Source organism: Bradyrhizobium australiense (assembly GCF_013114825.1).
GTDB classification, from domain to species: Bacteria; Pseudomonadota; Alphaproteobacteria; order Rhizobiales; family Xanthobacteraceae; genus Bradyrhizobium; species Bradyrhizobium australiense.
Genome location: NZ_JAAVLX010000007.1, coordinates 1 through 113289 on the forward strand (window position 1 = coordinate 1; position 113289 = coordinate 113289).

Annotated in this window: 98 protein-coding genes, 2 other RNA genes and 1 pseudogene (1 of these 101 only partly in view); 41 read left to right on the forward strand and 60 right to left on the reverse strand. The window is 63.7% G+C overall.

Translation table 11 applies throughout. The features are described 5' to 3' along the window. Nucleotides 1–37 precede the first annotated feature (37 nt). The 10 genes from HCN58_RS20530 to HCN58_RS20575 form a co-directional block, all read right to left on the reverse strand. Nucleotides 38–1543 carry a Do family serine endopeptidase gene (locus HCN58_RS20530; protein WP_171581218.1) on the reverse strand — a complete coding sequence of 502 codons (1506 nt, stop codon included), beginning with the start codon at nucleotides 1541–1543 and terminating at the stop codon, nucleotides 38–40. A gap of 245 nt (nucleotides 1544–1788) precedes the next feature. After that, complete coding sequence (locus tag HCN58_RS20535; protein ID WP_171581219.1) at nucleotides 1789–1989, reverse strand: DUF2065 domain-containing protein; 201 nt, start codon at nucleotides 1987–1989, stop codon at nucleotides 1789–1791. Between the two features lie 94 nt (nucleotides 1990–2083). Beyond that, nucleotides 2084–2983 (reverse strand): protease modulator HflC, encoded by a 900-nt coding sequence (hflC, locus tag HCN58_RS20540; RefSeq protein WP_171581220.1) that lies wholly within the window; start codon nucleotides 2981–2983, stop codon nucleotides 2084–2086. After that, entirely contained in the window at nucleotides 2980–4119 is a 1140-nt protein-coding gene (gene hflK, locus HCN58_RS20545; protein ID WP_171581221.1) for an FtsH protease activity modulator HflK, read from the reverse strand. Before hflK ends, hflC begins: the two co-directional genes overlap by 4 nt. A 180-nt stretch (nucleotides 4120–4299) precedes the next feature. Next, a complete protein-coding gene (locus HCN58_RS20550) occupies nucleotides 4300–4803 on the reverse strand; it encodes a dihydrofolate reductase (RefSeq protein ID WP_171581222.1) in 504 nt (167 codons plus the stop codon). Then, a complete protein-coding gene (locus HCN58_RS20555; protein ID WP_171581223.1) occupies nucleotides 4803–5288 on the reverse strand; it encodes a GNAT family N-acetyltransferase in 486 nt (161 codons plus the stop codon). Before HCN58_RS20555 ends, HCN58_RS20550 begins: the two co-directional genes overlap by 1 nt. Nucleotides 5289–5307: 19 nt before the next feature. Continuing rightward, nucleotides 5308–6102, reverse strand: coding sequence for a thymidylate synthase (locus HCN58_RS20560; protein WP_171581224.1), 795 nt, complete (start codon nucleotides 6100–6102; stop codon nucleotides 5308–5310). 172 nt (nucleotides 6103–6274) lie between these two features. After that, nucleotides 6275–7258, reverse strand: a complete 984-nt coding sequence (locus HCN58_RS20565; protein ID WP_171581225.1) for a tripartite tricarboxylate transporter substrate binding protein BugD — start codon at nucleotides 7256–7258, stop codon at nucleotides 6275–6277. 113 nt (nucleotides 7259–7371) lie between these two features. Next, nucleotides 7372–8937, reverse strand: a complete 1566-nt coding sequence (locus tag HCN58_RS20570; protein ID WP_171581226.1) for a tripartite tricarboxylate transporter permease — start codon at nucleotides 8935–8937, stop codon at nucleotides 7372–7374. A 7-nt stretch (nucleotides 8938–8944) separates the two neighbouring features. Next, on the reverse strand, nucleotides 8945–9445 hold the full coding sequence (locus tag HCN58_RS20575; protein WP_171581227.1) for a tripartite tricarboxylate transporter TctB family protein: 501 nt from the start codon (nucleotides 9443–9445) through the stop codon (nucleotides 8945–8947). 420 nt (nucleotides 9446–9865) lie between these two features. Between HCN58_RS20575 and ssrA the strand changes: the two genes are divergently transcribed. The 5 genes from ssrA to HCN58_RS20600 all read left to right on the forward strand — a co-directional run bounded on the left by ssrA (nucleotide 9866) and on the right by HCN58_RS20600 (nucleotide 13082). Next, nucleotides 9866–10222, forward strand: a transfer-messenger RNA (tmRNA) gene (gene ssrA / locus HCN58_RS20580). Between the two features lie 142 nt (nucleotides 10223–10364). Beyond that, the gene (locus tag HCN58_RS20585; protein ID WP_171581228.1) at nucleotides 10365–10880 is read left to right on the forward strand and encodes an SspB family protein; all 516 of its coding nucleotides are present in this window, start codon (nucleotides 10365–10367) and stop codon (nucleotides 10878–10880) included. Nucleotides 10881–10952: 72 nt separating this feature from the next. After that, nucleotides 10953–12368, forward strand: coding sequence for a class II fumarate hydratase (gene fumC, locus HCN58_RS20590; protein WP_171581229.1), 1416 nt, complete (start codon nucleotides 10953–10955; stop codon nucleotides 12366–12368). A 271-nt stretch (nucleotides 12369–12639) separates the two neighbouring features. Beyond that, nucleotides 12640–12828 (forward strand): DUF4169 family protein, encoded by a 189-nt coding sequence (locus HCN58_RS20595; RefSeq protein WP_171581230.1) that lies wholly within the window; start codon nucleotides 12640–12642, stop codon nucleotides 12826–12828. After that, complete coding sequence (locus tag HCN58_RS20600; protein ID WP_028350320.1) at nucleotides 12825–13082, forward strand: ribbon-helix-helix domain-containing protein; 258 nt, start codon at nucleotides 12825–12827, stop codon at nucleotides 13080–13082. The genes HCN58_RS20595 and HCN58_RS20600 overlap by 4 nt, the downstream gene beginning before the upstream one ends. Before the next feature lie 54 nt (nucleotides 13083–13136). Here HCN58_RS20600 and HCN58_RS20605 read toward each other — a convergent pair whose 3' ends face one another. Beyond that, nucleotides 13137–13712 (reverse strand): tetratricopeptide repeat protein, encoded by a 576-nt coding sequence (locus HCN58_RS20605; protein ID WP_171581231.1) that lies wholly within the window; start codon nucleotides 13710–13712, stop codon nucleotides 13137–13139. Between the two features lie 287 nt (nucleotides 13713–13999). Here HCN58_RS20605 and HCN58_RS20610 point away from each other — a divergent pair, with 287 nt between their 5' ends. Then, on the forward strand, nucleotides 14000–15577 hold the full coding sequence (locus HCN58_RS20610; protein ID WP_171581232.1) for an ABC-F family ATP-binding cassette domain-containing protein: 1578 nt from the start codon (nucleotides 14000–14002) through the stop codon (nucleotides 15575–15577). On the opposite strand, the gene HCN58_RS20615 is transcribed toward HCN58_RS20610, so the two are convergent. Continuing rightward, nucleotides 15574–19227: an AsmA family protein gene (locus tag HCN58_RS20615; protein WP_235983774.1), complete on the reverse strand. Its 3654-nt coding sequence runs from the start codon at nucleotides 19225–19227 to the stop codon at nucleotides 15574–15576. The genes HCN58_RS20610 and HCN58_RS20615 overlap by 4 nt on opposite strands. A 170-nt stretch (nucleotides 19228–19397) precedes the next feature. Beyond that, nucleotides 19398–20630 (reverse strand): cytochrome P450, encoded by a 1233-nt coding sequence (locus tag HCN58_RS20620; protein WP_171581823.1) that lies wholly within the window; start codon nucleotides 20628–20630, stop codon nucleotides 19398–19400. Nucleotides 20631–20736: 106 nt separating this feature from the next. On the opposite strand from HCN58_RS20620, the gene HCN58_RS20625 reads away from it, so the two are divergent. Then, complete coding sequence (locus HCN58_RS20625; RefSeq protein WP_171581234.1) at nucleotides 20737–21348, forward strand: TetR/AcrR family transcriptional regulator; 612 nt, start codon at nucleotides 20737–20739, stop codon at nucleotides 21346–21348. Nucleotides 21349–21358: 10 nt separating this feature from the next. Here HCN58_RS20625 and HCN58_RS20630 read toward each other — a convergent pair whose 3' ends face one another. The 3 genes from HCN58_RS20630 to HCN58_RS20640 all read right to left on the reverse strand — a co-directional run bounded on the left by HCN58_RS20630 (nucleotide 21359) and on the right by HCN58_RS20640 (nucleotide 25986). Beyond that, nucleotides 21359–22660 (reverse strand): MFS transporter, encoded by a 1302-nt coding sequence (locus HCN58_RS20630; protein ID WP_171581235.1) that lies wholly within the window; start codon nucleotides 22658–22660, stop codon nucleotides 21359–21361. A gap of 190 nt (nucleotides 22661–22850) precedes the next feature. After that, nucleotides 22851–23843 (reverse strand): hydroxyacid dehydrogenase, encoded by a 993-nt coding sequence (locus HCN58_RS20635; RefSeq protein WP_171581236.1) that lies wholly within the window; start codon nucleotides 23841–23843, stop codon nucleotides 22851–22853. A gap of 100 nt (nucleotides 23844–23943) precedes the next feature. Next, a complete protein-coding gene (locus HCN58_RS20640) occupies nucleotides 23944–25986 on the reverse strand; it encodes an adenylate/guanylate cyclase domain-containing protein (RefSeq protein WP_171581237.1) in 2043 nt (680 codons plus the stop codon). A 197-nt stretch (nucleotides 25987–26183) separates the two neighbouring features. Between HCN58_RS20640 and HCN58_RS20645 the strand changes: the two genes are divergently transcribed. The 10 genes from HCN58_RS20645 to HCN58_RS20690 all read left to right on the forward strand — a co-directional run bounded on the left by HCN58_RS20645 (nucleotide 26184) and on the right by HCN58_RS20690 (nucleotide 32917). Further along, nucleotides 26184–26915 carry a cytochrome c biogenesis CcdA family protein gene (locus tag HCN58_RS20645; RefSeq protein WP_171581238.1) on the forward strand — a complete coding sequence of 244 codons (732 nt, stop codon included), beginning with the start codon at nucleotides 26184–26186 and terminating at the stop codon, nucleotides 26913–26915. Nucleotides 26916–27062: 147 nt separating this feature from the next. Continuing rightward, nucleotides 27063–27527, forward strand: a complete 465-nt coding sequence (locus HCN58_RS20650) for a DoxX family protein (protein ID WP_171581239.1) — start codon at nucleotides 27063–27065, stop codon at nucleotides 27525–27527. 89 nt (nucleotides 27528–27616) lie between these two features. Next, nucleotides 27617–28060: a DUF255 domain-containing protein gene (locus HCN58_RS20655; RefSeq protein WP_171581240.1), complete on the forward strand. Its 444-nt coding sequence runs from the start codon at nucleotides 27617–27619 to the stop codon at nucleotides 28058–28060. A gap of 54 nt (nucleotides 28061–28114) precedes the next feature. Beyond that, nucleotides 28115–28462: a hypothetical protein gene (locus tag HCN58_RS20660; protein WP_171581241.1), complete on the forward strand. Its 348-nt coding sequence runs from the start codon at nucleotides 28115–28117 to the stop codon at nucleotides 28460–28462. Between the two features lie 183 nt (nucleotides 28463–28645). Further along, nucleotides 28646–28909: a BufA2 family periplasmic bufferin-type metallophore gene (bufA2, locus tag HCN58_RS20665; RefSeq protein WP_171581242.1), complete on the forward strand. Its 264-nt coding sequence runs from the start codon at nucleotides 28646–28648 to the stop codon at nucleotides 28907–28909. A 193-nt stretch (nucleotides 28910–29102) separates the two neighbouring features. Next, the gene (gene bufA2 / locus HCN58_RS20670) at nucleotides 29103–29360 is read left to right on the forward strand and encodes a BufA2 family periplasmic bufferin-type metallophore (RefSeq protein WP_171581243.1); all 258 of its coding nucleotides are present in this window, start codon (nucleotides 29103–29105) and stop codon (nucleotides 29358–29360) included. An 89-nt stretch (nucleotides 29361–29449) separates the two neighbouring features. Further along, complete coding sequence (gene bufB / locus HCN58_RS20675; RefSeq protein ID WP_171581244.1) at nucleotides 29450–30355, forward strand: MNIO family bufferin maturase; 906 nt, start codon at nucleotides 29450–29452, stop codon at nucleotides 30353–30355. Further along, nucleotides 30352–31137, forward strand: coding sequence for an HvfC/BufC N-terminal domain-containing protein (locus HCN58_RS20680; protein ID WP_171581245.1), 786 nt, complete (start codon nucleotides 30352–30354; stop codon nucleotides 31135–31137). Before bufB ends, HCN58_RS20680 begins: the two co-directional genes overlap by 4 nt. Nucleotides 31138–31154: 17 nt before the next feature. Further along, nucleotides 31155–31943: a creatininase family protein gene (locus HCN58_RS20685; RefSeq protein WP_171581246.1), complete on the forward strand. Its 789-nt coding sequence runs from the start codon at nucleotides 31155–31157 to the stop codon at nucleotides 31941–31943. Further along, nucleotides 31940–32917 carry a hypothetical protein gene (locus HCN58_RS20690; protein ID WP_235983776.1) on the forward strand — a complete coding sequence of 326 codons (978 nt, stop codon included), beginning with the start codon at nucleotides 31940–31942 and terminating at the stop codon, nucleotides 32915–32917. The genes HCN58_RS20685 and HCN58_RS20690 overlap by 4 nt, the downstream gene beginning before the upstream one ends. 14 nt (nucleotides 32918–32931) lie before the next feature. On the opposite strand, the gene HCN58_RS20695 is transcribed toward HCN58_RS20690, so the two are convergent. Further along, complete coding sequence (locus HCN58_RS20695; protein WP_210266109.1) at nucleotides 32932–34344, reverse strand: FAD-binding oxidoreductase; 1413 nt, start codon at nucleotides 34342–34344, stop codon at nucleotides 32932–32934. 125 nt (nucleotides 34345–34469) lie between these two features. On the opposite strand from HCN58_RS20695, the gene HCN58_RS20700 reads away from it, so the two are divergent. After that, a complete protein-coding gene (locus HCN58_RS20700) occupies nucleotides 34470–34955 on the forward strand; it encodes a thioesterase family protein (protein ID WP_171581825.1) in 486 nt (161 codons plus the stop codon). 7 nt (nucleotides 34956–34962) lie between these two features. Here HCN58_RS20700 and HCN58_RS20705 read toward each other — a convergent pair whose 3' ends face one another. Continuing rightward, nucleotides 34963–36498 (reverse strand): helix-turn-helix domain-containing protein, encoded by a 1536-nt coding sequence (locus tag HCN58_RS20705; protein WP_171581248.1) that lies wholly within the window; start codon nucleotides 36496–36498, stop codon nucleotides 34963–34965. Nucleotides 36499–36655: 157 nt separating this feature from the next. Here HCN58_RS20705 and HCN58_RS20710 point away from each other — a divergent pair, with 157 nt between their 5' ends. After that, on the forward strand, nucleotides 36656–37498 hold the full coding sequence (locus HCN58_RS20710) for a class I SAM-dependent methyltransferase (protein WP_171581249.1): 843 nt from the start codon (nucleotides 36656–36658) through the stop codon (nucleotides 37496–37498). Between the two features lie 77 nt (nucleotides 37499–37575). Here HCN58_RS20710 and HCN58_RS20715 read toward each other — a convergent pair whose 3' ends face one another. Beyond that, entirely contained in the window at nucleotides 37576–37749 is a 174-nt protein-coding gene (locus tag HCN58_RS20715; protein WP_171581250.1) for a DUF1328 domain-containing protein, read from the reverse strand. 290 nt (nucleotides 37750–38039) lie between these two features. On the opposite strand from HCN58_RS20715, the gene HCN58_RS20720 reads away from it, so the two are divergent. From HCN58_RS20720 to HCN58_RS20735, 4 genes are all read left to right on the forward strand, one after another. Then, nucleotides 38040–40643: an ATP-dependent helicase gene (locus tag HCN58_RS20720; RefSeq protein WP_171581251.1), complete on the forward strand. Its 2604-nt coding sequence runs from the start codon at nucleotides 38040–38042 to the stop codon at nucleotides 40641–40643. Between the two features lie 133 nt (nucleotides 40644–40776). Further along, nucleotides 40777–41709 (forward strand): ABC transporter ATP-binding protein, encoded by a 933-nt coding sequence (locus HCN58_RS20725; RefSeq protein WP_171581252.1) that lies wholly within the window; start codon nucleotides 40777–40779, stop codon nucleotides 41707–41709. Next, nucleotides 41706–42467 carry an ABC transporter permease gene (locus HCN58_RS20730; RefSeq protein WP_171581253.1) on the forward strand — a complete coding sequence of 254 codons (762 nt, stop codon included), beginning with the start codon at nucleotides 41706–41708 and terminating at the stop codon, nucleotides 42465–42467. Before HCN58_RS20725 ends, HCN58_RS20730 begins: the two co-directional genes overlap by 4 nt. Nucleotides 42468–42778: 311 nt before the next feature. Beyond that, nucleotides 42779–43558 carry a L,D-transpeptidase gene (locus tag HCN58_RS20735; protein ID WP_171581254.1) on the forward strand — a complete coding sequence of 260 codons (780 nt, stop codon included), beginning with the start codon at nucleotides 42779–42781 and terminating at the stop codon, nucleotides 43556–43558. Between the two features lie 43 nt (nucleotides 43559–43601). Here HCN58_RS20735 and HCN58_RS20740 read toward each other — a convergent pair whose 3' ends face one another. The 3 genes from HCN58_RS20740 to HCN58_RS20750 form a co-directional block, all read right to left on the reverse strand. Then, nucleotides 43602–44060, reverse strand: a complete 459-nt coding sequence (locus HCN58_RS20740; RefSeq protein ID WP_171581255.1) for a DUF6691 family protein — start codon at nucleotides 44058–44060, stop codon at nucleotides 43602–43604. A gap of 3 nt (nucleotides 44061–44063) precedes the next feature. Beyond that, entirely contained in the window at nucleotides 44064–44489 is a 426-nt protein-coding gene (locus HCN58_RS20745; protein WP_171581256.1) for a YeeE/YedE family protein, read from the reverse strand. 62 nt (nucleotides 44490–44551) lie between these two features. After that, nucleotides 44552–46813, reverse strand: coding sequence for a fused MFS/spermidine synthase (locus HCN58_RS20750; RefSeq protein ID WP_171581257.1), 2262 nt, complete (start codon nucleotides 46811–46813; stop codon nucleotides 44552–44554). A 176-nt stretch (nucleotides 46814–46989) separates the two neighbouring features. Between HCN58_RS20750 and HCN58_RS20755 the strand changes: the two genes are divergently transcribed. Continuing rightward, complete coding sequence (locus HCN58_RS20755; RefSeq protein WP_171581258.1) at nucleotides 46990–48591, forward strand: phytoene desaturase family protein; 1602 nt, start codon at nucleotides 46990–46992, stop codon at nucleotides 48589–48591. 60 nt (nucleotides 48592–48651) lie between these two features. Here the strand turns inward: HCN58_RS20755 and HCN58_RS20760 are convergent, their stop codons facing one another. Beyond that, complete coding sequence (locus HCN58_RS20760; protein WP_171581259.1) at nucleotides 48652–48804, reverse strand: hypothetical protein; 153 nt, start codon at nucleotides 48802–48804, stop codon at nucleotides 48652–48654. Between the two features lie 425 nt (nucleotides 48805–49229). Beyond that, nucleotides 49230–49391, reverse strand: coding sequence for a Flp family type IVb pilin (locus HCN58_RS20765; RefSeq protein ID WP_171581260.1), 162 nt, complete (start codon nucleotides 49389–49391; stop codon nucleotides 49230–49232). Nucleotides 49392–49592: 201 nt separating this feature from the next. On the opposite strand from HCN58_RS20765, the gene HCN58_RS20770 reads away from it, so the two are divergent. Continuing rightward, on the forward strand, nucleotides 49593–50483 hold the full coding sequence (locus HCN58_RS20770; RefSeq protein WP_171581261.1) for a 50S ribosomal protein L11 methyltransferase: 891 nt from the start codon (nucleotides 49593–49595) through the stop codon (nucleotides 50481–50483). Between the two features lie 4 nt (nucleotides 50484–50487). Here HCN58_RS20770 and HCN58_RS20775 read toward each other — a convergent pair whose 3' ends face one another. Further along, complete coding sequence (locus tag HCN58_RS20775) at nucleotides 50488–50676, reverse strand: hypothetical protein (RefSeq protein WP_171581262.1); 189 nt, start codon at nucleotides 50674–50676, stop codon at nucleotides 50488–50490. Nucleotides 50677–50883: 207 nt separating this feature from the next. Here HCN58_RS20775 and HCN58_RS20780 point away from each other — a divergent pair, with 207 nt between their 5' ends. Next, nucleotides 50884–52719 (forward strand): aminopeptidase P family protein, encoded by a 1836-nt coding sequence (locus HCN58_RS20780; protein ID WP_171581263.1) that lies wholly within the window; start codon nucleotides 50884–50886, stop codon nucleotides 52717–52719. A 172-nt stretch (nucleotides 52720–52891) separates the two neighbouring features. After that, entirely contained in the window at nucleotides 52892–54169 is a 1278-nt protein-coding gene (locus tag HCN58_RS20785; RefSeq protein WP_171581264.1) for a multidrug effflux MFS transporter, read from the forward strand. A gap of 145 nt (nucleotides 54170–54314) precedes the next feature. Here the strand turns inward: HCN58_RS20785 and ligA are convergent, their stop codons facing one another. The 21 genes and pseudogenes from ligA to rsmH form a co-directional block, all read right to left on the reverse strand. Continuing rightward, the gene (gene ligA / locus HCN58_RS20790) at nucleotides 54315–56465 is read right to left on the reverse strand and encodes an NAD-dependent DNA ligase LigA (protein WP_171581265.1); all 2151 of its coding nucleotides are present in this window, start codon (nucleotides 56463–56465) and stop codon (nucleotides 54315–54317) included. 173 nt (nucleotides 56466–56638) lie between these two features. Next, a complete protein-coding gene (recN, locus tag HCN58_RS20795) occupies nucleotides 56639–58312 on the reverse strand; it encodes a DNA repair protein RecN (protein WP_171581266.1) in 1674 nt (557 codons plus the stop codon). Nucleotides 58313–58325: 13 nt separating this feature from the next. Continuing rightward, a complete protein-coding gene (locus HCN58_RS20800; protein WP_171581267.1) occupies nucleotides 58326–59234 on the reverse strand; it encodes an outer membrane protein assembly factor BamD in 909 nt (302 codons plus the stop codon). 336 nt (nucleotides 59235–59570) lie between these two features. Beyond that, nucleotides 59571–60530, reverse strand: a complete 960-nt coding sequence (gene lpxC / locus HCN58_RS20805) for a UDP-3-O-acyl-N-acetylglucosamine deacetylase (protein WP_171581268.1) — start codon at nucleotides 60528–60530, stop codon at nucleotides 59571–59573. Between the two features lie 350 nt (nucleotides 60531–60880). Next, nucleotides 60881–62671, reverse strand: coding sequence for a cell division protein FtsZ (ftsZ, locus tag HCN58_RS20810; protein ID WP_171581269.1), 1791 nt, complete (start codon nucleotides 62669–62671; stop codon nucleotides 60881–60883). An 88-nt stretch (nucleotides 62672–62759) separates the two neighbouring features. Then, nucleotides 62760–64079, reverse strand: coding sequence for a cell division protein FtsA (ftsA, locus tag HCN58_RS20815; RefSeq protein WP_171581270.1), 1320 nt, complete (start codon nucleotides 64077–64079; stop codon nucleotides 62760–62762). Then, nucleotides 64076–65062: a cell division protein FtsQ/DivIB gene (locus HCN58_RS20820; RefSeq protein ID WP_171581271.1), complete on the reverse strand. Its 987-nt coding sequence runs from the start codon at nucleotides 65060–65062 to the stop codon at nucleotides 64076–64078. Before HCN58_RS20820 ends, ftsA begins: the two co-directional genes overlap by 4 nt. An 89-nt stretch (nucleotides 65063–65151) precedes the next feature. Next, a pseudogene (locus HCN58_RS37485) lies at nucleotides 65152–65247 on the reverse strand (D-alanine--D-alanine ligase); the annotation flags it as partial. A gap of 127 nt (nucleotides 65248–65374) precedes the next feature. Then, the gene (locus tag HCN58_RS20825) at nucleotides 65375–66367 is read right to left on the reverse strand and encodes a D-alanine--D-alanine ligase family protein (protein WP_171581272.1); all 993 of its coding nucleotides are present in this window, start codon (nucleotides 66365–66367) and stop codon (nucleotides 65375–65377) included. 54 nt (nucleotides 66368–66421) lie between these two features. Beyond that, entirely contained in the window at nucleotides 66422–67342 is a 921-nt protein-coding gene (gene murB / locus HCN58_RS20830) for a UDP-N-acetylmuramate dehydrogenase (RefSeq protein WP_171581273.1), read from the reverse strand. Between the two features lie 298 nt (nucleotides 67343–67640). Next, entirely contained in the window at nucleotides 67641–69044 is a 1404-nt protein-coding gene (murC, locus tag HCN58_RS20835) for a UDP-N-acetylmuramate--L-alanine ligase (RefSeq protein ID WP_171581274.1), read from the reverse strand. 158 nt (nucleotides 69045–69202) lie between these two features. Then, complete coding sequence (murG, locus tag HCN58_RS20840) at nucleotides 69203–70303, reverse strand: undecaprenyldiphospho-muramoylpentapeptide beta-N-acetylglucosaminyltransferase (RefSeq protein WP_171581275.1); 1101 nt, start codon at nucleotides 70301–70303, stop codon at nucleotides 69203–69205. A gap of 38 nt (nucleotides 70304–70341) precedes the next feature. Then, nucleotides 70342–71493 carry a putative lipid II flippase FtsW gene (gene ftsW / locus HCN58_RS20845; protein ID WP_171581276.1) on the reverse strand — a complete coding sequence of 384 codons (1152 nt, stop codon included), beginning with the start codon at nucleotides 71491–71493 and terminating at the stop codon, nucleotides 70342–70344. 346 nt (nucleotides 71494–71839) lie between these two features. Beyond that, nucleotides 71840–73288 carry a DUF5107 domain-containing protein gene (locus tag HCN58_RS20850; protein ID WP_171581277.1) on the reverse strand — a complete coding sequence of 483 codons (1449 nt, stop codon included), beginning with the start codon at nucleotides 73286–73288 and terminating at the stop codon, nucleotides 71840–71842. 154 nt (nucleotides 73289–73442) lie between these two features. Next, nucleotides 73443–74843: a UDP-N-acetylmuramoyl-L-alanine--D-glutamate ligase gene (gene murD / locus HCN58_RS20855; RefSeq protein ID WP_171581278.1), complete on the reverse strand. Its 1401-nt coding sequence runs from the start codon at nucleotides 74841–74843 to the stop codon at nucleotides 73443–73445. A 4-nt stretch (nucleotides 74844–74847) separates the two neighbouring features. Next, complete coding sequence (gene mraY, locus HCN58_RS20860) at nucleotides 74848–75954, reverse strand: phospho-N-acetylmuramoyl-pentapeptide-transferase (RefSeq protein ID WP_171581279.1); 1107 nt, start codon at nucleotides 75952–75954, stop codon at nucleotides 74848–74850. Between the two features lie 166 nt (nucleotides 75955–76120). Next, nucleotides 76121–77503: a UDP-N-acetylmuramoyl-tripeptide--D-alanyl-D-alanine ligase gene (locus tag HCN58_RS20865; RefSeq protein ID WP_171581280.1), complete on the reverse strand. Its 1383-nt coding sequence runs from the start codon at nucleotides 77501–77503 to the stop codon at nucleotides 76121–76123. Then, complete coding sequence (locus HCN58_RS20870; RefSeq protein WP_171581281.1) at nucleotides 77500–78957, reverse strand: UDP-N-acetylmuramoyl-L-alanyl-D-glutamate--2,6-diaminopimelate ligase; 1458 nt, start codon at nucleotides 78955–78957, stop codon at nucleotides 77500–77502. The genes HCN58_RS20865 and HCN58_RS20870 overlap by 4 nt, the downstream gene beginning before the upstream one ends. 48 nt (nucleotides 78958–79005) lie before the next feature. Continuing rightward, nucleotides 79006–80760 carry a peptidoglycan D,D-transpeptidase FtsI family protein gene (locus HCN58_RS20875; RefSeq protein WP_171581282.1) on the reverse strand — a complete coding sequence of 585 codons (1755 nt, stop codon included), beginning with the start codon at nucleotides 80758–80760 and terminating at the stop codon, nucleotides 79006–79008. Further along, nucleotides 80757–81149 (reverse strand): cell division protein FtsL, encoded by a 393-nt coding sequence (gene ftsL, locus HCN58_RS20880; RefSeq protein ID WP_171581283.1) that lies wholly within the window; start codon nucleotides 81147–81149, stop codon nucleotides 80757–80759. Before ftsL ends, HCN58_RS20875 begins: the two co-directional genes overlap by 4 nt. 3 nt (nucleotides 81150–81152) lie before the next feature. Then, complete coding sequence (rsmH, locus tag HCN58_RS20885) at nucleotides 81153–82148, reverse strand: 16S rRNA (cytosine(1402)-N(4))-methyltransferase RsmH (protein ID WP_171581284.1); 996 nt, start codon at nucleotides 82146–82148, stop codon at nucleotides 81153–81155. Nucleotides 82149–82613: 465 nt separating this feature from the next. On the opposite strand from rsmH, the gene HCN58_RS20890 reads away from it, so the two are divergent. After that, on the forward strand, nucleotides 82614–83477 hold the full coding sequence (locus HCN58_RS20890) for an N-acetylmuramoyl-L-alanine amidase (RefSeq protein ID WP_171581285.1): 864 nt from the start codon (nucleotides 82614–82616) through the stop codon (nucleotides 83475–83477). Nucleotides 83478–83581: 104 nt separating this feature from the next. Here the strand turns inward: HCN58_RS20890 and HCN58_RS20895 are convergent, their stop codons facing one another. The 3 genes from HCN58_RS20895 to HCN58_RS20905 form a co-directional block, all read right to left on the reverse strand. Then, nucleotides 83582–84835, reverse strand: a complete 1254-nt coding sequence (locus HCN58_RS20895; RefSeq protein ID WP_171581286.1) for an RNA polymerase sigma factor — start codon at nucleotides 84833–84835, stop codon at nucleotides 83582–83584. Nucleotides 84836–84941: 106 nt separating this feature from the next. Beyond that, nucleotides 84942–85292, reverse strand: a complete 351-nt coding sequence (locus tag HCN58_RS20900; RefSeq protein WP_171581287.1) for a YciI family protein — start codon at nucleotides 85290–85292, stop codon at nucleotides 84942–84944. Between the two features lie 80 nt (nucleotides 85293–85372). Continuing rightward, nucleotides 85373–85828 carry a PAS domain S-box protein gene (locus HCN58_RS20905; RefSeq protein WP_171581288.1) on the reverse strand — a complete coding sequence of 152 codons (456 nt, stop codon included), beginning with the start codon at nucleotides 85826–85828 and terminating at the stop codon, nucleotides 85373–85375. A 138-nt stretch (nucleotides 85829–85966) separates the two neighbouring features. Between HCN58_RS20905 and rnpB the strand changes: the two genes are divergently transcribed. Continuing rightward, an RNA gene (rnpB, locus tag HCN58_RS20910) (RNase P RNA component class A) lies at nucleotides 85967–86390 on the forward strand. Between the two features lie 194 nt (nucleotides 86391–86584). On the opposite strand, the gene HCN58_RS20915 is transcribed toward rnpB, so the two are convergent. Next, the gene (locus HCN58_RS20915) at nucleotides 86585–87298 is read right to left on the reverse strand and encodes an alpha/beta fold hydrolase (protein ID WP_171581289.1); all 714 of its coding nucleotides are present in this window, start codon (nucleotides 87296–87298) and stop codon (nucleotides 86585–86587) included. Between the two features lie 209 nt (nucleotides 87299–87507). Here HCN58_RS20915 and HCN58_RS20920 point away from each other — a divergent pair, with 209 nt between their 5' ends. Both HCN58_RS20920 and HCN58_RS20925 read left to right on the forward strand, forming a co-directional pair. Beyond that, complete coding sequence (locus tag HCN58_RS20920; protein ID WP_171581290.1) at nucleotides 87508–88251, forward strand: sulfite exporter TauE/SafE family protein; 744 nt, start codon at nucleotides 87508–87510, stop codon at nucleotides 88249–88251. Between the two features lie 72 nt (nucleotides 88252–88323). Next, a complete protein-coding gene (locus HCN58_RS20925; RefSeq protein WP_171581291.1) occupies nucleotides 88324–89256 on the forward strand; it encodes a DMT family transporter in 933 nt (310 codons plus the stop codon). Here the strand turns inward: HCN58_RS20925 and HCN58_RS20930 are convergent. The 4 genes from HCN58_RS20930 to HCN58_RS20945 form a co-directional block, all read right to left on the reverse strand. After that, nucleotides 89238–89636 (reverse strand): hypothetical protein, encoded by a 399-nt coding sequence (locus tag HCN58_RS20930; RefSeq protein WP_171581292.1) that lies wholly within the window; start codon nucleotides 89634–89636, stop codon nucleotides 89238–89240. The genes HCN58_RS20925 and HCN58_RS20930 overlap by 19 nt on opposite strands. Before the next feature lie 69 nt (nucleotides 89637–89705). Continuing rightward, nucleotides 89706–91508, reverse strand: a complete 1803-nt coding sequence (locus tag HCN58_RS20935) for an ABC transporter ATP-binding protein (RefSeq protein WP_171581293.1) — start codon at nucleotides 91506–91508, stop codon at nucleotides 89706–89708. A 317-nt stretch (nucleotides 91509–91825) separates the two neighbouring features. Next, complete coding sequence (locus tag HCN58_RS20940) at nucleotides 91826–93409, reverse strand: DHA2 family efflux MFS transporter permease subunit (protein ID WP_171581294.1); 1584 nt, start codon at nucleotides 93407–93409, stop codon at nucleotides 91826–91828. A 50-nt stretch (nucleotides 93410–93459) separates the two neighbouring features. Beyond that, nucleotides 93460–94761 carry an HlyD family secretion protein gene (locus HCN58_RS20945; RefSeq protein WP_171581295.1) on the reverse strand — a complete coding sequence of 434 codons (1302 nt, stop codon included), beginning with the start codon at nucleotides 94759–94761 and terminating at the stop codon, nucleotides 93460–93462. A gap of 188 nt (nucleotides 94762–94949) precedes the next feature. Between HCN58_RS20945 and HCN58_RS20950 the strand changes: the two genes are divergently transcribed. After that, nucleotides 94950–95591 (forward strand): TetR/AcrR family transcriptional regulator, encoded by a 642-nt coding sequence (locus tag HCN58_RS20950; RefSeq protein WP_171581296.1) that lies wholly within the window; start codon nucleotides 94950–94952, stop codon nucleotides 95589–95591. 30 nt (nucleotides 95592–95621) lie between these two features. Here the strand turns inward: HCN58_RS20950 and HCN58_RS20955 are convergent, their stop codons facing one another. Further along, nucleotides 95622–97871, reverse strand: coding sequence for a TonB-dependent siderophore receptor (locus tag HCN58_RS20955; protein ID WP_171581297.1), 2250 nt, complete (start codon nucleotides 97869–97871; stop codon nucleotides 95622–95624). Between the two features lie 376 nt (nucleotides 97872–98247). Here HCN58_RS20955 and HCN58_RS20960 point away from each other — a divergent pair, with 376 nt between their 5' ends. Next, the gene (locus tag HCN58_RS20960) at nucleotides 98248–98757 is read left to right on the forward strand and encodes a YciE/YciF ferroxidase family protein (RefSeq protein ID WP_171581298.1); all 510 of its coding nucleotides are present in this window, start codon (nucleotides 98248–98250) and stop codon (nucleotides 98755–98757) included. 211 nt (nucleotides 98758–98968) lie between these two features. Here the strand turns inward: HCN58_RS20960 and HCN58_RS20965 are convergent, their stop codons facing one another. Next, nucleotides 98969–100102: a mandelate racemase/muconate lactonizing enzyme family protein gene (locus HCN58_RS20965; RefSeq protein ID WP_171581299.1), complete on the reverse strand. Its 1134-nt coding sequence runs from the start codon at nucleotides 100100–100102 to the stop codon at nucleotides 98969–98971. Nucleotides 100103–100484: 382 nt separating this feature from the next. Here HCN58_RS20965 and HCN58_RS20970 point away from each other — a divergent pair, with 382 nt between their 5' ends. The 5 genes from HCN58_RS20970 to HCN58_RS20990 all read left to right on the forward strand — a co-directional run bounded on the left by HCN58_RS20970 (nucleotide 100485) and on the right by HCN58_RS20990 (nucleotide 105578). After that, nucleotides 100485–100853, forward strand: coding sequence for a YunG family protein (locus HCN58_RS20970; RefSeq protein WP_171581300.1), 369 nt, complete (start codon nucleotides 100485–100487; stop codon nucleotides 100851–100853). 40 nt (nucleotides 100854–100893) lie between these two features. Next, the gene (locus tag HCN58_RS20975; RefSeq protein WP_171581301.1) at nucleotides 100894–101229 is read left to right on the forward strand and encodes a KTSC domain-containing protein; all 336 of its coding nucleotides are present in this window, start codon (nucleotides 100894–100896) and stop codon (nucleotides 101227–101229) included. Nucleotides 101230–101299: 70 nt separating this feature from the next. Beyond that, a complete protein-coding gene (locus tag HCN58_RS20980) occupies nucleotides 101300–101971 on the forward strand; it encodes a TetR/AcrR family transcriptional regulator (protein WP_171581302.1) in 672 nt (223 codons plus the stop codon). Beyond that, on the forward strand, nucleotides 101968–104658 hold the full coding sequence (locus HCN58_RS20985) for a molybdopterin-dependent oxidoreductase (RefSeq protein ID WP_171581303.1): 2691 nt from the start codon (nucleotides 101968–101970) through the stop codon (nucleotides 104656–104658). Before HCN58_RS20980 ends, HCN58_RS20985 begins: the two co-directional genes overlap by 4 nt. Next, nucleotides 104655–105578, forward strand: a complete 924-nt coding sequence (locus tag HCN58_RS20990) for an FAD binding domain-containing protein (RefSeq protein ID WP_171581304.1) — start codon at nucleotides 104655–104657, stop codon at nucleotides 105576–105578. Before HCN58_RS20985 ends, HCN58_RS20990 begins: the two co-directional genes overlap by 4 nt. Before the next feature lie 118 nt (nucleotides 105579–105696). Here the strand turns inward: HCN58_RS20990 and HCN58_RS20995 are convergent, their stop codons facing one another. Continuing rightward, nucleotides 105697–106953: an extensin-like domain-containing protein gene (locus HCN58_RS20995; RefSeq protein ID WP_171581305.1), complete on the reverse strand. Its 1257-nt coding sequence runs from the start codon at nucleotides 106951–106953 to the stop codon at nucleotides 105697–105699. 387 nt (nucleotides 106954–107340) lie between these two features. Then, nucleotides 107341–107985 carry a DUF2147 domain-containing protein gene (locus tag HCN58_RS21000; protein ID WP_171581306.1) on the reverse strand — a complete coding sequence of 215 codons (645 nt, stop codon included), beginning with the start codon at nucleotides 107983–107985 and terminating at the stop codon, nucleotides 107341–107343. A gap of 187 nt (nucleotides 107986–108172) precedes the next feature. Between HCN58_RS21000 and HCN58_RS21005 the strand changes: the two genes are divergently transcribed. Both HCN58_RS21005 and HCN58_RS21010 read left to right on the forward strand, forming a co-directional pair. Next, nucleotides 108173–108898, forward strand: a complete 726-nt coding sequence (locus HCN58_RS21005) for a DUF2147 domain-containing protein (protein WP_171581307.1) — start codon at nucleotides 108173–108175, stop codon at nucleotides 108896–108898. Nucleotides 108899–109252: 354 nt separating this feature from the next. After that, complete coding sequence (locus HCN58_RS21010) at nucleotides 109253–110635, forward strand: FecR family protein (protein ID WP_171581308.1); 1383 nt, start codon at nucleotides 109253–109255, stop codon at nucleotides 110633–110635. Nucleotides 110636–110801: 166 nt separating this feature from the next. Here the strand turns inward: HCN58_RS21010 and HCN58_RS21015 are convergent, their stop codons facing one another. Beyond that, nucleotides 110802–111317: an NUDIX hydrolase gene (locus HCN58_RS21015; RefSeq protein ID WP_171581309.1), complete on the reverse strand. Its 516-nt coding sequence runs from the start codon at nucleotides 111315–111317 to the stop codon at nucleotides 110802–110804. 69 nt (nucleotides 111318–111386) lie between these two features. Further along, the gene (asd, locus tag HCN58_RS21020) at nucleotides 111387–112250 is read right to left on the reverse strand and encodes an archaetidylserine decarboxylase (protein WP_171581826.1); all 864 of its coding nucleotides are present in this window, start codon (nucleotides 112248–112250) and stop codon (nucleotides 111387–111389) included. Nucleotides 112251–112284: 34 nt separating this feature from the next. Here asd and HCN58_RS21025 point away from each other — a divergent pair, with 34 nt between their 5' ends. Continuing rightward, nucleotides 112285–113289, forward strand: partial view of an aminotransferase class III-fold pyridoxal phosphate-dependent enzyme gene (locus tag HCN58_RS21025; protein WP_171581310.1) — the 5' portion only. 660 nt of this gene lie beyond the right edge of the window; 1005 of the gene's 1665 nt are visible here — the first part of the coding sequence; its start codon is at nucleotides 112285–112287; its stop codon lies off the right edge, out of view.

Here is a 113289-nt window from a genome sequence, read left to right on the forward strand (position 1 = left end):
GGACGACAGGGTTTTTCGGCAACCAGCACGTGATCTATTACTGCACGCTGAGCGCCACGAACCGCAATTCGCCCTCGCCGTTCGAGACCAGCAACAACACCGATTTCTTGCCGTCCTTCTTGAGCTGATCGACGCGCTTCTTGATGTCGGCGGCGCTGGCGACCGCTTCCTGCGCCACCTCGACGATGACATCGCCGGCGGAGAGGCGCTTTTCGGCGGCGTCGGAGGAGCCATCGACACCCGTGATGATGACGCCTTTGACGCTCTCCTTGATCTTGTACCTCGTACGCAGGTCCTTGCTGAGCGCGGCAAGATCGAGGCCGAGCGCCTTTTGCGTTACCGGCTTCTCGACAGGATCTTCCTTGGTCTTGGCGGCAGCCTGCTGCACCTTTTCGGTATCCTCGAGGCGGCCAAGCGTGACCTTGCGGGTTTCCTCGTTACCCTTGCGAATGATAACGACGTCGACTTCCTTGCCGACCGCGGTGTCGGCGACGACGCGGGAGAGATCCTTCGGGTCCTTGACGTCTTTTCCGTCGAACTTGACGACGACATCGCCGGGCTCGATACCGGCGGGCTTGGCCGGCCCCTTGTCGTCGACGCCGGCGACCAGCGCGCCGCGGGCGGGCTTGATGCTGAGGCTTTCGGCGATCTCCTCGGTGACCTGCTGAATCCGCACGCCGAGCCAGCCGCGGCGCAGTTCGCCGAACTGCCGGAGCTGATCAACTACGGCGGCCACCGTCTTCGACGGCACCGCGAAGCCGAGGCCGATCGAACCGCCGGTCGGCGAGATGATCAGCGTGTTGACGCCAATCACTTCGCCTTCGAGGTTAAACAGCGGCCCGCCGGAATTGCCGCGGTTGATGGAGGCATCGGTCTGGATGTAGCTGTCATACGGCCCTTGGCTGATGTCGCGGTTGCGCGCCGACACGATACCGGCCGTGACCGAGCCGCCGAGGCTGAACGGATTGCCGATCGCAATCACCCATTCGCCGAGCCGCAGCTTGTCGGAATCACCGAACTTCACCGCGGTCACCGGCTTCACCGGCTTGAACTTCAGGACCGCAATGTCGGTCTTCTTGTCGACGCCGACCAGTTCGGCCTTGATCTTGGTGCCGTCGTTCATGATCACGTTGATCTCGTCGGCATCCGCGATGACGTGATTGTTGGTGACGACTACGCCTGAGGCATCGATGATGAAGCCGGAGCCGAGCGAATTGGTCTTGCGCGGCGGCTGCATTTCGCCGTTCTTGTCGCCGCCCTTTGGGCTGCCGCCGCGGCGGTTCTTGAAGAAGTCGTCGAAGAATTCCTCGAACGGCGAGCCCGGCGGCAATTGCGGCATCGCATCCTTGCCGCCCTTGGCCTCCACGCTCTGCGAGGTCGAGATATTGACGACGGAATCGATTACCTTCTCGGCAATATCGGCGATGCCGTCCGGCCCGCGCGCGCTGGCCGGCACTGAAGCCAGCATGCTGGCGGCACCGAGCGAGATCGCAATCCCCATCAGGCGCAGGCGGCTGGTCAAGGCGGATCTGGCACCGGTCATGTCGGCTGGTCTCCAAAGGGTCGAATTTGCGTCCACAGTGCGCCCGAACGGGTCTGAGGCGCAAGCATCTGCGCCCGACATTCCGGCGAAAAATCGGCTGCTGCCGGCTCACGATTTCGTTGGCGTCAGAGTTCAGTTGCGCTCTTGGGCACACTGTCATTCCGAGGCGCGAAGCGAACCCCAATGTGCAATTGCACATCTGAGGTCTGGTCCTTCGGACCATCCCGGAATGACGGAGGAACAGCTTACCGCCGCACGAACCAGATCAGAAGCAGACCGATGACCGCCGAGACGATGCCGACGATCCGCAGGATATTATCCGGCGTCGCCAATGCGCTTTTCATCGCCCGGCGCATCCAGGCCGGGCTGGCTGCGAACATCAGGCCTTCGAGCACAAAAAGGATACCTACACCGATGAGGAAGTCGGCGAACGCAATGGACCTCATCGGATGGCATCCCCCCGCTATTCAAGCGCCTTTTGCTTTTGTGCCGGCGAAGCGGCCCCCCGCTTCGCCGTAACGTGTGTATCGCGGCCGGTCGTTAAGGCTTCGGCGCCGCCGCTGCCGGCGGATGGCCCGACGGATTGGCGAAGAAGCGGAAGAACTCGGAATCGGGCCGCAGCAGGAAACGGGTGTCGTTGGCGCGCAGCCCGGTCTCATAGGCCGACATCGAACGATAGAAGGCGAAGAAATCCGGATCCCGACCATAAGCCTCGGCGAACAGCCGGTTGCGCTCGGCATCACCTGCGCCGCGGGTCTGCTCGGCGGTCGAATTGGCTTCCGCAATAATCACGGTCGCCTCGCGGTCAGCCTTCGAGCGGATCTCCTGCGCCTTCTGGCCGCCCTGGGCGCGGAACTCCGCCGCCTCGCGCTGGCGTTCGGTCTGCATGCGCTGATAGACCGCCTGGCTGTTGGCCTCCGGCAGATCAGCGCGACGGATGCGCACGTCGACCAGTTGGATGCCGTATTGGTCAGCCTCTCTGTCGAGTTGGTCCCGGATGCGCGTCATCAGCGTTTCGCGTTCGTCGCGCACCACGGTAATGAAGTTGACCTCGCCCAGCACGCGGCGCAGCGCCGCGTTCAACAGCGTGGTGAGCTGGATGTTGGCGGCCTGGATCGAGCCGATGCTCTGATAGAAGCGCAGCGGGTTCTTGATCCGGTAGCGGGCGAAGGCGTCGACGACGAGCCGTTTCTGGTCGGAAGCAATGACTTCCTGGGACGGATTCTCGAGATCGAGGATGCGCTTGTCGATGCTGATGACGGTGTCGATGAACGGCGCCTTGAAGTTCAGGCCCGGCTCAGACACGACGTCGACCGGCCGGCCGAGCCGGACCACGAGCGCCTGCTCGGTCTGCGACACCGTGAAGATCGAGCTGTAGCCCACGATCACCACGAGTAACAGCAGGATCAGGCTGACGATACCTGCAACTGGAGACCTCATCGCGTGCCTCCGCTCTGCTGCTGGCCAGCCGTCGGCGCCGGACGGCGCGGCGTCAATTCGCTGAGCGGCAGATACGGCACGATGCTCTGTGCGGAGTTGCCGCCGTCATAGACCAGTTTCTCGGACCCACCGAGAATCCGCTCCATCGTCTCCAGATAAATTCGCTGCCGCGTCACGTCGGGCGCCTTCTTGTATTCATCGTAGACCTTCTGGAACCGCGCGCTCTGGCCCTTGGCCTCGGCGACTGCCTGTTCCCTGTAACCTTCCGCGATCTGCAGGATCTGCGCGGCACGGCCGCGGGCGTCGGGAACGACACGGTTGGCATAGGTCTGTGCCTCGTTCTGCAGCCGCTCGAAGTCGGCGCGAGCGGCCTGCACGTCACGGAACGCGTCGATGACCTGCGCGGGGGGATCGACCTTCTGCATCTGCACCTGCGTGATCTGAACGCCGGAGCCGTAGGTATCTAGCGTCCTCTGCATCAGGTCCTGGACACCCTGCTCCGTCGTATTGCGGGCGCCGGTGAGGATCGGCTGGATCTGCGAACGCCCGATCACCTCGCGCATCGCGCTTTCGGCCACCGCCTTCACGGTGCCTTCGGGATTTTGGATGTTGAAGAGGAAGTTGCCGACGCCATTGGGCTTGATCCGCCACAACACCGTGAAATCAACGTCGACGATGTTTTCGTCGCCGGTCAGCATCAAGCTTTCTTCCGGCACGTCCCGCATGGTGCGGCCGCGCCGCGCCGGATCGTCGATCAGCGTCATGCCGATCGAGATGGTGGAGACGCGCAGCGCCTTCGGCAGCAGCACGGTTTCGATCGGATAGGGCAGATGATAGTTCAGCCCGGGGTCGACAGTGCGCACATGCTTGCCGAAGCGCAGCACGACGCCGAGCTCCTCCGACTGCACGCGGAAGAATCCGGACAATCCCCAGATCACCAGCGCACCGGCCAGCACCAGCGCGATGCCCATGCCGCTGAAATGGCCGCCCGGCAGGAGTTGCTGCAGCTTGTCCTGGCCGCGCCGCAGAAGGTCTTCCAGATCGGGGGGTCTCGGCCCGACCGATTGCGGACCGCCGCCCCATGGTCCCTTCGGACCTTGGCCCCATGGGCCCCCGCCTTGATTCTTCCACGGCATATAAACTCTCCTCTGCGGGGGAACGGGCCCGCCTGTTCGGCAGGATGCCTTAAGCCTCGCATATCCGCCCGGCTTTATAGGGGACCGCTAGGTCCCTTACAACGCAAGCTTCCAGCTCGAAGCAGCTATGTCTGACGCCATAATTGTCAATGCAAACATTGATTAGCGAGGTTAATACTGTCAGCGCCGACGAAATGTCACATAGGAGAAATCGCCGCTATCGTCCGGACCTGCCGGATTCCGCACGCGCGCCACCTCTTCCCATGCGGCCAAATCGACGGCCGGGAAACGCGTGTCACCGTCGGGCCGGGCATGCACCTCGGTAATCTCCAGGCGATCGGCGCTGTCCATCCATTGCGCGTAGATTTCGGCGCCGCCGATCACGGCGATCTCAGTGGCGAAACGTCGCAGCGCATCGCCGGTGGCGACCGCCTTCGCGTCGCTGAACGAATGGGTAACCACCACGCCATCGGCGCGAAAGCCGGCGTCGCGGGTGACGACGATATTGGTCCGCCCGGGAAGTGGCCGGCCGATCGAGATGAAGGTCTTGCGGCCCATCACCACGGGCTTTCCCGCCGTCAGCGCCTTGAAGCGCGCCATGTCGGATTTCAGCCGCCATGGAATGGCGCCCCCTGCCCCGATCACGCCGTTCTCGGCGACTGCAACGATGAGAACGATCTCCATTACCGCGTCCCCTGCGCCAGCGCCGCGAGCGCCGGACCGCCGACCCGGCAGATCGTCCACCCGTCCATCACTTGGGCGCCGAGCGATCTGTAGAACGCGATCGACGGGGTATTCCAGTCGAGCACCGCCCACTGCAAGCGCGACCAGCCGTTCGCCATGCATTCCTTCGCCAGATGCGCCAGGAGCGCCTTGCCGATGCCGTTGCCGCGCAGCGCCGGGCGGACGAACAGATCTTCCAGATAGATGCCGGAGCGGCCGCTGAAGGTCGAGAAATTCACGAACCAGACTGCAAGGCCCGCCGGCTCGCCGTCCCACTCGGCGATCTCGCAGAACAAGCGCGGATTGACCCCGAATAGCGCCGCATCGATACCGGCTTCGGTCGCTTCCACTTCGTGGAGCAGCTTTTCGTATTCGGCGAGTTCGCGAACAAAGGACAGGACAAGTCCCGCTTCGCCCGCACGCGCGCGGCGGATCGTGAGGGACATCAGATGCTCACACCGCTGGTCATACAGCCACTTCGGCCTTGATGTGCGGGTGCGGATCGTAGCCTTCGAGCGCGAAATCCTCGTAGCGGAACGCGAATATGTCCTTCACGTCAGGATTGATCTTCAGGACCGGCAACGGCCGCGTCGGCCGTGCCAGTTGCAGCCGGGCCTGCTCGAGGTGGTTGGAGTAGAGATGCGCATCGCCGAGCGAATGCACGAAGTCGCCGGGCGTTAGTCCAGTCACCTGCGCCACCATCATCGTCAGCAACGAATAGGACGCGATGTTGAACGGCACGCCTAGGAACACGTCGGCCGAGCGCTGGTAGAGCTGGCACGACAATTTGCCGTTGGCGACATAGAACTGAAACAGGCAGTGACAGGGCGGCAGCGCCATCTTGTCGACGTCGGCCGGATTCCAGGCGGTCACGATCAGCCGCCGCGAATCCGGATTGCGCCTGATCATGTCAATGACGTTGGAAATCTGGTCGATGCTTCGCCCGTCCGGCGCCGGCCATGAGCGCCATTGCGATCCGTAGACGGGCCCCAGATCGCCGTTGGCATCGGCCCATTCATCCCAGATCGAAACGCCGTTATCCCTGAGGTATTTGATGTTGGTGTCGCCGGCGAGAAACCACAGCAATTCGTGCACGATCGCCTTCAGCGGCAGCCGCTTGGTGGTCAGCATCGGAAAGCCGGCCGCCAGATTGAACCGCATCTGGTGACCGAAGATCGACAGCGTGCCGGTGCCGGTGCGGTCGTGCTTCTCCGCGCCGTCGCTCAGGATACGTTCGAGCAGGTCGTGGTACTGGTTCATGGCTGGTGCTTCGGACCTTTTCGGGACGGCGAATTTAGCGGCCGGGGCATCCGATCGACATGCCGATTCGGCTTCGCGCACCGATTATACCCGGAAAAATGATCACTCCCCGCACAAACGGCAAGGGCGGAACTCGCGTTCCGCCCCTGGCCTACAGCCTTGATTGCTTGGACTAATTCACCGGCTTGAGCACCGGCGTCCATTTCGCGATTTCGTTCTTCACCAGTGTTCCCAGCGCCGCCGGCGTCCGATCGGCTGCCGCCGGAATGACGCTGCCGAGATCGAGCAGGCGCTTGCGGACGCCCTCGTCGTCGAGCGCCTTGACCACAGCAGCGTTCAGTTTGGCGACGACATCCGCAGGCGTTCCCTTGGGCGCGAAGATCGCGTTCCAGGCCTGAGCCTGGAAGGCCGGCAGGCCAGCCTCGGTGGTGGTGGGAACATTCGGCAAGGACGGGTTACGCTCAGGCGTCGCCACGGCATAGGCCTTTATGGTGCCGCCGTTGATCTGCGGCACGGCGTTGACGATCTGGTCGCACATGTAATCGACCTGCCCGGCCACCAGCGCGTTCATCGCAGGACCCGTGCCATTGAAGGGAACGCCAATCGGCTTGACGCCCAGGACTGAATTCAGCAATTCGCACGATACGTTCGAGACCGAGCCGACGCCGGCATGCGCCGCATTCACCTTGGACTCGTTCGCTTTGACGTAGGCGATGAATTCCTTGAGGTCCTTTGGCGCAAAATCCTTGCGCGCCAGGATCAGGATCGGCGTGCCGGCGAGCAGTCCGACGGGCTCGAAATCCTTTTCCGGATGATAGGCGAGCTTGGGATAGAGCGGCACAGAAGCCGCATGCGTGCCCATATGCCCCGTGATCAGCGTATAGCCGTCATTGGCGGCCCGTGCGGCGCGGGTGGTGGCGGTGGTGCCGCCGGCGCCGACCACGTTTTCGATGATGATGGTTTGACCGAGCGTCTGCGCCATGTGGCCAGTGACGATGCGCGCGATGACGTCCGTCGGTCCACCGGCCGCAAACGGCACGATCATGGTGATGTTGCGCGTCGGATAGGTCTGAGCCTGCGCCTGCGCAGAAAGCAATGCCAGTCCGGCAAGCGCGGCCAGCCAACCGCTCGCAAGCGGGCGTCCATACCAGTTCATGTTGAATTCCTTCAGCCCTTAAACAAATGCCGGCTCTCCCAAGCCGGCATTTGCATCTCATATCAGTTCACGCGAAGTCGGCCAGACTTCAACCTGCGGCGCACCGCCGCAGGTCAGTTTTCGGACTCGACGAACACCTCGTCGCGCTTCTTTCGCAGCGTCGGCAGGACGGCCAGCACGAGCAGAGCGGCGGCGATTGCCATCAGCACTGCCGACAGCGGGCGGGTCAGGAACACTGACCAGTCCCCGCGCGAGATCAGCAGCGCCCGCCGCAGGTTCTCTTCCATCAGCGGTCCGAGCACCATGCCGAGCAGCAACGGCGCCGGCTCGAAATCGTGCTTGATCAGCCAGTAGCCGACCAGCCCGAATGCACCGGCGAGAATGACGTCGACAGGCGCATTGTTCACCGAGTAGATGCCGATGGAGCAGAAGATCACGATCGACGGGAACATCAGGCGATACGGCACCCGCAGCAGCCGCACCCAGATGCCGACCAGCGGCAGGTTGATGATAAGCAGCATCAAATTGCCGACCCACATCGAGGCGATCATGCCCCAGACGAGCTCCGGCTGCTTCTGCATCACCTGAGGACCGGGCACGATGCCGTGAATGGTCATCGCGCCGACCATCAACGCCATCACCGCGTTGGGCGGAATGCCGAGCGTCAGCAGCGGGATGAACGAGGTCTGGGCGGCAGCATTGTTGGCGCTTTCGGGCGCCGCGACACCCTGGATCGCACCGCGGCCGAACTTCTGGGGCGTTTTCGACACCTTCTTTTCGAGCGTGTAGGCCGCGAACGATGCGATCACGGCGCCGCCGCCCGGCAAGATGCCGAGGATCGATCCGAGTACGGTGCCGCGCAGGATCGCCGGGGTCGAATCCTTGAGATCCTTTGCCGTCGGCATCAGGCCCGAGACCTTTTGCTGAACCAGTTCGCGATCGCTTTCGCCGCCGGTATCGAGATTGCGGATGATCTCCGCAAAACCGAACAGGCCCATCGCCACGGTGGCGAAGCCGAGACCGTCGGCCAGTTCAGGAATGTTGAAGGCCATGCGCGACGCGCCGGTTTCGATGTCGGATCCCACCATCGACAGCAGCAACCCCAGCACGATCATCGCGATCGCCTTCAACACCGAACCCTTCGCGAGCACGACCGCGAAGATCAGACCGAGCACCATCAGCGAGAAATATTCGGCGGGCCCGAAGGCCAGCGCGAGCTTGGTGAGTGGCGCGCCCAGCACGGCGATCAGAACGGTCGCGACGCACCCGGCGAAAAACGAGCCGATCGCCGCGATCGCCAACGCCGGACCGGCGCGGCCTTGCTTCGCCATCTGGAAGCCGTCGAGCGCGGTGACCACGGACCCGGCCTCACCGGGAATGTTGACTAGGATCGACGTGGTCGAGCCGCCATACTGCGCACCATAATAGATGCCGGCCAGCATGATCAGCGCGCCCACCGGCGGCAGGCCAAACGTGATTGGAAGCAACATGGCCACGGTGGCGATGGTGCCGATGCCCGGCAGCACGCCGACCAGCGTGCCGACCAGCGCGCCGATCAGGCACAGCAGAATGTTGACGGGGATCGGGATCGAAGCCCCGCCGAGAAAGGCGGGCGTCCACTGCACGAGGTTGAAAACGACACCGAAGCCGAGCCCAAGGTTTGAAAAGATATCTCCCATCGTGCCCTCAACGGATCATGAAAGTCGGCAGGAGCTGCAAAGGCAGACCAAGCGCGTAAGGAAACAAAAGAGCGCAAAACGCCGTCAGGCAGGCGCCGACGATCAGCGTTTCTATCCACCGCGTCTCCGCAGTTCCGCATGCCGAGATTAAAAAGCTTGTCATGGCCGCGAAGATCATTCCCATCGGCCGGATCGTAAGGGCAAACGACAGGATCGCCAGCGACACAAACAGAGGACCCCGCCAGTGATATCTCGCAAGGTGGGCGCCTTCGGTCAAAATGCCGACGAGGGTGACGGCCGCGCCCAGCCCCAGCAGCAGAAATCCGAACATCCGCGGCGCCGTGCCGGCACCGAACGAAAATCCGCGCATGCCCTGCAGGTCGCTCGACGCCCATAAGGCGAACAGCGCGATACCCATCAGGGCGAGACCGCCGATAAAATCCTGCGGGCCGCGAACCCATTTCGGCATGATAGATTCCACCGGCGCATGGCTCGGCATGTCGTTCATCGATCTCTCCTCCCCCAAAAGCGGGCTTATCGCCCGCTTGTTTGGATAACCTGGATGCTTGTCCCGGAAACTGCCTAGCGATTTTCCTCACACAACGCCAGCAAAACCCCAACCACTCCAGAGCTGGTTGGTAAATGAAACCGCCAAAGCCGCTATAGGCCCCGCAAAAAGCGCACGGATCGCAACCATTGCGGTTGGCGCACTGCAACACCCGCGAGCGGATAGCCCATCACGTGACGAACTGCGCGTTTCGCTTGAGCGAGCACCGGGAGATGACGGGCATTGCGGCGACCTGCGCATAATTCGTGCAATGGACGTGAATGGTACGTTTCGGGAATCGTCGAATTTGTGTCGAAACCGCAATCCGGCGACATCAAACCGAAAGTCCAGACCGTATTCTCGTCCCGTTCGGCTCCCGCGGCCCTATTTTTCTCCAAACTTGCACCCTATATTGGGGGTGCCGGTTCGCCGGCTATGGAAATAAATGACCGTCGCAATAAACCATTCGGACCCGGGGGCAGTACCCGGCGCCTCCACCCAAGCCCACCCGCCCGTGGTGGGTTTCGGCGGGGGCGAACCAGGATCGACGAGGGCGTAAAGGACGAGTTTTTTCCCGGTATTGTTCCGCCGTTATCGGGCTATGCAATAGTTGCAAACGACAACTATGCTCCGGTTGCTCAGGCTGCGTAACGCAGTTTGAAAGACCACTCTAAAGTCCTAGCGGGTTAAGCTCCGTTAGGCGGGGTTCGGAGGCACCTGGCAACAGAAGCCTCCACTTTATTCTTTTCATTTCCGGCCGACGGAGCCTTGCTGCAAATTCGATCCGTCGTGCCTGCTGACCTGCGGCTCCCGCCGGGGTAGCATAACGGCAAAGGGGCGAGTCGGGGGACCGGCGGCCATCCAACGTAACAGGACGACCATGGCGACCGATCACATCCGTTATGACGTGCTGGCGCGCGACGCGCTGCGCGGCGTGCTGCGCCGTGTGCTGGCCGACGCCGCCGAACACGGCCTTCCCGGCGAGCATCATTTCTTCATCACCTTCCTGTCCACCGCCGACGGCGTGAAGCTGTCGCCGCGGCTCCTGGCGCAATATCCGGAAGAGATGACGATCATCCTGCAGCATCAGTTCTGGGATCTGGTGGTGACGGAGGATCGCTTCGAGGTCGGCCTGTCGTTCAGCGGCATCCCCGAGCGGCTGGTGGTGCCGTTTGCGGCAATCAAGAGCTTCCTCGATCCCTCGGTGCAGTTCGGCCTGCAATTCGAGCCGTCGGAAACCGCGACCGAGGCACCGACGGCGAAGCTGCCGGCGGCTCCCGCCGCTTCTGCCCTGCCCGTCCCCGCGCCGGAGCCCGCCGCGGAAAGCAAGGACGAGCCGGCGAAGACGAGCGAAGGCGCGGAAGTGGTGCGGCTGGATCGTTTCCGCAAGAAATAATCCAAGCGCGAGAAACTCCGCCACGCTGTAGTGTAAGCGTTCCGCCCTTTCACGGCGCAACGGACATTACGCATGGCTCGATCAGAAACATCTGGAAACAAATCTACCCGCAGTGAGACCGACAGTTTTGGTTCGATCGACGTTGCCGCCGATCGCTATTGGGGCGCGCAAACCGAACGCTCACGGCAGAATTTCAAGATCGGCCAGGACCGCATGCCGATCGCGATCGTCCATGCGCTCGGTCTCGTCAAGCTTGCCGCCGCCCAAACCAACCGGGAACTCGGATTGCTCGATGCACGCAGAGCCAGCGCCATCATCCGCGCCGCGCGCGAGGTGATCGAAGGCAAGCTCGACGATCATTTTCCCCTGGTCGTCTGGCAGACCGGCTCGGGCACCCAGACCAACATGAACCTCAACGAGGTGATCGCCAACCGCGCCAACCAGATGCTGGGCGGCGAACTCGGCGCCAAGAAGCCGGTTCATCCCAACGACCACGTCAACATGAGTCAGTCGTCGAACGATTCATTTCCGACAGCGATGCATGTCGCTGCCGCCGGACGCATCGCCGCCGACCTGATTCCGGCGCTCGACGAGTTGCATCGCGAATTGCGCAAGAAGGAAAAGGCGTTCGCCAAGATCGTCAAGATCGGGAGAACCCACACCCAGGACGCAACGCCATTGACGCTGGGGCAGGAATTTTCGGGCTATGCCGCGCAGGTCGAGAGCGGGATCGCGCGGCTGCGAACCTCGGTGAAGGAACTGTTCCCGCTGGCACAAGGCGGCACCGCGGTTGGAACCGGTCTCAATTCGAAGCCGAAATTTGCAAAGCTGTTCGCCAAGCATGTCGCGAAAATCACAAAACTGCCCTTCACCAGCGCGCCCAACAAGTTCGAGGCGCTGGCTTCCAACGATGCCTATGTGCTGGTGCATGGCGCGATCAATTCGGTCGCGACCGGCCTGTTCAAGATCGCCAACGACATTCGCCTGTTGGGCTCGGGCCCGCGTTCCGGTCTCGGAGAATTGATCCTGCCGGAAAACGAACCGGGCTCGTCGATCATGCCCGGCAAGGTCAATCCGACCCAGTGCGAAGCCATGACCATGGTTTGCTGTCAGGTGTTCGGTAACCAGACCGCCGTCACCGTCGCGGGCAGCCAGGGGCATTTCGAATTGAATGTTTACAAACCCGTATTGGCATATTGTATGATGCATTCCATTCAACTGCTGTCGGACGCGGCGCGCTCGTTCACCGAACATTGCGTGGTCGGCATCCGCGCCGACGAAAAGCGAATCCGCGAATTGATGGAGCGCTCGCTGATGCTGGTTACGGCACTGGCTCCCAAGATCGGATACGACAACGCGGCGAAGGTCGCCAAATCGGCGCACGCGCGCGGGACAACGTTGAAGGAAGAGGCTGTGCGCCTCGGGTTTGTGGACGCCGCCGAGTTCGAACGCCTAGTGCAGCCGGACAAAATGACACACCCGGGCTGATCGCCGCATCCGCCCCCCCGGGAAACTACGGATGAGAGATATAAATTATGGACCATGGCTGAAGAATGAGGTGGATCATCTATCGCCGTTGTGTTGGCGCATGGTAAGAGCAGTACTTATTCGGTTTTCGCAGAGCGAAATGTATTTTTGATGCTATCAGAGGCGGCAGACGGGGATTCCGAATGACCATCCAATTTGCCTGCGCACGACGCGACGTTTTTCCGCCCCATGAATCATCATGTCTTCGAGTCGCCGGATGATGGAGCCGAGCATGGGAGACGTGATCAATCTGAAGCGATTCAAGAAGCGTAACGAACGGGAACAATCGGCAAAGCAAGCCGATGCCAACCGCGCACGCTTTGGCCGGACCAAGGCCGAACGCGCGCTCGATGAACATCGCAAGGATCGCGCCGGCGATTTTCTGGACCAGCACAAGCTCGAGGACGGAGACGCATCATGAAGTCGCCCGTCGTCAAACGCTCGATCGTCGTTGCCGGTCACAAAACCAGCGTCAGCCTCGAAGAAGCCTTCTGGAACGGCATGAAGGAAATCTCGGGCCTGCGGAACATGACGCTGTCCGAACTGGTCGGCGAGATCGACAGCAATCGCCAGCAGGGGAATCTGTCCTCGGCGATCCGCCTCTTCGTGCTCGATTATTTCCGTACTCGCGCCATGCCGGCCGCCGCGCCGGATGCGCCGCGGCCGCAGGCCTAAGCCTCGATCAGGCGAGCGCGTCGCGACCGCGCCCGCCCTGCTCCATCGCGACGCTCAATAAATGAGTCCCGTGCCGGGTGGCTTTTCAAGCGCCGCGGCGAGCGACCGATACTCCTCGCAGCCCGTGCCGCAAATCGCCGCGATCCGGGTCAGATGATACGACGCCTGGTCGCGATTGCCCTGCTCGATCTGCCATAGGCCGTAATACTGCCAGGTCAGCACGTGGTTCGGGTCCGCCTTCAACGCGCGCTCGTACCAAACTTGCGACAGCCTGTAGTCGCCGAGCTTGCGATAGGAATAGCCGATCAGATTGGCGACATCAGCGTTGTCGTCACGGCCGAGCGTCTTTAGCTGCTCGATGGCACCAGCATAGTCGTTGCGCTCATAGATCGTCGCATGCGCGGTGCGGTACGCTTGCCTAAACGCCGCATCGTCGGAGCTCGACTGTTTGGTGGCTTTCTTCTTCGATTTCGAGGTCGACTTGGGAGCGGACCTCGTGTCCGGCGGGGGCGGGGTGGCCGAAGGCGGGTCACCGCCGCCTCCCGCGGCAAAGGCTGGAACGGATGGCGATGCGATCAGAGCCACCGAAAACAGTGCCAGCGTTGCGAGCTTGATAGCCGACTTCGTCATGCGAACCTCCGGTTTTCCTGTGAGCGAATCCATGGTCCAGCCGGAGGTAGGACCCCGCCATGCGTGAAGTATTCCCGCAAGGCCGCGCGCAAGCCATTTGCGCCCTGCCTAGCTGGACGAATGACGGCAAAGCGTATCTAATTGATGGTCATTGCAGTTCCCCGAAAGGCGGGCGAACCCCGACGAAGACCGGCCGAAGAAGACCCATCGAGAACCCCTGGAGAGAGAAATGGATATCGCAAAGCTCACAAAGCCTCGCGACCTCGGTCCATTTTCGGAAGCTCTCCATGCCTGCCTTTCTCGTCCTGGATTCTATCTCCCTCGCCACACCTGACCGACGCCCGCTGTTCGATGGACTGACGCTTGCCATAGGGCGCGAGTGCACCGGCCTCGTCGGCCGCAACGGCTGCGGTAAATCCACATTGCTGCGCCTGATCGCAGGCGAGATCGAACCTGCCGGCGGCTCGCTGCAACGCATAGGCTCGATCGGCATGCTCGCGCAACTGACCGATGAACGGCTGATGGCCGGCGAGGCGCTCGGCGTCGCGAGCGGTCTCGCCCGCCTGCGCCGGCTCGAACGCGGCGAAGGATCGATCGATGACGCAGCGGAGGCGGATTGGACGCTGGAAGCGCGGATACAGGCAGCGCTGGCCGAAGCCGGACTGCCGTCGCTGCCGCTGGATCGCCCGATCGCTTCGTTGAGTGGCGGCGAGCGAACGCGCCTCGCGCTGGCGCGCCTTTTGATCGAGGCACCGGATGTCCTGCTATTGGACGAGCCGACCAACAATCTCGATACCGATGGACGGCAGGCCGTTGCGCAACTGATCGAACGCTGGCAGGGCGGCGTCCTCGTCGCCAGCCACGACCGCGCGCTGCTCGAACGCGTCGACCGAATCGTCGAACTGGCGCCGGTCGGCGTCACCCAATTCGGCGGCGCGTGGCGCGCCTTTGCCGAAGCGCGTGAGGCGTCGCGCGCCCGCGCCGCCGATGACCTCGACCGCGCCTCGGATGCCCTGCGCAACACCGCGCGCGCCCTGCAGAAGGCGCGGGAAAAGAAGGCGCGCCGCGACAAGGTCGGCCGCGCCTGGCGCGCCAAGGGCGTCGAGGACAAGATGTTCATGGACCGCGAGAAGGAACGCGCCGAGAACAGCGCCGCGCGCGAAAGCGGGCTCGCCAGCCGCCTGCTCAGCGAGCGCACCGAAGCGCTGGAAATGGCCAAGGCGCACGTCGAGATCCTGACGCCGCTTTCGATAGAATTGCCGCGCACCCATCTGCCCTCGGGCCGCGAACTCATCGCCTTTCGGGACGTGGTGATGGCTTTTGGGAAACGTCATCTGTTCGGACCGCTATCGTTCGACGTTCGCGGACCCGAGCGGATCGCCATCCGCGGCGCCAACGGTTCGGGCAAGACCACCTTGTTCCGCCTGCTCACCGGTGAGCTGAAACCGGCGAGCGGCGATATCAGCCGCCTCACCGACCGCATTGCGGTGCTCGATCAGCACATCGGCCTGCTCGATCCCGCAGCGAGCATTCTCGACAATCTGCGCCGCCTCAATCCGGAGCTCTCGGCCAACGCGGCGCACGCCACCTTGGCCCGGTTTGCGTTCCGCAACAACGCGGCGCTGCAGATTGCTGCTACCCTCAGCGGCGGCGAGCGGCTGCGCGCGGGCCTGGCCTGCGTCTTTGCGCGACCGCAGCCGCCCTTTCTCCTGCTGCTGGACGAGCCGACGAACCATCTCGACCTCGCCTCGATCGAGGAGTTGGAGAACGCGCTGAAAGGATTCGATGGCGCGCTGATCGCGGTCAGCCACGACGAGGCCTTTCTGAAGGAAATCGGAATCGGGCGGCAGATCGTACTCGTCTAATTGGAGCGCGGCGGCGGATTGGCGACCTGAGGCGTCAGCGCCAGCGGCGGACGCGGCTTTAGCCTGGCGGCGCCGGGCGCAGGCCTGACGTCGATCGGCGGCGGCAGCGGCGCAACCTGCGGCTGACCTGCGACGGGCGCCGGCGGCGCATTGACGACGGGCGGACGCGGCGCGGTCATCTTCTTCGGAGGCCGCCGGGGGTCGCGGCCGCCCTTTGGGGGCACCGGCGCGATCGGCGCCGCCTCAGGAATCGGCAACTGCCCCTCCATAGGCAGCACGATTGGCGGTGGCGCCGCCGGCGGCGGCTCGCCGCGCTCGATGGCATCGAGTCTTCGGGTTTCGTGATCGATCGCGCGCACCGCGAGCCACGACGACAATGCGGCAACGTCGACGCTGCGCGTGAGCGTGTCCGGCGTACCCACGGCAAGCAGTTGGATTTCCGGGCGCCCGGCCGTCATGGTCAGCGAAAGGGCAGCGCGGATATCGGCCTGATCGGCGGCAATATCGTATCCGCCGGAGACGATCGCCCGTACGCCGTTGGCATCCAGCGTCGTCGCGCCCACGCGAAGCCGGCCGTCCCTGATGGTGAATGGGATTTGCGCGGAAGCGACCGCAAGCGCGCCGGCAGGTAACGCGGATTCGACGATCTGCTTCAATCGGACGTCGTCCTTGGCCTGCCCGCTGTCATTGGCGCGGACCGCCACTTCGAAGGCGCGCGGATCGAGGCCGGAAATTCTGGCCGCCTCCAGCGTCAGCGTTCCGCTGCCGGACAGCGCGCCCGCCAGCGCCGAGGCGCTGCGGCCCTGGCTCGTCAGCGTCATCTGCATCGAGGCGCGGCCGGCAGGCATCACGAGATTGCGATAGCGCAGCGCCGTGCCGTCGACACCGGAGAGTTGGACGCTCGCATTCAAGGCAATTCCGTTGGCGCCCGGCCTTGCATCGACCGTGGCGGTGACATCGCCGCCGCCGATCTTGGCTTTGATATCCTCGAAGGTCAGCGACTGGCCGTCGCTCTTGACCACGCCGCTCAGCGGCTGCAATTCGCTTCCGCCCGGAAGTTGGCCGCGTAGCGCCTGAAACGCGATCCTGCCGCGCCAGCCTTTCACAAGCCCGGTGCCGAGCGGCTCGGCAGCATTATGCCCGGCCGCACCGAGCGCCAGGGCAAAAGCGGGCGCCAGCGCGAGCTGCTCAGCGCCGATTTCACCCTCGACCTCCTTCTCCTCGCCGAGCGTCACCGCGACTTGGCCGCGCAGCCGCGAGCCGCCGACGCTGCTGTCGAGATCGTCGAAGGTGAGCCGGTTGCCGGCGAGTTGCACGCGCGAGGACAAGCCAATGTTCTGCGCCAGCGTATCCGCCGGCTTCAGATCGAGCAGCGGTCCGAAATCGGCGCTGCGAACTTTCAGTCCGAGAACTGCCTTCGCCTCCTGCGCCCATGGTTCAGCGGAGCCTTCCGCTTCGGCATCGAGTCCGATTCCCGAGATCTTTGCCTTGAGCCGCAATGGCGCACCCCATGCCCCCGTCGCGGTGCCCTCGAATTGCGCGGGGCCATCGCCCGCCGTGACGACGCGATCGAGGCTGAGCAATGCCAGCAAGGTGCGACCTTGCTCGGACGACAATTTCGAATCAACCCAGACTTCGCTGCGCCCGAGCGCGGTGAGATCGATGCCCTGAATTGCCGCAACGGCTGGTCTGGCGGTGATGGTGGTGATGCCCTTGAGCAGCGGCGAGTCGAGCTCGGCTGTGGCGCGCGCCTGGACGCGATCGGACTGCCCGGCATTTGTGGTAAGGTCGAGCGCCAGTTTCAGCCGCGCCGGACCCGGGCTCGCTCCCATCGCGTTGAGCCGCGCCGCCAGCGGCGGTGAAAAGGGAACGATCAGGCTGGTCAGCCGGCCGAGCGAGGCGGCGCTGGAATTGAGCGCGAACCATCCGGTCGCGTTGACGCGATCGAAATTGCCCGCGCCGTCCAGCGTCACGCTTTCAAGCTCGCCGATCTTCAATTGCTCGAGCGCTATCTTCGACGGCGAGTAAGCCAGCCTGGCGAGCAGCGGACTGAGCTCCTGCCCAGCGGAGCTGGCGCGGCCGATATCGAGCGAAAGCTTTCCCTCGTCCGGCCACTCGCCTTGCGGGCCCGCCAGCGATCGCGCAAAAGCCGTGGCGGCATCGAGATCGAGGCGCGCCGCCTTCAGGTCGGCATCGATCCGGGAGCCGTGATCGGCTTGCCGGTGCGACACCATCACTCGCCCCTCCACCGTGCCGCCATCGATGTCGGCCTTCATGGTGTCGATCGCAAAGCCTTCGGGCGCCACCGTGATGTCGCCGCGCAGGCGCAGCGGCTTTTGGCTGCGATAAGTGCTGTCGCCGCGGCCCTGCAGCCAGGTCAAGAGCGCGTCGGGATCGGAGGACTCGATGCTGAGCGCGGCCTTGAACCGGTCCGGCACGTCGCTCTTCGCTCCGGCCTCGCTGAGCGAAACTTTGGTGGCGCCTGGCGCGCGAAACTCCAGCCTGTGGACGCGCCAGGACCTGGCATCGCCTTCGAGCTCGGCAGTGATGTCCTGCAATGGGCGTCCGCCGAGGATGACCTGCTCGGAGGCGAATTCGATTTGCGCAAGGATCGGCAGATGCGGAATGACTGATGTGAGCGCCTGCAGCACCGGCAACGCGCGAGCCGGCTCAGTCGAATTGTCCTTGGCACTTTCTTTGGCATTTTCCTTGGCGACGAACCTGTCGGCATCGAGCTGACGCGCCGATAGCGCCGCACGCAACAGCGGCGCCGCACCGAAACGGATGTCACCGCTGCCTGCAAGTTTCAGCGCGCGCTCCTCGGCGCCATAGGTCACCTCGACCTGTTCAAGTCGCGCCACCGAATAATCGGCCTTGACCTTCGCGGCGATGCGCCACGGCGGTTCATCGCCTTTGGCTTTTTGGGCGGGAGCGGCCAGCGTCACCGCACCTTCGAAGCGCGGCGCGCGGGCATCGAAACTCAAGACGCCGTCGAGATCGGCCGCGAGCGCACGCTGGCCCGGATCGATATTGAGATGAACGCGGGTGCCGTTGCCGTCGGGGCCCTGCCCCGACGAGACGCGAAACGGATAGCGCGTGCCCGACAGCAGGAAATTGCCGTCTCCGCGGATCGAGCCGGCCAGCGAACGCACGTCGCCGCTGAAGGCGATGTCGTTGAATTCGAGCGTGCTGCGGCGCGCCGCGTCATGCAGGGCGATACGGCCGGTGAGGTTGAGCCGGTCGATCGCCAGCGAACCCAGATTGAACGTTCCAGTCGACGCCGGCCAGTCGACCCGCCCCCTGGAATCGAGACCGAGATCGAGCGACATGCGGCTGATCGTCAGTTCGGTGGCGCGCACCTCGCCGCGCATCAGCGAGCCGAGGCTGAATTCCACATCGAGCTTGTCGGCGCGAACCTTGCCGAGATCGTTGGCGCCGCCGACCACGACCGAGTGCAGTTGCAGCGATGGCGCCGGCAGCAGGCGCGCGTCGAGCTTGCCGCCGACGCGGACCGGCGCGCCGATGATCCGGCTCGCCTCGGCCTCGAATTGCGGCCGGAACTGGTTCCAGTCGATGAAATACGGCCCGACCAGCGCGGCAATCAGCGCTATGATGAAGGCGATTGCCAGGCCGAGCAGCGTCGTCTGCAAGGTGCTTCCCCCTTGAACCGCCCCGGCGCAAGCCGCGCGCCATGCCGGACCCGGCCCCGGAGCTGCCCGGAATATAGAGAGAAGTGTGGCGAAGTCACAGCGGCATGCTGACAGCAGCCCCCGCCGGCTCTGCCCACCGAACCTAGAGCTCAAAACGGCAGCGCCGGGTGTTACCAGCTCGCCGGCAGGCGCTTCAGGCCGCGCAGCACGAAGGTCGGCCGCCATTCCGCATTGGCAGCGTCATCGAGCCGCAGGTCCGGTAACCGACGCAACAGGGTCGAGATCGCGACCTCGGCCTCGATCCGCGCCAACTGGGCCCCGAGACAGAAGTGGATGCCGCCGCCGAACGACAGCGGCTTCACGTTGGGCCGGGTGATGTCCAGCCGCTCCGGGTGGTCCGGATAGACCGCCGGGTCGCGATTGGCCGAGCCGAGCAGGCACAGCACGCTCTCGCCTTTCGGAATGCGCTTTCCGCCGAGATCGTCGATGTCCTCCAGCGCCACCCGGCCGGTCAACTGCACCGAGGAATCGTAGCGCAGGAATTCCTCGATGGCGTTGGTGATGAGCTCGGGCCTGGCCTTGAGCAGCGCGAGCTGGTCTGGATTGCGATGCAGTGCCAGCAGCCCGTTGCCGATCAGGTTCACGGTGGTCTCGTGGCCCGCGCCGAACAGCAGGATGATGTTGGCAGTCAGTTCCTCGTTGGTGAGCTTGCTGCCGTCCTCCTCGGCCTGCACCAGTTGGGTGATCAGGTCGTTGCCCGGGTTCTTCCGCCTGAGCTCGAATAGTTGCTGGAAATACATCGCAGCCAGCGCGTTGCCGGCGTTGCCCTGCTTGATCTCCTCCGGCGACAACGGTACCGGATCGAGCAGGCGTCCTCCGTCGCGTGAGCCGGTATAAAAGGCCTCGCGATGGTCCTCGGGAATCCCTAGCATGTCGCAAATGATGGTGACCGGCAGGCGGAATGCGAAATCCTCGATCAGGTCCATCTTGCCCTGCGGGATGATGCGGTCGAGCGTCTCGTCGACGACCTGCTGGATGCGCGGGCGCATGTCCTCGACACGGCGCGCGGTAAAGGCCTTCACCACCAGGCCGCGCAAACGGGTGTGGTCCGGCGGATCCTGCTGCAGCATCCAGTGACTCATGCTGCGGAATACCGGCTCGTCCATGATCTTCGGACCGTAGCGGCGGATGGTGCGCTCGACATAATCCTTGCCGAACTGCTTGTCGCGCAGCACGAGGCTGACCTCGGCATGGCGGCTGCAGACGTACATACCGAGCGGCGTCAGATGCACCGGATCGGTGGTTCGCATCCGCTCGTAGTGCGGGTAGGGATTGCGAATGAATTCCGGGGCCAGCGGGTTGAACAACGGCGCGCTACTGGCAGCCTGAACATGCTCGTTCATGGTGACCTCATGCTGGCTGTGCGCCATTCAGCGCAGTTCCCCCGGCCGATCGATCGAAACTCGATACATTGTTGTATTGAGTTGCATTCTCGCCTAAACTGGACAGATGTCAAGAGTGCGAACCAGACCCACAAGGGACGATACCCGCGAAAAGCTGTTTGAGGCGGCGGCGCGCGTGTTCGAGGAACAGGGGATTGGCGGCGCCAGCATCGAGGCCATTGCGGCCGCGGCCGGCTTCACGCGCGGGGCGTTTTATTCGAACTTCAAGAGCAAGGACGAACTGATCATCGCCATGCTCGAGGATCACGTCGAGCAATCGATCGGGCGCATCCGCGATCTGCTCGAGCGGCACAAGAACCTTGCCGACTTCATCGACGCGCTGAAGACGATGGACCGCAGCCAGCAGGATCCGCTCGGCCGCTCCCCCCTGCTACATATGGAGATGATCCTGTTCGTGGCGCGCGCCGAAAAGCGCCGGCCCGAACTCGCCAAACGGCTGCGCGCCCGGCGAAAACTGGTCACCGACATCATCGAGACCACGGCCAGGAACAGCGGCCGGACGACCATTCTCAATCCGACATGGGCCGGCGCGCTGGTGCTGGCGCTGGAGGACGGCTTTCGCCTGCACCGCCTGATCGATCCCGAGACCACGCCGCCCGACAGCTTTTTTCGCGCCATCGGCGACCTGCAGCGGGCGATGGGAATTTCATCGGCATGAGGCGTTGCGGCTACGCCTGGTCGCGCTTGATTGGCGCCTTGTGCATCTGTCCCGCGACCGCCCTCACCTTGCCCGGCGATGCCTGCCAGATCGCCACTGCCGACAGGATGCTGATGGCGATGCCGATCGCAAAGGCCGACGTGTAGCTGCCTGAAAGATCGTACAAGAGGCCAGTCGCCCACGGGCCCGCCGCGCCTCCGGCCAGCGCCGCCAGCATGATGGTGCCGAAAATGCTGCCGTAGTGCTTGCCCTGAAAGATTTCCAGTACCACCGCGCCCATGATCGAGGTCAGGCCGTAGCCGAGCACGCCTTGCGTGAAGATCATGAGATAGACCAGCGGCAACACCGGCGCGAACTTCAAGGCGATCAGCGCGGCAAAGCAGATCGCAAAGCCGGCGCAGCTAATGGCCCAGATCCATTCGCGCCCGATCCGGTCGGAGAGATGGCCCAGCCAGATCTGGCCGGGAATGCCGAGCAGGCTGACGACGCCGAGTGCCCATACCGCGACGTTCGCGCTGAAGCCGATGTCGAGCAGGAATTTGGTCTGGTGCACCTGCACCGCGTACCAGACGTACAGGCCGCAGAAATAGCCGAGCGCGATCCACCAGAATCGCGCGGTACGCAGCGCGCGGCGCAGCGTCCAGTCGGTCGCGGCCCACACGGGATCGACGACGTTCGAGCGAGGCGCGGCCGAGGTCGCCGACGGTGCCGCGTCGCCATCCGGCAGCAGACCAATGTCCTCGGGCCGTTTTCGCAGCAGAAGATTGATCGGCGCGAGCACGGCGAAGACCAGAATGCCCATCGCGGTGCAGGCGGTGCGCCAGCCGGTCTGCTCGATCATGTGCTGCACCCACGGCAGCAAGGTCACCGAGCCGATGCCGACGCCGGCAAAGGCGAGCCCCATGGCGAGCCCGCGGCGGCGAATGAACCAGTTCGGCAGAAACAGCGATTGGCCGGAATAGCCGAGGCACACGCTGCCCGCGCCGACCAGCACGCCGATGGTGAGATAGAGATGCCAGGGCTGCGTCGTCAGTGGCGCCAGCAACAGCCCGCCGCCCATCAGCGCGACGCCGAGCTCCATCACCGCACGAGGTCCGAGGCGGTCCATCATCCGGCCGATCAGCGGACTGACGCCGCCGGAAACCACGAAGCCGAACGAAAACGCGCCGGCGGTGACGCCGCGATCCCATCCGAATTCGGAAATGATCGGCGGAAAGAACAGCGAGAACGCAGTCCGCGCATTGACGCCGATCGCCATGGTAACGAAGGTCACCACAACGATCAGCCAGCCGTAGAAGAAGGGAAGACGCATCAGGTATCGCTGGTTGGAGGGAGCGGCACTGCCGAATCTGCGCTGCGGCGCCGAGCGTGGCACTCCATCATGCACGACCCGACCGGCAACGCAATTCCGTGAGCTGGTTCATAATTTTCGACCATCCATTTGTCCGCAGTATCCAGCCTCCTGTGGAAAACACGTGCGGACGTGCGCCGTAACGGTCCTGCTATTTGTACGGCTTGGAAACCCGCCGCTTCCAATGTTCGGCGTTGACCGCGCCGACCGGCACCTCGCCCGCAATAATGGCTTCGACCTGCCGAACCGTTTCCAGCGACTGGCTCTCGATCGCCGGCGGCGTCAGGCCGCCGATATGCGGGGTGGCGATGACGTTTGGCAGCCTCGCGAGCTCCGGCGACGGCATCTGGTCCAGCGCGCGGCCGACGTCCATTGCGGCGCCGGCGATGCGGTTTTCGCGCAGTGCCGCTGATAACGCCGCCTCGTCGACAAGATTGCCGCGCGACAGGTTGATGAAGACGGCGTGCGGCTGCATGCGGGCCAGCGCCGCCTGCCCGATCAGATTTTCGGTTTGCTCGTTGGCGACAGCGAGACAGACGACGTATTCGGAGTTCGCCAGCAGTTCGTCGAGCGGTACATGCCGGATCGCGGCATCGCTCACGGTCGCAAAGGGATCGGCGACCATAATCTCCATGCCCAACACCTTGGCGACATTAGCCAAGTAATGGCCGATGCTGCCATAGCCGATGATACCGAGGCGGCTGCCGGCCAGTTGCCGTCCCATCACAACTTCAGGCTTGCGCCCGGCATGGTAGTCGGCGGTGGCGCGGGAAACTCCGCGCGACAGATCGATCATGAAGCCGAGCGCGAGTTCGGCGACCGATTGAATGAAGCCGGGCCCCGCCCGCGTGACCAGAACGCCGGCGGCCGAAGCGGCCGCGACATCGATGTTGCGGATGTCGACCGCACAGCGAACGAAGGCCCGCAATCGTGGCAGCTTCGAAAATATTTCGCGCGGGCCCGCGGTGAGCCGGTCGGCCACGATGATGTCGACATCGCGGGCAGCCTCGATCAGGCCGGCGGCGTCGAGCGCATCGTTTCCTTCATGCAGCTTTATCTGCGCGGCGGCTTGCAGCCCCTTGAGGCTGCGCTCGCCGTAATATTGGGCGCGGGACTGCGGCGTATGGGTCAACAGGACTTTCAACGCGGAGCAGCTTTCCTATCAATCGCCAACCAATGCAGCATCAAGGCCCGACGCATCTATGGCCAAACCGCCGCCGCAGGCAAGACGGCAGGACCGTCGGCTACTTGGTCCGGGCAACCGTCGTGCCGTCCCAATCTTCGCCGGCCGGATTTTCGAGCTGTTGCCTGCAGCGGTCGATCATCGTCGTCGACGCTGCATCGTGCTCGCGGATTTCCAGCACCTTCTCGAACGCGCCGATCGCAGCCGCGAAATCCCGGGCGCGCCAGGCGGCAAGGCCGGCCTCGTACGAAGCCACCCAGGCGGGTGCGCCGATCTCGCCGGCCATGCCCAGCAATTCATAGATCTGCAAACCGCCCGCACGGCCATAGACCGCCAGCCGGTCGAGTTCGCGAACCACGATGTTTTTCCCAGCGAGCCTTCGCGTTTCGGGGCCGATGATGATCGTGGAGCCGTACGTCTTGTTGGTGCTCTCCAGACGGCTCGCAATATTCACGGCATCGCCGATCACGGTATAGTTCAGCCGCACTTCCGATCCGATATTGCCGACCAGCATGTCGCCGGAATTGATGCCGATACGAATCCTGACGGGCTGGCCGTGGTCGTCGATGAGACCGGCTTCTTCCACCGCGCGCCGGCACGCCAAGGCCGCCCGGCAGCAATCGACGGCGTGAGCGGGATTGGGCGACGGCGCGCCCCAGAACGCCATCACGGCGTCGCCGATGAATTTGTCGATGGTGCCGTTCTGGTTTTGAATCTGCGCCGAGACGCAATCGAAATAGCGCGACAGCAACGGGATGATGCGGTCGCCGAGCCGCTCCGACATGCCGGTGAAGCCGGCGAGATCGATGAACATCACGCTCATCGGCCGTACCGCGCCGCCAAGCCGCGCGCCATTGCCGTCGCTGATCAGCCGCTTGACCAGGTCGGCTGGAATGTATTTGCGGAATGCGGCAAGCCCCTGCGCCATGTCGCCGATCGCGCCCGAAAGATTCCCGATCTCGGTCAGCCGCGACGGATGGCGCTGCACCTTGTCGAGGTCAAAACGCTCGACATGCCTGATCTCGTTCACCACCTTGATCAAGGGCACGGCGATCAGGCGCTGGGCCAGCCATGCCGACATGAGACCAGCAAAAACGATCAAGACCGCAAGCCCGATCAGCAAATTCCGGATCGTCATCTGGACCGGTCCGAGAAATTCGGATTCCGGCACCACCGTCACCAGCGACCAGCCCGGAAACGAAATCGGCGTGATGACAGCCTGATAGGCCTTGCCATCGCGCGTCACTGTCGTGTTGAACGGCTGCCCCTCGCCGGGTTCATAGGCGCTGCCGGCATTCCGGATCGCGTCGATCGCGACCGCAAGCAGCGGATGATCGGTCTTCAGCGCCACCAGTTCGCTGGCATCGGGATCGGGCGAGGCTACCACTTTGCCGTCCCGCTCGAGAATGAAGGCGCCCGCCGACTTGCCGACCGTGAGCTGCGACAGGAAATTCGAGACGCGGGTCAGCTCGATGATGATCGCGACGACGCCGGCCGGTTTGTGATCGATTTCGATCGGGGCCGAAAACGCCGCCGCCAGCCGCTCCCCGCGCGGATGCGTCGTCAGCGTCGACCAGTATTCGTCGTTGGTCTCTTTGGCGACCCGAAACCATTCCTGTTCCGTCACGGAATAGTCGGTATCTTCGAACCAGCTCCCCTTGAGCCGAAGATCGTTGCCGATGAGATCGTAGCGATTGATGCGCAAATTGCGGTCCGGCGTAATCTCGAGCATTTCGATGACGTCGTTGCCAAGCTTGTGCCCGGCAAAGAACGAGCCATCCGGCCATCCAAATGCCACCCAGGAGATCGTCGGTTGCGACAGCAACTGCGACCGGAAAACGATCTCGCGTTTTCGGGCGTCGCGCGCATCGAAGACTTTTTCGGCCAGCAGTGTTCGCACCGCCATCATGGAGGAGCGCGCCTCCGAGGTGACCGACTGCAGTTCGTCGCCGACCGCGGAAACGATCTGGTCGTTGATGGTGTTGGCGAGCGTTTGACTGACCTGATTGGCGGTGCGCCACCACAAAAGATGCACGCCGACGGCACTGACGACGATGGACGTCAGCACGAGGATGGAAATGGCGGTGCGGATGCCGAGGCGCATGCAGGGTCCCGTTGACGGTCTGATTACCGCAATACGGGACCATACCAGCCTCAGTTTCGCCAGCGAGGCAATTTCGGCGCCCCGGACACAGCTCTGTGACCGAACTTGAGCCGTACCGGCAGCGAAACTTATCGATTGCCTGTTCCGTACAAGCCAAGACGGCGCTATGCCTTGCGGCAATTCTCGAAGGTCATGCAATGCACGATGTTTCCATCCCGGCGGCCCTGATTGCCGGTCTCGTCAGCTTCCTGTCCCCCTGCGTGCTGCCCCTGGTGCCGCCCTATCTGATCTATCTCACCGGCGCGACCATCGAGCAGGTCGCCAACGAAGAGACCGCCAAGGCTTCCAAGCGCGCGGTGATGGTTTCGGCGCTGATGTTCGTGCTGGGCTTTTCCACTGTCTTCGTGGCGCTTGGCGCCAGCGCCTCCGTGATTGGCGGCCTGATCCGCGCCTGGTCGGCGGAGCTCTCGATCGTGGCCGGCATCGTGATCATCATCATGGGCCTGCACTTCCTCGGCCTGACGCGGATCGGACTGTTGATGCGCGAAGGCCGGATGCCGATGCCTAGACCGGTCGGCCTCTGGGGCGCCTATGCCATGGGGCTTGCCTTTGCCTTCGGCTGGACGCCCTGCATAGGGCCCATTCTGGCGGCGATCCTGTCGATTGCAGCCGCCGAGGCCACCGTCACCAAGGGCGCCGGCCTGCTCGCGGTCTATTCCGCCGGACTAGGAATCCCGTTCCTGCTGGCAGCCTTCATGATCGAGCAGTTCTCATCGCTGTTTGCGCGGATGAAGCGGCATCTCGGCAAGGTCGAGCAAGCTATGGGCATCCTGATGGTGATCACTGGCATCGGCTTCCTGACCGGCGCCGTCTCCAACGTCAGCATTTGGCTGCTGGAGACTTTCCCCGCACTCCAAAATTTCGGCTAAGGCCGCGTAACAAGCCGACCGGCCCTTGCGAAATTCCTGTCAGGACCAGATTGCCGCCTTCGCGGCTGCGGCTTTTTTGCGCGCACTGGATGAAACAGGCCGCAAAGTGGCGGCTTCGCGTCGCCAAAATATTTGAAGGGGGTTCGCATGTATTTCATCGTCAATCTTCTTATCCTGCTGCCCGCGCAGATCGCCTCCCATTTTTCCTGGGCTGGCCCCCTCATCATGCGGCTCATCGTCGGTTACACCTTCCTGCTTTCTGGCTGGGGCAAATTGACCCATCTGGAGCAGGTGACCGAGAACTTTATCGGCTGGGGCATCCCGTTCCCGACAGTCCTCACCCCCTTCGTGTCCAGCGTCGAATTTTTCGGCGGCGCCATGCTGATCCTCGGCCTGTTCACGCGAATCCCGGCCGCAATGCTGGCGGTCGTCATGGTCGTTGCGATCAGGTCGGCGAAATGGGGCGACGTCGATTCTCTGGAAACGCTGCTCGGCTTCGAGGAAGCGACCTACTTCGCTGGTTTCATGTGGCTTGCGATCGCAGGTCCCGGCGCGGCGTCGCTCGACCGGCTGCTCGTGAACGCGACCGGACACCGCAAGAAATCAGCCTGATCTCACGATCCCGTGAGACAGCTGGAAGACTGAGCCCGGATTTTGTGGCACGCGTAGCTCTCGGAACGCCACCGCCTTCGGGAGCCGCCATGAAACTCGTCCGCCTCGCCGCCTTCGCACTTGCCGCGCTTGCGGCATCACCGTCGTTTGCTTCGGACGGGCCCAAATGGAGCGACTGGGGCGACGATCTGTTCACCCGCGCGCAGGCCGAACAGCGTTTCGTCATCCTCGATCTCGAAGCGGTGTGGTGCCACTGGTGCCACGTGATGGAGAAGACGACCTACACCAATCCCGAGGTCAGGGAATCGCTGGGCGCGAAATATATTCCGGTGCGGGTCGATCAGGACGCCAACCCCGATCTGTCGAGCCGCTATGGCGACTGGGGCTGGCCGGCGACCATCGTGTTCGGCCCCGAGGGCACTGAGATCGCCAAGATCGGGGGATATATCGAGCCGGAACGCATGCAGGCGCTGCTCAGGCAATCATCGACGATCCCTCGCCCGGGCCGTCGGTCGGCGAGGCCTTTGAGGTGAAGCCGTCGACCTCCGCCTTCCTTGACAAGGAATAACGCGCCGCGCGGATGAACAATGTCAACGAATCCTATGAGGAAAAACTCGGCGGCTGGGGCGAAAACCAGAAATACATCGACGCCGACAGCATGGATCTCGCGATCACCCGCGCCGACGCCGCCGCGCATCGACAAGAACCTGTATGCGCGACAAAACGGCTTGGCGATCTCAGGGCTTTCGGCCTACTACAACGTCACCGACGATCCCCATCCGCCCGGCATCCCAGCCAAACTGTTGAAGCCGCGCTTTCTCAGCGGCACGCGCCCGCGGGCGTCGCTGCTGCGCGCGACGAAATACTCTGGAGCCGCAGGGGTTAGACATGGACGGGATGTCCAATGCAAAAAAGAAAATTTTGAAACTCTGTAACCAAATCGCCCGATGCCCCGTAGCTGGCTCTGGATGAACAATAAGGTCACGGAGACTTGACGTTTCCGGCAAGCCTCCGCGACCCGATTGCCATCCGTCACTTCCCTTGCGTTGTGGGGGTCCGTGATCGAACGATCAAGGATGCTTGCCGCGTGTCTTCAAACAATCATCGAGGAGATCGTCATGAAGTTGAATTCCAAATCCGGTGCGACACTCGCCGCTGCCGCCGCCACCCTGTTCCTCGCCGGCTCGGTGCTGGCGACGGTGTCGACGCCGGCAAATGCCGCCCAGGGCAAGTGCATGGCCGGCAATGCCTGCAAGGGCCAGAGCGCCTGCAAGGGCGCGGCCAATGCCTGCAAGGGCCAGAACGCCTGCAAGGGTCAAGGCTTCTCGGCGACCTCCGAGAAGGCTTGCGCTGCCATGGGCGCCAAGTTCGTCAAGGGCTGATCGTTCCGATCAGGTGCAACGAGGGTCCGGCGCTGCCGGGCTCTCGTTGTTTCGTCCCGGCGGCTGAAATAAAGTCGGCCCGCGTGTAACTAAACTCAGACCCGCCGCGTAGCTATCTTCGGGTGCCGTTTGCCGGCTTGAATTATCGCTGCTTGCGGGCGATGCACCCTCACACGTCTTTTGGAGGATACAAATGAAGCTGACTTCCAAGTCCGGAGCCGCACTGGCCGCTGCCGCGGCCACTCTGTTCCTGGCCGGCACCACCGTTTCGACCGTGACCTATGCCGCCGGCGAAGGTAAGTGCGTCGGCGCCAATGCCTGCAAGGGCCAGAGCGCCTGCAAGGGCGCCAGTAATGCATGCAAGGGCCAGAACGCCTGCAAGGGGCAAGGCTTCTCGGCCATGACCAAGGAAAAGTGCGACGCCGCCAAGGGCAAATACATGCCGTCCTAGTGGCGGTCCGATTGAGGCCCGGTGTAGGCCGGGCCTCGTATCCATGATAGGTTGACGGCGCAGTTTGAGAGCGTTCGAGCGGAGACGAAATGAACGTCGCAAGCAGATTGCCAGACAGTTCGGCGGCCGCGCTTGCAGACCGACCGTCGACATCGGCCAAGCCGTCTTTCCTCGGCTTCGGTCTCGGCCTGCGGCACCAGCATTACGAGGAAATCCTGGGCGGCAATCCGCCGATCGACTGGTTCGAGGTCATCAGCGAAAACTACATGCTGCCCGGCGGCCAGCCGCTGCGCACGCTCGATCGCATCTGCGAACGTTATCCCGTGGTGATGCATGGTGTGTCGATGTCGATCGCTTCCACCGCACCGCCAAATTTTGAATATCTGCAGGCACTGAAGGATCTCGCCCGACGCGTCGAGCCGAAATGGATATCGGACCATCTGTGCTGGACCGGCGTCCACGGCAAGAACCTGCATGATCTCTTGCCGATCCCCTACACCAGGGAAGCACTCGATCACGTCGTCAGCCGCGTCCAACTGGTGCAGGATTTTCTTGGCCGCGCCATCGTGCTCGAGAACGTCTCGACCTACGTCCAGTTCAGCAATTCCGAAATGACAGAATGGGAATTTCTCTCCGAGCTGTCGCGCCGCTCCGGATGCTGGCTCTTGTTCGACGTCAACAACGTCTATGTCAGCGCCTTCAACCACGGCTACGATCCCCTGACTTTTCTCAATGGCATTCCGGCGGATCGGGTCGTGCAATTTCACATGGCCGGCCACAGCCACATGGGCACTCATATTATCGATACCCACGACCATCCGGTATGCGAGGATGTCTGGGAGCTCTATGCTGCGGCGTTGAAGCGCTTCGGCCGGGTCTCGACCATGATCGAGCGCGACGACGACATTCCGCCGCTCGACGAATTGTTGCTCGAGGTCGCCAGGACCCGCGAGATGGCCGGGCAAGTCTTGCTGGCAGGCAGCCGCGCCGAATGAGCGACTTCGCCCGACAGCAGGCCGAGTTTCAGCGCGGCATCCTCGATGGTGATGATACGGTGCTGGCTGAAATCCTCGACAGCCCGCGGGAGAAGCGCGAGGTGCTGTTCGGCGTCTATCGCTATGCCTATGGCTCGCGGCTGGTCGAGGCGATGCGCAACGACCATGAACTGCTGCATCTTTATCTCGGCGACGAAATGTTCAACGAGATGGGGCACGCTTACGTCAAGGCGCGCCCGTCCGCGCATCCGAACCTGCGCTGGTTCTCGCAAGGCTTGCCGCAGTTTCTGAAGTCGGCGAATCCTTACTCAGATCATCCCGTGCTGTCCGATCTGGCCGCGCTCGAAAAGGCGCTCAACGACGCCTTCGATGCCGCGGAAGGCAAGGTCGTCGAACTGACCGATATGGCGGGCTTTGCGCCCGAAGCATGGTCGGACCTCAAATTCCAGCCGCATCCCAGCGCATCCAGGCTCGACATCGCGACCAATGCGGCCGCGATCTGGCTCGCGCTCAAGAACGACGAAACGCCGCCGGACGCGACCGGACTGCAGCAGCCGGCGCATCTCATGATCTGGCGTCACGACGTAACGCCGATGTTTCGCGAGCTTTCGGCGGAAGAGGCGATGATGTGGGATGAGGCCACGAACGGCATTCCCTTCGGCGTGCTCTGCGAAATGCTCGCGACCTATGACGACCCCGACAGCGCGGCGGGCCGAGGCGCCGGCTATCTGCACGGCTGGATCACGGCGGGTCTTTTGACAGATGTTTCCGTCGGCTCATGAAGAGGAGCGCTCGGCGAATGGGAATAGACACCGATCGCCATTTCATCGAGCGCATGCATTGGGACGAAGTCGCGCGGCGCATCGGTAGTGGCGCGGTGGCCATATTGCCGATCGGCGCCGCCGCCAAGCAGCACGGTTTCCACCTCCCCCTCAATACCGATCGCATCCAGGCCGAATGGCTCGCAGCAAGGATGGCGGAAAACATTGACGCGCTGATCTGGCCGACGCTTACCTACGGCCATTATCCCGCCTTCGTCGAATATGCCGGCAGCAGCAGCCTGTCGATTTCCACCTTCGAGGCGCTGGTGCGCGAGATTGCGGGGCAGATTCTCGCCGGCGGATGTCCAAAGCTCGTGGTGCTCAACACCGGGATCAGCACGTTAGCCCCGGTCGATCGCGCACTGGCACGCCTCGATAGCGGGCGGATCAGGCATTTGTGGATCCATGAGGGCCCGCGTTATCCGCGCGTGGCCAGGCAATTGGCCGAGCAGAGCCATGGCAGCCATGCCGACGAGCTGGAAACGTCGCTGATGCTGGCGCTGGCGCCGCATCTGGTCGACATGACGCGCGCTGAAGCCAGCCCTGCCCTGAAACAGGAGACGCCGGGCGCATTGACGCCGTCGGATCCGAATTCGCCGAATTACAGCCGCTCCGGCAGCTATGGCGATCCGACATTGGCAACGTCGGCCAAGGGCGAAGTCTTGCTCGCCGCCATGCTCGACGACCTCCACGAACAGGCCGCCTCGTTCATCGCGCAGGGCCCGGGCGAGGAGCGGCTGGCCGCGGTCCAAGCCGTGCTGAGATGAAGGTCGCCAGCGCCGTTGCCGCCGCGGTCATTGCGACCTTGCTGGCAAGCGCGATTTCGTTCCGCGCCGACGCGCAGTCGGAGTATATGCGCGGCAATCGCATGCCTTACGACGCGTTCGACCGCCTGCCCAAAACCGATCTCGAAATAGGCGGCAGCACCATCCATGTCGCCTTCGCGCCGGGCGAGATGACGCTGCCGAAGGAAAAGCTGCTCGACTGGATCAGGATGTCGGCCCGGGCCGTCACAACCTACTATGGGCGCTTTCCCGTCAACTCACTGCGGCTGCTCTTGGTACCTGTCGACGGCGCGCGCATCCGCGGCGGCACGACATGGGGCTATCGCGGCGCCTCCATCCGCATTCCGCTCGGCCGCGATTCCACGGAAGAAGTTTTGCGGCGCGACTGGGTGATGGTGCACGAGATGGTGCATACCGCCCTGCCCGACATGCCCGACCGTTACGCGTGGCTGTCGGAGGGGCTGGCCGTCTATATCGAGCCGGTGGCGCGGGTGCAGGCTGGAGACCTCAGCGCGCGGGAAATCTGGCAGGCGATGATGCGCGACATGCCGAAGGGACTGCCGCAGGCCGGCGACCAGGGTCTCGACAATACCGGCACCTGGGGTCGGAAATACTGGGGCGGCGCGATGTTCTGCCTGCTCGCCGACATCGAAATCCGCAAGCGCACCAACAATCGCCTAGGCTTGCAGGATGCGGTGCGCGGCGTGCTCGCCGCCGGCGGCAATCATGAGCAGGACTGGCCGATCGAGCGCATTCTTGCAACCGCCGACAAGGCCGTCGGCGTCGACGTGCTGACGCGGCTTCACAACGAGATGGGGCAAAAGCCGGCGACGCCCGATCTCGCGTCGCTGTGGCGCGACCTCGGATTGAAGCGGATCGGCGAAGATCTCGAATTCGACGACACCGCGCCGCTCGCAGCAATCCGCAAGGCGATCACTGCGGCGCGCGAAAAATAGCGGCGCACGCGCCCCTATGCCGCCGGCACGATCTTGCCGGGATTGAAGATGTTCTGCGGATCGAGTGCCTGCTTGAGCGCGCGCATGGCGTCGATCGCCTCGGGGCCGAGTTCGGCCTTGAGGTATTTCTGCTTGCCCTGCCCGATGCCGTGCTCGCCGGTGCAGGTGCCGCCCATCGACTGCGCGCGCTCGACCAGGCGATGCATGAATTCCTCACCGCGCGCCATTTCCTCCGCGTTGTCGACGTCACAGACCAGCGAGCAGTGGAAATTGCCGTCGCCGACATGGCCGACGATCGGCGACAGCAGATTGAGCTGTTTCAGGTCGTCCTCGGTCTCGGTGACGCAATCCGCAAGCCGTGAAATCGGCACGCAGACGTCGGTCGCCACCACGCCCGCGCCGGGGCGCAACGCCTTGACCGACCAATAGGCGTCATGCCGCGCTTGCCAGAGTTTTGTGCGGTCCTCGGGCTTGGTGGTCCAGGTGAAATCGCCACCGCCGCATTCCTTGGCGATTTCGCCGAAATTCCTGGACTGTTCGGCGACCTCGATCTCGCTGCCGTGGAATTCCAGAAGCAGCAGCGGCGTCTCCGGCAGCGTCAGCTTGGAATAGGCATTGCAGGCGCGCACCTGCTCGGAGTTGAGCAATTCGATGCGCGCCAGGGGGATGCCGGTCTGAATCGCCAGAATGGTCGCCTGGCAGGCGCCGCGCACCGTCTCGAACGAGCAGGCGGCGGCCGCGATCGTCTCTGGGATGCCGCGCAGCTTGATGGTGAGCTCGGAGATGATGCCGAGCGTGCCCTCGGCGCCGACAAAGAGATGTGTCAGGTCGTAGCCGGCCGCGGACTTTTTTGCCCGCGTGCCCGTCGTGATGATCTCGCCGTCGCCGCGCACGACTTTCAGCGCCAGCACGTTGTCGCGCATGGTGCCGTAACGCACCGCATTGGTGCCGGACGCCCGCGTCGAGGTCATGCCGCCGAGCGAGGCGTCGGCACCGGGATCGATCGGGAAGAACAAGCCCTGGTCGCGCAGATGCTCGTTCAGCGCCTTGCGGGTGACGCCGGGCTGGATCACGCAATCCAGATCCTCGGCGTGAACTTCGAGAATCCGGTTCATGTCGCGCAAGTCGATGCAAACGCCGCCGGCGGGCGCATTGACCTGGCCCTCCAGCGAGGTGCCGGTTCCAAAGGCGATCACGGGCACGCGGTACTTGGCGCAGATCCGCACCACGTCCTGGATATCGGCGGTTTCCTGCGCCATCACCACCGCGTCGGGCGGCTGAGTCGGCAGCCACGTGGTGGTATGGGCGTGCTGTTCGCGCACCGCCTGCGAGGTGATCAGCCGGTTGCCGAACCGCGCCGCCAGCGCCTCGACCGCGCTTGCCAGCGCCTGCGGCGCCGGCCGCTGCGTACTACCTGAAATCGTCATCGCCACGCCAAATTCCTCCCGAATTTGAGCGGACCGTGGCAAAGGATATAAGGGGGGTCAAGAGCGCGAAACGAACGACGGGATGGATGATGACGACCGCTGCCGCCAGGGAAAACCTCAAAGATATGCCGCTGCCGCCGGCCCCGTTCCTGTCCTCGGTGATGCAGATCGAACCGCAATGGATCGATTACAATGGCCACCTCAACATGGCCTATTACAACGTGATGATGGACCGCGCGATCGATGAAATGTGGCTGCAGCTCGGGATCGGGCCGGCCTACATGAAGGAGCGCCACTGTTCGACCTTCACCGCCGAATGCCATGTTCGCTATTTGCGCGAGATTCACCTCGGCGATCCCGTTCAGATTTCGGTTTATCTGTTAGGTAGCGACGAGAAGCGGCTGCATACGTTCGAGGAACTGCGCCACGCGAGCGAAGGCTGGCTCTCCGCCACCTCGGAAAACATGACGTTACACATGGACATGCAACAGCGGAAAGTTGCGCCCTTCCCGCCTGACATTCGCGCGCGCATCAAGGCGGTGGTGGATTCGCATGCCGCCGTGCCGCGGCCCGAAGGCGTCGGCCGCAAGGTCGCAACGCCCCAGCAATAGCGAGCGTTCAGGCCGGCAATCCGGCCTCCTGCAGCGCGCCGACGACCAGATCGCACTGGATTGGCGGCAGCGGCGGCATGCCGCGGTGAACTTCAGCCAGCGTAAGATCAGGGTAGTGCTGTCGCAGCGCGCCAAGGCTGCGGCGGGCCTGTGGCCTCTGCCCGGCGAGCACATAGGCTGGGCACAGCGTCCGATGCACCCAGCTAGCCGACGGATGTTCGGCCAACGCGCGCTCCTGCCAAATCGCCCCTTCGGCGTATTGACCGGCGGTGAAGAGCGCACAGCCGATCCCGACCATGCTGTTGAAGGCCAGCGGATCGTGGGGTGCGAGATCAAGCGCGATCTTGAAGCGCTCGATCGCCGATTGGGGATCGCCCTTGTAGACGTCGATCCACCCGCTGCGGCTCCAGGCCCAGGCCGATCCGCCGTCTATCGCGAGCGCCTTGCGCGTGACGAGATCGGCGCAATCGAACTCGTTGAGCAACGATAACGCGTTGCCGAGTATCGCCAGCACGGTAGCGTCACCGCGCAGCGCCCTTGCCTTACGCGCCAGTTCGAGGCTTCGGGCGCGCTCTTCCAGCGGCGCATGGGTGAAGTGATAGACCACGCGCTGGACATGCGCCCAAGCCGCCAATGCGATGGCAAGCGGATGATTGGGGTCCTGATCCATTGCGCGCTCGAGCAGTTCCAACGCCCGGGCATTGCCGGTCGCATCGAGCGAGAGAACGCCCGGCATCGCCCGTAACGCCAGATCCTGCGCGCCGAGGCAGGTGATCGGCTTTCGCAGCGCGCGGTTGACCTCCGCCATGCGCAGACAGGGCTGCAGCGCCGCAGCGATCCTGGCCGCAAGATGTTCAGTCGTTGCGGTGCCATCGCGCAGGACGTTATCGGTGCGATGCGCCCAGAGCTGGCCGCCGGTTTCGGTATCGATCAGCCGGATGCTCAGGTGCATCTGCGCACCTGTTCCCCTGATGGCACCCCCCAAATGATATCGCGCCGCCGTCGACCGGGTTGCGACCGCGATCCCGGCGCGCGTCAATGCGGTGACGAGGTCGTCGGCGATATCAGCCGCGACAGAAAGATTTTCCGTCACCGCCTCGATCGGCCCGAAGGCGATCGGAGGCCGATCCCGCACCGGCAAAAAAAGCGAAGGCATCGCGCCGAGCGCGTCGGTGAGGACCTCCTGCCGCTTCAGCGTCTGCGATGGCGTCTCGCCGTAACGGCGGCGGTAGGCGATCGAGAACCGCCCGAAATGCGGAAAGCCGCAGCGCAGCGCCACGTTCATGATCTTGACATCAGGCGCACCCTGCAACAGTTCGCGACGGGCGCATTCGAGCCCGATCTCGCGAAGCACGCCGCGCGGGGTCTTGCCGATAAAGGCGAGGAACTGCCGCTGCAAAGTTCTGCCGGATACGCCGGCGATGGCAGCGAGTTCTGTCAAGCGCCAATTGTGGCCGATGTTGGAACGCATCGCGTCCAGCGCACGCCTGACGCCGCGCGGCAATGGCGACGTCGCCGATGAAACGTTCTGGCCAGCAATCATCCAATACTCCGAAGGCCCCTGGTGGTGAGTCCTGGGAACGACGGAAAGGTTCACGTTCCGGATAGCCCTGTCGCGAACTGGATAGGCATCGAGCGGGCCGCGGGACTAAGCCGGCAGCACGCTGAAGTCGGCAAATTCACGTTCAAAGGAGCAGAACATGGCTACATCCGCCGCCGCTCAAACCCTGCAATCCGGCCAGATCGATCTTTCCGCCCTGAAAACCAAGCAGCACGGCGCCTGGTCGTCTGGCGACTACGCCGTCGTCGGCACCACGCTGCAGATCGTCGGCGAAGAGCTGTGCGAGGCGCTCGACCTCCGGGCCGGCCAGAAGGTGCTCGACGTCGCCGCCGGCAACGGCAATGCGACGCTCGCTGCCGCACGCCGCTGGTGCGACGTCGTTTCGACCGACTACGTGCCGAGCCTGCTGGAACGCGGCCGCGCGCGTGCTGCGGCGGAAGGGCTTTCGGTTCAATTCAAGGAAGCGGATGCGGAAGCGCTCGACTTCGGCGACGCGACCTTCGACGCCGTGCTCTCGACCTTCGGCGTGATGTTCACGCCGGACCAGGACCGCGCTGCTTCCGAATTGCTGCGGGTATGCAAGAGCGGCGGCAAGATCGGTCTCGCCAACTGGACGCCGGAAGGATTCATAGGGCAATTATTCAAGACGCTCGGCAAATACCTGCCGCCGCCGGCGGGCGCGAAATCGCCCGCGCTGTGGGGCACGCAGGCGCGCATCGCGGAAATGTTCGGAACCTCGGCAGCCTCCATCAAGGCGGAGCGGCGTCAGTTCACGTTCCGCTACCGCTCGCCGCTGCATTTTCTCGACGTGTTCAGGAATTACTACGGGCCGACGCTGAAAGCCTTTGCCGCGCTTGATGAAACCAACCAGCGCCGCCTCGCCGACGATATCCTGAAGCTGATCGCGTCGATAAACCGCGCCGAGGACGGCACCATGGTGCTACCGAGCGAATATCTGGAAATCGTCATCGTCAAGCGCTGACGGAAGTCCGGAAAGCTTCTGCGGCGACGGCCTGCCTTTGGCCGTCGCCGTCAATTTTTGCAAGACGTGCCGACTGGCTAGACGTTGCTGCGTCCGCGCACCAGTCCGATAACGGCCGAGACCAGAAACAGGATCACGGCGATAAAGAAGATGGCCTTGGCGATTTCGACGGACGCGCCGGCGATACCGCCGAAGCCAAGAACACCCGCGATCAGCGCGATGATCAGAAACGTAACGACCCAACTCAGCATGTCACGACCTCTATTGCCTGTTGCTCCTTCGATGGCGGCGACTGAGGCGTCGCACATCGCCTGCGGGACCAATCCGGGCCGGGAATGATGGTTCCGGGCGGCAAAAGCGCGAAATTTGGCGTTTCGAGCGGAACAAAATCGCAGCAAAGCCTCGAAATCGGCCCGGCAATCGCGACCGCATAAAACCTGTCAAAACGGCCGGACAGGCCCTATATGGCCCTTGATCCCTGCTATGAAGGCTCCCCTTTACCGCCCCACGGTGCCATCGTGGGGCCAAGACGATTCGAGAAATGACCGAGCCGAGCAAACTGCCCCATCACGGCGTCCCCGAGCACCAGCCTGCGGCTGGCGGCATCGCTGCGCGTGCGCGGGCCGCAGCCGGCCCGCAATATCTCAACGGGCTCAATCCGGAACAGCGCGAGGCAGTCGAGACGCTGGATGGGCCAGTCCTGGTGCTGGCGGGCGCCGGCACCGGCAAGACCCGCGTGCTGACCACGCGCATCGCCCACATCCTGAGCCAGGGCCGCGCGCGGCCGCATGAAATTCTCTCGGTGACCTTCACCAACAAGGCCGCGCGCGAGATGAAGCTCCGCCTCGGCCAGATGCTCGGCCAGGCCGTCGAAGGCATGCCGTGGCTCGGCACCTTCCATTCCATCGGCGGGCGCATCCTGCGCATCCACGCCGAGCTGGTGCAGCTCAAATCCAATTTCACCGTGCTCGACGTCGACGATCAGGTTCGCCTGCTCAAGCAGTTACTGCAGGCTGAGAACATCGACGACAAGCGCTGGCCGGCACGCATGCTGGCCGGGCTGATCGACGGCTGGAAGAACCGGGGCCTGACGCCGGCGCAGGTGCCGTCAGGTGAAGCCGCGATATTCGGCAATGGCAAGGGCGGCAAGCTCTACGCCAGCTACCAGGAGCGGCTCAAAATTCTCAACGCGGCCGATTTCGGCGATCTGCTTCTCGAGAACATCCGGCTGTTTCGCGAAAACCCTGACGTGCTCAGGCAGTACCAGAACCGCTTCAAGTTCATTCTGGTCGACGAATATCAAGACACCAACGTCGCGCAGTATCTGTGGCTGCGGCTGCTGTCGCAGGCGCCCTCGCGGCCAGGCGTGCCGCTGTCGGCGATTATTCCGGGCGATCTAACCTCGCCCCGCTTGCGGGGAGACGTCGATGCACGAAGTGCATCGGGTGAGGGGGACCCTCCGCAGACTGAGATCGCGGAGACAACCCCTCACCCCGACCCTCTCCCCGTGAAGGACGCGGAGAGGGAGAAGGCGGCGCCCATCCCCAAAAACATCTGCTGCGTCGGCGACGACGACCAGTCGATCTACGGCTGGCGCGGCGCGGAGGTCGACAACATCCTGCGCTTCGAGCATGATTTTCCCGGCGCAAAAGTTATCCGTCTCGAGCGCAATTACCGCTCCACCGGCCACATCCTCGCCGCCGCGTCACATCTGATCGCGCACAATGAAGGCCGGCTCGGCAAGACGCTGCGCACCGAGGATGTCGACGGCGAGAAGGTCACCGTGACAGGCTCCTGGGATTCGGAGGAAGAAGCCCGCGCCATCGGCGAGGAGATCGAGGAGCTGCAGCGATCAGGCGAAAACCTCAACGAGGTCGCGATCCTGGTACGCGCCTCGTTCCAGATGCGCGAGTTCGAAGATCGTTTTGTGACGCTCGGCCTGCCCTATCGCGTGATCGGCGGTCCGCGATTCTACGAGCGCGCTGAAATCCGCGACGCGTTGGCTTACCTGCGCGTGATCAATTCGCCCGCCGACGATCTCGCCTTCGAGCGTATCGTCAATGTCCCGAAGCGCGGGCTTGGCGATGCCACCGTGCAGATGCTGCACGACCACGCCCGCAAGCGGCGCATGCCGCTATTCGAAGCCGCCCGCGCTGTGGTCGAGACCGATGAATTGAAGCCGAAGGCGCGCGGCGCGTTGCGCGATCTCCTGCTGCAATTCGACCGCTGGCGCGCCCAGCGCGAGGTCACCGCGCATACGGAGCTGGCTGAAATCGTGCTCGACGAGAGCGGCTATACCGAGATGTGGCAGAAGGACCGCTCGGCTGACGCCGCGGGCCGGCTGGACAATTTGAAGGAACTCGTGCGCTCGATGGAGGAATTCGAGAACCTGCAAGGCTTTCTCGAACATATCTCGCTGGTGATGGACCGCGATGGCGACGCCAGTGACGAAGCGGTGTCGCTGATGACGCTGCATTCGGCCAAGGGGCTCGAGTTCGACAATGTGTTCCTGCCCGGCTGGGAGGAAGGCCTGTTTCCGAGCCAGCGCACGCTTGACGAACAGGGCCGCGCCGGCCTCGAAGAAGAGCGACGCCTTGCCCATGTCGGCCTGACCCGCGCCCGTCGTCGCGCAAAACTCTATTTCGCCACCAACCGGCGCATTCACGGCACCTGGTCAACCACGATTCCGTCGCGCTTTCTCGACGAACTGCCGTCGGCCAATGTCGAGATCACGGAATCCAAGGGCGGCTCCGGCTGGGGCGGCGCCGGCGGCTACGGCCCGTCGCGCTTCGACAATGTCGAGTCCTTCGGCTCCAGCTATACGACGCCGGGCTGGCAGCGCGCCCAGGCAAACCGCAACCGCAGCCAGGGCGGCCGTAGCGGTCAGGCCCGCGGCGGTTTTGAGGAAAGCCAGTCGTCATTTTCAGGCGGCTTCTCGCGCAACAAGCGCGGCCCGCTGGTGATCGAAGGCGAGCTGGTGGCTAAATCCACCGGCACCGTTTCAGAATTCTCGCTGGACGACCGCGTCTTTCACCAGAAATTCGGCTACGGCAACGTGGTGAAGATCGACGGCAACAAGCTGACGATCGCGTTCGAAAAGGCCGGCGAGAAGAAGGTAGTCGATAGTTTCGTGGAGCGGGTGTAGCAGACACTTTTCGTGCGTCCGTGCATTGCGGAACCTCCGCCGCGTTCCTATCTCCCGGTTCCCACCCCTTCCCCGCGTCGACCCCGGCCGAAGCGCCGCTGTGCCGTTCGCCACACATTCGTTTCAGACTGCCATGCTCGCGCAACCCCCCATCATATCCGTTTCCAATCTCTCAAAGACCTACGGCTCCGGCTTCAGGGCGCTGAACAACATCAATCTGGATATCAAGCGCGGCGAGATCTTCGCCCTGCTCGGGCCGAACGGCGCGGGCAAGACCACGCTGATCAGCATCATCTGCGGCATCGCCAACTTGAGCGACGGCCGCGTCACCGTCGGCGGGCACGACATCAACAGCGATTATCGCGCGGCGCGGTCGCTGATTGGCCTCGTGCCGCAGGAACTGCACACCGACTCCTTTGAAACCGTGTGGGCGACGGTCAGCTTCAGCCGCGGCCTGTTCGGCAAGCCGAAGAATCCGGCCCACATCGAAAAGGTGCTGAAGGACCTGTCGCTGTGGGACAAGAAGGATTCCAAGATCATCACGCTTTCCGGCGGCATGAAGCGCCGTGTGATGATCGCTAAAGCGCTGTCGCACGAGCCGCAGATCCTGTTCCTGGACGAGCCGACCGCGGGCGTCGACGTCGAATTGCGCAAGGGCATGTGGGACGTAGTACGCGCACTTCAGGCTTCCGGCGTCACCATTATCCTGACCACGCATTATATCCAGGAAGCCGAGGAGATGGCCGACCGAATCGGCGTCATCAACAAGGGCGAGATCATCCTGGTCGAGGACAAGGCCGGCCTGATGCAGAAGCTCGGCAAGAAGCAACTGACGCTGCACCTGCAGCAGAAAGTCGATGCCATTCCGCCCACTCTCGCGCCTTACAAACTCCAAATATCCAACGGCGGGCGGCTGCTGACCTATGATTACGACACCAAGGGCGAGCGCACCGGGATCACCAGCCTGCTGAGCGACCTCCGCAATGCCGGCATCCACATCTCCGACCTCGATACCTCACAGTCTTCCCTGGAGGATATCTTCGTCAGCCTGGTGAGGGCGCCATGAATTACCGTGCGATCCGCGCCATCTATCTGTTCGAAATGGCCCGCACCTGGCGCACGTTGCTGCAGAGCATCGTCTCGCCGGTGGTTTCCACTTCGCTCTACTTCGTGGTGTTCGGCGCCGCGATCGGCTCGCGCATCACCGAGGTCGAGGGCGTCAGCTACGGCACTTTCATCGTGCCAGGCCTCGTGATGCTGTCGGTGCTGACGCAAAGCATCGCCAACGCCTCATTCGGCATCTACTTTCCGAAATTCGTCGGCACCATCTACGAGGTATTGTCGGCGCCGGTTTCCTATTTCGAGATCGTGATCGGCTACGTCGGGGCGGCGGCGACCAAATCCATCATTCTCGGCCTGATCATTCTGGCGACCGCGGCGCTGTTCGTGCCGCTGCATATCCATCATCCCCTGTGGATGCTCACTTTCCTGGTGCTGACGGCGGTGACGTTCAGTCTGTTCGGCTTCATCATCGGCATCTGGGCCGATGGGTTCGAGAAGCTGCAGATGATTCCGATGCTGGTAGTGACGCCGCTGACCTTCCTCGGCGGCAGCTTCTACTCCGTCAACATGCTGCCCTCGGGCTGGCGCACCATCACGCTGCTCAATCCGGTGGTCTATCTGATCTCAGGCTTCCGCTGGAGTTTTTACGAGATCGCCGACGTCAGCGTAGGCTTGAGCCTCGGCATGACGCTCGGCTTCCTCGCCATCTGCATGGCCCTGGTGTGGTGGATATTCCGGACCGGGTGCCGGCTGAAGAACTGACGCGCAGCGTCATTCCGGGGCGGCTCGCAGAGCCGAACCCGGAATCTCGAGATTCTCAGGTGCGCAATTGCGCACTATAGTTCGTGCTTCGCACGGCCCGGAATGACGACCCTAACGTCGGACTCACCCGCTCGCGAAAAAGTCAGTGCCGCAGCCCCTCTGTGCCGTCCTGCCGCCTTGTTTGCGCCGTGGGACGCGTTAACGATTGCCAGTGCAGGCCACTGGAACCAGTGCCGGTTTCCGGGCATATTGCATGCCGGGGACGGAGAGCCGCGGCGCTTTCATACAGGGGCCTGGAGGCCAAAGGTAAAATGCGTTCCTTCCTCATTGCCGTCACCGCCCTGACGTTGTTCGTCTCGGGCACAGCCCAAGCCAAGGTCGCCATAACCGTCGATAAAGATAACCAGCAGATGACCGTCGCGGTCGACGGCGTCGAGCGTTACCGCTGGCCGGTGTCGTCGGGCCTTCCCTCCTACGAGACGCCCAGCGGCAGCTTCCGCGCCTTTCGGATGGAGGAGGACCATTACTCCAAGGAATTCGACGACGCGCCGATGCCGCATTCGATTTTTTTCACCAAGATCGGCCATGCCATCCACGGCACCGATTCCGTGAGCCGCCTCGGCAGCCCCGCTTCGCATGGCTGCGTGCGGCTGTCGCGGGAGAATGCCTTGAAACTTTGGGATCTGGTGAAGCAGGAAGGCGTGCTTAACACTACGGTGACGTTGACCGGCTCCTCCCAGGTGGCGCTGGCGCGCAATCCGCGGCGCGCCAATACGGCCGTGGCACGCCGCGCCCCGCAAACCCAATATGAGCAGCAATACGATGCCGCCGGCGATCCCGTCGTGATCACGCCGCCGCAGCAGCGCACGGCACCCGTGGCGCGGGCCGACGACGGCTATATCTATCCTGCCGACGGATCTTCCAACGAAGCGCGTTATCCCGCGCCCGGCCGCCGCATCTACGACACCCAGGCCTCTCAGCAGCAACAGCAATATTATGCCAACCGCGGTTATGCGCCGGCGCCGCAGGGCTATTACTATCAGCCGCGGCCGTATTATCAGCAGCGCGGGCTGTTCAGCTACCAGGACTAGCCCGTGAATTCATTGTGGTCGCAGCACGATCTGCGACCACATCTCAGCCGTCGGTCGCGCCGGCAAGCTGCCGATCGCGTTGCGCGGTCAGCCGCGATTGCTGCCACGCGTCGTGAGCAATCATCCCTGCCGCCATCGCGGCGACGAAGACGACGATTCCGGGCGACAGCGTCGCCAGACTTTCCAGCGCCGGTCCCGGGCATAACCCGACAAGGCCCCAGCCGATTCCGAACAGCCCGGCACCTGCGACCAGTGGCAGATCGATTCCCGATTTGCCCGGACGGAAATATTGCCCGGCAAACCACGGCCGTGCACTGCGGTCAGCCAGCATGAAGCCGGGTATCGACACAGCCAGCGCCGCCGCCATCACCACGGCGAGGCTCGGATCCCATGCACCGAAGATGTCGAGGAAGCCGAGGACTTTGGTCGGCTGCACCATGCCTGAAATCAGCAGGCCCGCACCGAAGATCAGCCCGCAAACCAGGGGAGCAATGATCCACATGGCTCAACCTCCCAACACGTGACGCGTGATTGCGACGGTGATGACCGCCGTCACCATGAAAACAATCGTGGCGGCGATCGAGCGCGGGGACAGCCGCCCTATGCCGCAGATACCGTGACCGGAGGTGCAGCCGCCGCCAAGCCGCGTACCGAAGCCGACCAGCAGGCCCGCCACCACAATGACGGCCCAGCTCGACGGCAGCTTGGGTTGCGCCATTCCGTAACCGATCAAGCCGGCGATGACGGGCGCCAGAATGAGCCCGGCGACGAACGCGACGCGCCAGCCCTTGTCCTCGCCTGGCACATTCAGCAGGCCGCCGAAGATGCCGCTGATCCCGGCAATCCGGCCGGTCGACAGCATCAGCAGCACGGCGGAAAGCCCGATCAGGACGCCGCCGATCGCAGCCGATACGGGAGTGAAATTGGCCATGGCGGAATTCCGTTGGTTAGGCACGCTCAATCATAGGCGCACCCTGCTCGACCGCAACCCGCCTATTCCTCGCCTTTTCTGAGCCGCCGCCACACCGCGCCCAGCACGTTGGAATAATCGTCGGTCCAAACCCGCTGGTTCTCTTCAGCTTCGGTCAGCGCCCATTGGTCCGACGACGCCAGCTTGCCGACGTCGGGCTCTTCGCGCGCCGAGACCACGACCGAGGTCGAGAAGATGTATTCATTGTCGCGCCCGGAATCCTCGCTGTAGACCCAGCTCTTCAAATCGTTGGCGTCGGCGATGCCGACGACGACGCTCGACAGTTCCAGATGCCGATTGGAGACGTGCATCACCACGACCCCTTGCGGCGCCAGCTTCGACTTGTAGATTTCCATCGCCTCTTCGGTCGCCAGATGAATCGGGATCGCATCCGACGAATAGGCGTCAACGATGATCAGGTCATAGACACCGTCGGGTTCGCGCGCGAAGGTAAGCCGCGCATCGCCGATCACGGGCTGTATGTTCGGCTCGCAGACCTGGATATAGGTAAAATATTTCGGGTCGCGCGCGGTATCGACCATGGTCTGGTCGATCTCGAAGAATTTCCAGTCCTCGCCGGCCTCCGAGGCGCAGGTCAGCGTGCCGGAGCCGAGCCCGATCACGGCCACGCGCAGTGGCGCGCCCTTGCGTTCTCGGATCGCCGTGATCGCCTGACCGATGCCGCCGTCCTTGTGATAATAGGTGATTGGCTCCGGCTGGCCGGTGACCGGCGTGCCGTCGTCGTTCTTGAATTTCTCGGCGCCGTGGATCGTGGTGCCGTGCATCAGCACGTGATATTGGCCGTTCGGCGTCATCACGATCTTGTGGACGCCGAAGAAACTTCGCACCGTCTCCACCCGGCCGTCGTCGGAAGGATAGGCGCGTAGCAATACCAGCGCCACCACGACGGTCGCACAGATCTTCCAGCGGTTGGCGTTGAGCGCAAGCGCCAGCAGCGCCGCCAGCACCCCGACTGCGCCGATCACCCACACGCGATGATCCTCGAACCAGTTGAACAGTTTTCCGGTCGACCAGGCCGGCGCGATCAACGCCACCGCCAGCGCCGCAAGGAACGGCCAGTACCACGCGCTCCAGCGCGGCAGGCGTTCGCCGCCGGTCGGCCGGCATAGCGCCGCGAGCGCCAGCAGGATCGGGTATTCCGCAACCCATGAGAAGGTGAACGGCGCGATCAGGCCGGCGAATAAGCCGCCGAGCATGCCGCCGAACGACAGCGCGACATAGAAGCCGGTGAGATATTTCGCCGCCGGACGGGTGCGCGCCAGTTCGCCATGGCAGGCCATTGCGATCACGAAGAAACAGAGCTGATGCCCGCCGAGCGTCAGCAGCAGATTCTGTTCGCCACCGACCGCGAGCAGCACCACGACGCCGGCGATCGCCAGTGGCTGCGCCAGCAGCATCCATTTGTGGGGCAGCAGCGGACGCGACTGGAACACCAGCACCCAGGTCAAGAGATAGAGCGACAGCGGCAGCACCCACAATAAGGGCGCTGCGGCGACGTCGGTGGAAATATGGGCCGTTACCGCGATCAGCAGCCCCGAGGGCACGGCCGCGAGGAATATCCAGCGGGCGCGCAAAATCCATGACGGCGCCGGCGCGCCGGTGTCGTCGGCCGGCATGTTGAGTGCAGCCGCGTTCACCGGCGAGCGCAGCAGCAACACGCCGCAGGTGGCAATCAGCACGATCAAGAAGCCATAAACGCCGGTCCAGATCAGGTTCTGCATGCGCAGCGTGAACATCGGCTCCAGCAGCACTGGATAGGACAACAGCGCCAGGAAACTGCCGACGTTCGAGGAAGCGTAGAGGAAGTACGGGTCGGGACCGTTGGGGTGGCCGGTGCGGACGAACCAGGCCTGCAGCAGCGGGTTGTTGGCCGCGAGCGCGAAGAACGGCAGCCCGATCGAAACCGCAAACAGGCCGAGCAGCCAGATCGCATAGCCTGAATTCGGCGGATCGCCCCACCCGCTCGCAATCGACAGCGGCAGCGTCAGCATCGCACACGCGAGCAGCACGAGATGGACCGCCACGGGAATCCTGCGATTGCGCGCCTGCATCAGAAAATGGGCATAGGCATAGCCGCCGAGCAACAGCGACTGGAAGAACACCATCGCCACCGACCAAACCGCCGGCGAGCCGCCGAGCCGCGGCAGCACCATCTTGGTGAACAAGGGCTGCACGGAGAACAACAGCAGTGCACTGACGAAGATAGCGGCGGTGTAGACGACCAGCACCAGCCGGTTTCGCGAGGCAGACGGCTCAGAAATCATAAAAGCTCCGGCTTGAACCCGGCGGGAGCCGGCGGCGAGCATTCCGGCAGGTTGTGCCGGAAGCGCGAATTGGAGCATATGACAACATGGCTAGCAAGGAACCGCGGAATGATGGACTTGACGGCGCGCCGGGACGGCGCGACAGCACGCTCTAATCAAACCTTCTTGAAGCGGACATGAACGAAACCGAAATCGTCATCATCGGTGCGGGGCATAACGGCCTCACCTGCGCGGCCTATCTCGCGATGGCAGGCCTGCGCGTGAAAGTGGTCGAGCGCCGCAAGACGGTCGGCGGCGCCGCGGTGACCGAGGAATTCCATCCCGGTTTCCGCAATTCGGTGGCCGCCTATACGGTCAGCCTGCTCAACCCGCAGATCATCGCCGACCTGAGGCTTGCCGAACATGGCCTGCGCATCGTCGAGCGCCGCGCACAGAATTTTCTGCCCGCGCCCGACGGCAGCTATCTCCTGACCGGCGAGGGCCGCACCCGGCAATCGGTGGCAAAGCTCAGCGAGCGCGATGCCGGCGCGATTGAGGCCTTCTCGCGCGAACTGGAGGCCATCGCCGACGTGCTGCGGCAATTCGTGCTGCGCGCGCCGCCGAACCTCGTCGAGGGGTTTGGCATTGGTGCGATTCGCGAAGCTTTCAATGCCGTCGGGTCTGCGAGCATCCTGCGCAGGCTCTCGCTCGAACAGCAGCGCAGCTTGCTCGACCTGTTCACGCGCTCGGCCGGCGAAATGCTGGACGAGCGTTTCGAGAGCGACCTGGTGAAGGCGCTGTTCGGTTTCGACGCTATCGTCGGCAATTACGCCAGCCCCTACGCCGCCGGCTCCGCCTATGTGATGCTGCACCATGCGTTCGGCGAGGTGAACGGCAAGAAAGGCGTATGGGGCCACGCCATCGGCGGCATGGGCGCGATCACGCAAGCGATGGCGCGCGCCGCGCGCGGCTATGGCGCCGAGATCGAAACGGACGCCGGCGTGCGCGAGGTGATCGTCGAGGGCGGGCGCGCTGCGGGCGTCGTTCTCGACAATGGCGAGGCTGTCCGCGCGAAATACGTCGTCTCCGGCGTCAATCCGAAATTGCTATATACGCGGCTCGTGCCGTCGGGCGCGCTGGCGCCGGAATTCCTCGAACGCATCGCGCGGTGGCGCAACGCATCCGGCACCTTCCGGATGAATGTCGCGCTGAACGCGATACCGTCCTTCAGCGCCCTGCCCGGTGCCGGCGATCATCTCACCGCCGGCATCATTCTCGCACCCAGCCTCGGTTACATGGACCGCGCCTGGCAGGACGCGCGAGAGCACGGCTGGAGCCGCGAGCCGGTGGTGGAAATGCTGATCCCCTCGACGCTCGACGATTCCCTCGCACCGAACGGACGGCATGTCGCGAGCCTGTTCTGCCAGCATGTCGCGCCGGAATTGCCTGGCGGAAGGTCATGGGACGATCACCGCGAGGAGGTCGCCGACCTCATGATCGCGACGGTTGACAAATTCGCGCCGGGCTTTGCGGGCAGCGTGATTGGCCGCCAGGTGCTGTCGCCGCTCGACCTCGAGCGGCAGTTCGGCTTGCTCGGCGGTGACATCTTTCATGGGGCGCTAACGCTCAATCAATTGTTCTCGGCGCGGCCGATGCTGGGCCATGCCGATTATCGCGGGCCGCTCAAGGGTCTCTATCATTGCGGCTCGGGCGCGCATCCCGGCGGCGGCGTCACCGGCGCCCCCGGCCACAACGCCGCGAAGGTGATCCTGGGCGATCACCGCGCCCTGTTCGGATAGGTCGAACGCGCAAGGCGCGACGCCAGGACCGGCGTCGCGCCTTGTGATCAAATTGTCAAATCAAACGGCGTCGTGAGCTTCGAACGGAACCGAACGCGATTCCTGCATCGACAGCGCCAGCGAAGGCGTCGCGCCGGACTTGGTGGCCGACGGATAGCTTGCGTACGCGCTCACGGCGCACATCAAGGCAACAACGACGGTAATCTTCTTCATGTTGAAATTTCCCCCTGTGTTTCGCTGTTTTCAGCGTGCCAGTTCTTAAGGAGCTGCAACTTAATCTGCGGTTCCATCAGACCGATCGAAACGAACCATCTTGGCGGCGCGGTGAATGGCGTGTGTATGCGGGCGGTAAACGGAATCTTAAGGACGTGCCGGCCGCTCGCCTTCGGCCTCACAGATGCGGCCGGATGTCGACAAAGGGTGCAAAGCCGCTGGGTAACGACAGGAAAAACCTGTGGATCGACTGTCTAAACTCCACAGCAAGCCTGTGAAAGCCTCACCGCAGCGCCTGTGGAAAGCACCGTATGCTTCCACGGATAAGGGTGGGAAAGGTCTGTGGACAAGCGTTGGACTAGCCCAAAAATGACGGAACCGGACGCTTGGCGCGCCCGGTCCCGAAATGCCCAACAAACGAGCGGTCACTTCAGCGAGCTACTGATGGTGTCAAAGTTGCTGCTGAGCTTGGTACCGAGGCCGTTCACGACGCTGATGATCGCAATCGCGATACCCGCTGCGATCAGGCCATACTCGATGGCCGTGGCTCCCGATTCGTCCTTGAAGAATGACTTAATGATCGACATGGCTGGTTCCGACCTAGGTTTATGTTCCTGGAACCGAGGCTGCCCCTGCAGTTCCTATTCGGGAACCTACGGAGATGAATCTAAGGCGGCCCTAACAGGCGACATGCAACTTTTCCGAGTAGTACGACATGAAATTTTCTCAAATTTGAACGAAACGCCCGTTCCCAATCGTACCCTTCCCTACTTTCTCCAGGTTCTTCAATGATTTCCCTTGCCTCCACACATCGCGTCCATTTTGCTGTCGGCGACGAGCACACAGCCAGAGGCGTCGTCGATGCCCTGACCGAAATTTTTTTTGAAGGCCAGGCCGCGATCGCCGCGTTCGAACGGCCGGATAGCCGATGGGACGTCACGGTGCACTTTGCCGAGCCCCCCGATCAGCCGCTGGTCCGCGAACTCGTGGCCAACGCGGCCGGTGCTGACATCGCCGCGGGCATCACGTTTGATACGGTCGAGGCCAAGGATTGGGTCAAGGCCAGCCTCGAGGACCTCGTCCCCGTGCCGGCCGGGCGGTTCGTGGTCCACGGCCAGCACGATCGCGACAGGATTGCGCCGAACAAGCTCGGCATCGAGATCGAGGCGGCGCTGGCCTTTGGCACCGGCCACCACGGCACCACGCGCGGCTGCCTGCTGCTGCTCGATCAGGCTCTGAAGGCCTGGCGCCCGCGGCGCGTGCTCGATCTCGGCACCGGCACCGGCGTGCTGGCTATTGCGGCGGCCAAGGCGCTGCATGAAAAAGTGCTGGCGAGCGATATCGATCCGCCGTCGGTGCAGGTCGCGCGCGACAATGCCAGGCTGAACGTGTCAGGACATCTGGTGCGGACGGTCCGCGCCACCGGCTTCTCGGCACCGCAATTTACCCAATCGGCGCTGTTCGATCTGGTGCTGGCGAACATCCTCGCGAATCCGCTGCGGCAGCTGGCAGGGCCGATGGCGCGGCATCTGGCGCCGTCGGCGCTGGTCATTCTCTCAGGGCTACTGCCGCATCAGGCGCCCGCCGTCATCGCCGCCTATCGCGCCCGTGGGCTGGTGCCGGTACGGCACCTGCGCATCGAAGGATGGAGCAGCCTCCTGCTGCGCAAGGTGAACTGAAACTCTAGTCGGCTGGTCTGTGCCGGTTACGGGCGCTCACGCCCTTCTCGTCCTTCAACGACCGCTTGAGGCGCGCTTCGGCGAACCGGTCGAGGATCTGGACGATGACGCCGCGTTGTTTCTTGTTGGCAACCGGCGGAACCGGGCCGCGACGGTCCGGCGGCGAAATCTTCTCGAACGTGAAAGCAGGCATGGTGTATCCCCTCTTCGTTGAGTTGAAACACTCCTGGAGTTTCCCCGGTATCTCTGAGCTGAACGGCCACACCGCCAACCGCTCCGTCCGACTAGCGCGGACCCACATATTGAAGCACAGATACATATTGAAGCACAGATTATACCAAATTGTGGCCGATAGCGCCGCATTGCGGACCGCTCCGCCCGACCCTAAAGTGACCAAGCGATGTTCGAAGCCCATTTCCAGACATTCGAAGAACCCGAAGGCGGTGTGGCGCTGACCGCGCGGCTCGCCCGCTTCCGCGAGGAGCTGGCACGGCGGAAGCTCACCGGTTTCGTGGTTCCGCGCGCCGATCAGCAGCAGAACGAATATGTCCCGGCCTCCGAGGAGCGCCTGGCCTGGCTGACCGGCTTCACCGGTTCGGCTGGTATGGCGATCGTCCTGACACGCGAGGCCGCGGTTTTCGTCGACGGCCGCTATACGCTGCAGGCCGCCAAGCAGGTCGACCGCAAGGCTTGGCATATCGAGCCGCTGGCCGATCCGCCGCCGGAACACTGGCTTGGGAAACACCTTGCGGCCGGCGACCGCTTCGGTTTTGACCCCTGGCTGCACACTTCCGCGGCAGCCGAGCGTCTGGCCGCTGCCTGCACCAAGGCGGGCGCGGAGCTGATCGCAGTCGAGAGCAACCCGCTTGACCAGATCTGGACCGAGCGCCCGGCCCCTCCGCTTGGCCGCGTCGCCATTCACGGCGTGCAGTTTTCCGGCGAGATCGAAGCCGAAAAACTCAAGCGCATCCGGCTGGAGATCAACAAGCTCGGCGTCGAGGCGCTGGTGCTGTCGGATAGCCACGCGGTGGCCTGGACTTTCAACATCCGTGGCGCCGACGTCTCGCACACGCCGCTGCCCTTGTCCTATGCGCTGGTGCCGAAGGATGGCCGTCCCACTGTCTTCATCGACCATCGCAAGCTGTCCAACTTGACGCGCGACCATCTCGAACAATCCGCCGACGTGCGGGAGCCGGACGCGCTTGTCCCTGATCTGACCGAGCTTGCGCGCAGCGGCGCCGCGATCGCCCTCGACAGCGCCACCGCGGCGGACGCGGTGAGTCGCCTGATCGCTTCTGCCGGCGGCAAGCCGGTGCGTGGCAATGATCCGGTGAGCCTGTTAAAGGCGGTGAAGAACATCACGGAGATCGAGGGCACGCGGACCGCGCACCAGCGCGACGCGTTGGCGCTGGCGCGCTTCCTCGCCTGGGTCGACCGCGAGGCGCCGTCGGGCGCGCTGACCGAGATCGACACCGTCGAGGCGCTGGAGACCTTCCGCCGCCAGACCTGCGCGCTGAAAGATGTCTCGTTTCCGACCATCGCGGGCACCGGGCCGAACGGCGCCATCGTGCATTACCGCGTCACCCGCAAGAGCAACCGCAGAATTTCGCCCGGCGATCTGCTGCTAATCGATTCCGGCGCGCAATATGAAGACGGCACCACCGACGTCACCCGCACCATCGCGATCGGCACGCCCACCGACGAAATGCGCGACCGGTTCACCCGCGTACTGCGCGGCCACATCGCAATTGCGCGCGCGGTGTTTCCCGACGGCACCACCGGCGCACAGCTCGATTCCTTTGCGCGGCAATATCTCTGGCAGGCCGGCCTCGACTTCGAGCACGGCACCGGCCACGGCGTCGGCAGCTATCTTTCGGTGCATGAAGGCCCGGCGCGCATCTCGAAACTTGGCACCACACCGCTGAAGCGCGGCATGATCCTCTCCAACGAGCCTGGCTATTACAAGACGGATGCCTTCGGTATCAGGATCGAGAACCTCGAACTGGTTATCGGCACCGACATACCCGGGGCCGAGAAGCCGGTGAACGCATTCGAGACGCTGACGCTGGCGCCGATCGATCGCCGCCTGATCAATGCGAACATGCTGAGCGCGACGGAATTGAAGTGGCTCAACGACTACCACGAGCGTGTCAACCGCGCGGTGCGCCCGCATCTCGACGACAACGCCACGAAACTGTGGCTGGATGACGCGACGGCGGCGCTGCAGCCGCTGTGAGCACTGTTGCCTAACCCATGGTCGTCCTTCTCTGGAATACTGGGTCACCCGCTTTCGCGGGTGACCCAGTGGAGTGTGTTGTACGAATTCGGCATGGCCGCATGCCGAAACGGTCGTATTCGCCGTCAGCCACCGCGCTACAGTCCGATTCAACCAACAGGATCTGAACTGAATGCACGGCGTCATGGGCAAGCCGCCCGACGCGGCGGTGAATGCCGTCGCGACTTCGAAAATCATGCTGCTGATGCTGGTGGCGATGACCGGCGTCGCGCCGATCTCGCTCTACATGCTGGTGCCGGCGCTCCCCGTGCTGGCAACGACGTTCGGCGGCGATATTTCCGTCGCACAGATGACGGTGTCGCTTTACATGGTCGGCATCGCCTGCTCGCAGCTCATCATGGGGCCGCTGTCGGACAAATTCGGACGCCGCCCGGTGCTGCTCGCGGGCCTTGCCCTGATGGTGGCGGCAAGCGTCGGCTGCTCGCTGGCGCAGACGCTGCCGCAACTGATCGCCGCGCGCTTCCTGCAGGCGCTTGGTGGCGCCACCGGCATGGTGGTGAGCCGCGCCATCATCCGCGACCTCTACAGCCGCGACCGCATCAGCTCCATGATCAGTCTTGTGATCGCGGTCATGATGATGGCGCAGATGCTCAGCGCGCTGGTCGGCGGCCTCCTGGAAACCGCATTCGGCTGGCGCGCCATCTTCTATTTCATCACGGCGGCTTCGCTCAGCGTCGCGGTCCTGATCGCGCTGGCGCTGCCAGAGACGCGCCGCGAACGCAGCGAGAGCAGCAGCTTCCGCGGCGACGTCGGCAAGCTGATCCGCAACCGCGCCTTCATCGGCTATGTGCTGTGCCAGGTACTGGCTTCCCAGATCATTTTCATGTTCGCCGGCGGCGGACCTTACATCGTGGTGACGCAGATGGGCCGAACCACGGCCGAATACGGCGCGTGGTTCGCGACGACGGGATTTGCCTATCTGATCGGCAATGTGTTCTGCGTCCGCTTCGCGCCGCGGCATTCGCTGGAGAAGCTGATCTGGTTCGGGCTCGCCGTGCAATTCGGCGGCAGTCTGCTGAACCTGGTCTTGAGCATTGCCGGAATCAACCAGGCGCCGCTCTGGCTGTTCGGCACCCAGATGATCGTGATGGTCGCCAACGCCTTCGTGATGAACAACGCCGCGGCCGGCGCCATCAGCGCCCGCCCCGAGGCCGCCGGCACCGCCTCCGGGGCGATGGGTTTTCTGCAGCAGGGCATCGGCGCGCTGGTCTCACAATTCGGCGCCTATCTCGGCGGCCACTCCACGACCACGCTGCCGCTGACGGCGGCGATCTTCGCGCTCTCGATCGCGTGCGCCTCCTCCATGTTCTTCCTCGTGCCGCGGCGAGACGTGGTGGTCAGCGAAGAATTGATGGAGAAGGCGGAGGAGGAAGAATCGGGGATGTTGTGAGCGTATAGCCGCAAAAGCAAAGCTGTCATCCCCCGCGTATGCGGGGATCCAGTACGCCGCGGCCTCTCGGCTCAATCACCGCTGTCTCTGGAATGCTGGGTCACCCGCCTTGCGGGTGACGACGATTATGGGTGTGGCGGAATCCCTACTCTCCGATCAGCTTCAGCCACTCGTCCTCGGTCAGCACCTGTACGCCGTGCTTCTTCGCTTCCGCCAGCTTTGAACCCGCGCCCGGACCCGCGACGACGTAGTCCGTCTTCTTCGACACCGAGCCGGCGGCCTTGGCGCCCAGCCGCTCGGCCGTTGCCTTGGCCTCATCCCGCGTCATCTTTTCCAGCGAGCCGGTGAACACCACGGTCTTGCCGGCGACGGCCGAATTGCTCTTGGGCTTTTCGGCGTCAACGATCTCGCTGAGCTCCTTAACCAGCCGCTCGACGATGCCGCGGTTATGGCTTTCGCCGAAATAGGCGGCGACGCTCTTGATTACGGTATCGCCGATCTGGTCGAGCGCATCCATCTCGGCGATAGTGTCCTCGTCGCCCTTGGCGATCTTGAGGCAGGCATCGTGGAAGGCGTCCCACGAACCGTAGCCGCGCGCCAGCGCCAGCGCGGTGGTCTCGCCGACATGGCGCATGCCGAGCGCATAGATGAAGCGCTCCAGCGCGATGCGTCGGCGGCTCTCGATCGCCGCGAACAGGTTGCGCACGGAGGTTTCACCATAGCCCTCGATCTCTTCAAGCTTCAGCTTGGCGTTGCGTTTGGGCAGCGTGAAGATATCGGCGGGTTCTCTCACCCAACCCTCATCGAAGAAATACTGCAGCTGCTTTTCGCCGAGGCCATCGATGTCGAACGCCCGGCGCGACACGAACAGCTTTAGATGCTCTATCTTCTGGTACGGACAGGCGAACTCGCCGGTACAGCGGGCACGCGAGCCTTCCTCGCCGGTTGCCGTCTCCTCGCGCACGACGTCGGTATGCAGCGGGCACGGGCATTTTTTCGGGAAGTGGAATTCCTTCGTGTTCTTCGGCCGCTTGTCGATCACAACGTCGACCACCTGCGGAATCACGTCGCCGGCGCGCTGGATCACGACGGTATCGCCAATCCTGATGTCGCGCCCCTCGCGCAACTGCTCGCCCTTGTTGCCGATGCCCTTGATGTAATCCTCGTTGTGCAGCGTGACGTTCTGCACGATCACGCCGCCGACGCCGACCGGCTCTAGCTTGCCGACCGGCGTGAACGATCCCGTGCGGCCGACCTGGATTTCGATATCGCGCAGCACCGTCATGGCCCGTTCGGCCGGGAATTTGTGCGCAATCGCCCAGCGCGGCGTGCGCGAGACAAAGCCGAGCCGCTCCTGCCAATCGATACGGTCGATCTTGTAGACGACGCCGTCGATGTCGTAGTCGAGTTCGCCGCGCTGCTCCTCGATCTTGTGATGGAACGCAATCAAGTGCTCGACGGAGTGACAGAGTTTTGTCAGCGGATTGGTCTTGAAGCCGCAGCGCTCGAACCAGTGGATCATGCCGGTTTGAGTCTTTTCGGGCATCGCGCTCATCTGGCCCCAGGAATAGGCAAAGAAGCCGAGCGGGCGCGAAGCGGTGATGGAGGGATCCTTCTGGCGCAGCGAGCCTGCAGCCGAATTGCGCGGGTTTGCAAAAATAGTATCGCCCGCAGCTTTCTGCCGCTCGTTCAGCGCGAGAAACGCTTTCTTGGTCATGTAGACCTCGCCGCGCACCTCGCAGATATCAGGCACGTTGCGGCCCTTCAGCTTCTGCGGCACGTCCTCCAGAGTGCGGATGTTCGCCGTGACATCCTCGCCTTCCGCGCCGTCACCACGGGTAGCGGCGGTGACGAGTTCGCCGCCCTCGTAGCGCAACGACATCGACAGCCCGTCGATCTTCGGCTCGGCGGAAAAATCGATCTTGTCGTCACTGAGTTTGAGAAAGCGCTCGATGCGGCCGACGAAGTCGAGCACGTCCTGTTCGGCGAACGCGTTGTCCAGCGACAGCATCGGCACTGCATGCCGGACTTTCTTGAAGCGACCCGATGGCATCGCGCCGATCTTCTGCGACGGCGATTCCGCTGTAACGAATTCGGGAAACCGCTTCTCGATCGCGTTGAAGCGCTGCCGCAAGGCGTCGTATTCGGCATCGCTGATGCTGGGAGCATCTTCCTGATAATAGCGTTTGTCGTGCGCCTCAAGCTCCAGCGCCAGCCGCATATGCTCCACCTTGGCTTGGGCCTTGGTGAGTTTGGCGATGTCGGTAAGGGTTTTTGTTTTCGCTGTCTTGGCCATGGGTGTTGAATACGATGAAGTAGGCCTGAGGGCAAAGCCGGACGGGGGTGCCGTTCCCCGGATGCTGCGCAGCGCGCAAGCGGTGCGCAGCTGATCCGGGGTCCATCAACACGGTAGGTCCCGGCTCTGCGGAGCAGCGTTTGAGGCTGCACCGCGTCCGGGACACGAGCAGATTACGCCGTTGCCGCCCGCAACAGCCGCTCCGCCGCCGCCCGCGCTTCCGCGGTGATCTCCGCCCCCGCCAGCATGCGGGCGATTTCCTCGCGGCGGTGGTCGGCGGCGAGCGCGTTGACGCGGGTGGCGACGCGCTTGCCCTTGTCGAGCGCGTCCTTGGAAATCAGCAGATGCTGGTTCGCCCTTGCGGCGACCTGCGGCGCGTGCGTCACCGCCATCACCTGGACCTGGCCGGCCAGCCGCGCGAGGCGGGCACCGATCGCATCCGCCACCGCGCCGCCGACGCCGGTATCGATTTCGTCGAACACCAGCGTGGGCGCTGAGCCGCGGTCGGACAGCACCACTTTGAGCGCCAGCAGAAAACGCGACAGCTCGCCGCCGGAGGCGACCTTCATCAGCGGGCCGGGCTTGGTGCCGGGATTGGTCTGCACCCAGAACTCGACGCGGTCGATACCCTGCGGCCCCGGCGCGTTCGCGTCCGTTTCGACCTGCGTCATGAATTTCGCGCGCTCGAGTTTCAGCGGTGCGAGTTCGGCATTTACAGCCTTGTTGAGTTTTTCGGCGGACTTGCTGCGGGCTGCTGATAGCTTCGCCGCCGCCGCGGCGTAGCGCTGGTCGGCTTCGGCAGCCGCGGCTTCCAGCTTCTTCAGCCGATCCGCGCCTGCATCGATCAGCGCCACGTCGGAGGCGAATTTGGCAGCCAGCGCCGCGAGCCCATCCACCGGCGTCGAATATTTGCGGGAGGCTGCGCGCAGCGCAAACAGCCGTTCCTCGATGCGCTCGAGCTCGGCCGGATCGAAATCGGCCGCGACCAGGGCTGCGCTGAGATGCTGGTCCGCCTCTCCCAGCGCGTTGATCGCGATATCGATCGCCTTCACCGCCGGCTCGACCAGCGCAGGCGAATTGGCGGCGCGGCGTTCCAGCCGTCGCACGGCCGCGGCCAGCGCCGGCACCGGCGAGTTGTTGCCGCCGACCGCCTCCTGCGCCTCGCGCAGGTCGCTGGCGATCTTCTCGCCCTGCATCATGGTGGTGCGACGTTCGGCGAGCGCCGTCTCCTCGCCGTCCTTGGGCTTCAGCGCTTTGAGTTCGTCGGCGGCGTGGCGCAAATAGTCCGCCTCGCGCGCGGCGCGCTCCATGCTGGCGCGATGCTCGTCGAGCGCCTGATTGGCGGTCCGTCGCGCCTCCCACAGCGTTTCCAGCGCGGCGACTTCCTTTTCCAGCCCGGCAAAGGCGTCGAGCAACTGCCGGTGCGTCGAGGCGTCGACCAGCGCGCGCTCGTCATGCTGGCCGTGAATCTCGACCAGCGCCGCGCCCACCGCTTTCAAGGTCTGCACGCTGATCGACTGGTCGTTGATGAAGGCGCGGGTTCGGCCGTCGGCGAGCTGCACCCGGCGAAGAATCATTTCGCCGGTATCGTCGAGGCCGTTCGAGGAAAGGATCTTTGTCGCCGGATGGCCCTTGGGAACGTCGAAAGTGGCCGTCACCTGGCCCTGCTCCGCGCCGTGGCGGACCAAGCCCGCGTCGCCGCGACCGCCGAGCGCCAGCGCGAAGGCATCGAGCAGGATGGATTTGCCCGCGCCGGTTTCGCCGGTCAGCACCGCGAGGCCACGGGAGAATTCGATATCGAGCCGTTCGATCAGGACGATGTCACGGATCGACAGACGCGCCAGCATGCGAAGTCAATTCCTAGCCGAGACCCATTTTCTTGAAGGCCCTGGAAATGTAGGACCCCTTGTTCTCGCTCGGCTCGAGACCGCCCGACTTTACAAGATTATAGGCGTCCTTGTACCAGCGGCTGTCAGGAAAATTGTGCCCAAGTACGGCCGCCGCCGTCTGCGCCTCGCCGACGATGCCGATCGCCATGTAGGCCTCGGTGAGCCGCGCCAGCGCTTCCTCGACATGGCGCGTGGTCTGGTACCGGGTGACCACGGCCTTGAAGCGGTTGATGGCGGCGGTGTAGTCGCGCCGTTCCATGTAATAGCGGCCGACGTCCATTTCCTTGCCGGCAAGCTGGTCGCGTGCGCCTTCGAGCTTGGCCTTGGCGGAGTTGGCATATTCCGAGGTCGGGTATTTGCGAATCACCTCTTCCAGCGCCGCGATCGCCTTTTCGGTGCGGCCCTGGTCGCGGGAGATGTCCGGGATCTGGTCGTAATGCGAGGCCGCGATCAGGTATTGCGCGTAAGCCGCATCGGGACTGCCGGGATGCAGCGTGACGTAACGCGTCGCCGCGCCGATGCAGCTGTCATAGTCACCCTGGTTGTAGAAGGAATAGGCCGACATCAGGAGCGATTTGCGCGCCCAGTCCGAATAAGGGTGCTGGCGGTCGACCTCTTCGAATTTCTTCGCCGCCGCCTTGTTATCCTTGCGCTGGTTCATCAGGTACAAGCCCTCATTGTAGAGCTTGTCCGCGGGCTCCTCGTTGAAGGTATCGTCCTTGGCGGTGAACTTGTCCCACAGCGCGCCCGTGCCGCAGCCGCTCAAGGGAATGGCGAGCGCAATCAGGCCAGCCGCCAGCCGCAGCGACCGTGCGGCGCGAGCGAGGCTGGAGCGCCCGAGTGATTTGCGTGGTTCGAGCGTCATACGCTGTGCCGACATGGAATCTGTGACCTGACGCCTTTGCTGCGGTTGATGACTGAGCCCGCCCGTCCATGAACCGCGGCCATGGATGACATACTCCCCGTGCCCCAAAATTCCTTGAGCCCAGCGCGTTTGGTGCCAATTCTTCAAGAGCCTGCGGCGCCTTATCAAGCAACCGCAGGCCTCTGTAGCCGAAAAATGGTTCTCGACCAATCGGATACGCAGCCAATTCGCCCGGATTAAGGCGGCAGAACGCCGTCCTTGCCAATTGTGGTTACTACGGAAAACGCGCGTGTACGGCCCGAAAGGCCGAGATTTCGGCAAAGCCAAAGTCAGCAGATTTCGCAAGCAAAATCAGGAAACGTCGGGACCATAGGCCGGGGCGATCATGCCGCCCACCATGCCCGCGCCAGCCTCGACATGGCCGCGGGGGCGACGTGCCGGTTCGGCCTCGACCACCCGCCAGGCGCTCCGATCGGCCAACAGAGCGGTCAGCACAGCGTGGTTCAGCTTGTGGCCGCCACGTACCGAACGGAAGGCGCCGAGCAGCGGCAAACCGGCCAGGGTCAGATCGCCAACCGCATCCAGCGCCTTGTGGCGGGCGCACTCGTCGCCAAAGCGCAGCCCCTCGGTGTTGAGCAGGCGGGCTTCATCGAACACCACCGTATTCTCAAACGAGGCGCCACGCGCAAAACCGGCGCTCCAGAGCCGTGCGACGTTATTCATGAAACCAAAAGTCCGGGCGCGGGAAATCTCGCGGCGGAAGCTTTCGGGGTTGAGATCAATGGAATAGTTCTGGCAGCCGATCAGGGCGTTATCGAAAGCGATCTCGACCTCGACGCGGAACCCGCTCGCATATGGGCGCAACTCGCCAAAACTGTCGCCGATCGCGACCTGCACCGGCTTCAACACCTGAATGAAGCGGCGGGAGGCTGACTGGGTGACGATGCCGGCTTGATCGATGGCGGCGACGAAGGCCGCCGCGCTGCCGTCCATGATCGGAACTTCGGGGCCATCGACTTCGATGATGGCATTGTCGACACCCATGCCGCGCAAGGCAGCGAGAACATGTTCAGCGGTGGAAACCAGTGGGCCTTCGCGGTCGCCAAGAACGGTCGCAAGGTCGGTTGCCGTGACGGAGGCGGCTACTGCGGGAACCTCGCGGTCTGCCTCATCGAGGCCAGTACGGACAAAAATCAAACCCGCATCCACAGGAGCGGGTCCAAGCGTCAGGCTGACAGGTAAACCGGAATGAACGCCAACACCCGTTACGGTGGCTTGCGACCGAAGCGTGGTTTGACGGCTGAATTTCATCGATAACTGCCCACTACCCGACTTAACCCAAAGCCGGGAACCGCACGTAAGTTGCGATTCGCGTTTCAGGCATCCCCAAGTCACCGCAGACCATAGTCGCTTTCTAAAGCGCGCCAACTCACGCTTCTTTACGGATTGTTACCCTATCTCTGCCGCAATCGCGCCAAGGGTTAACCAAATTCCGGCACGGCCGGACGCTGTTCGAGCCGTGACATCCGATCACGAAATGAATAATTAATGATTTAAAATCAGTTGGTTGGCTGGCCGACCGAGGTTCGGTACCACGCCAAAGATAAGGCCCCGGCTGGATCGGCCGGGGCCCTTTGGCTCACCTCGATTGTAACAAAAGCTCAGTTGGCCTGGCGTCGGAGGAAGGCCGGGATATCAAGATGGTCATCGCCCTGTGGCGCTAAGGCAACAGGTACGGGGCGGCCATGAACGTCCAAACCTTGCGGTGCCGGGCGTTTTGCGTATTCGGATACCGGCTCCTGATTCGCGGCCATTTGCTGGGCGATGGTACGCTGCGGCTTGCGCTCAGGCAGCGGCGGCAGCGGGGCCATCGACGGACCGGAGGCGCGCGCCGCGATCGGCGGCTCGGTCTCTTCATCGCGGCGGCCAAGGCCGACATTGGCAAGACGCTGCAACAGCGACAGCCGCGTCTTCTGCGGATGCTCTTCCTCCGGCTCGCCGCGGGCGTGCCGGATTTCGGCCTGCGCCGGCATCGGAAGTTCCTCGAACTTCGGCATCCGCGGCGTACGGGCCGGCGGACGTTCGGCGGCTTGCGGGATGAAGGTCTCGGGCGTCGCCGGCGCCTCGGGCTCGACGCGGGCGGCCTCCTTGTCCGGGAACAGCGTCGGCTTCTGCGCGATCGGGCGAACCGTGACGTCGCCATAGGACGCCGGCTGGATCGGGGCCTGTTGCGGCGTCTCAACCGCCGCGGCGATCGCGGCGAGCGCGGCACGCTCGACATTGCCGCGCTGCGCCGCCGCGGTTGCAGGCGCCGGTGCGGGAGCCGAAGCAGCCGCCGGCTCGAGCTTCTGGGCGCGTTCGGCCAGGCGCGCATTGTCGGCGCGCAGGCGAGCGGTCAGTTCGGCCAGCCGGTTGTCCGGCGCGGACGTCGTGGCAGTGGCGGTGGTGGCGGCGACGGCGGGGGTGCCCGCGTTGCGCGCGATCTGTGACTGGTCGATGCCGGTGGCGACGACAGAGACACGGATGATGCCGTCGAGCGATTCGTCGAAGGTGGCGCCGACAATGATGTTGGCGTCCTGGTCGACCTCCTCGCGAATCCGCGTCGCAGCTTCATCGACCTCGAACAGCGTCAGGTCCTTGCCGCCGGTGATCGAGATCAACAGGCCGCGTGCACCCTTCATCGATGAATCGTCGATCAGCGGGTTCGCGATCGCAGCTTCGGCCGCGGTCAGCGCGCGCTTCTCGCCGGTCGCCTCGCCGGTGCCCATCATCGCCTTGCCCATCTCGCGCATCACGGCGCGGACGTCGGCGAAGTCGAGATTGATCAGGCCTTCCTTGACCATCAGGTCGGTGATGCAGGCGACGCCCGAATAGAGCACCTGGTCGGCCATCGCGAAGGCGTCGGCGAAGGTGGTCTTTTCGTTAGCGACCCGGAACAGGTTTTGGTTCGGAATGATCAGCAGCGTGTCGACCACCTTGTGCAGCTCGGCGATGCCGACCTCGGCGGTGCGCATGCGGCGCTGGCCTTCGAAGTGGAACGGCTTGGTCACGACGCCGACGGTGAGGATGCCCATGTCGCGCGCGGTCTTGGCAATCACCGGAGCGGCGCCGGTGCCGGTGCCGCCGCCCATGCCAGCGGTGACGAACACCATGTTGGCGCCCGAGAGATGGTCGCGAAGCTCGTCGATCACTTCCTGCGCCGCCGCCGCGCCAACATCAGGCTGGGACCCCGCGCCGAGGCCCTGCGTCACCTGGGTGCCCATCTGCACGATGCGCTGGGCCTTCGACATGGTCAGCGCCTGCGCGTCGGTGTTGGCGACGACGAAATCGACCCCCTGCAACCCGGCGGTGATCATATTATTGACGGCGTTGCCGCCTGCTCCACCGACGCCGAAGACGGTAATCCGCGGTTTCAGCTCGCTGATGTCTGGGGGGGTCAGATTGAGTGCCATGGTTGCCTCTCTTACGACGCGCGCGTTGGTTCGCCCCGGCCGACGGCCGCGGGATTTGGTGAAAATCGTTTGGTCACAGGACCGGTCATCAGAAGCCCTCGCGAAGCCATCGTCCGACCTTTCCAAAATAGCCGTCAGTCCCTGTCCTGAGCTGCCGCGTATGCCGCGGTTCGACGTGTTCAAGATGAGCGTATTGCGGATAGACCAGCAGACCGGTGGGAACCGCGAACGAGGCGCTCTTGGCCTCGTTGGGCAGCCGGCCGAAGCCGAGCGGCCGGCCGATCCGGACCGGCCGGTTGAGAATGCGGGTGGCGAGTTCGACGGTGCCGGTGAGCTGGGAGGCCCCGCCGCTCAACACAACCCGCGCCCGCGGCTCTGCCGCAAAGGGGGAATCCGCGAGCCGGTCCCGGACCATTTCAAAAATCTCCTCGGCACGATGCCGGACGATGTTGGCAATCGTGGCGCGCGAGACGATCTGCGGCGCATCGTGTTCCTCGCCCGCAGTCGGTACAGACATCAGCTCGCGCGCGTCGGACCCGCCGGTCAGCACGGTGCCATATAACGTCTTGATTCGCTCGGCATCCGCAATGCATGCGCCGACGCCGCGTGCAAGATCCATCGTCACGTGCTGGCCACCGAGCGCAAAACCCGAGGCATGCACGAAACGGCCGCCGGAATAGGTCGCAATCGTGGTCGATCCGGCCCCCATTTCGACCACGGCAGCGCCGAGATCGGCCTCGTCGTCAGTCAGCACGGAAAGACCTGCGACATAAGGACTCGCCGCCATAGCCTCGACGTTGAGATGGCATCGCTCGACCACCAGCATCAAATTGCGGGCGACGGTGGCATCCGCCGTCACCACGTTCATGTCGACGCCGAACTGTCGGGCAACCATGCCGCGGGGGTCGCGGATGCCCTTGACGCCATCGAGCGCATAGCCGACCGGCAGCGCGTGCAGCACCGTGCGCCCCTCGCCGGTGGCGTGACGCATGCCGGTGGAGGTCACCCGGGTGACATCGTCAGAGGTGACCGAGCCGCCTCTGATATCAGCGGCAGCCTCGACAAGCTGCCCCTGCAGCCGGCCGCCGGAAACCGACAGCAATACTGATTCAACGCGGACCTTGGCCATGCGCTCGGCCAGCGCCACCGTCTGGCGCACCGCTTGCTCGCATTCGGCGAGATCGACCACCGCGCCGGCCTTGACGCCGCGCGACTGGATCTGGCTGTAGCCGATCAGTTCGACCGCATGGGTGCGGCCGCGCAGCGCGTCGCTCGGCGGCGACGGCTTCAGCCGCGCGATCATGCAGGCGATCTTGCTGGTGCCGACATCGAGCGAAGCCACCAGCGCCGTACGCTTGTGGTCGACGGGCCGCGTCTTCGGGGTCTGGTTGCGATCGAGGCCGGTCATGCGTCACCGGCCTTTTTCTTCGGCTTCTTTTCCTTGAACAGTTCTTCGCGGGCCTTCGCCGCGTCTTCCGACAATTGCACCGTCAGCCGGTCCGGCAAGCGCATGTCGACGGCGACGATATCGCGCGAGAACAACCTATCTTCCTTGTCGAGCTTGCTCAGCATGGCCAGCGCGTTGCCGATGTCGTTCTCCGGCAGGCGAATGTCGAGGCCGTCCTTCAGCCGCAAATTCCAGCGCCGTTCGCCGACCAAGATTGCAGCCTTGGTCACCGAGCGGACCTGCGGATAGCGCTCAAGCAGCGCGAGGAAATCACGCGACTTGACATCGGCGCCCTTGCCCACCACGAGTGGCAGCGTCACGAAGCGGCGCGACACGTAGGGCTCCAGCACCGCGCCGTCCTCGGAGATCACCGACAGCCGGCCGTCCTGCTGCCACAGCGCGAACGCCGTGCGCTCGACGATGTCGATCTGCAACTGGCCGGGATAAAGCTTCAGAATTGTCGCGTCCGCGATCCACGGATTGGCCTTGAGCTTGTCGCGCACGGTGGCGGCATCGAGGAACAACAGCGAGGAGCGGCCGTTGACGCCGCCGATCGCGAGCACCTCGTCCTGGCTCAAGTGCTTGCGGCCGTTAATGGCGACCGTGGTGATGCGGAATCCTGCGGAATTGGCCAGCGCATTGCGGGCGTCACTGAGCGCCGCCGTGAATTCATCGACGTGACCGCCCTTGACGATGCCGAGGCCGGCGCTGCCGAGCAGTATCAAGACGGTCAAGGCAATGCCGGTGCGATTCGGCAGATAGCGTTCGACCAGGAGGACCAGGCGATTCGGCGGCTCGCGATCGATTACGGGTCTCGCCGGGACACGGGCACGAAAGCCCACCCGCTCGCGCAGCAGCACGACCGCTCCAATAGCGGCTGCTTTCAGGTCAGCCTGGGGCCCCAGCGATCTCAGTGACCGTGTGAGGCGTCCTGCACCATCCATTGCACGAGCCTGTCCAAGTGTTGTTCCCGCAATCGTTTTTGCGAGTCTGGCTCAGATGACGCCTCGGCCGTGCCGGACTTAAGTGCTGACCTGAAGTCGGAACAGCGCACGCCCCGGCAGCCAAGCGCCACATGCGCCGCCAGCGTTAACCTTCGTTCTTCCTGGTAAACAAAGTGTAAAAACGGGGGGCTGGTGATGCGCTTTGGCCCGTCTTTTGAGTGCTTTGCCGGACAATTCTTAGGATTTTAGCAACAATTTTCGTGGCGAGGTTAGTTCCGGGTTAACGGCCTGTTAATGGGCCGGCCGGGGCGGTCACGTCCGTTCCCGGCTGCGCCGTTCGGCCAGCGTGATCTGATCGCGCAGAAAATCCGGAAATTCGATCCCCTGGGCCTTGAGCGCCTTCGGGTAGAGCGAGGCCGCCGTCAGGCCCGGCAGGGTATTGGTTTCCAGGTAAACCAGCCCCTTCGCCGAAACGATGAAGTCGGTCCGGGAATACCCGCTGCAGGACAGCGCTTTGTGCGCTCGCAACGCCTGATCCTGCAGTTGCGCAGTGATGTCCGGAGAAAAGCGCCCCGGACAGATCTCCTGAGTCGATTTGAGCAGATATTTGGCCGTGTAGTCGAAGGTGCCCTGCCCCGGGACGATCTCGATCGGCGGCAGCGACATCAACGTGCCGTCTGACTGCTCCAGCACGCCGCAGGTTGCTTCCACGCCGGCGATGAACGGCTCGATCAGATATTCTTCGGCCTTGGCAGCGTTGCGCACGGCGACAAGGTCCTGCTTGGCGTTGACGAAGATCAGGCCATAGCTCGAACCATCGCGCGCCGGCTTGGCTATCAGCCTGCCGTATTCGGCAAGGGCTGTGTCGAGGTTTTCCAGGGCAATGCCCGCCGGAGCCGCGACACCTGCAATCGCCGCAAACCGTTTCGCCGCGACCTTATCGAAGGCGAGGTTCGACGACGCCGAGCCGGATCCGGTGAAGGGAATGCCGCGCATTTCGCACATCGCCTGCAGTTCGCCATTCTCGGCCCGGCCGCCATGCAATCCGAGTACCAGCACACGGTCTTCCGCCTTTGCCTTGTCGAGCGCCGCCTCCAGCGCGATGCCGCGGTTAGCCGGTTTGAATTCATCCTCGAAGGGACGCGAATGCTCGAGCAGCGCTTTTGAATTGACGTCGTGGACAGTGTCGGCCACGGACCAGAACCAGAGATCGGCTTCCGGCAAGGCGCGGTGCAACGCCTGCGCGCTCGCTACCGAAACCAGCCGCTCTTTATTGGTACCGCCGAACAGAATGGTAATTCGCATCAGCCTTGCTGCCTCGCTTGCTTTTCGATGCTTCGCATCGCCCCGGAATGACGACTAGACCGAAATTCCGATCCGCTTGATTTCCCAATGTAGCTCTATGCCAGAATTCGCTTTAACCCGCTCGCGCACGGTTTCGCCTAGCGTTTCAATATCATGCCCGGTGGCGTTGCCGGTATTGATGAGGAAATTGCAGTGCATTTCCGAGACCTGCGCGCCGCCGATACGAAGCCCGCGGCAGCCGGCGGCGTCGATCAGTTTCCAGGCGCTGTTGCCGGGCGGATTCTTGAACGTCGAGCCACCGGTCTTTTCGCGAATCGGCTGCGCAGTTTCGCGATGGCTCTGCACCTCGTTCATTCGAACGCGGATGGTTTCGGGATACGCGACCTGCCCGCGAAACCGCGCGGAGGTGAAAATGATCGAGGGGTCGACGCCGCTGTTGCGATAGACGAACTTCATGTCGGCATTGCTGAAGATATGTTTGGTGCCGTCGCGGCCGATGCCGGTTGCTTCGACCAGCACGTCCTTGGTCTCGCTTCCATTGGCGCCGGCATTCATCCGCAGCGCGCCGCCGATGGTGCCGGGAATGCCGAAGAAGAATTCCATGCCGCCGATGTTTGCGGCTGCCGCGGTCTCCGCCACGCGCTTGTCGAGCGCAGCCGTGCCCGCGCTGACGATGTCGCCGGAAGCCAAGGTCTCGCCAAACGCCCGCGGCGACAGACGGATCACCACGCCCGGCATGCCGCCGTCGCGCACGATCAGGTTGGAGCCGACGCCGACGACATAGACCGGCAATTCCTTCGGAAGCAGCTTTAAGAAGTAGGCGAGATCGTCTTCATCCGCCGGCGTGAACAGCACCTGCGCCGGGCCGCCGACGCGAAACCACGTCAGTTCGGCGAGCGACTGGTTCGCCAGCAGCCGCCCGCGCAGGTCCGGCATCGCGGCTTTCAGATCGGGCGTGATGTCGGGGAAGGTCATGTCGCGTCAGCCGCCTCGCGATCCGATTTGAGGCCGCGTCGCGTTGACGCCGTCGCCCGGGGCTCACCCCTCTCCCCAACCCTCCCCCGCAAGGGAGGAGGGAGCCGGTCGAGCGTGCTCACCTCACGCACAGGAAACGCTACATTGATTGCTTTGGCATTGGTCAGGGAGGCACCAGCGAACGGGTTCGCTCTCCCCTTGCGGGGGAGGGCTGGCGGCATACGCCGGCGTTCGTGACCACCCTCCACTTCAGCTCTTTGCTGCAAGGGATGAAAGCAAGCGGCGACAGTAATTATCATCACCCCAACGCCTTCAATTCGCCGGGCAGTGCGTAGGCCCATTGCGTGATGTTGCCGGCGCCGAGGCAGACGACGAGGTCGCCGGGGCCGGCGATGCCGCGGACGACTTTTGCGAGTTCCGTCGAACCCGGCAGCGGGATCACCTCGCGATGGCCATGCGCGCGCAGGCCGAGCACAAAATGGTCGCGGTCGATGCCTTCGATCGGCGCCTCGCCGGCGGGATAGACCTCGGCGACGATAACCGCATCGGCATCGTTGAAGCAGGTGCAAAATTCCTCGAACAGCGATTGCAGACGGGTAAAGCGGTGCGGCTGCACCACAGCGATGATCTTGCCGTTGGTGGATTCGCGCGCCGCCTTCAGCACGGCCGCGATCTCGACCGGGTGATGGCCGTAATCGTCGATCACGGTGACGCCGTTCCATTCGCCGGTACGGGTGAAGCGGCGCTTGACGCCGCCGAAACCTGCAATGGCCTTTCGGATCGCATCGTCCGACATGCCAAGCTCATGCGCCACAGCAATCGCCGCCGTCGCGTTCGACGCATTATGCCGTCCGGGCATCGGCAGCACGATATCAGCGATCTCGTGCGTGGCGTCGGTCTTGCGGTTGCGAAACACGACCTTGAACTTCGAGCCGCCGCCCATCGGCGTCAGGTCGACGAGCCGCGCATCGGCCTGCGGATTTTCGCCGTAGGTGACGATGCGCCGATCCTCGATCTTGCCGACCAGCGTCTGCACCACCGGATGATCGGTGCACATCACGGCAAAGCCATAGAACGGCACGTTCTCGACGAAATTGCGGAATGCATCCTGGATCGCCTCGAACGTCTTGAAATGATCGAGATGTTCGGGATCGATGTTGGTGACGATCACGACATCGGATGGTAGTTTCAAAAACGTGCCGTCGCTTTCGTCGGCTTCCACCACCATCCAGTCGCCGGCGCCCAATCGTGCATTGGAGCCATAGGCGTTGATGATGCCGCCATTGATCACGGTGGGATCGAGCCCGCCCGCATCGAGCAATGTTGCCACCATCGTCGTCGTCGTAGTCTTGCCGTGGGTGCCGGCAATTGCGACGCAGCTTTTCAGCCGCATCAGTTCAGCCAGCATTTCGGCGCGGCGCACCACCGGAATGCGCTGCGCGCGCGCCGCCATCAATTCCGGATTGTCGCGCTTGATCGCAGTCGAGACCACGACCACGTCGGCGCCGTCGACATTCCCGGCCTTGTGGCCGACCGACACCTTGACGCCCTTGTCCCGCAGCCGCGCGACGTTGCCGCTCTCGGAGGCATCCGAGCCCTGCACCGTATAGCCGAGATTGACGAGCACCTCGGCGATGCCGCTCATGCCGATGCCGCCAATCCCGACGAAGTGAATGGGTCCGATCTCGCGCGGCAGTCTCATGCAGCATTCCCTGTCGTCATCGTCCGCCTTGTGCGCAATTGCGCACAGGAGCGGATGATCCAGTATTCCGCGAAGCCGAGGCTCAAATCAGGCGCCGCAGAGTACTGGATGCCCCGCTTTCGCGGGGCATGACAAGGGGCAATTTTGCACCCAACCGCCTAGATTCCGGCCGTTTTCATCACCAGATCGGCCAACCGTTCGGCGGCATCGAGCCGGCCGACCTGACGGGCGGCGGCGGCCATCGCGGTCAGCCGTGTGGGCTCGGCGGCAAAGGCTGAGATTTCGGCGGCGAGCCGGTCGGGCGTGAATTCGGCTTGCGGGATCCGCAACGCGCCCGCCACCTTGGCCAACACGCCGGCATTGGCGAACTGGTCCTGGTCGATCGCGCCGGGCAGCGGCACCAGGATCGAGGGCCGGCCGATCGCGGCGAGTTCCGCCACGGTGCCGGCGCCGGAGCGCGAAACCACGAGATGGCTGGACGCCAGCCGCGCCGGCAGGTCGGTAAAGAACGGCGCGAGCTCGACCTTGATTTTGAGCCGGTCATAGATCGCCCGCACCCGCGCCATGTCTTCCTCGCGCACCTGCTGCGTCAGCAAGATGCGGCTCCATAGCACCGGTTCGAGCCGTTCGATCGCACCCGGCACGATGTCGCTCATCACCCGCGCGCCCTGGCTGCCGCCGATCACAAGTAAGCGCAGCGTCCCGTTCGGTTCGGGAGACGCAAACGGCTCCGCGGCGGCGGCCAGGATCGCGGGCCGCATCGGCGTACCGACCGTCGTGGTTTTTCCTGCGAGCGAGGGATCGCGATCGAGCACGCCGGGCAGCGAGGTTGCGATCGCGTTGACGTGCTTGGAGAGAAAACGGTTGGCGCGGCCGAGCACGGCGTTGGCATCATGAATGATGCCGGGCACACCGAGCAGCCGTGCCGCGATCAAGGGCGGCAGCGTCGGATAGCCGCCGAAGCCGACCACGGCCGCCGGCTTCAGCCGCCGCACCAAGTTGACCGCGACGCCCGTTCCGTAGCCGAGCATGATGATGGTGCGCGCCAGCGACAACGGATTGCGGCCGCGCACAGTCTCGCTCGGAACCACGTCGATATTATCTCGGGTGAAAAGGCCGCTGTAGCGCAATGCACGGGCATCGGTGGCGAGCCGCACGCGCAGGCCACGCTTGATGAGCTCAACCCCGAGCGCTTCGGCGGGAAACAGATGGCCGCCGGTGCCACCCGCGGCCAGCAGAATGAGAGGCGTAGTGTCCATGGCTTCAAATAGCCGACGCCGCGGCGCTAGTCACGCCCTCAGGCGTATCCGCGCGCCACGCCGGCTTCGTTCATCGATTCCACTTCGGTGCGCGGGCGCTGCCGTGTCAGCGCCAGCATCATGCCGACGCCATAGGCCAGCGAGATGATCGACGAACCGCCATAGGAGATGAAGGGCAGCGTCATGCCCTTGGCCGGGATCAGTTGCAGATTGACCGCCATGTTGATGGCGGCCTGCACGCCGAACAGGATCGCAAGCCCCGAGGCCGCAAAGCGCGAGAACATGTCTTCGCTCGCGTAGGCGCGCGTCAGCGTGCGGATCACGATGAAGGCGAACAGCCCAACCAGCGCCAGGCACAGGATAATACCGAATTCTTCCGCCGCCACTGCAAATACGAAGTCGGTATGGCTGTCCGGCAGGCTGCGCTTGGCGATGCCTTCGCCGGGTCCGAGTCCGAACCAGCCGCCGTTCCAGAACGCTTCCATCGCCATGTCGACCTGGAAGGTGTCGCCGGAGGCCGGATTCATGAAGCGCTTGATGCGGCCCGCGACATGCGGGACCAAAAGATACGCGCTGAACAATCCGGCCATCGCGATGCCGGCCAGGCCGGCCACCCAGACCATCCGCATCCCCGCGATGAAGAACAGCGCGCCCCATACCATCAGGATCAGCATGGTCTGGCCGAAATCCGGCTCCATCACCAACAGCGACACCAACGTCAACAGCAGCGCCATCGCCATCGAGGTCGCCGGCATTTCCGGCCGTTTGGTCGATTCCGCAAACAGCCACGCCGCCATTACGACGAAAGCGGGCTTGGCTGATTCGGACGCCTGGATATTAACGCCGAGCAGCGTGATCCAGCGCCGCGAGCCCTTCACCTCCGCACCGAAGACAAGCGTCGCCACGATCAAGAGAATGCTCACCACGAACACCAGCAGTGCGAGACGGCGGATCTGCTTGGGCGGCAGGAACGATACCCCGATCAGCACCAGCAATGACGGCAGCAGGAACAGCATGTGCCGGCTGAAGAAGTGGAAGGGATCGAGCCCGATCCGCGTCGCCACCGGCGGGCTCGCCGCCAGCGACAGAATAACGCCGCCCAGCATCAGCGCCATGATCGCGCCAAGCAGCAACTTATCCACGGTCCACCACCAGTCCGAAAACGGGGTGCGTTCATCACGGGCGAGCATGGGTGTCCCCAAATGGCAGAGGTAACGCCCATTGGTGGCGCAGGATGGTTTATGGGGGGTTAATGAATTGCAGATGATTGAACGGAGCGGTGCACGTGCCCCGGATGCTGCGCGGCGCGAAGCGGTGCGCTGCCAGGCCGGGCCCATGCCGCCGTGAGTCCCGGCTCTGCGTAGCGGCATTACATGCCGCAACGCATCCGGGACACTTTCCCTCATACCAGCCGCGTAGGATGGGTGGAGCGACTTGTCCGCCGTAGCTCAGCGAGCGAAGGCGGAAAGCGAAACCCATCAATGGCCACCACGGAGGTGATGGGTTTCGCTGCGCTCTACCCATCCTACAGCCAAACTACTTTATTTTTGTCTCGGCCGCGATCAACTCTCTCCCGTCCACGGTCGTGATCGTCAGTTCTACCTGGTCACCACTGCCGCCAGCAGGAATCACCGTGGAGATGCGATTTCCGTTTTTCGGGTCGACTGTCACGGCGTCGTCGAACAATATCCTGTCGCCGTGTTTCAACGTTACGCGCAACGGCGTGGCCGGTTCGATACTGAACAACTGAAGATTCACCTCCGAGGCCGCGGCCGAGAAATTGATCAGGATATTTTCGTTCGCATCCGTCACGTTGCTCATGCCGACGGTCGGACTATAGGTTTCCGGTATAGACACCTCGCCTTGCGCCGGAAGCTTGGCACGATGGAAGAACTGGTCAGACACGCCCGCCCACAATTCGATGTAAGGCCGCGCTTCGTTCGGGTCCTTGCGGGCGTCGGTTTCGTTCGTGAACGACGGAAATCCCCACGTCCACATCTTCAGGCCGCGTGTGACCATATTGTCCGCGATGCGGATGATCCCCTCTTCGTTGTCGTGGTTGATCACTCCCCAGAAGTTTCCGGCCTGCATATCGGGCATTGCGTACGCGATGCCCATCGTCGGCCAGTTCTTGAAAAAGCGCAGCTTTTCGAAACGGCTCCTGCCCGGACCTAAGCTCTCATCGCCTTCGGACAGATTGGCCGACCAAGTAGGCGTGCTGTAGGCCTGAATCGGCGCGATGATTTCGGCGCCGCCGGTCGTTTTGGGATTTTTCGGGTCCGATCCCGGCGCGAGCGTCGTGCACGTCCAGTACTCGTAATCGACGGGCTTGTCGTGCGGGTTTTTCAGCACCACGCGCGCATCGAGCGCGGCGCGATCGGCTTTCAGCGTGACATAGTAAGTCGCTTCGATACCCGTCGACCCCTCGAGAAACTGCCTTGGTGCCGCGGAATACGCGAAATCATCTTTAAGCGACATCGACACCGTCACTTCGCCGGCACTTTCCTTTTCTACTTTGAAATCCCACGGCTTCAGCCACGTCTTGCCGTGCTCGGGATCGGGGAATGTGGGGAAGGTGCCGCCGTACACCATCAGCCAGTCGTAATAAAAGACGCCGGCCTTCATCCCGTAAGGCACGCCTACTTCGGTGCGATAAAGTTGTTCGTGGCCGGTCGGCTTGTAGATGATGGAAAGAATGCGTCCGCCAAATTCCGGCAACAGTATTACCCTCAGATAACGATTCTCGAGCACATAGGTCTTGAACGTGTGATCGACGATGGTCTTCTTGTCGAGCGACCCGCTGACGAATCCGTTTTCAGCAGAGGTCGCGTACTTGACGGTGCTCCACGAAACCGTCGACTCGCCGAGAGATACGCTGTCGGATACCGGCGAAGCCGCATCTACGACGGCAGGAAATGCGTAGACAGCCGAAAGGATTGCAACCGCGAAGGTGATTCGGCGATGCGAGGGAGCATGAATTGCCATTTAAGTCGCCTTCGAGCGGGCCGGAGTGACAACTCGTGCCCCGGATGCGGCGCAGCGCGAAGCGGTGCGCTGCCAGGCCGGGGCCCATGCCGCCCTGGGTCCCGGCTCTGCGGAGCGGCATTACTTGCCGCAACGCGTCCGGGACACGATACAATCACACCACCGGCTTCACGCCGGGCATCGCGGCCACCAGATCGCGAAACTTTGCGCCCCGGATTTCGAAGTTGCGGTACTGGTCGAACGAGGCGCAGGCGGGCGACAATAGCACCACAGGATCGAGGAGTCCTGACGCCTCGGCATCGCGCGCGGCATTGGCGACGGCGACATCGAGCGTTTCTGAAATCTCGTGCGGCACACGTTCGCCCAGCGTTCCCGCAAACTCCTGCGCGGCCTCGCCGATCAGATAGGCTTTTCGGATGCGCGGAAAGTATTCGGCGAGACCCGTAATGCCGCCCTGCTTCGGCTTGCCGCCCGCGATCCAGAAGATATCGGCGAACGACGACAGCGCATGCGCAGCGGCGTCCGCGTTGGTGCCCTTGGAGTCGTTGACGAACAGCACGTTGCCGCGGCGGCCGACCTGCTCCATGCGGTGCGCGAGACCGGGAAAGCTGCGCAGGCCGTTTTGCAGCGTATCGGTGGAGATGCCCATCGCGAGCGTGCAGGCCGAAGCGCATGCCGCATTCTGCGCATTGTGCAGACCGCGCAGCGAACCGATACCGCCCAGCCTTGCGACCTCGTTGCGTGCACCACCGGACGCCTGCACGATGGTTTCGCGTTCGACATAAACGCCGTCGGGCAAAGGATTCTTCACGGAGATCCGCACCACGCGTTTTCCCGCCTGATCAAGCCGGTCGGCGATGTTGCGGCACCAGATGTCGTCGACGCCGACAATGGACGCGCCCTGCGGCTGCACGCCGGCGACCAGCCGCGCCTTCACGGCGGCATAGTTCTCCAGGGTGCCATGACGATCGATATGGTCTTCGCTGATGTTGAGGAGGATGCCGACCGACGGATCGAGCGAGGGCGCGAGGTCGATCTGATAGGACGACATCTCGACGACGTGCACGCGTCCCATCCGCGGCGGCTCCAGCGACAGGATCGCAGTGCCGATGTTGCCGCCCATCTGGGTGTCGTAGCCGGCGACCTTCATCAGATGCGCGATCAGGGCCGTGGTGGTCGACTTGCCATTGGTCCCGGTGATGGCGACGAACGGCGCATCCGGCGCGTGACGGCGCCGCTCCCTGCAAAACAGTTCGATGTCGCCGATCACCTCACAGCCCGCCTGCCGCGCCAGCAGCACGGACCAATGCGGCGCCGGATGAGTCAGCGGCGCGCCGGGGGTAAGGATCAGCGCCGAGAAATTCGACCACGATATGGTGCGCAGATCGGCCGTGGTGAAACCGCCTTGCGCCGCCTTGGCGACATTGTCGACGCTGTCGTCGCCGGCGATCACTTCCGCTCCGCCGGCCTTCAGCGCATGGCAGCTCGCCAGCCCTGAACCGCCGAGGCCGAACACGGCGACTGTTTTGCCTGCAAAGGAGGTGACGGGGATCAAGCGATCACCGCAGCTTCAACGTGGATAGGCCGGCGAGCGCCAGCATCACCGAGATGATCCAGAACCGGATCACGATCTGCGGTTCGGTCCAGCCCTTCTGCTCGAAATGATGATGCAGCGGCGCCATCCGGAACACGCGTCTTCCGGTCAGCTTGAACGAGGTCACCTGCACGATCACCGAGACGGCTTCGAGCACGAACAATCCGCCGATCACGGCCAGCACGATCTCGTGCTTCACCGCGACTGCGGTGGCGCCGAGCATGCCGCCAAGCGCGAGCGAGCCGGTGTCGCCCATGAAGATCGAGGCCGGCGGTGCGTTGAACCAGAGGAACCCGAGGCCGGCTCCGAGCACCGCGCCGCACAGCACCGCGAGCTCGCCAGTTCCGGCGACGTAACGGATCTGCAGATAGTCTGAAAAGACCGCATTGCCGGTCAAATACGAGATCATGCCGAAGCTGGCGGCCGCGATCATGACCGGCACGATCGCAAGGCCGTCGAGGCCGTCGGTCAGGTTCACCGCGTTGCCGGCACCGACGATGACGAAGGCGCCGAAGATCACGAAGAACCAGCCGAAATTGATCACGACGTCCTTGAGGAAGGGGACTGCGAGCGACGTCGATGTCGCGTCGCGGCCGAGCCGCACCAGCGCATAGCAGGCAGCGAGCGCAATCACCGCTTCGATCAACAGCCGCAACTTGCCGGCAAAGCCGCTATGGCTCTGTTTCGTCACCTTCAGATAGTCGTCGTAGAATCCGACGAAGCCGAAGCCGAGCGTCACCGCCAGCACGATCCAGACATAGGGATTGAGCGGATTGGCCCACAGCAGCGTCGCTACCACGAGGCCTGAGAGGATCATCAGCCCGCCCATCGTCGGCGTGCCTTTCTTGGAGATCAAATGCGATTGCGGGCCGTCGGTGCGGATCGGCTGGCCCTTGCCCTGCCGGAGCCGCAAGTGATCGATGATCCAGGGCCCGAACAGAAAGACGAACAGCGCGCCCGTCACCATCGCCCCCCCGGTGCGGAAGGTGATGTAGCGAAACACGTTGAACAAGCCGCGGAAGATGCCAAAACCGGGAACGGTGTTGGAAAGCTCGATCAGCCAGTAAAACATTCAAAAGGCCCTATCACGCGGCTTGGTTGCGCCGTCTTTGGCGGGAAGCGCTCCGGGAACGCCTTGATAATCGTTTTCATCCTCAAACCAAGCATATCTTGGCCATGCATGGGGTATTGACGAATCGCGTCTTGCGAAAACAACGCACCCGCCAGGCGCGGCCAGTTTACGCCTTTGCCTGCAACGCGGCCAGCAGCCTCGGCACAAACTTGTTCACCCAGAACATCTTTTTGCTGCCCTTGACCACCACCACGTCCCCGTCCCGCAGCAATGCGGCGATTTGTTGGGGATCGAGCGTAGCCGGGTCTTCATGCCAGCCGAGCGCCCGCTCCGCCGGCACGAGATCGTAGAGATGGCGCATCAATGGGCCGACGCAGTAGATGCCGTCGAGGCCCGGCAGGTCTTTCGCGAGTTTCTCGTGATAGGTCGGCGCATCGGCGCCCAATTCCAGCATGTCGCCGAGAATGGCGATGCGCCGGCCCGATTTCACCGGCCGCGCCTTCAGACTGCCGAGCGCGGCCACCATGCTGGCCGGGTTGCCGTTGAAGCTGTCGTCGATCACGGTGATGCCGTGGGCCGTCTGCTCCACGCCGCGGCCGGTCATGATGGCGACGTGGCCGAGTTCCTTCGCCAATGCCGCGGGATCGAGCCCCGCGGCATGGATGGACGCCAGCGCGGCCAACGCGTTCTGTAGACGATGCGGTGCACCCGGCGTCAGGCCGAATTCAATTGGCTTGCCGCTCACCTCAGCGGCGACGTTCCAGCTCTCGCCTTCGGGCGTATGCGTCAACGCTCGCACCTCGGACGCTTCACCGAAGCGGACGATCTTGCCGTTCCATTCCGGCGCCAGGACATCATCAGGCAATACCAGCACGCCATCCGTGGGAAGACCTTGCGCGATGCTCACCTTCTCGCGGCGGATCGCTTCCAGGCTGCCGAGCTTTTCCAGATGCACCGGCTGCACGTTCACGACAAGCGCGACCGTCGGTTTCGTCAGCTCGCTGAGCCGCGCGATCTCGCCGGTCTGGTTCATGCCCATCTCGACGACCCACACGCTCGCGTTCGGGCCCGCATTGCACAGCGTCAGCGGCACGCCCCAGAAATTGTTAAAACTGCTCGGGCTGGCATGGGCGCCAGGATACGCGGCGAGGAATTCCTTCGTGCTGGTCTTTCCGGCACTGCCGGTCAGGCCGATCACCGGGCCGGCAAAGCGCGTCCGCGCCGCACGCGCGAGCGCCCACAGGCCATCGATCAGCGTATCCTTGACGATCAACTGCGGAACGCGGATGCCGTCGATGACGTACGGCACGATCATCGCCACCGCGCCAGCCGCTTCGGCCTCGTCGGCGAATTCCCAGCCGTCGCGGGCGCTGGCGAAACTGGAGATGAAGCCGCCGCTAGGCGTGCCGCTCAAAGCCACGAACAGGGTACCCGGCTTCACCAGCCGGCTGTCCTGCGTGACGAAATCAATCGGCGTGTCGGGGAACTCGCCTGATAGTCCCAGCGCGCGCCCAACTTCGGCAATCGTCCACAATGGTCTCGCGCTCATGCCACCCTCGCTGCGAGCGCGGCCGCCACCGCCTCGTGATCGCTGAACGGCAAGACCTTGTCGCCGACGATCTGGCCGGTCTCATGGCCCTTGCCGGCGATCAGGAGCGCATCGCCCGGCTGCAGTGCCGCGATCCCTGCCCGGATCGCCTCCGCGCGATCGCCGATTTCAGTTGCGTCCTTGGCCGCTGCCAGAATGGCGGCGCGGATCGCTGCCGGATTTTCGCTGCGCGGATTGTCGTCGGTTACGATGACCTGATCGGCATTCTCGGCCGCAATCGCGCCCATGATCGGCCGCTTGCCGGCGTCGCGGTCGCCGCCGGCGCCGAAGATGACGACGAGCTTGCGCTTCGCATAAGGCCGCAGCGCCTGCAGTGCTTTCGCAAGCGCGTCCGGCTTGTGCGCGTAGTCCACGAAGATCGGCGCGCCATTATGTTCGCCGACCCGCTCCAGCCGGCCCTTGGCGCCTTCGAGATGTCCGAGCGCCTCGAACACCGCCGCCGGCTCGCTGCCGGTTCCGATCGCGAGCCCAGCGGCGACCAGCGCATTCTCGATCTGGAATTCGCCGACCAGCGGAAGCTTGATCGTGTAATTGCGCCCGCGATGTTCGAGCGCGAGGTTCTGCGCGAATCCTTCGACAGTGACGCCAACAAGGCGGATACCTTCGCCGGCGCCATCCGCGCTGCCCCCAACGGCGATGACGCGCAAGCCCCGCGCCTGCGCCGCGTCGATCACTTGCTGCGAGCAATCGTGATCGGCCGATATCACGGCCGCGCCATCAGGCGCGATCAGATCGCGGAACAGCCGCAGCTTGGCAGCGAGGTAATGCGCCTCATCCGGATGGTAATCCATGTGGTCGCGCGAGAGATTGGTGAAGCCACCGGCGGCAATACGCACGCCGTCGAGCCGGAACTGGTCGAGCCCATGCGAGGAGGCCTCGAAAGCCAGATGCGTCACGCCATCCTCGGTGATCTCGTCGAGCTGCCTGTGCAGCGCGATCGGATCCGGCGTCGTCAGCGAGCCGTACACCGTGCGTTTGGGCGACACCAGACCGATGGTGCCGATGCTCGCGGAAGCATGGCCGAGCTGTTCCCAGATCTGCCGCGTAAACGCGGCGACCGAGGTCTTGCCGCTGGTCCCGGTCACCGCCGCGATGGTGGCGGGCTGCCGTGGATAGAATCTCGCCGCCGCCAGCGCCAGCGCGCGGCGCGGATTCGGCGTGACGACGAAGGGCACGCGGGCGTCCGAATGGACACGTTCGCCGGCTACCGCAACTGCACCCGCCTTGACCGCGGAATCGATGAAGCGCGCGCCGTCGGTTTTAGTCCCCGCGAGCGCGAAGAACAAGTCACCCGGTTTGACCGCGCGGCTATCGACTGCAAGCCCTTTCACATCGACAGCTTCCGCCTGCGGCTCGATCGCAGCGTCATCGCTGAAGAGGTCGCGAAGTTTCATCTTGTTCCAGCCCGGCCCGGCCCAGTCTCGCGCGCGTGACAATACGCCTTACTGGGTTGTCTTCGATGCCGCAAGAATAAGGCGGTCGGACGGCGGCAGATCGAAGCGTGGTTCGATGCCCAGCAGCGGCCCGATACGGGCAATCACCTTGCCGCCGGTCGGCACCGCGTTCCAGCCCGAGGTGATGAAGCCTTGGGTTTCGGGCAGCGCCTTCGGCTCGTCCAGCATGACCAAAAGCTGATACTGCGGATTGTCTGCCGGAATAATCGCGGTGAACGAATTCAGCACCTGTTTCTTGGAATAGCGGCCGTTGACCACCTTTTCCGACGTGCCGGTTTTGCCGCCGATATAGTAGCCCTTCACGTCGGCTTTCTTGGCGGTTCCGACCTCAGCGTTCAGCCGCATCAGATAGCGCATCTTCTCGGAGGTTTCGGTTCTCAGCACCTTCTTGGCGATGGCTCGCGCTTCCTCCTCCGACCGCTTCAGGAAAGTTGGCGGAATCAGGAGGCCGCCATTGACGACCGCGTTGATGCCCATCACCGCCTGCAGCGGCGCAACCGCAATGCCATGACCGAAGGAAGCCGTGATGGTGTTCAGCTCGGTCCAGCGCTTCGGCACGATTGGGGAGGCGCTTTCAGGCAATTCAGTGCGCAGCCGGTCCATCTGGCCGAGCTTCTTCAGGAAGGCCTTGTGCGCCTCCACGCCCTGCGCCAGCGCGATCTTGGCCGCGCCGACGTTGGAGGAGAAGGTGAACACTTCCGTCAGCGTGATCGAGCGGCCGACCGGATGGGTATCGTGAATGGTGAACTTGCCGAACTTCAGGGCCCCGCGCCCGTCATAGAGCGTGTTGAGGTTGGCCTTGCCGGAATCAAGCGCCATTGCCAGCGTCAGCGCCTTGAAGGTCGAGCCCATTTCGAATACGCCCGTGGTCAGGCGGTTGATGCGCTCGGGGTCGTGCGCCTCCTTCGGATTATTCGGATCGAAATCCGGCAACGACACCAGGGCTACGATCTCGCCAGTCCTGACATTCGAGACGAGGCCGGAAGCCGCCTTGGCCTTGTACTTCTCTTTCGCCTTCAACAATTCGTCGCGCAGCGCGTGCTCGACACGCAGGTCGATCGACAGTTCCACCGGCTTCTGCAGCCGATCGGTGGCGAAGCCGGCGCGGTGCAGGTCGGCCAGACCGTTATTGTCCAGCCATTTCTCCATCCCGGCGATGCCCGCGTTGTCGATGTTGACGAGGCCAATCAGATGCGCGACCGCAGCGCCGGTCGGGTAGACGCGCTTGTTCTCGCGCAGGAAGCCGATGCCGGGAATGCCGAGCTTGTGAATGTCGTGCTGCTGCTTCGGCGTGATCTCACGTTTTAGCCAGACAAAACCCTTGCGCGACGACAGGCGCGCGCGCGCTTCGGCCGTGTCGAGGTCCGGCAGCGCCGCCGTCAGGAGCTCGATCGCCTCGTCCTTGTCGATGATGCGCCTCGGCTCGCCGAACAGGCTTGGCGCCTTGACGTCGGTCGCGAGCACCTCGCCGTTGCGGTCGACGATGTCAGGCCGCGCGGTCGCGATGGCGTCCTGCGAGGCGGCACGGCGGCCGCCGTGGCTGTCGGCACCAACCGCGAACATCACCAGACGTCCGGCCAGCACCGCATAAACAGCCGCGAACAGCAGGATCGCAAGTCCCACGCGCGCCCGCGCCTTGGCGGCGCGATCGACGTTGCGCCCATAGAGCAGACTGCGGATCAGCCGCCGCCGCCACGGTTCCGCGGGCTTCCTGGTCGCAGTGGTCAGCGCCCGGCCGATCATTGCTGATCTCCCGGTGCGGGCACGGAGCCGGTTGTGGGCGGCGCGTCCGCGGCAGCCTCGATGGTGTTGATCATCGCGCCGATCGGATCGGGCGCACCGGGCCTTGCAAAGGCCGGCGGCCGTTCCGGCAAATTCTTCAACTGATCGTATTGCGTGGCGGTCAGCGGCTTCAGGCCGAGGTGGCGTTCAGCCAGCCCTTGCAGCCGCAGCGGCGCATCGAGCTTGGCCCATTCCGCACGCAGCGCCGCAATCGCATCGCGCTGCTCGCGGATCTCGGCGTTGAGCCGCAGCACACGCTCGACGCGCGCAGTCGATTCCATCTTGATCCGGTAGACATAGGCGGCGGCGAACACCAGCACGCCGATGACGAGGAAGTGGATGATCCGCATCGGTCAGCCTCCCCTCATCACGTTGGCGAGAACGGGCCATGCGGGCAGGCGGTCCGCCGGATGCGCGGGAGCAGTGGTGCGCTCCGCAGCGCGCAATTTTGCGGAACGCGCCCGCGGATTGGCTGATACCTCCGCTTCGGTTGGCGTGATCGGCCGCTTGGTTAGAATCTGAAAGCTCGGCGCGGCCTGCGCCACTTCGGGCAGATGGCGCGATCCGCCGCCGGTCTTGCCGCGCGCGTTGAGAAAATCCTTGACGATGCGATCTTCCAGCGAATGAAACGAGACGACCACCAGCCGCCCGCCGGGTTTCAGCACCCGCTCTGCCGCCGCAAGCGCCAGATGGAGTTCGTCGAGCTCCGCGTTGACAAAGATTCTTAAACCTTGAAACGTCCGCGTCGCCGGATGAATCTCGTTCGGCTTGCTGCGCACCACCCTGCCGACGATATCGGCCAGCGCCTGCGTGGTGGTGATCGGCGCTTCCTTCCGCGCCACCGCGATGGCGCGCGCGACGCTACGGGAATGGCGCTCCTCGCCGAAGATGTAGATGATGTTGGCGAGATCGGTCTCGGAGGCTTTCGCCACCACATCGGCCGCCGTCGGCCCGTCGTGGCCCATCCGCATGTCGAGCGGGCCGCCGAGCCGGAACGAGAAGCCGCGCTCGGCCTGATCGAGCTGCATCGAGGACACGCCGACGTCCATCACGACGCCGTCCACTGCGGCCGCGCCTTGCGCGGCGCAGATGTCCGCCAGATGGGAGAATCGGTCCTCGACCAGGGTCAGCCGGCCGCCGGAATGCTCGACCAGATTGAACCCGCCGGTAATCGCCGACCGGTCGCGGTCGATGCCGATGACCTGTGTTCCCGGGATATCGAGAATCGCGCGGCTGTAGCCGCCGGCACCGAAGGTGGCGTCGACATAGACCCCGCCGTCCCTGGGATTGAGCATCTCGACCGCCTCGCGGCCGAGCACCGAGATATGGCGCGGCGCAGCCGGGCTCATGCGCCGTCCTCTGGCGTTTTCCAGTCCATGGTACGAAAACTGGACGCGAACAGGCCCATTGCGCCTCAAATCTCTGCGCTTCGCCGGGCTTTTTCGGCCCAAAAGCCGCGAACAGAAGGGATTGCCGCTTCTCGCCCGGCCCCGCGACCCCTCATTTCCAGACGGAATTTGCTGGGTTGCCATAGCATTTTCGAGCGTGAAAGAGGGCCTCGGCCGTCCCCAACCCGGTTCGGCTCTTCACCACTTAGTAACGGCACTTAGCGTTAAGAAAACGTTGATGGCCGGCCGCGGGTTTTCCGCGCTTTCGAGACATCGAAAAATAGTGATGCGCCCCGCACACACTTTGTCCAAATACGAGACGGAACTCGGCCGCCGCATTGCACGGCCGCGGGGCAAATGAATAGTAAACGATATTGCTGCCTGAACACGATGTTGCCGCTCTGCTGCCCCGTTTGGGTTTAAAAAATGGCTTCTGGGTCGTTCACATCTGCTGGTATTGATTCGAGGCGTCAACGCGCCCTTCCTGTTCCCAGGGCCAACGCCGACATGAAAACTTTTACCCCGGATTCCTCGATCGCATCCGACGTGATCCCGTCGCCGAACTATGGCGACCGCAACAACGGCCGCGTCGCCGACATGATCCTGCTGCACTATACCGGTATGCCGGATGTGGAAGGCGCGATCGCCCAGCTCTGCACCCCCGGCACCGACGTGTCAGCCCATTACATCGTGCTGGAGGACGGCCGCATCGTGCAGTGCGTGCCGGAAGCCAAGCGCGCCTGGCACGCCGGCGTATCGTGCTGGGCCGGCGAGGAAGACATCAATTCCTGCTCGATCGGCGTCGAGATCATTAATCGCGGCCACGATTGGGGCTATCCGGATTTCCCGTCGCGCCAGATCGCCGCCGTGATCGCGCTGTGCCGCGGCATCATGCTTCGCCGCAAGATACCTGCGCATCGCGTGCTCGCGCATTCCGACGTCGCGCCGGCGCGCAAGAAGGATCCCGGCGAAAAATTCCCGTGGCACTTGCTGGCGAATTCCGGGGTCGGCCATTGGGTGCAGCCGGCGCCGATCGTGCGCGGCGAAACGCTCAAGCTCGGCAGCATCAGCGATGATGTCGCCAATATGCAGGCGGCGCTGGCCAAATACGGCTATAACATCCCGACCCATGGCAAGTTCGACGGCCCGACCATGGAAGTGGTCACCGCGTTCCAGCGCCACTTCCGCCCCGCGCGCGTCGACGGCATCGCCGATCACTCGACCATGAGCACGCTGCACGCACTATTGACCAGCCTGCCGGCGGAGGCGACGGTGGTCGGGGCGAAGTGATTCACCGGTATTCCCACCGTCATTGCGAGGAGCGAAGCGACGAAGCAATCCATCTCTCCGGACGTGCGGAAAGATGGATTGCTTCGCTGCACTCGCAATGACGGTTAGGGTCCGCCCGCGCTTCGGTCCAATTCCGCGATCCTTCGCGCATAGAACCGACGCAACGGCTCCAGTTGCGTGGCCGCGGTTGCCTTCAGATACGCCTCGCGCGCGGCTTCGTGGCGGCCGAGCCTGCGCAGCAGATCAGCGCGGACGGCCGGCAGCAGCTCATAACTTGTCAGCCCACCGCGCGCCTCCAGCGCATCGATCAGGTCGAGCGCCCGCGCCGGCCCGTCGACCATCGAGACAACAGCGGCGTGGTTGAGTTCGATCACCGGCGACGGGCTGATCCGCAGCAGCACTTCATAGAGGCCGGCGATCTGCCGCCAGTCGGTATCCCTGTAACTGGGCGCACGCGCATGCAGCGCGGCGATCGCCGCCTGCACCGCATAGGATTGCGGCCGGCCCGGCATTCGCAGGGCCTCTTCCACCAGAAGCAGGCCCTCCGCTATCTGCCCGCGATCCCACAGCGCTCGGTCCTGCTCTTCCAGCAGCACGATGTCGCCGCCTGCGGTTTTGCGGCCGGCGCGGCGTGAATCGTGCAGCAGCATCAGGGCGAGCAACCCCTTGATCTCGCCGCGTTCCGGCATCAGCGCGTCGAGCAGCCGCGCCAGCCGGATCGCTTCGCGCGCCAGATCCGGCCGCATCAGGTCTTCGCCCGACGTCGCAACATAGCCTTCGGTGAACACGAGATAGATCACGGCGAGCACGCCGTGCAGCCGCGGCTCCAGCGCGTAGCGCTCCGGCACCTCATAGGGAATGCCGGCGAGACGGATTTTTTGCTTGGCCCGCAACAGGCGCTGCGCCATTGCATCTTCGCTGGCGAGAAACGCGCGCGCCACCTGCGCTGTCGTCAGCCCGCACACCGTGCGCAGCGTGAGCGCGACCTGCACCTCGGCGGCAAAGGAGGGGTGACAGCACGTGAACATCAGCCGCAGCATGTCGTCATCGAGCGCGCTGTCGGCGTCCTCACATGGCTCGGACGCGTTGAGCAGTATTTCATGCGTCAGCTCTTGCTGCTTGCCGCGAAATGCAATGTTGCGGCGAACGCGATCGATCGCCTTGTTGCGGCCGACATTGACCAGCCAGGCGCGCGGATTGGAAGGCAGTTCGGCATCAGGCCAGCGCTCCAGCGCCACCGCGAATGCCTCTTGCAGCGCGTCTTCCGCGAGATCGAAGTCGCCGACGAGACGGATGAGGGTCGCCAACGCCCTGCCCGCCTCGTCGCGAAATATCTTTTCGATGTCGCGAGGTGTCATGCGATTGCATTCCCCAGCGGCCGTCATTCCGGGGCGATGCGAAGCATCGAACCCGGAATCTCGAGATTCCGGGTTCGCTTCGCGCCCCGGAATGACGGCGTTACTGTCAATCATAAACCATGACCGGCCTGACCTCGACCGAACCGTTCCTGGCACCGGGAATCCGCGCGGCGATCGAGAGCGCCGCGTCGAGATCCTTGGCTTCGACCAGATAATAACCGGCGAGTTGCTCGCGCGTCTCAGCGAACGGACCGTCCGTCGTCAGTGTCTTGCCGTCGCGAACGCGCACCGTGGTCGCCGTCGTCGTCGGCTGCAAGCCGTCGCCGGCCTTGAAATGGCCGCTCTGGATAATCGACTGGGTGAACGCGCCGTATTCCGCCGTCAATTCCTTGCGCGCCGCGGCGTCCATTTTGCCGAACTCGGCCTCGTTCTGATAGATCATCAACAGATACTGCATTTTGAAAACTCCCTCTTGATCGGCTGGATCGCCGACACCCAGTCGAACGGGCCCCCGGCAAGACGACATCGTCGGGGAAATTATTTTTCCGACGGAGCGGCAATCCTGGAGCCGGCGCCGGCCCCGGCGAGCCGCCGCTTCAGTTCCCTGGCTTCCTCGAAGCGCTTCGTCACGTCGCGCATGACGGCCACGGTGCCCGTGGTCTCCTGCGCCCCATTTCGCAGCAGCACGATGGTGAACTCGACCGAAATCCGCGCGCCCTTCTTGGTCAGGCCGGGTACCGACAACAGGTCGCCGTGGCCATAGCGGCTGGTGCCCGTCTCCATCGTGTGGCGAAACCCGCTCCAGTGCCGGGCGCGCAGGTTTTCGGGAATAATCAGGTCGAGCGACTGGCCGGCGGCCTCGTCGGCCGTGAAGCCGAAGATCCGCTCGGCGCCGGGATTCCAGAATGTGATGCGGCCTTCGCGATCGGTCGCGATGATCGCGTCGGAGGCGCTGTGCAGCAGGGCTTCACCAAGACCGGCAGGAATGTTCATTGTGCGTATCTGTTCGTCGTCATCAGTCATTGGCATCAAATGCCGCTGCTTCGCAGATGTCAAAATAAGGGCGGACGGAACCCGACTAACCATCGCGGTCCCTTGACGGCGCGCGCTGGAGCCCCCATGCGTAGAGCGTCAGTCGGCCGGACGGCCGCTCCCGCTACGGTCGAAAGGCTGCGGGGGAGGAAAGTCCGGGCTCCATCGACATACGGTGCCGGATAACGTCCGGCGGGGGCAACCCCAGGGAAAGTGCCACAGAGAACGAACCGCTGCCCTCACCCGAAAGGGAGGGGGCGAGTAAGGGTGAAAAGGTGCGGTAAGAGCGCACCGCGTTTCCGGCAACGGAAACGGCATGGCAAACCCCACCGGGAGCAAAACCGAATAGGGACGGCAATGCGGGCAGTTCGCGAAAGCGATAACGCCGCAGGGCGATGTCAGGCCCGCCGTCCGGGTAGGTTGCTCGAGGCCATCTGCAAACATGGTCCCAGAGGAATGGCCGTCACGTACCATTCGCAAGAGTGGTGCCCTACAGAACCCGGCTTACAGGCCGGCTGATCTTTATGAATGAGGGGCTCGGCGCAAACGCGCCGGGCCCCTCGCCATTTTGACAGAGCCGTAGCCCGGATGGAGCGGAGCGCAATCCGGGGCCAAGTTTGGCCCTTGGCGTTGTGGTCGAATATGCAACCCCCTGGTGAGAATGCATGTACAGATCCCGGGTTGCGCTGCGCTCCACCCGGGCTACGGGGCGAAGGACTACCCTGCGATCTTTTGCAGCAGAGCCATCAACGCTTCCGGTGCGGTGACATTCGGCGAGTGGCTGGCGTCAATCTCGTAGTAGCTCCAGGCGGGATCGCCCTTTGTCATTTTTGCGAACGGTCCGAACGTATCGGCCGGCGTGATCCGGGTGGCGTAGATGTAGCTGCGCGGCAGCGTCAGCGCGCCGCCCTGCAGCTTGAGCCTGGTCTCGAAACACTTGATCGGCATGTCGACGCGGCGCGCGCTGAGCCATTCGACATCGGCGGGCGATGTATCCGGCGGCGTCGGATTCGGCGGCACGCGCCAACCATCACCGTTCTTCGAAAGCTCCTGCATCCGCGCCCGCGCGACCTCGTTCAGATCGAGCAGCGACTGGCCGTCCTGCGGCACGAAGGCGTCGATATAGATCAGTTGCCTGACCTTGTCGCGGACGCGGTCGGCAACGCCGGTCGCGACCATGCCGCCATAGCTGTGGCCGATCAGCACGAATTCGCGCAAGTCCTCGTACTTGATGACATTCAGCACGTCTTCGATATGCGAATTGAGATCGATCCCAGGATGCGCCAGATGCGCGCGCTCGCCAAGGCCAGTGTAACTCGGCGTAATCAGGCGATGCCCGGCGGCCTGCATCAGCGGATGCATCTTCTTCCAGGCCCAGCCGGCGGACCATGCGCCGTGACAGACGAGAAAGGTTTTCGAAGTTGCGCTCATCGGCCCGTTTCCCACCAGGTTATTGTTGAAGGCTTGGATTGCGATAGTACCCGTCCGTCGCGTCGTGTAAACGTCGGCGCAAATTTCAACATCGTCATTCCGGGACGATGCGAAGCATCTAACTGGGATGTGCGATTGCACATCCGAGAATCTCGAGATTCCGGGTCTGGTCCTTCGGACCATCCGGGAATGACGGGGGAAAGAAAAGAGTGGATCTAGCCACCTACGCCATTCTGCTTGCCGGCGCGCTCGCCGGTGGCTTCGTGTCCGGGCTTGCCGGGTTCGGCACGGCACTGATGGCGCTGGGGATCTGGCTTTACATCTTGCCGCCGGCAATCGCCGTGCCGCTGGTGCTGATCTGCTCGGTGAGCTCGCAGATCTCGACGCTGCCGTCGATGTGGAAAGTTCTCGACTTCGAGCTGGCCTGGCCGTTCGTGGCCGGCGGTCTTCTCGGCATGCCGATCGGGGCACTGCTGGTCGCGCGCGCCGACCCGCAAACCTTCAAGCTCAGCGTCGGCGCGATGCTGCTGGTATTTCCCACCGCATTGTATTTCATCCGCAAGCCGATGGCCTTCCGCTTCGGCGGCCGGCCGGCGGACGCAGCCATCGGATTTGCCGGCGGCATCCTCGGCGGCCTTGCCGGCCTGTCGGGCCCGATTCCGACGCTGTGGGCCAGCATCCGCGGCTGGACCAAGGACCAGCGCCGCGGCGTCTTCCAGATTTTCAACGGCAGCGTGCTCGGTGCCGCGCTCATCCTGCAGATCGCCAGCGGTTTCGTTAAATTGGAGGTGTTCTGGCTGGCGATGCTGGCATTGCCCGGCACGCTGATCGGCGCGCGTCTTGGCATGCGCACCTATCAAGCCCTGAATGACCGAAACTTCTACGACGTCGTGCTGGCTCTCTTGTTTCTGTCCGGGGTTGGATTGGTGTGGAGCAGCATTGCTCCGAGATAGGCGCGCATAGCCGCCATGTGCTCCGAGTAGATTGCTGTACGCTGACCTGCAAAGCGGCTAACCAATCGCGTCATGAGCTCCCCTGCTTCGCGCGAGCGCCTCGGCCTGTTGCTGGGCTTTATCGGTATGGCGATCTTCGGCGGCACGCTGCCGGCGACGCGGATCGCGGTCGCGGAAATTGATCCGATTGCACTGACCTCGCTGCGCACCGCGATCGCCGGGCTGTGCTCGCTGGCGCTCCTCGTCGTGCTGCGCCGCCCGCTGCCGCCCCGCGCGCTAAGACTGCAATTATTCATTGCGATGCTTTGCGTCGCGATCCTGTTTCCGCTGTTGATGTCGATGGGCATGCAGAGGGTCGATGCCTCGCATGGCGGCGTGGTGCTGGGCGTGTTGCCGATCGCCACCGCGCTCGTCGCCGTCACCATCACCCATGAGCGGCCGAGGCCGCTGTTCTGGATCGCCTCCGTCGCCGGCGCCGCGCTGGTGATCACGTTCGCATTGCGGCAAGGCGGCGGCGCGCTAGTTGCCGGCGATTTATTCCTGTTCGCATCAGTAGCCGTCGCTGCAATCGGCTACGCATTCTCTGGCCGGCTAACCTCGCGAATGCCCGGCTGGGAGGTGATAAGCTGGATTCTGGTCATCGCGCTGCCGCTGTCGATCCCGGCAGCCATGCTGACCGTGCCCGCCGATATCGCCAACATCGCCTTGAAGCCGTGGCTCGGGCTGCTCTACGTCGCGCTGTTCTCGCAATGGATCGGCTTCTTTGCGTGGAACGCAGGGCTCGCGATGGGCGGCATCGCGCGGGTCTCGCAGATCCAGTTGCTGCAGCCGTTCGTCACGTTTGCGCTGGCGGCGTTTTTCAACGACGAGACCATCACGTTGCAGATCCTGCTGTTCGCCGCCGCTGTCGTGGTGACGGTCGCGATCTCGGCGCGCACGCGGGCCACGGCCGCGCCGTCGGCGCCGCAGCGAGATCGCGAGCCGCCTCAGTTGGCCGCGTCCTGATCAATCAGAACCAGACTCTCCGCGATCAGCTCGTCCTTGATCTTTTCCGACTGGATGGCGCGGAGCAGGACCCTCGCGGTTTTCAGATGGTTCGCCTTTACGCAGAGCTGGATGATCTGGCTGACCGAGACGTCGCGCATGGCGTCGTCGGCCATTTGCTTGGCAAGCTCGAGCGCGCATTTGATCGCCGCCTGGTATCGCTCTCCTTCGGTAGCTTTCTCTGCTTCCGCCTTGCGGCCGTGAAGGCCTGCCATTCGCTCGGCAATGGCCACGACCGAGACGCAGATCTCGCGAATTCTCTGCGCCGCTTCGATGTCCCCCTCGGGGTGAATATCGGCTTCCCAGACTTCCGGCGGCCGATCCTTTCGAAACCAGCGCATCGTGCGAGCCCCCTCGATGCCACAAAATATATTCCGACATCGATCGGGTCCGCAACAATACGCTTTATCTCACTCCGCCGCCGAGATGCGGCCGAACTCGGTCGCCTGCAGCTCGAACAGGCCGCGATAGACGCCGCCCGGACGCGCCGTCAGTGCGGCATGGGCGCCCTGCTCGACGATGTCGCCGCGGTCGAACACCAGGATGCGGTCGAGACTGCGCACCGTCGATAACCGATGTGCGATCACGATCGAGGTGCGTCCTCTCATCAGCCGCTCCATCGCCTGCTGGATCAGCGCTTCCGATTCCGAATCGAGGCTCGAGGTTGCCTCGTCCAGGATCAGCACCGGCGCGTCCGCCAGGAACGCACGTGCTAGCGCGACGCGCTGCCGTTCGCCGCCCGACAGCTTGACGCCGCGTTCGCCGACCAGCGTGCCGTAGCCCTTCGGCAGCCGCAGGATGAAATCATGCGCGTTGGCAAGCCGCGCCGCCTGCTCGATCGCCGCAATGCTGGCGCCCGGCCGGCCATAGGCGATGTTCTCCGCCAGCGTGCGGTGAAACAGGATTGGCTCCTGCTGCACGATCGCGATCTGGCTGCGCAGCGATTGCTGCGTTGCTTTCGCGATATTCTGGCCGTCGATCAGGATCTTCCCGCCGCTGACATCATAGAGCCGCTGCACCAGCTTGACGAAAGTGGTCTTGCCCGAGCCGGAACGGCCGACCAGGCCGACCCGCTCGCCGGCGCGGATCTCCACCGACAGGCCGTCATACAGCGGCGCGCGATGGCCGCCGTAATGGAACGTCACGTCGTCGAAGACGATGCGGCCGCCCTGGATGTCGATCGGCTTGGCATCCGGCGCATCGGCAATGCCGATCGGCTCGTCATGGATCGCGACCAGCTCCTCCATGTCGTTCACCGAACGCTGCAGATTGTTGATGTGCATGCCGACGTCACGCAGGTAGGCGTGGATGATGTAGTAGCTGGTCAACACATAGGTGACGTCGCCCGGCGTGGCGCGGCCGGCGATCCACAGCAGGATCGCGCCGCCGATGACCGAGCCGCGGAAGCACAACAACACCGCGAGCTGTGCCGTCGAGGTGTAGTTGTAACGGTACCACGTCCGCCGCACGCGCGTGCGCCACCGGCCGACGACGCCAGCCAGCCGCGCATCCTCGCGCGCTTCCGCGCCGAAGGACTTTACCACCGCGTTGCAGGTCAGGGCATCCGCCAGCGTGCCGCCGACCTTGGTGTCCCATGCGTTGGAGACGCGCGCTGCCGGCGCGATGTAGTTCACCGAGAACGCCATCGTCATCGAGACATAGATCACAGTGCCAACCGCAATCACCGCGCCGAGCACAGGCCAGTGCAGCCCGAGCAGGATCATCGAGCCCACCAGGACCAGGAGCGACGGCAGCAGCGCCATTAAAATGGTGTCGTTGAGCAGGTCGAGCGCCCACATGCCGCGCGTGATCTTGCGCACGGTCGAGCCGGCAAACGAGTTGGCGTGCCAGTCGGTCGAGAAGCGCTGCACGCGCGCGAAAGCGTCGCGCGACACGTCGGACATCGTCTTCAGCGTGAATGGCACGATGGCCTGCAGGCCGGTCAACCGCAGGATCATCGACATAAGGCCAAGCGCGACGATCCCGCCGAAGGCTGCGAACGCAGCCTGTCGCGCCGCCGGGTCGGAGGTGCCCAGCGTCAGCGCATCGACCAGCCGGCCGGAGAAGATCGGCATGAACAGGTCGGCCGCGGTTGCCCCGAGCAGGCCGCCGGCGACGACGGCGGCGCGGCCGGGCTGTTGCAGCCAGTGGCGGAACACGAACGGGATCACGACGCGTATCGCCGCGGGACGCTTGTCTGTTTGAAAGGTCATGGCGTCATTCGGCTGCGCTTAAGGCACAGTCCGGCCCCATCTGAATTGACGTGCGGTGCGGCCTCGGGCCGAACGCAAGCGTCGTTGAAGAACTGTCGTTAAGACGTTGGGAAGCTTGGAAAGATCGGGCGTCAGGCCCGATCAGGACCGGCGGAGATCGCGCTCAGCAACGCGACCGAAAAACCAGCACCAGCATCGGACGCGAGGACGCGATCTGCGAATACATCGAAGTCATGCAAATCTCCCCGGTTCGAGCGACAATGCGTAGCTTATAAATGCATCGCGGGTGATTTGCAACATGACAACCGCGTGAACGCTCAATGCGCGTCGCCGCCCAGCACCGCCGCGGAAGGCCTTTTCAGAACCATCACCAGCAGGCTCAGGGCGAAATAGAACACGGTCAGCATGAAGAAGGCGTCGCCATAGCCCATCACCACGGCCTGGCGGTGCACGATCTGCGACAATTGCTTCATCGCCATCAGCGCGGAATCGCCCATGCCCTGCAGGCGCTGGGTGAACATGTTGAGCGTCCCGATCGCGGTTGCGTTGCCCCAGGTGATGCGGTCGTGCAGGCGGGAGATGTGAAGGTCGGTGCGCTCGTTCAGCACCTGGTTGATGACGGCCAACCCCACCGCGCCGCCGAGATTGCGCGTCAGGTTGAACAGCCCGGAAGCATTCTTGACCCGCTCCGGCGCCAGCGTGCCGAGTGCGATCGTATTGGTCGGCACCATCGCCAGCATCATGCCGGCGCCGCGCAAAATCTGCGGCAGCAGCAATTCGTAGAAATCATATTCCTTTGTGATCCAGGTCATCTGGTAGGAGCCGAGCGCGAACAGCACCAGACCGATCGCGATCAGGTAGCGCACGTCGTATTTCGCCATCAGCCGCCCAACGATCGGGGCGGTGAGGAACATGGCGATACCCGAGACGAACATGGTCTCACCGATCATCAGCGGGCTGTAGCCGCGCACTTCGGCCAGGTAACGCGGATACATGTAGGTGAGGCCGTAAAGTCCGATGCCGACGCAGAACGAGATCACGCAGCAGAGGGCAAAATTGCGGTCTGTGAAAGTCCTGAGGTCAACGATCGGCTCCTTGACACTGAGCACGCGCCAGAAGAAGGCGATCGCCGATACCGCGCAAATTGCCGCGCAGACCGCGACCGACGTGTCTTCGAGCCATTGCGACTGCGGGCCCTCTTCCAGTACATATTCGAGCGTTCCGAGGAAACCCGCCATGAACAGCAGGCCCCACCAGTCGAAATGCTCGAGCAGCGCGAAATTCGGCTTGTCGAAATCGCACAGTGCCCACACGCCGATGGTGATGCCGATGCCGGGAACGATGTTGATGAAGAACAGCCAGTGCCACGACATCGTGTCTGTAATGAACCCGCCGACCGTTGGCCCGATCGTCGGCGCCAGTGTCGCGACCAGACCGATGATCGGAGCGACGATATGGATTTTCGAACGCGGGAACACCGTATAGGCGGATGCGAACACGGTTGGGATCATGCCCGCGCCCAAAAATCCCTGGATCGCGCGCCACAGGATCATCTGCTCGATGGTCGAGGCAAAACCGCAGAAGAAGCTTGCGACTGTGAAGCCGGAGGCGGAAATCGCAAACAGCAAACGTGTGCCGAACGCGCGCGACAGGAAGCCGGACAGCGGAATCGCGATCACCTCGGCGATCAGGTACGAGGTTTGCACCCACGACACTTCGCTGGAACTGGCCGAAAGGCCCGCCTGAATCTGCTGCAGCGACGCCGAGACGACCTGGATGTCCAGGATCGACATGAACATCCCGAACACCATGATCAGAAAAGCAAACAGCCGCCGCGGCGGAATGCGCTCATCGGCCGCGGCGTTCATCAGCGAAGGCGATGCGGTGGTGGCGTCAGCCATGGTCAACTCGGAACAGGCGCCGGACGTTTAGCCCGGAGCTTCAGGAAAACTTAGCGCGGCTGAACCATCCCCGGTGCATCGAGGTCGGCCTCGCTGTCCGCGTCAGCCGCGCCCTCGCGGGTATCAACGGTCACATAGACGGACATGCCGGCGCGCAGCAGGTTCTGCTTCGCCACTTCTTTCGGCACGCGAATGCGAACCGGCAGCCGCTGCACGATCTTGGTGAAATTGCCGGTGGCGTTGTCCGGCGGCAGCAGCGTGAACACCGAGCCTGCCGCGGGCGAAATGCTGTCGACGACGCCGGCGAACTTGCGATGGCCGTAGGCGTCGACCGAGATCTTCACGGGCTGGCCCGAACGGATTCGCTTGAGCTGGGTTTCCTTGTAGTTGGCGTCGATGAAGACGTCATTGAGCGGCACCACATTGGCGAGTCGCTGGCCGGCCTGGATGAAGTCGCCGGCATTGACCAGGCGGTTGGAGAAGGTGCCGTCGACGGGCGCGCGCACCGAGGTGAAGGCAAGGTCGCGCTCTGCCTTGGCAAGCTGGGTCTGCAATTCCGCAAGCTGCGCGCGGGCCTCGGCCTGCTGCGCTTTGGTCACCTCGACATTGTCGCGCGCGGCGTCATAGGCGGCCTGCGCCGACTTCACCGCGGCAAGGCTCTGATCCCGACCGGCTTCGGAAACCTCGAAGGCGGCGCGCGAGGCAAAGCCCTTGGTGCTCAGCGTCTGCTGGCGATCGAAATCGAGGCCGGCGCGCTTCATCGCCGCTTCCGCGGAAGCGAGTTGCGCCCTGGTCTGCTCGACGGCGCTTTCAAGCGCCGTGACCTGGCGGCCGATGCGATCGATGGTCGCCTGCTGCGTCGCGATCTTGCTGCGCGCGGCGTCCACCGCGATGCGGTAGTCGCCGTCATCTATCCTGAAAATCACGTCGCCGGCACGAACGAGCGAATTGTCGCGGGGCAGGATGGCCGCGACATGGCCTGATACCCGGGCGCCGAGCGTGGTGTTGTTGGCGCGAACATAGGCATCGTCGGTCGAAACATAGAAGCGCCCGACGAAAACGAAGTAGACCCCATAAGCGGCGGCTGCGAGTGCGAAAAGACCGAGCACGCCAATCATGACGAACTTGCGCTTGCCCGGTTTCGCCGCCACCGATGCATCGACGGGTGTCGTGGCTGGCTTTTCAGTTGCAGGAGGGCTGGGCGGCTCCGCGGGACGACGCCTGGTCTCTTCCGCCACGTGACTCCGCAACTGGTCGGCAAGCTGGGAGTTGGCCTCGGGCGCGGCTTCGTCCTGCGCCCCTTCCAGTTCGGCGCGAACGACGCGTGCGGCTTGGTCTCTCGCTGCGGCCATTATCGGCGTCCCCATTCCAAATGTCGCGATGCACGTGAGGCCACGGAAACCGGCCGCATTGGCGCGTTTGAGTCAAAATATCATTGACCGAACGGTTCGGTCAAGCTAGATTCCTGCAAATCGACCAAACCGCGAGAAAGGCTTCCTACCATATCCCGGGTTGAATTCTTGCGCGAGAAGATAAACCAATGGTTGCACCCACAGCAAACACGATACATCCCTTAGGCGAGGAGGATAGTTCGAAGCGCCGCCAGATTTTGGATGGCGCACGAAAGGTGTTCATGGACCTGGGCTTTGATGGGGCCAGCATGAACGAGATCGCGCGGTCGTCCGGCGTTTCCAAGGGCACGCTCTACGTCTACTTTGCCGACAAGAGCCGGCTGTTCGAAGCCATTGTCGAGGACGAAGCGCTCGAAAAGGGCAAGATCGCATACAATCTCGACCCCAAACGCGATGTCGAAACCACGCTGCGCGAATTCGGCCGAACCTATATCGGTTCGATCTGCCGCCCGGGCGGCGGATCGTCGATCCGCACGGTAATGGCCATCGCCGAGCGGATGCCAGAGGTCGGACGCCAGTTCTACGAGAACGTGCTGGCAAAGGCGATCAACCGCCTCACCGAGTATCTGCAGGCGCATGTCCGGCCGAACGATCTGGCGATCGACGATTGCCAGCTTGCTGCAGCTCAATTCATGCAGATGTGCCAGGCGACGCTGTTTCTGCCGTTCGTGTTTCAGGCAGAGCCGGCGCCGCCGGCCGAGCGCATCGCGCGCGTGGTTGACAGCGCGACACGGATATTTTTGGCGACGTATCGGGCGAAGCCGAAGTAGGTCCGCTCCTCCACCTTTCCCGATCACGCACTAGAACCTGTACGTCGCGCTCCCCAGCACGGTGCGGCCGATGCCGAAGAAGCAGTCGCCGCGCGCGAGGCAGGTGGTAACATGGCGCTTGTCGGCCAGGTTGCTGGCGTTAACCTGGAAGCGCCATGGGCCGGTTTCATAGCGGATCATGGCGTCGAACAGCGTGTAATCAGGCGTGCGGATAGTGTCGGTGCCGTCCCAGGACTCGCCGATATAACGCACGCCGCCACCGACGGTGACGCCGTTTAGCCCGAGCGCAGTGAGACGGTACTTCGCCCACAGCGAAGCCTGATGTTCGGGCACGGTTTCGACACGCTTGCCGGCATTGTCGCCGCTTTCCACGGTGGCGTTGAGGTAAGAATAGGCGCCGATCAGATCGAGGTCCGGCGTCACGCGGCTGATCACCTCGAACTCGGCGCCGCGAATCCGCACCTGTCCGGTCTGGACTGAAAACTGAGAACCGCCGGGATCGGATGCAAGGCGGTTCTTCTCAGTGGTGTCGAAGATCGCACCGTTGATCGCCGTGCCGGGCATTGGATTGTATTTGAATCCCAGCTCCACTATTTCGCCCTGCTGCGCCTTGCAGGTACCGCCGACACAGACGCCGGAGCCGAAGATCGGCGTGAACGATTGCGCATAGGCGACGTAAGGCGTCAGCCCGAACGGCAGTTCGTACATCAATCCGGCGCGGCCGGTGGTCGCTTTGGTTTCTTCAGTCGGCGATCCCTGTACATTGTTGGTGACGTAGTCCTGACGGATACCGAGAACCGCGAGCCACGGACCGAGCCGCATCTGGTCCTGTGCATAGAGCCCGAGCTGGTTTTGCCGCACGTCCGGTTCAGGCGCCAGCGTCGGCGGAACGACTGGATTATAGACCGGCGCATAAACGTCAAATGGCGTCGGATCAAGGTAGATCCCTGACGACGCGCGCTCACCGAGGCCGCGATAATCGACGCCGAACAGCGCCTTGTGCGTGATCGCGCCGGTTGCGAATTTCAGCTCAGCATTGGCGTCGGAGGTGAAGCTGTCCTTGATCGTCTGCCGGCCCGAGACCCAGCGCGCCACAGTGCGGTGCGCGGGATCGAGAAACGGATCGGCTGGGTTCGAGTAATTGTCCGGATAGACCGTCCGGTAGATGCCCTCGACATGGGTGTAACGCATGTTCTGCCGGATCTTCAAGCCTTCGCCAAAACTGTGCTCGAACAGGCTGGAGACCGCGCCGGTTTCGGTCTGGTAGCGATCGAAGTTCGGATCGCTGGCGAAACGCCGCACCGGAATCAGGCCATTGGGCCCAGGATATAGCGTGCCCTCATGCGGCAGGAACGCCGTGGACGAACCGGTCTTGTCCTTCTGATAGGTGCCGAGCACGGTCCAGTTGGTGTTGTTGGTCGGCCGCCAGGTTAGCGACGGCGCCAGTGCGATGCGATCGTCCTTGACGAAATCGGTTTGCGAATTGCTGTCGCGAAACACGCCGATGAATCGATACAGCCACTCGCCGTCCTTGGTCAGCTTGCCGGTCGAGTCGATCTGCACCTGGTTGCGGTTGAAGCTACCGTATTGCACGCCGATCTCGTTGAATGCCTCCGCCTGCGGACGCTTCGAGATCAGGTTCAACAGGCCTGCCGTCGAAGTGTCGCCATAGAGCACCGAAGACGGACCGCGCAGCACCTCGATGCGCTCAAGCGTAAAAGGATCCGGCCGCCATTCGTTAAACTGGAAGGTATTCACCACGCGGGTGCCGTCGAGAAAGATGTTCGGATCCTGGCCACGAACGCGCGGATAGTCGCCGCGCGAATCGGGGCCATAGGCGTCGGCGAACACGCCGGGCACGTAGCGCAGCGATTCCTGCACGGTGACGGCGCCCTGGTCGGTGACGCGGTCGGCGGTGACGATCGTGATCGATTGCGGTGTTTCGCGCAGCGGCGTATCGGTCTTGGTGCCGGTGCCGCTCTGGCCCGCGAGATAACCGCGCACCGGCCCGGTCGCGGTTTCAGCGCGCGCGCCTGCGGCCGCGGCAGCATCAGGCGCGGTCTGTCCGCGCTGGGTCGTGCGACGGCTCGCGGCCGACGCAGCCTGTCGCCTCGGCGCGGGACGCGGCCGCGCAGCCGGCGCGCGTGAGGGCTGGTCGACGACGACGGCCGGCAATTCCCGCGCGGACGATTGTGCTTCCGCCGGCGTCACATCGATCATCGCGGCGAGCATCGGCAGCGCGGCGCCGAGCCATGCCGCGGTCTTCAAGCATGCAGTCATTTCCAGTCCTCATCGCTTCGCGCGGGACCAGTAACAAGCGTGACCACTATGATGAAGTGCGCGAACGATGAACCGGCGCGTCAATCGCCGGTTTAGAATTAGTATTTCTCCAAGCCGCCTGGATCGTACCGATCGAACGGAATTTAGAATTAGTATTGGTCGAAGCGAACAACACGACAGTTGCGATGAATTGGCGATACACGACTTTTGCGCGAGTACGCTGATGCGCCGTTATTGTCGCCATCGCATGAAACAACAAGCGAGCCATCGCCCATCATGCCGTGGTGCGGCAGCAGTTCGCAGGGAACCCCCAAGGGGTCAGGAACAAAATGATGCTGTCCCGCGTCAGGAATCCCATCAACCCAAGGAGGTTCAAATGGGACTTTTCACAAAAGACATCAAAACCATGGAGGACATGTTCTTGCATGGCCTGGAGGATATCTATTACGCCGAACGCCAGATCACCAAGGCCTTGCCGAAGATGATCGAGAAAGCCACCAACCGTGACCTGTCGGCCGGCCTCAAATCGCATCTTGAAGAAACCAACACCCAGATCGAACGGCTTGAAAAGGTGTTCCAAAAGCTCGGCAAGCAACCGAAGGCGGCTGATTGTCCGGCGATCGACGGGCTGATCAAGGAAGCCGATACGATCACGGCAGAAATCGACGACAATGCCGTGCTCGACGCCGCCATCGTGGCGGGCGCACAAGCGGTCGAGCACTACGAGATCGCGCGGTACGGCACACTGATCGCATGGGCCGAAGAGCTCGGCCATGACGACGTCGTTCGCTTCCTTACGACCAACCTTAACGAAGAGAAGGCAGCCAACACCAAGCTCAACACGGTCGCGCTTCGCAAGGGCGTCAACAAAAAGGCCGTGGCGTAGGAACCAAAGTTCCGCCGGATAGTTATCCCCGCTCGGAGGCAGGGATGATGTCCGTAAAGACCGCACTTTTTTGGATGACCGGCGTTCCACTGTCGATCATTCTCTTGCTCGCACTGTTCCTGCACCCCGGCTGACGCGTTCGTTAGCGACGCATCAGATGCCGGGGTTTTCCGCGCGTTGCGTCGGCTATCAAAACGGCGAACGAATGCCCTCACCTCACAGCAAGCCGCTTTAACGCGTCGCGGTCGATTTCGATGCCAAGCCCGGGCTCTTCGGACACCGCCACGAGGCCGTCTGTGTGTTCGATCGGCCGGGTCAGGATCGCCTGGCGGATCGGATGCTCGGTCCGGTCGAACTCCAGGATCGGCTCGAGCGGCGACAGCGAGCGCGGGGTGTGGGAAGGCACAACGGCAAGGAGCTGCAACGATGCGGCGATCGCAATTCCCGTTCCCCAGACATGCGGGTTGTACCTGACGCCGAACGCCTCAGCCATGTCGGCGATTTTCTTGCACTCGGAAAGACCGCCTGCCGCGCAGGTATCGGGCTGGATGATGTCCATCGCGCGTGAAACCAGCACATCGCGGAAGCCGAACCGCGTGAATTCGCATTCGCCGCCCGCCACTGGAATCGAAATCGCCGATTTCACCTCGCGGTATCCCGCGAGGTCCTCCGGCGGGACGGGCTCCTCGAACCATCCGATATCGTAGCACTCGATCATCCTGCCGAGACGGATCGCAGCCGTCGCATCGTAGGCGTGGTTGGCATCGACCATCAGCGCAATGCCAGGCCCGATCGCCTCCCGCACGGCGCGCGTCACCGCGGCATCTTCTTCGACGCCGAAGCCGACCTTCAGCTTCACCGCCTTGAATCCGTCCGCGACGTAGCCTGCCGCCTCATCCGGCAGATAGCGCAGCGGATCGCCCGATTTGCGCCGGTAGAGTCCCGTCGCATAGGCCTGTACCTGGCTCCGGCTCGCACCGCCGAGCAATTGGTGGACGGGAACGCCGAAACGTTTTCCTTTGATGTCCCAGAGCGCGATGTCAATGCCACTCAGGGCTTCGATGACGACGCCTTTCTGACCGTGATCGCGCAGCGCGGAATAGACTTTCTGCCACAGGAAATCCGTCCGCAGCGGGTCCTCGCCGACCAGCAGGGGCGCCACGCTCGAGACCGCGGCTGCGGTGATCCGCGCCGGACCATAGCACTCGCCCCAGCCGGTCAGGCCGTCCTCGGTCTCGACCTCGACCAACATGGCCGTACGCGTATCGTACCAGGCGCGGGAGTAGGCAAAGGGCTGCGAGAGCTTCGCCTCGAGGACGTGGGCCCGAACGCTCCTGATTTTCATGACGTGGCTCTCCGGCGCGGGATTTCGGATGCAGCCCGCTTGGACGCAACCATATGCGCTAGGGTCGAAAGCGAAAACCCCCTTGATACAACGGTCCCGTTCGCGCGCCTATGCGTAGCCGAGATCACGATAGCCGCGCGAGTTCATGTCAAATTTTTCCTATCTGCAACGACTACCCGGACCCGCAATTCGTCAGGCCGCAGTTTCAATTGAAGTTCGACGCACATCGCCCGGCCGGGCGTGCAAGATTGCCTGGAGAAAGGGCGACGTGATCGGGATCACGTTTGTGTAACCTGCGACCGGTCACCCCCGCGCCGTAGAGCGGCGGCGGGCCACCTGCTAGAACGGCGGGAGCACCATCATCGCACGCATGGGGTATTTGATGACGACCGCCTGCCCATCCCTGATCGGTCTCTATCACAAACTGAGCAATGCCTGGTCGGCGGAGACCAGCAGCCAGTGGCGGTCCGACAATCCCGCGGCGGGGCAATGCTCGGTAACGGCCCTGGTGGTCCAGGACGAACTCGGAGGCGCGATACTGACGACGAACGTCAACGGCGCCTGGCATTTCTACAATGAGATCGATGGGCGGCGTGTCGATTTCACGATGAGCCAGTTCGACAGCCCAATCGGGTATGACGACCTACCAAGCAACCGGCAGGAGGCGTTCAGCGACACCTCTGCGGCGCAATATGAATTGCTTCTCGGACTGGTTCGATCAGGCCGATCTGCCGGGAAGCGGACGCCATGAAGAACAAACCCCACTTATGATCCCGCACGCTTGATGCAAAATGACCCGTCTCGCTTTCATCCTTGCGCTGCTTTTCACCGCGCCTTGGGAACAGGCCGATACCGTTGACGTGAAAGATCGCGGACGGGTCGACCTCACCCCCTTCAATTGTCAGGACATCACCCGCAGCAGCGTCATCAGCCGGGTATGTTATGACGCCGCGGACCGGCGTATGCTCGTCCAGCGCCATGCGGTCTACTTTCAATATTGCGATCTGCCAAAAGACAAGGTCGATGCGCTGCTTAACGCGCCATCGATGGGGCGATATTTCGCGACGAACATTGCACCGCCGGGCGAGAACGCGCCTTATGGCTGCCCGACGCCCCGCAACGGCTAGCGGTCGCGAGCCGCACCGGCGGCCGCCCGCCTCGCCTTGACATTTCGTCTCTTTTTGTCAAAATCGTCAAATGAGCGCCCGTACCCGCATTCTCGATGCCGCGATGCTGGTGTTCCGCCGGCACGGCTTTCGGCGCTCGTCGATCGAACAGGCGGCGGAGGCCGCCGGGCTGACGCGGCAGGCGCTCTACCATCATTTCAAATCCAAGGAAGCCCTGTTTCGCGCCGTCATTGAACGGCTGCATGAGGAGGCGCTCGCCGCCGAAATCGCCGCCGCCGGCACTGCCGAGAAGCAAGGCGGCAGCCTCGCCGATGTTCTCGTCGCATCGGTCTCCGCCAAGCTCAGGCAGTTGGCCGCTTCGCTCGACGGCTCGCCGCATGTCGAGGAGCTGTTCTCCGAACATCTCCTGCAGGCGCGCGACCTCTACCAGAAATATGCCGCCGCCTATGCGGATCAGCTCGCCGCGACGATCACGCGCGTTTGCCGCAAGCAGGGCCTCGTTCTCAACGCCGGCATGACGCCGCGCAGCCTTGCGCGATGCGTCGAGATGGCGGTCAACGGCACCAAATCCGTCTACCCCGCAATGCAGCCGGCCGATGCGTTCCTGAAGGATCTGGAAATCATGCTGCGCACGCTGATCGCCGGTGCCGTCGGCCCGGCGAAACAGCCGCGAGCGGCCAAACCAAAGCCAGCCAAGAAACCTGACAAGAAATCCGCCCAGAAACCTGGAGATCGCAGATGAGCACCATGACGATCAATGGCAAGCTTGCTCCCCTCCCCGACGATCCCGATGCGCTGCTGGTCGACGTCGTGCGCGACGCGCTCGACCTTACCGGCACCAAGCTCGTCTGCGGGGCCGGCGTCTGCGGCGCCTGCACGGTGCTGATCGATGGCGAGCCCGCCGTGAGCTGCCTGATGCCGGTGCGCGCCGCCGCAGACAGGAATGTAACCACGGTCGAAGGCATCGGCGCGGCAAAACTTCACCCGGTGCAGAAGGCCTTCATGGCGCACGACGCCCTGCAATGCGGCTTCTGCACGCCGGGTTTCATCGTCGCGGCTGCGGCGTTTCACGATTCCTGGCGCGCGGCCAAGGGCACGGCGGCGCCGACGCGCGAGGAAATCGGCGCGGCGCTGTCAGGCCATCTCTGCCGCTGCGGCGCTTACGACGGCATCTTCCGCGCCGTGGCGGACGCCTGCGCCGGCCGCTTCGACGGCAACGATGTTTTGCCACCGCGCATGGAGGCACGCGATAAGGTGACGGGATCGGCGAAGTATACCGTCGATATCAATCATGATGGCCAGCTCGAAGGCGTGATCCTGCGCTCGCCGTTCGCGCATGCGCGCATCGGAGAGCTCGATCTCGCCGCCGCGCGCGCGATGCCCGGTGTCAGCGCGGTGATCCCGCTGCTCGGCGAGGATCACATTGTCCGTTATGTCGGCGAACCCATCGCCGCCGTCGCGGCGAAGGACCGCAAGACCGCGCTGCTCGCCATCGCGGCCATCAAGGTCAATAGCGAACGCCTGCCATCGGTGATCGGGCTCGAGGAGGCACGCAAGGCCGACGCGCCCGTCGTGTTCGAAAAATCCGCACGCAAGAAGGCCGGCAACGTCTCCGAAGGAGGCGGCTCCCCGGCTTCTTGGAAAGGCAACATCCGCGGCCCCTCGGCGGCATTTTCCAAGAAGCCGAAGAAGGTGCGGAGCTGGATCGACGGCGCGCGCGCGGCGAACAATCCGCTGCTGGTGGAGGGCACCTTCCGCACCGGTACGCAACAGCATGCCTGTCTCGAGCCGCATGCGGCGGTGGCGCGTTTCGACGGCGACCGGCTCACCGTGCATGTCTCGACGCAAGCCGTGTTTCATCTGATGGAGTTGATCGCCAAGAGCTACAAGCTCGACCGCGACAAGGTGCGCGTGATCGCCGATCATGTCGGCGGCGGTTTTGGTTCGAAGGCGGCGCTTGGCGTAGAAACGACCACTGCGATCGAACTGGCGCGCGAAGCCAGGGCACCGGTGCGCGTCGCCTACGACAGGCACGAGGAGCTATCGGTCACCGGCTATCGGCCGGCGACGGAAATGAAGATCGCGCTGCTGCCGTCAGGGCAAGGCGAACTGAAAGCGCTGTCGCTGACCGCCCACGCCGACACGGGAGCCGCGACCAATTCGACCATCGCCGCGCTGGCGCGCCTGATCTATCCGGCGGAGGCAAAAGAGCTCGCCGATTTCGACGTCATCAGCAATTTGCCGGCCGGGGCTCCGTTTCGCGGTCCCGGCGGGCCGCCGATGGCGTTTGCGCTGGAACAGGCGATCGACGAAGCGGCGCTGCGCATGAACGTGGATCCCGTCGCGCTGCGCAAACGCTGGGATCCCGATCCCAACCGCCAGCGGCTTTACGATTGGGCCTCAAGCCTTGACGTCTGGCGCAACCGGAAGCCGGTCGCCGCACAAAACGGCCGCTATCGCCGCGGCGTCGGCGTCGCCACCGGCTACTGGCTTTATCTGTGGCAGCCCGGCTCCAAGGTCGAGGTGGCTGTGAAGGGCGGACGACTGATCGCGAGCACGGCGACGCAGGATATTGGCACCGGCACCCGCACCGTGATCGCCAATACGCTCGCACGCGAATTCGGGCTGGAGCCACATGAGGTCGAGGTCCGGATCGGCGATTCACAACTGCCGGAAGGGCCGGGCTCGGGCGGCAGCCGCGTCACGGCGTCGGTGATCCCGCCGATGCTGCTCGCCATCACGCAGTTGAAGGCAGCGATCCAGCAAAGCGCCAAACGGCAACCGATCCCCGGCTCCAATGCGCCATGGCGCGAAATGCTCGCGGTATCGCCCGACCTCTCCGCATCAGGCGTGCGGCCGGAAGATTCCAGGCAGATGGCGCCGGGCATCCAGTCGCCGCTGAAGCAGGCCGGCTTCATGGGCTGGATCCTCGGCTGGATGATGCGGCGCTTCTCCAACCTTGCGATCGGCGCTGGTGTGCCGAGTTCGGTGCAGATAGTCGAAGTCGAGGTCGATACCTGGCTCGGCCACGTGCGCGTCGTCAACGTTCACACCGGCATTGCGGTCGGCAGGATCGTGGCGCCGGCGCTGGCGCGAAGCCAGGCGGCCGGCGCCGTCATACAGGGCATCGGCTATGCGCTCTATGAAGCACGCGAGGTCGATTGTCGCACCGGCGACGTGCTCAGCGGCGGCATGGACGACTACCGCATTCCCGGTATCGCGGACACGCCCATTATCGACGTGCATTTCGACCAGGGAGGATTCGATCACGTGCTCGGCGGCAGCGTCGGCGTCGGCGAGGTCGCAACCGTGCCGACCTCGCCCGCGGTGGCTAATGCCATTCACCACGCAACCGGCATACGGCTGACCGAACTGCCGATCCGTCCTGACCGCCTCGTCGCCGCGCTCAAAGGGAGGGCCGCCGCATGACTGCATCAGCCATGATCGCCACGCAAGCAGGCGAATTCCGCGCCGCCGGCACCGACCTCAGCGAGAGGCGGCGCAGCGGCGTCTCGAAGGGGCCGCTGATCGATATATCAGCCACGTCCGACACGATCGGGATCCATTGGGGCTCCGATGGCAGTTTGCGCGTTGGCGCCTTCACCACCATTGCCGCCATTGCCGGCGATGCACGCGTCGCCGCGGCGTATCCGGGCATGATCGCATCCGCGCACGGTTTGGCAACGCCGCAGGTCCGTCACCTCGCCACCCTCGGCGGCAATCTCGCGCAACGTTCGCGCTGCTGGTATTTTCGCAATCCGCACATCGCCTGTCTCAGGAAGGGCGGACCGGACTGTCCCGCGCGATCGGGCAATCATCTCTACCATGTCGCTTTCGACCTTGGTCCCTGCGTGGCGCCGCATCCCTCGACAATGGCGGCGGCGTTGCTCGCCTACGAAGCGAAAGTAATCACCGACCAGAGGAGTTCGCTGACGATCAGCGATCTGCTCGGCGACGGCCGCAACGGCGCTGCCGATAACGCGCTGCAGCCGGGCGAGATGATCAAGAGCGTCGAACTTCCTTCTCCGCTGCAAGGCGAGCGTGCGCACTACAAGCGCGCGATCAGCCGCACCCATGCCGAATGGCCGCTGGTCGAAGTCTGCGCCCGCGCCGTGGTGAAAGACGGAACGTTCCAGTTCGTCCGCCTCGCCGCCGGCGGCATCGCCCCGGTGCCGCTACGGCTTGCGGCCGCCGAAGCGGCGTTGCAGGGAAAGAGCGCCAGTGCAGCGAACATCGCGAGCGCCGCGGAGCAAGCCGCTGCGGGGGCAAAGCCGTTGCCGATGACGGGCTACAAGCTCGATCTGCTGAAGGGTCTGGTGCGGGATTTGTTGGAGAAGATTGCAGAGTGAGCCTGGATATCTCGTAGGATGGGTTGAGCCCCCTTGCGAAACCCATCGCCTGATGAACGGGAGTGATAGGTAGCGCTTCGCTCGACCCATCCTACGCGTTGAGCAATTCTGCTCAACGCTAATGATCCTCGAACTCGTCTTCCTCGTTGACCTTGCTGTTGCCCCTGAACCAGCGCGACACCGACTTCTTGCCGCCAAGCGATCCCGTCGAATAAGGGTCGCGTGATGCGTAGGGGTTGCGCTGCCCGGCGCGCGCGGCGACCTGCTCGCCCGATACCGCGGCAGGCTGGCAGATGGTACGGCCGGAGGCGCGGCGCATCAGGTCGACGTGGATGTGATCCTCGTGGTGGGCGTTGGAGCCCGGCGCCAGCACGGTGTTGAACTGCTGGCAGGCGGCGGCCTGCACGTCACGCAAAAAGCCCTGCTCTTCCGGCATGCCGCGCCAGCCGCCCCGGACCGTGATGCGCCTGCCGTCGGCAAGCGTGAAGGCTGCGATGTCGAGCGCGTTGCCAAACGCGTGCTCGGAAATATGCGCATGCGGATTGCCGTTCATGCCGCGGCAGGAATAGGCGGAGATCTGCTTGATCTCGACGACGCGCACGCCGAACCAGCGCATCGCCGCCGGCTGCACGGAATCGGCGAGCCAGCGGTCGAGCGCGGAGACGATCGGGCATGCCAGCGTCGCCGCCGGCTTCATCGAAACCTGCCCGAAGGCACTGACCGAATTGCCTTGCGCGGGACCAAGCCGGGGCGCGGCCGGTGACGGCGAGGAGGATGGCTGCGTATACGGCGTAGAAGAAGGCGCGGTGTAACGGTCGCGCCGCGGATGGGATGGTGGCGCCGCATAACCGCCGCCGTGCGATGTCGGCGCGCCTTCGGGCGGCAGATCGGTGTCGTCCTCCTGCGGGGCAACACCCGGCGCGGAGAGCGAGATCGGGCCGTTCGACGGCGCGGCATGGTTCGGCTGGCGCGGCGCCGGATCAGTATAGTTTCCCGAATGGCTCCCAGGATAGTTTCCAGAATAGTTCCCCTGGGGCGGAGCCGCCGCCGGCGCGCGCGTGATCGGCCAGCGGGGCTGATTGCCGATATTGCCGGGCGGCCGGAGGCTTTCGTCGGCAAAGCCGAAAGAGGTGATGTTATCGCCGAGCGCTGCCACTTTCAGCGGATATTCCGCGCCGCACACGCCAGGACCGGAGATCGGATCGATCCGGACCAATTCCGGGCTCTCCTTGACCGCGCCGGACTTCAGGCAAGCGATTTCGGCCTCGGCACGCCATGGTTCGCGCTCGGCGGACTGAAAAAATCCGCGGCCACAACCAACTAGCGAGACGAGGACGAAGGAGCCGACGAGATACAAACGAACTCCGCGCGTCATCCCGCGCACGTTCGACTAATTTATTTAAAGACTCTTCAACATGTTGATTTTACGAATTTTTTACCATGTTGGCGGGGACCGCCGCCTGTGGAGAGCAGGCGGATGGACAGCAACGCTGACTTTTTAGGCCGGGAACGCTTGGTTAGCTTTGGTGTTATTGCCGGCACGACGTGAACCCAGGGAGACACTTCCAATGGATTTCGTAAGTCCACTGGTTAGCAGGCTGAGCGTTGTCGCGGCGTATCTCGCATTTGCTTTCGTCGGGGCGATTGTGCTCGGCGTGTTCTAGACGTCCCGTCCGGATGGACCTGTTCGCCCGGTGCGTTGTCACCGGGCGTTTTCGTGAACGGTTTACGAGCCGGGCTCGGCGATCACCTGCCGCGACATTTACAAGCTGTCGGCGCGGCGCGTGATGCGGCTCCAATTGTTGCCGGTGCAGTAGAAGCGGCCGAGCGCGCAAGCCTCGACGCGAAGCGTGTTGATTCCCTTCATCGACATCGTGCCGTAATACGTCTCGCCGCTGTCCTGGCTGTAGACGCTGCCGGTCCATTGCCGTTCCGTCTTCGGCTTCATGTTGATCAGGATCGCCTCGCCCTTCTCGCTCGATGAATTGAGCACATAGCCCCACAGCGCGCCGCCGCATTTTCCGATCCGCACCGCCCGCTTGCCTTCAGTCTGCCAGTCGCCGATCGGCGAATCCGACGGCTCTTCCTCGGCCTGATGCGAGACGCGTTCAACCTGTAGCGCAGCCTGCGCAGTTTCGACCGGCGACGTGGTCGCTGGCGGCGGCGAAACGGTCTGTGGCGCAGCCTTCGCCGGTACGCCGGCGCCGTGATCGTCGTCATAGCGGTCGCGCTTGTGGCGCCAGTTGAGGCTTCTGGAGACCGACATCGAGGCACAGGACGTCGAGCGGCAATGCAGGGAGGATTCAATGCGCACCCGATGGCCGCCGATGTTGAATGAAATCGAGCCTCTGGCATGCGCCGAAGAACCAAGCAGCATCAGCACGGCGAGAAAACAAAACCGCTTCATCAAAGCCTCCCGCGGCTGATTGCGGAAAACTAGTCGCGGGGAACTTCGACCGGCTGTGATTTGAATCACCGAGCCATTTCGGCGCTGCCCGGCGCTTCGTGACCTGCATCACAGAGCGCATCCCCGCGCCCGTGTAGGGTCCGCCCGCATTCACCGCCACCGCCCATAAGCCGCTCGGGAGGCTCTCATGAACAAACTCTACATCCTCGTCGCATTGTTGATGGCCACCACCTCGGCGCATGCGGGCGGCATTACGCTCCAAATCAACGGCGAGCGCATTCGTGTTGAATCGCCGCGCAACTGCAACGCCATTTCCTGCATCAGGATCACCGCGCCCGGCTATAACGGCACGCTTGGCAATATCGACTTCAAGGGCCTCGGCTCGAAGACCAAGGACGACGAGGAGGTCGTCGCGACCGCGCCGGCCAAACCGGCGGCACCGGTCCAGGCAGCGGCACCGCCGCCTGCGGCTCCCGCGGCAACGCCTGCGCCCGCTCAAACGACCGTCGCAGCCGCAACACCTGCACAAAGCGAAATCGCACCGCCCGCGCCGCCTCCGCCCGCCCCGGTCACCGCCGTGCCTGCGCCTGCACCGCAACCGGCTGCGCCCGCAACGCCTGCTGCCGATCCGAACTCGCCGATCGGCGTCTGGGCGACGGAAGAGAACAAGGGCAACGTGCGCATCGAGCAATGCGGCGCCAACCTGTGCGGCTATTCCGTCAACACCGGCGAACGGATCCTGATCAACATGAAGCCGCAGGGCAGCAAGTGGACCGGCCGGATTCACGATCCGAACAGCGGCCGGAATTACGACTCGACGATCGCGCTGAAGGACACCGGTACGCTGCGCGTGCAGGGCTGCGCTTTCGGCGGCATGTTCTGCGGCGGCCAGACCTGGAAGCGCGTGAGCTGACTACCAATCGTTAACCCACTCTGGTCATCCCGGGATGGTCCGAAGGACCAGACCCGGAATGACGCCGCAGATCGACGAAACACTTTTCCCGCCGCCACGGAAAAATCCCGAAACCGATCCCGCGTAGTTCTCTTCGCCAACGAGGCGTCACTCCGGCGCACAATTCGCAGCGCGAAGCGCACGCAGCTCAGCGATGGCTGCAAGGCCGTCTTCCGTTACGTGCCGCCGACCGCCACACCGCTTGATCGTTTGCGGCGGCCGCGACAACAACCGGCCATGTTCATCCCGCATTCAGCCAGACGGCGCTGAAATCGCGGCCCCGCCTGCTGCCTTCCCCGTTTATGGAAATCTCCGATGCCGCGCCATCTTTGCTTCGCGCTTGTGCTGCTGGCCTGCGGCACGATGATCGGTGCGGCGGAAGCTTTCGCGGCCGCTTCCGAACTGACGCAACTGGCGCAGGCGCAGACCGAACCCTCGCAGCCCGCCGCGCCGGCGACATCGGCGCCTGATGCGGCAGCGCCGGCCGCGGATGCGCAGGCACCGGAGGAGCCGATCGGCAACGTCGCAACGGTCACCGGCAATGCCAGCGTGATCCGCAACGACACGACTACGCCGCTCAAGATCAAGGACGACATCTATCTCAATGATATCGTACAGACCGGCGCCAATGCGGCGCTCGGCATCACCTTCATCGACAACACCACCTTCAACCTCAAGGCCAATACCAAGATCACCATCGACAATTATGTCTATGAGGACGGCGGCAAGAACAACGCTGCGATCTTCGATGTCGCCAAGGGCACCGCGGCCTTCATCGCCGCGTCGGTGGCAAAAACCGGCGACATGAAGATCACGACGCCGACCGCCACCCTCGGCATTCGCGGCACCACCGGCCTGGTCGAGGTGCCGGAGGGCGCCGCCGCCAATAATCCGCGAAACGTCGCGGTCAAACTCTATCCCGACGCCGACGGGCGGGTCGGCCGCATTGAGGTCAACGACCGCGCCGGTGCGCGGCTCGGCTTTTTGACTCAAGGCGCCAGCGGCTTCACCATCCGTCCCGGTGTGGATGGCGCGCGATTCGCTGCCGTGCCGCTGGTGATCCCGCAAGCGGTGATGCTGCGCGACCAGGGCTTTGTGCGTCAGCTTCACTCGACGCAGTCGCTCGGCCGGCAGGTCGTGTTCCAGCAGCGCGAATTCCGCCGCGCCAATCCCGGCTTCGTCAATCCGAACCGTCCGATCCGGCAGGTTCAGCCCGGCCAGCGGCGGCCGAATGGTCTGCCCGGACAGGTTAGGCCCGGCCAACAGCCGCCCGGTCAGTTGAACCGCCCCGGACAGCCGCGGCAGAACGGTCTGCCGGAGCAGCCCGGTCAGCCGCCACTGCCGACCATGCCAAACCGCCAAGGCCAGAATCAAGGACAGCAGCAGCAACCCGGTCAGTTGAACCGTCCGGGTCAGCAGCAACCGGGCGTGCCGAATCGTCAAGGTCAGCAGCCGGGCACACCGTCGCGGCTGGGCCTGCCGCCGCGCATCGGTCAACCGCAACAACCCTATGTGCCTGCGCAGCCAGGCGCGCCGCAGGGACGGCCGCTGCCGAACCGGTTCGGCGTTCCCGGACTGCAGCGCCCGCCCGGCGTTCAGGGTGCGCCGGCCCTGCAACGGCCGGGGCTGCCCACACCGCGACGCCCTGCGCCCGCGCCACAACGAGGCAAGCCGCCGCCGAAGGAATTGCTGCGCTAGTGGAGCCTACTTGCGTGCCCCGGACGCGGTGCGCCGCGAAGTGGTGCACCGCAGAGCCGGGGCCCATTGTCTGCCGCGGGATTGTGGATCCCGATTCTGCGAAGCAGCGCTACCGGACGATGCTTCGCATCGCCGGGAGGGCGCTGCATCGCGCCCGGGACACGAGTTAGCGAAATAGTCGAAGCAGGTTTCGAATAAAGCCCACGCGCGCGGCCTTGGGCACTTCGACAGGCTCCGCAGCTTTCGGCAATGCCACGCCTTCCACACCACGCGCCGCCGCCATCGCGATCGGCCCGACATTTTCCAGAAACGCGCGCTCATGGCCGCGCGACAGCCGTTCGACGGCTTCAGCGAGCGGCAGCCAGTCCACCGCCTTCACATCGCGCATCGGTTTGCGCACCGGCATCTCGCCCGCTTCCATGCGCCAAAAATGCACCACCTTGGCGCCGCCGCTGACATCATAGGCCAACGTGCCCAGAAATTCGTGCACGGCAACGTCGTGCCCGGTTTCTTCCATCACCTCGCGTTCGGCAGCGGCGCGCGGCGTTTCACCGTCGTCGAGCTTGCCCTTCGGCAGGACCCATTCGTTACGCTTGCGCAGGCGCACCACGGCGATCAGCGGCGACTCCTCCGCCTGCCGCAATACGATTCCTCCCGCCGCCAACACAGGCGCTCTCGCCATCCATCTCTTCCCGCGTTGCTACTGCCGCCGCAGCATATAGAAACAATTGCGGGATAATCGAGATTGACTTCAAGGTTTTCGCAACAGTCGTTCGCCGGCGCGGATGCGCTCACCCTCCGCGACGTTGTCGCAGAACTCGAAATGCTCCGGCGCCAGCACGATGATGGTCGAGCCGTGCTCGAACCAGCCGAGTTCGTCGCCCTTGCGCGCCTTCGCATCGCAGGCAAACACCGTCGGCCCCCTGCTCTGCGCATTGAGCGTGCGATCGAGGAAATGCAGCCGGATGCTGGCGACCAGAATGGCGGCGACCGGCACCAGCGTCAGTGCCTCGCCCGACGGCAGGCGTGCCTGCAGCACCGCCCGCTCGTTCTTGCAGAACAGACGCTCGACCCGTTTCAGCGCGATCGGATTGACGTTCCAAACGTCCCCATGGATGAAGGTCACCTTCTCGATCCGGCAATCATACGGCGCGTGAAAGCGGTGATACATGCTGGACGTCAGCCTCAGCGTCAGGAAACGGCCGTTGCGGTGTTGCTCCACCAGCGCGGGATCGCCGAGCAAATCCAGCAGTGAATAGGGCGCACCCTTGATCTGGAACAGCTCGGTATCGGCGATCCTGCCGAACGCGCCGATGATGCCGTCGGAAGGACTGGCCACCAGGTGCGGATCAGGATCCACCGGCCGCAGCCCCGGGCGCAGCTCGCGCGTAAAGCAATCGTGCAGGCTTTTGAAATCGGTTCTCCTCGCTTCCGACAAATCGAGATCGGAAAACAATCGCCAGCATGCAATCGAGGCATCGCGCACAAAAGGATTCTCGATCTTGCTGAACCAGCCCATGAAGCGCGTCAGCGCCGCCCGCGGGATACGGTTGGTCAGGAGGAAGTTGAGGTCTTCCTGCTGGGTGAAGCGGGCGATCAGGCGCCGGACTGTCATCAATCTGTCAGCAGGATTGGCTAGCGCTTCAGGCATGGATTCGTCCCTTCCGATTCTTTCCCTGTCCGCCGCTGCGGTCGCCGGTGCCGCGGCAGTCTTCCCCAAATTGCAGGCGCGGCTAGCGCTGTCGCGCGCAAAACACCGCTCGCTGACTGGACATTCCAAAATGTCCAAAATGGTCGCGCGGCTGGTGCCGCATTACGAATTCGACATCGACGATTTCTTCGCTTCCGACGGCGCGCCCGGCGATGTCGCCATGCAGCGGCAGGACGCCTTCTTCCGGCTCGCCCGCCTCTACGAGGAGCGCTATGCCAAAGGACGGAAGATGACGGCGGAAGCGGCCGAGCACATCTCCGACCTGCAGTTCACCGAAACCTACCGGGTCCCTTTCCAGTACAGCCGGCTGGTGCGGGAAAATCTTGGCACCGGCGCCTTCATGCAGTCCTCCGCCGGCGTCACCGTCACCGATGTCGACGGCAACACCTTCTACGACCTGACCGGCTCGTACGGCGTCAACATTTTCGGCAATGATTTTTACAAGGAGTGCATCGCGGAAGCCGAGAAGCGCGCCCGCGCGCTTGGCCCCGTGCTCGGCCCCTATCACCTCGTCATCACCGACAACGTGCGACGCCTTTGTGAGATTTCCGGCCTCGACGAAGTCTCGTTCCACATGTCCGGCACGGAAGCCGTCATGCAGGCGGTGCGGCTGGCCCGCTATCACACCCGCCGCTCCCATCTGGTTCGCTTCGCCGGCGCCTATCACGGCTGGTGGGGTGACGTGCAGCCCGGCGTCGGCAACCCCGTGTCGCCGCACGAGACCTATACGCTCGCCGACACGTCGGAGCGCACGCTGCATGTGCTGCGAACGCGCAAGGACATCGCCTGCGTGCTGGTCAATCCCTTGCAGGCGCTGCATCCGAACGCCAATGCGCCCGGCGATTCCGCCCTCGTCGATAGCTCCCGCAAGGGCGCGTTCGATCGTGCGGCATACACCGAGTGGCTGAAGAAGCTGCGCGAAGTATGCACAGAGCGCGGCATC

What these genes read in the sequence shown, in the direction of transcription:
- HCN58_RS20530 (WP_171581218.1), bottom strand. Translation starts at nt 1,543, where the DNA reads ATGACCGGTGCCAGATCCGCCTTGACCAGCCGCCTGCGCCTGATGGGG.
- HCN58_RS20535 (WP_171581219.1), bottom strand. Translation starts at nt 1,989, where the DNA reads ATGAGGTCCATTGCGTTCGCCGACTTCCTCATCGGTGTAGGTATCCTT.
- hflC (WP_171581220.1), bottom strand. Translation starts at nt 2,983, where the DNA reads ATGAGGTCTCCAGTTGCAGGTATCGTCAGCCTGATCCTGCTGTTACTC.
- hflK (WP_171581221.1), bottom strand. Translation starts at nt 4,119, where the DNA reads ATGCCGTGGAAGAATCAAGGCGGGGGCCCATGGGGCCAAGGTCCGAAG.
- HCN58_RS20550 (WP_171581222.1), bottom strand. Translation starts at nt 4,803, where the DNA reads ATGGAGATCGTTCTCATCGTTGCAGTCGCCGAGAACGGCGTGATCGGG.
- HCN58_RS20555 (WP_171581223.1), bottom strand. Translation starts at nt 5,288, where the DNA reads ATGTCCCTCACGATCCGCCGCGCGCGTGCGGGCGAAGCGGGACTTGTC.
- HCN58_RS20560 (WP_171581224.1), bottom strand. Translation starts at nt 6,102, where the DNA reads ATGAACCAGTACCACGACCTGCTCGAACGTATCCTGAGCGACGGCGCG.
- HCN58_RS20565 (WP_171581225.1), bottom strand. Translation starts at nt 7,258, where the DNA reads ATGAACTGGTATGGACGCCCGCTTGCGAGCGGTTGGCTGGCCGCGCTT.
- HCN58_RS20570 (WP_171581226.1), bottom strand. Translation starts at nt 8,937, where the DNA reads ATGGGAGATATCTTTTCAAACCTTGGGCTCGGCTTCGGTGTCGTTTTC.
- HCN58_RS20575 (WP_171581227.1), bottom strand. Translation starts at nt 9,445, where the DNA reads ATGAACGACATGCCGAGCCATGCGCCGGTGGAATCTATCATGCCGAAA.
- HCN58_RS20585 (WP_171581228.1), top strand. Translation starts at nt 10,365, where the DNA reads ATGGCGACCGATCACATCCGTTATGACGTGCTGGCGCGCGACGCGCTG.
- fumC (WP_171581229.1), top strand. Translation starts at nt 10,953, where the DNA reads ATGGCTCGATCAGAAACATCTGGAAACAAATCTACCCGCAGTGAGACC.
- HCN58_RS20595 (WP_171581230.1), top strand. Translation starts at nt 12,640, where the DNA reads ATGGGAGACGTGATCAATCTGAAGCGATTCAAGAAGCGTAACGAACGG.
- HCN58_RS20600 (WP_028350320.1), top strand. Translation starts at nt 12,825, where the DNA reads ATGAAGTCGCCCGTCGTCAAACGCTCGATCGTCGTTGCCGGTCACAAA.
- HCN58_RS20605 (WP_171581231.1), bottom strand. Translation starts at nt 13,712, where the DNA reads ATGACGAAGTCGGCTATCAAGCTCGCAACGCTGGCACTGTTTTCGGTG.
- HCN58_RS20610 (WP_171581232.1), top strand. Translation starts at nt 14,000, where the DNA reads ATGCCTGCCTTTCTCGTCCTGGATTCTATCTCCCTCGCCACACCTGAC.
- HCN58_RS20620 (WP_171581823.1), bottom strand. Translation starts at nt 20,630, where the DNA reads ATGAACGAGCATGTTCAGGCTGCCAGTAGCGCGCCGTTGTTCAACCCG.
- HCN58_RS20625 (WP_171581234.1), top strand. Translation starts at nt 20,737, where the DNA reads ATGTCAAGAGTGCGAACCAGACCCACAAGGGACGATACCCGCGAAAAG.
- HCN58_RS20630 (WP_171581235.1), bottom strand. Translation starts at nt 22,660, where the DNA reads ATGCGTCTTCCCTTCTTCTACGGCTGGCTGATCGTTGTGGTGACCTTC.
- HCN58_RS20640 (WP_171581237.1), bottom strand. Translation starts at nt 25,986, where the DNA reads ATGCGCCTCGGCATCCGCACCGCCATTTCCATCCTCGTGCTGACGTCC.
- HCN58_RS20645 (WP_171581238.1), top strand. Translation starts at nt 26,184, where the DNA reads ATGCACGATGTTTCCATCCCGGCGGCCCTGATTGCCGGTCTCGTCAGC.
- HCN58_RS20650 (WP_171581239.1), top strand. Translation starts at nt 27,063, where the DNA reads ATGTATTTCATCGTCAATCTTCTTATCCTGCTGCCCGCGCAGATCGCC.
- HCN58_RS20655 (WP_171581240.1), top strand. Translation starts at nt 27,617, where the DNA reads ATGAAACTCGTCCGCCTCGCCGCCTTCGCACTTGCCGCGCTTGCGGCA.
- HCN58_RS20660 (WP_171581241.1), top strand. Translation starts at nt 28,115, where the DNA reads ATGTCAACGAATCCTATGAGGAAAAACTCGGCGGCTGGGGCGAAAACC.
- bufA2 (WP_171581242.1), top strand. Translation starts at nt 28,646, where the DNA reads ATGAAGTTGAATTCCAAATCCGGTGCGACACTCGCCGCTGCCGCCGCC.
- bufA2 (WP_171581243.1), top strand. Translation starts at nt 29,103, where the DNA reads ATGAAGCTGACTTCCAAGTCCGGAGCCGCACTGGCCGCTGCCGCGGCC.
- bufB (WP_171581244.1), top strand. Translation starts at nt 29,450, where the DNA reads ATGAACGTCGCAAGCAGATTGCCAGACAGTTCGGCGGCCGCGCTTGCA.
- HCN58_RS20680 (WP_171581245.1), top strand. Translation starts at nt 30,352, where the DNA reads ATGAGCGACTTCGCCCGACAGCAGGCCGAGTTTCAGCGCGGCATCCTC.
- HCN58_RS20685 (WP_171581246.1), top strand. Translation starts at nt 31,155, where the DNA reads ATGGGAATAGACACCGATCGCCATTTCATCGAGCGCATGCATTGGGAC.
- HCN58_RS20690 (WP_235983776.1), top strand. Translation starts at nt 31,940, where the DNA reads ATGAAGGTCGCCAGCGCCGTTGCCGCCGCGGTCATTGCGACCTTGCTG.
- HCN58_RS20695 (WP_210266109.1), bottom strand. Translation starts at nt 34,344, where the DNA reads ATGACGATTTCAGGTAGTACGCAGCGGCCGGCGCCGCAGGCGCTGGCA.
- HCN58_RS20700 (WP_171581825.1), top strand. Translation starts at nt 34,470, where the DNA reads ATGCCGCTGCCGCCGGCCCCGTTCCTGTCCTCGGTGATGCAGATCGAA.
- HCN58_RS20705 (WP_171581248.1), bottom strand. Translation starts at nt 36,498, where the DNA reads ATGATTGCTGGCCAGAACGTTTCATCGGCGACGTCGCCATTGCCGCGC.
- HCN58_RS20710 (WP_171581249.1), top strand. Translation starts at nt 36,656, where the DNA reads ATGGCTACATCCGCCGCCGCTCAAACCCTGCAATCCGGCCAGATCGAT.
- HCN58_RS20715 (WP_171581250.1), bottom strand. Translation starts at nt 37,749, where the DNA reads ATGCTGAGTTGGGTCGTTACGTTTCTGATCATCGCGCTGATCGCGGGT.
- HCN58_RS20720 (WP_171581251.1), top strand. Translation starts at nt 38,040, where the DNA reads ATGACCGAGCCGAGCAAACTGCCCCATCACGGCGTCCCCGAGCACCAG.
- HCN58_RS20725 (WP_171581252.1), top strand. Translation starts at nt 40,777, where the DNA reads ATGCTCGCGCAACCCCCCATCATATCCGTTTCCAATCTCTCAAAGACC.
- HCN58_RS20730 (WP_171581253.1), top strand. Translation starts at nt 41,706, where the DNA reads ATGAATTACCGTGCGATCCGCGCCATCTATCTGTTCGAAATGGCCCGC.
- HCN58_RS20735 (WP_171581254.1), top strand. Translation starts at nt 42,779, where the DNA reads ATGCGTTCCTTCCTCATTGCCGTCACCGCCCTGACGTTGTTCGTCTCG.
- HCN58_RS20740 (WP_171581255.1), bottom strand. Translation starts at nt 44,060, where the DNA reads ATGTGGATCATTGCTCCCCTGGTTTGCGGGCTGATCTTCGGTGCGGGC.
- HCN58_RS20745 (WP_171581256.1), bottom strand. Translation starts at nt 44,489, where the DNA reads ATGGCCAATTTCACTCCCGTATCGGCTGCGATCGGCGGCGTCCTGATC.
- HCN58_RS20750 (WP_171581257.1), bottom strand. Translation starts at nt 46,813, where the DNA reads ATGATTTCTGAGCCGTCTGCCTCGCGAAACCGGCTGGTGCTGGTCGTC.
- HCN58_RS20755 (WP_171581258.1), top strand. Translation starts at nt 46,990, where the DNA reads ATGAACGAAACCGAAATCGTCATCATCGGTGCGGGGCATAACGGCCTC.
- HCN58_RS20760 (WP_171581259.1), bottom strand. Translation starts at nt 48,804, where the DNA reads ATGAAGAAGATTACCGTCGTTGTTGCCTTGATGTGCGCCGTGAGCGCG.
- HCN58_RS20765 (WP_171581260.1), bottom strand. Translation starts at nt 49,391, where the DNA reads ATGTCGATCATTAAGTCATTCTTCAAGGACGAATCGGGAGCCACGGCC.
- HCN58_RS20770 (WP_171581261.1), top strand. Translation starts at nt 49,593, where the DNA reads ATGATTTCCCTTGCCTCCACACATCGCGTCCATTTTGCTGTCGGCGAC.
- HCN58_RS20775 (WP_171581262.1), bottom strand. Translation starts at nt 50,676, where the DNA reads ATGCCTGCTTTCACGTTCGAGAAGATTTCGCCGCCGGACCGTCGCGGC.
- HCN58_RS20780 (WP_171581263.1), top strand. Translation starts at nt 50,884, where the DNA reads ATGTTCGAAGCCCATTTCCAGACATTCGAAGAACCCGAAGGCGGTGTG.
- HCN58_RS20785 (WP_171581264.1), top strand. Translation starts at nt 52,892, where the DNA reads ATGCACGGCGTCATGGGCAAGCCGCCCGACGCGGCGGTGAATGCCGTC.
- ligA (WP_171581265.1), bottom strand. Translation starts at nt 56,465, where the DNA reads ATGGCCAAGACAGCGAAAACAAAAACCCTTACCGACATCGCCAAACTC.
- recN (WP_171581266.1), bottom strand. Translation starts at nt 58,312, where the DNA reads ATGCTGGCGCGTCTGTCGATCCGTGACATCGTCCTGATCGAACGGCTC.
- HCN58_RS20800 (WP_171581267.1), bottom strand. Translation starts at nt 59,234, where the DNA reads ATGTCGGCACAGCGTATGACGCTCGAACCACGCAAATCACTCGGGCGC.
- lpxC (WP_171581268.1), bottom strand. Translation starts at nt 60,530, where the DNA reads ATGAAATTCAGCCGTCAAACCACGCTTCGGTCGCAAGCCACCGTAACG.
- ftsZ (WP_171581269.1), bottom strand. Translation starts at nt 62,671, where the DNA reads ATGGCACTCAATCTGACCCCCCCAGACATCAGCGAGCTGAAACCGCGG.
- ftsA (WP_171581270.1), bottom strand. Translation starts at nt 64,079, where the DNA reads ATGACCGGCCTCGATCGCAACCAGACCCCGAAGACGCGGCCCGTCGAC.
- HCN58_RS20820 (WP_171581271.1), bottom strand. Translation starts at nt 65,062, where the DNA reads ATGGATGGTGCAGGACGCCTCACACGGTCACTGAGATCGCTGGGGCCC.
- HCN58_RS20825 (WP_171581272.1), bottom strand. Translation starts at nt 66,367, where the DNA reads ATGCGAATTACCATTCTGTTCGGCGGTACCAATAAAGAGCGGCTGGTT.
- murB (WP_171581273.1), bottom strand. Translation starts at nt 67,342, where the DNA reads ATGACCTTCCCCGACATCACGCCCGATCTGAAAGCCGCGATGCCGGAC.
- murC (WP_171581274.1), bottom strand. Translation starts at nt 69,044, where the DNA reads ATGAGACTGCCGCGCGAGATCGGACCCATTCACTTCGTCGGGATTGGC.
- murG (WP_171581275.1), bottom strand. Translation starts at nt 70,303, where the DNA reads ATGGACACTACGCCTCTCATTCTGCTGGCCGCGGGTGGCACCGGCGGC.
- ftsW (WP_171581276.1), bottom strand. Translation starts at nt 71,493, where the DNA reads ATGCTCGCCCGTGATGAACGCACCCCGTTTTCGGACTGGTGGTGGACC.
- HCN58_RS20850 (WP_171581277.1), bottom strand. Translation starts at nt 73,288, where the DNA reads ATGGCAATTCATGCTCCCTCGCATCGCCGAATCACCTTCGCGGTTGCA.
- mraY (WP_171581279.1), bottom strand. Translation starts at nt 75,954, where the DNA reads ATGTTTTACTGGCTGATCGAGCTTTCCAACACCGTTCCCGGTTTTGGC.
- HCN58_RS20865 (WP_171581280.1), bottom strand. Translation starts at nt 77,503, where the DNA reads ATGAGCGCGAGACCATTGTGGACGATTGCCGAAGTTGGGCGCGCGCTG.
- HCN58_RS20870 (WP_171581281.1), bottom strand. Translation starts at nt 78,957, where the DNA reads ATGAAACTTCGCGACCTCTTCAGCGATGACGCTGCGATCGAGCCGCAG.
- HCN58_RS20875 (WP_171581282.1), bottom strand. Translation starts at nt 80,760, where the DNA reads ATGATCGGCCGGGCGCTGACCACTGCGACCAGGAAGCCCGCGGAACCG.
- ftsL (WP_171581283.1), bottom strand. Translation starts at nt 81,149, where the DNA reads ATGCGGATCATCCACTTCCTCGTCATCGGCGTGCTGGTGTTCGCCGCC.
- rsmH (WP_171581284.1), bottom strand. Translation starts at nt 82,148, where the DNA reads ATGAGCCCGGCTGCGCCGCGCCATATCTCGGTGCTCGGCCGCGAGGCG.
- HCN58_RS20890 (WP_171581285.1), top strand. Translation starts at nt 82,614, where the DNA reads ATGGCTTCTGGGTCGTTCACATCTGCTGGTATTGATTCGAGGCGTCAA.
- HCN58_RS20895 (WP_171581286.1), bottom strand. Translation starts at nt 84,835, where the DNA reads ATGACACCTCGCGACATCGAAAAGATATTTCGCGACGAGGCGGGCAGG.
- HCN58_RS20900 (WP_171581287.1), bottom strand. Translation starts at nt 85,292, where the DNA reads ATGCAGTATCTGTTGATGATCTATCAGAACGAGGCCGAGTTCGGCAAA.
- HCN58_RS20905 (WP_171581288.1), bottom strand. Translation starts at nt 85,828, where the DNA reads ATGAACATTCCTGCCGGTCTTGGTGAAGCCCTGCTGCACAGCGCCTCC.
- HCN58_RS20915 (WP_171581289.1), bottom strand. Translation starts at nt 87,298, where the DNA reads ATGAGCGCAACTTCGAAAACCTTTCTCGTCTGTCACGGCGCATGGTCC.
- HCN58_RS20925 (WP_171581291.1), top strand. Translation starts at nt 88,324, where the DNA reads ATGAGCTCCCCTGCTTCGCGCGAGCGCCTCGGCCTGTTGCTGGGCTTT.
- HCN58_RS20930 (WP_171581292.1), bottom strand. Translation starts at nt 89,636, where the DNA reads ATGCGCTGGTTTCGAAAGGATCGGCCGCCGGAAGTCTGGGAAGCCGAT.
- HCN58_RS20935 (WP_171581293.1), bottom strand. Translation starts at nt 91,508, where the DNA reads ATGACCTTTCAAACAGACAAGCGTCCCGCGGCGATACGCGTCGTGATC.
- HCN58_RS20940 (WP_171581294.1), bottom strand. Translation starts at nt 93,409, where the DNA reads ATGGCTGACGCCACCACCGCATCGCCTTCGCTGATGAACGCCGCGGCC.
- HCN58_RS20945 (WP_171581295.1), bottom strand. Translation starts at nt 94,761, where the DNA reads ATGGCCGCAGCGAGAGACCAAGCCGCACGCGTCGTTCGCGCCGAACTG.
- HCN58_RS20950 (WP_171581296.1), top strand. Translation starts at nt 94,950, where the DNA reads ATGGTTGCACCCACAGCAAACACGATACATCCCTTAGGCGAGGAGGAT.
- HCN58_RS20955 (WP_171581297.1), bottom strand. Translation starts at nt 97,871, where the DNA reads ATGACTGCATGCTTGAAGACCGCGGCATGGCTCGGCGCCGCGCTGCCG.
- HCN58_RS20960 (WP_171581298.1), top strand. Translation starts at nt 98,248, where the DNA reads ATGGGACTTTTCACAAAAGACATCAAAACCATGGAGGACATGTTCTTG.
- HCN58_RS20965 (WP_171581299.1), bottom strand. Translation starts at nt 100,102, where the DNA reads ATGAAAATCAGGAGCGTTCGGGCCCACGTCCTCGAGGCGAAGCTCTCG.
- HCN58_RS20970 (WP_171581300.1), top strand. Translation starts at nt 100,485, where the DNA reads ATGACGACCGCCTGCCCATCCCTGATCGGTCTCTATCACAAACTGAGC.
- HCN58_RS20975 (WP_171581301.1), top strand. Translation starts at nt 100,894, where the DNA reads ATGACCCGTCTCGCTTTCATCCTTGCGCTGCTTTTCACCGCGCCTTGG.
- HCN58_RS20980 (WP_171581302.1), top strand. Translation starts at nt 101,300, where the DNA reads ATGAGCGCCCGTACCCGCATTCTCGATGCCGCGATGCTGGTGTTCCGC.
- HCN58_RS20985 (WP_171581303.1), top strand. Translation starts at nt 101,968, where the DNA reads ATGAGCACCATGACGATCAATGGCAAGCTTGCTCCCCTCCCCGACGAT.
- HCN58_RS20990 (WP_171581304.1), top strand. Translation starts at nt 104,655, where the DNA reads ATGACTGCATCAGCCATGATCGCCACGCAAGCAGGCGAATTCCGCGCC.
- HCN58_RS20995 (WP_171581305.1), bottom strand. Translation starts at nt 106,953, where the DNA reads ATGACGCGCGGAGTTCGTTTGTATCTCGTCGGCTCCTTCGTCCTCGTC.
- HCN58_RS21000 (WP_171581306.1), bottom strand. Translation starts at nt 107,985, where the DNA reads ATGAAGCGGTTTTGTTTTCTCGCCGTGCTGATGCTGCTTGGTTCTTCG.
- HCN58_RS21005 (WP_171581307.1), top strand. Translation starts at nt 108,173, where the DNA reads ATGAACAAACTCTACATCCTCGTCGCATTGTTGATGGCCACCACCTCG.
- HCN58_RS21010 (WP_171581308.1), top strand. Translation starts at nt 109,253, where the DNA reads ATGCCGCGCCATCTTTGCTTCGCGCTTGTGCTGCTGGCCTGCGGCACG.
- HCN58_RS21015 (WP_171581309.1), bottom strand. Translation starts at nt 111,317, where the DNA reads ATGGCGAGAGCGCCTGTGTTGGCGGCGGGAGGAATCGTATTGCGGCAG.
- asd (WP_171581826.1), bottom strand. Translation starts at nt 112,250, where the DNA reads ATGACAGTCCGGCGCCTGATCGCCCGCTTCACCCAGCAGGAAGACCTC.